Raw genomic sequence first — 113,804 nt, 5'->3', positions numbered from 1 at the left:
TGGTACTTCATGTAGCGCTCGGTGCCGATGGTCAGGACCGGGATGCCGCCGAACGTCGTCTCCGCGTAGATGGTGGAGCGCTCGGCGAAGTTGTAGAAGCTGCGGAAGAGGGATTCCTCGGTGGTGCCGTTGGGCCAGGTGTCCTGGGCGAGGGTGTCCGGGTCGGCCCACTTGGGGACGTAGAACTCGTGGTTGCCGATGGCCCAGGCGATCTCGCGCGGCTTCGGCCCCTGGTCCAGCACCTTCTTCACTTCGGCGTACTCGAAGTCGTATCCGCGCGGGGTGATGTCCCCCGCGACGGCCATGCCCGAGGAGTGCGGGTTGGTGGCCTTGATGTCCTTGAGCGCCGAGGCGAAGTCGCCGAGGTCGCCCTGGATGTCGCTGATGACGTTGAACGTGGTGACAAGCCCGCCGGCGCCGGCGGCCGGTGCGGCCTCGGCGGGCACCTGGGCGAGGCCACCGAGCACGAGGGCTCCGGCGGTCGCGCCGAGCAGGGATCTGCGTTCCACGGTCGTTCCTTTCGGGTGTCGCGCGGGACACGGGACTCAACCCGCGCGATGGACTAGACCCGTTATCAATAAGCGATCAAGCGGGCGTGCGGATGAACGTGATGCGACGTTTTGACCGAAGAGCGCGGTTCAGGGGCGCGCGGAAACCCGGGCAGAGCCCGGCGGATCGCCCCGGCGTTCCGTTCCGTTCCCCCGCCGGATTCAGGGTGCGTCGAGCTGGACGACGATGCCGGTGAGGTCGTTGAGGACGGCCGCGGTGCCCGCCCGTACGGCTTCGGCGCAGCGTCGGGGCGTGAAGGAACGGGCGTCGTAGGCGGTGGAGGTGACCAGGTCCTCGCCCCGGAAGGTCGCGCCGGGCCAGTTGGCCGCCGTGACGTTGTGGGTGGGTTCGGCCAGTTCGGCGCCGAGGACGAGGAACTGCTGCGACAGATGGCTCGCGGAGACGGTGGCGAGGGAATCGATGAGCTCGTCGCCCGCGCTGATGATCAGGTCGGGATGCATGTCCAGGGCACGGACGATGGCGGGGATCGGGTCGGAGGGGGTGTCCGGGGTGACCGTCCTGAGACTCACGTGTTCGGTGCGGGCCCAGTCCTCGACGGCCGTGACCAGCGTCCGGGTAGGCCGGTCGTCGCCGCTGGAGAGCAGGACCACGCGGTAGTCCTTCGGGGGGTGCACGCCGTCCCAGGAGCCGGGCCTCGGTGTGATGGTGGCCTCGGGGGTCGGTGGGGCGGAGGGGTCGGTGAAGCCGTCGCCGAGGGTCCCGACGGGGGAGGGGGCGGGATGCGGCTGCGACCAGGTGTCACTGGAACTGCATCCGGTGGCGAACGCGGCGACCGCGGCGAGTGCGAAGGTCGCGGTGGCTCGGAGCGGGGAGCGCAAGGTGGCCGTCCTCGGGGCGATGGCGGGTGGTGCCCGTTCATCTTGCAATCCCGGTGGCCGTGGTGTTGAGGGGGAGGGGGCGGTGGCGGGGCTTGTTATTCCATGGTTCGCCGGTGGGCCGGAACGTGTTCATCCATGGCCTGCACGGTGCAGTGGCGACTGAAGGAGCCACATGTCACCACGCGTTCGCCGCGCCGTTGTCCTCGTCACAGCGGCGCTGATTGTTTTTCTGGGGGTCGGGCAGCCCGCGTCCGCCCACGGGTTCACCTCGACCGCCTATGTTCATGTCACCGGCGGCGAACGGGGCCAGATCCGGACCAGGCTGGAGCTGGAGTACGACTTGCTCGTGGTGTCCGCCGCGGACGCCGAGGGCGACGATCCCCTGTTCCAGGCGGGGACCGCCGCCTTCGAGGACGGCGACGCGGACGAACAGGCGGCGGCACTCGACGCGCACCGGAAGGCGGCTGTCGGCTATGTCACCAAGCGCTTCTCGGTGATGTCGAAGGGCGCCCCGTGCAAGCCGGCGCAGGCCGGGGACTTCACGATGGGCTGGCAGGAGGGCGTGCCCTACACGGTGCTGACGCTGGACTGGGACTGCTCTCGGGGCGACAGCCATGAGGTGCGCAGTGAGCTGTTCCCCGGCACCGAGGGCTATGTGAGGGACACCAAGACGATCGTCACCTATGAGCTGGAGGGCGTCTCGGGCAGCGCGGCGCTGGACGCCGCCCATCCGTCCTTCTCGATCAGCCAGTCCTGGTTTGAGCGGTTCTGGGAGTTCTTCCGTCTGGGAGCCGAGCATCTGCTGACCGGGATCGACCACATCCTCTTCCTGCTGGCGCTCATCGTGGGGTCGCGGCGGCTCAGGGAGATCGTGCTGGCGGCCACCAGCTTCACGCTGGCGCACTCGGTGACCTTCATGCTGGCTGCTCTCGGTGTGGTCGATGTGCCCGGCAGAGTGGTGGAGCCAGTGATCGCCCTGTCCATCGCGGTGGTCGCGGGCTGGTATCTGTGGCGGATCTGGCGGCGCGGCGACCATGCCACCGACCTCGTCGCGGCGGGGCGCGGTCACTTCAGCCTGGACCGGGCGGGCTGGGTCCGGCTGGGGGTCGTGTTCTGTTTCGGTCTGGTGCACGGACTGGGCTTCGCGGGTGCGCTGGGCATCGACGCGGCGTGGTCATGGACCCTGCTGTGGTCCCTGTTGGTGTTCAACGTCGGCATCGAGGCGGTGCAACTGGGCATCATCGCCGTGGTCTTCCCCCTGCTGGTCCTGGTGCGCCGGCGTGCGCCGAGGGCCGGACTGTGGGTCTCGGGAGTGATCTGTGCCGGTGTGTCCGTGATGGGGCTGTTGTGGTGTGTGCAGCGGCTGCTGGAGTCCTGAGAAGGTCTCAACTCTCCTGGGAAGTTCAGCTGGTCCCAACAACGCATTGGTGATCGGTTAACCGAGTGAGGAGAACTTGTGGCTCTCCATTCCATGCACTTCGGTGCGTCAAAGGGAAACGAGACCTGATGAACGACAGACCCTCCTCACAGGCCCGCGGGCCTGTGCGGCGTCGCGTGGCCACCGGGGCCGGCGCGGCATTCCTGGGCCTCACCGTGGCTCTGGGCGGCGGCCTCGCGTCGCCCGCCGGTGCCGCCGAGACTTCGACGCTCACCGGCATCATCCTCGGTGTGGGCGCCAACGAGTCCCAGCGCACGGTGACCTGGTACTCCTCGGCCGACACCGCCCAGAAGGTCCAGCTCGCCCCCACGGCGCAGCTGGTCAACGGGGAGTTCCCGGCCGGCGCGGCCACCTTCGACGCGATCGGCGGCGAGAACATCGCCACCAGCGGCGGCTACAACCGCCACGCGACGCTGACCGGCCTGAAGGAGCACACGCAGTACTCGTACCGCGTCGGCTCCGAGGGCAACTGGTCCTCGGCGTACTCCTTCAAGACGCAGGACTTCGAAGGCGACTACGACTTCCTGTTCTTCGGTGACCCGCAGATCGGCTCCTCCGGCAATGTCGCGCAGGACCAGGCCGGTTGGCAGGACACCCTGGACGTCGCCCTGAAGGCCAACCCCAACACCGAACTGCTGGTGTCGGGTGGCGACCAGGTCGAGACCGCCAACACCGAGTCGCAGTGGGACGCCTTCCTGGCGCCCGACAAGCTGCGTCAGTACCCGTGGGCCGCCACCATCGGCAACCACGACGTCGGTGGCAAGGCGTACGAGCAGCACATGTTCACCCCGAACACGGACCGCTCCGCGTCGCTGTACCAGAACGGCAACCCGGCCTCCAACACGTCGGGCGGCGACTACTGGTACATCTACAAGGATGTGCTGTTCATCGACATCAACAGCAACAGCTACGCCAACCCCGCCGACGGCAACGGTGGTGACGCGGCCCACATCAAGTACATCACCGACGTCATCAACAAGCACGGCTCCGAGGCGAAGTGGAAGGTGCTCAACATGCACCACGCCATGTACTCGCCGGCGAGCCACGCCAAGGACTCCGACCTCAAGTCGCGTCGTGGCGACCTGCCGGAGACCTTCTCCAAGCTCGGCATCGACCTGGTTCTGGCGGGCCACGACCACGCCTACTCGCGCAGCTACGTGCTGAAGAACGGCGAGAAGCAGAACAAGGACGAGCAGCCCGGTGCCGCCAACGTCTACCCGGGCCCCGGCGGCGTCGTCTACGTGACCGGCAACTCGGCCTCCGGGTCGAAGTACTACGCCATCACGAGCCCGGACAACTCCGGTACCACCGGTACCGGCATGGGCGCGGACCCGTTGAACCCGAAGAACTACTGGTTCAACTCGGCCGAGAACCAGGAGAACAAGCGCTCCTACGTCAAGGTCGAGGTCCGCAACGACCAGCTGGTCGTCAAGAACGTCCGCAGCGAGGCCAGCCCCTCCGGTGCGGTCGGCTCGGTCATCGACGACGTGACGGTGCACCCGTACCACGGTGACGGTCAGCAGCTGCAGGTCAACGTTCCGGACGCGCCCGCGGGCGAGTTCGGCTGGACCATCGACGGCTACAACGGCCTGGTGGACCTGGGTACCGCCAAGGACCACGACGGCGACTACTTCCAGGCGGACGGCCGGATCAACCCGATCCTGGTCTCCGACAACCGCCGGTCGCTGGCTCCCTGGTCGATCTCGGCCAGCGTCGGTGACTTCAAGGACGCCGACAAGACGTTCTCCGGTGCCTACCTGGGCTGGACGCCGAACGTCCTGGAGGACGGCGCCGGTGCCAAGGCCAGCGGGGTGGTGGCCTCCGGCTACGACGACCACGGCGCGGGTCTGTCCGTCTCGCGCGGACTGGGCTGGGCCGACCAGGGTCACCCCAAGGGCAAGGCCAAGCTGGGCGCCGACCTGGATCTGAAGATCCCGGGCAGCGTCAACAAGGGCGCCTACCGCGCCACCCTGACGATCACTGCGCTGAGCAGCTGACCGGCAGAACCGTTTCACCGGCGGGGGTGGGCACCTTCCGGCGCCCGCCCCCGCCGTTCGTTCCGCCCCGCTCCTTCGGCTCCGTATCCGCCGCCCGTTCCGCACCCGCCCCAGACCGCCCGAGGACCCCGATGAACGCGCCCCCGACACGCCGCAGCACCACCGCGGCCGCTCTCGTCCGTACCGTCGCCCTGGCCCTGCTCGCGGCCCTGGCGCTCACCGGGCTGTGCGCCGGCCCCGTCGCGGCCGCCGACGGTGACGTCACCTGGACGGTCCGGACCGCCCCCAACGCCTATGGCACGGCGCGGTCGAGCTTCAGCCACGGCATCAACCCCGGCGGACAGATCAAGGACGCCATGATCGTCGCCAACCGTGGCACCTCCCCGCTGACCCTCGCCGTCTACGCCGCCGACGGCTACACGACCGACGCGGGCCAGCTCGACCTGCTCACCAAGGACAAGAAGTCCCGCGCCGTGGGCGCCTGGGTCCACGCGGACCGCGACAGCATCGTGGTCCGGCCCGGCAAGGCCGTCACGGTCCCCTTCACGATCAGCGTCCCGGACAACGCCACCCCCGGTGACCATGTGGGCGGCATTCTCACCTCCCTGAAGCAGTCCGACGACGCCGAGGGCATCAATGTGGACCGGCGCCTCGGCATCCGGATCAAGCTCCGGGTCAGCGGTGAACTCAAGCCGAAACTCGCGGTCGAGGACCTGCACGTCGACTACGACGGCTCGTTCAACCCCTTCGCCAAGGGCGACGCGACCGTCACCTACACCGTCCACAACACCGGCAACACCGTCCTGTCGGCCCAGCAGAAGGCCTCGCTCTCCGGCCCGTTCGGATGGCTGCGCACCGAGGCGGGCGCCATCGCCGCGCCGCCGGAACTGCTGCCGGGTGAGCGCTGGAAGGTGACGGTCCCCGTGCACGGGGTGGCGCCCGCCGTCGTCCTGTCCGCGACCACGACCCTCACCCCGCTGCTCACCGACGCCTCGGGCTCCACCACCTCGCTCAAACCCGTCGAGGCCACGGCACACGGCTGGGCCGTTCCCTGGACGCTGCTGCTGTTCCTCGTCCTCCTGATCGCCGCCGCCGTCGGGGCGTTCCTGCTCTCCCGCCGCAACCGCGCGCGGCGGGCGCTGCGCGAGGACGCCCGGGTGCGGGACGCGGTCGAGGAGGCGCTGCGCGAGCACACGCCGCAGCGGGACTGACCGGGCGCGTCCCGGGGCCCCGACAGGCACCGTTCACCCCGTCGCGACGCCCGGCACGACAACACCCGGTGCGAGGCCGGCATCCGCACGGGGCCCGCGCCCGCGCCGGGGCGTCAGGCCGGCCTGTCCGGGTCGGTGTTCCTGAGGGCGAGCACGGCGACATCGTCGTGGTAGCCGGTCTGCAGCCGGACCAGCAGGCTGTCGCAGAAGGAGTCCAGGGGTGAGGAGGCCAGGGCGCCCGCATGCTGGCGCAGCCGGGTCAGACCACGGCCGATGTCCTCGCCGGGGCGCTCGATCAGCCCGTCGGTGTACAGCAGCACGGTGGCGCCGGGCTCCACGACGATCCTCGCGTCCGTCCTGGCGGGACACGGGTCCAGACCGAGGATCGGGGCGTGTCCGTCCTCCAGCAGCCGGGTGGTGCCGTCCGGCAGCATGAGCAGGGGCGGCGGGTGTCCGGCGTTGGTCCAGGACAGTGGGCGCCCGGCGTCCGTCGGGGCGTGGAGCTGGGCGATGACGGCCGTCACCAGCTCGACGGAGGTCATGCCCTGCATGACGCGGTCCAGCCGGCACATCACCCCGGCAGGGGGATCCCCGCTGTCGTAGGCCAGGGCCCGCAGCATGTTGCGCAGCTGCCCCATGCGGACCGCCGCCGTGAGGTCGTGGCCCATGACATCGCCGATCACCAGCATGGTCGACCCGTCGGGCAGCGCGAAGGCGTCGTACCAGTCCCCGCCGACCTCGGCCCCCGCCCGGGCCGGGGCGTACCGGGCGGCCAACTGGAGGCCCGGGAGGCCGCGCAGGTTCGGCAGCAGGGAGCGCTGGAGCTGTTCGGCGGTGTTGCGCTGGAAGGCGTACAGCCGGGCGTTCTCCACCGCCAGCCCGGCACGGCGGCCGAGGTCGGCGGCAAGTTGCCGGTCCTCCTCCTCGAAGGGCGCCCCGGGGGAGCGGATCAGGGTGAGCGCCCCCAGGGTCTCGCTGCGGGCCCGCAACGGGACCACGAGAACGCATCCGGCGTCCAGCACACGGTACAGACGCCGCTGGACGGCACCCAGTGATCCCGGCTCCCGCGAGCGCGCCGGGTCCTCGAGAGTCATGGGACCCGCACCGCGCAGGACCCGGGACAGCGGGTCGGCCGAGTCCCCGAGCCCGGGCATCGGCCCCTCGGCCAGCGCGCGGACGGCGCGGTCCGGGTCGCGGTGCGTGACCGCGATGCGCCGCACCCGGTCCCCGTCCAGGAGGTCCACCACACAGGCGTCGGCGAACTGCGGCACCAGGCGCTGGGACATCCGGCGCAGGGCGTCCTCGGCGTCGAGATCCAGGCTGCCGGCCAGGGCGACGCTGATGTCGGCCAGCAGGCGCAGCCTCGAGGGTCCCCCGGAGAGATCGGGACCGGCCCCGGAGCGTGCGTGGTTCATCGCCCCGGCCCCGATCCCGGAGCACATGGGCACCGGGCCGTCGCACCGCGCCGGGGCGTCCTGGACGCGGTCCGCCGGCCGATGCGGCCCTGTACAGCCTCGGTCATCACATCACTCTCCGCATACACCGCTCGCTGCCCCGGCCCGGCCGGAGACCCATCGGCACCTCCAGTGTGATCCGACGATCCCTCCCGGGGCGCGGCGTACACGAGCGGCGTGCACGACGGACCTGCCCGCGCGTTCTCCGGCGCCCCGGCAACCGGCACCGCCGCCATGTGCACGGATGGCGGAACTCGCACGGATGGCGGAACCAGGGGGGCGCGGAGCACCATGGAGGTGGGCGATGAGGCTCGCCCTCGACCGCACATCCCGTGCTGATGGCCTCTGCTGCCGGACGGTCGCCGATAGGCCCGTCCACAGGCCGTTTCCCCGAGCCGGGAGGTGCGGTCCTTGTACCGCGACGTCGTCGAAGAAGTCGTCGAAGAACCCGCCCGCGCACCGCGCCCGGTGGACTGACCCGGACGGTGCCGGTCCGGTGGGCGGCAAGGAGCACGGCGAAGGGCCCGCGGCAGGGCGGTGGCCCGCTGCCCCGGCCGGCGGCACGGCAGCGCGGTTCGTCCTGCTCATCGGCGTCGTCAGCCTGTTCTCCGACATGGCCCACGAAGGCGCCCGCGGCATCACAGGCCCCTTCCTCGGCTCCCTCGGCGCCGGCGGGCTGATCGTCGCGACGGTCGCCGGCGGCGGTGAACTCCTCGGCTACGCCCTGCGGTTCGTCTTCGGCCGGCTCGCGGACCGCACCGGCCGCTACTGGCTGATCACGGCCGTCGGCTACACCGTGCAGATGGTCGTGGTGCCGCTGCTGGCACTGGCCGGGAACTGGCCGGTCGCGGCCCTGCTGATGATCGCCGAACGCAGCGGCCGTGCGCTGCGCAACCCGGCGCGGGACGCGATGCTCGCCCACGCCACCGCCGAGCTGGGGCGCGGCCGCGTGTACGGCGTACGGGAGGCGCTGGACGCGGCCGGGGCGACGGCCGGGCCGCTGGTCGTGGCCGGAGTGCTGTCCCTGCACGGCGGCTACCGAGGGGGTTTCGCCGTGCTCGCCGTCCCGGCCGTCCTCACGCTGCTGGTGCTGGCGAGAGCCCGGCACACCTGTCCCCGGCCCGCGGATCTGGACGTCGAGCAGAGCGTCCCCGGCCCCCGGGGCACATCGCGGGCCTTCTGGATCTATCTGGCGGCCATGGGGCTGATCGCGGCTGCCTACGCGGACTACCCGCTGATCGCCTACCACTTCGGCAGGGACCGGGTGATGCCCGAGGCCTGGATCCCGGTGCTGTACGCGGTGGCCATGGCCGGCGAGGCGGTCGCGGCGCTGCTGCTCGGCCGTCTCTTCGACCGGTGGGGCCTGAGGACGGTGGCGGGCGCGACCCTGCTCACCGCGTGCTTCCCGCCGCTGGTCTTCCTCGGCGGCGTCCGCCTCGCGGTCGTCGGTGTGCTGCTGTGGGGTCTGGGCGCGGCCGCCCAGGAGTCCATCGTGAAGGCCGCGGTCACCGGCATGGTCGCCGCCGACCGCCGGGCCTCGGCCTTCGGCTTGTTCGACACCGGTTTCGGGGTGTGCTGGTTCGCCGGCAGCCTTGCGCTGGGGGCGCTCTACGACCGCTCCGCGATCGGCCTGGTGATCTTCTCGGTCGTGCTGCAGCTGGTCGCCGTACCTCTGTTGCTGGCCGTGCGGGGCGCACCAAAGCGGCGCCGGAACCGCTGGCGGGACCGGCTCCTGAGGAGCACCCTGGAGGGGAGTGGGCGATGAGGCTCGCCCTCGACCGCACATCCCGTGCTGATGGCCTCTGGGAGCGACAGCCGCTGTCCGGCGGCCCGGCTGTGGAGGCACCGCGGATGTACGTGTACACGATGCGCAAGGCCCGTATGGCCCACGGCGACAAGACCGTCCTCGACGATGTCACCCTCGCCCTCCTGCCCGGCGCCAAGATCGGCGTGGTGGGTCCCAACGGCATGGGCAAGTCCACCGTCCTGCGGATCATGGCGGGGCTGGAGCGGCCGACCGAAGGGGACGCCTTCCCAGCGCCCGGCATCGGCATCGGGATCCTGGAGCAGGAGCCCCGGCTCGACGACTCGACCAGTGTCCAGGGCAATGTCGAACAGGGCGCCGCGGAGATCCGGAGCATGCTGCGCCGCTACGCGGAGGTCACCGCGCGTCTCGGTGACGGCGACGGCGAGCAGACGCAGGAACTGCTGGACGAACTCGGCTCGCTGCAGGAGACCCTGGACCACGCCGAAGCCTGGGACCTGGACTCCCGCCTGGAACAGGCCATGGACGCCCTGCGCTGCCCGCCGCCCGACACCCCCGTGACGGAACTCTCGGGCGGCGAACGACGACGGGTCGCCCTGTGCCGGCTGCTGCTGTCCCAGCCGGACCTCCTGCTGCTGGACGAGCCCACCAACCACCTGGACGCCGAGTCCGTGGCCTGGCTGGAACAGCATCTGGCCGACTACCCCGGCACGGTGGTCGCGGTCACCCACGACCGGTACTTCCTGGACCATGTCGCCCGGCGGATCCTGGAGATCGACCGCGGGCACGCCTATGCCTACGAGGGCAACTACTCCACCTATCTGGCGACCAAGGCGGCCCGGCTGCGGGTGGAGGGCCGCAAGGACGCCAAACGGCAGAAGCGGCTGGCGGAGGAGCTGGCCTGGGTGCGCTCCGGCGCCAAGGGCCGTCAGGCCAGGTCCAAGGCACGGGTGCAGCGCTACGAGGACCTGGCGGCCGAGGCCGCCGAGCGGCGGAAGCTGGACTTCGAGGAGATCCAGATCCCTCCGGGCCCGCGCCTGGGCAGCCTGGTCCTGGAGGCCGGCCGGCTCACCAAGGGCCACGGCGACCGGCTCCTGATGGAGGATCTGTCGTTCTCCCTGCCCCGGGGCGGCATCGTCGGCGTCCTCGGCCCCAACGGCGTCGGCAAGACCACCCTGTTCCGGATGATCGTCGGCGAGGAACAGCCCGACGCGGGCACCCTGCGGCTCGGCGACACCGTCCGGATCTCCTACGCCGACCAGAACCGCGCCGGGCTGGATCCCGCCCGGTCCGTGTGGGAGGCGGTCTCCGGCGGCCGGAACGTCCTGCGCATCGGGGACGTCGAGATGCCCTCGCGGGCCTATGTCGCCGGCTTCGGCTTCAAGGGCGCCGACCAGCAGAAGCCCGTCGGTGTGATGTCCGGCGGCGAACGCAACCGTCTCAATCTGGCCCTGACCCTGAAGCAGGGCGGCAACCTTCTGCTGCTGGACGAGCCGACCAACGACCTGGACGTGGAGACGCTGGCCTCACTGGAGAGCGCGCTGCTCGACTTCCCCGGCTGCGCCGTGATCACCGCGCACGACCGGTGGTTCCTGGACCGGGTCGCCACCCACATCCTGGCCTGGGAGGGCGACGCCCACTGGTTCTGGTTCGAGGGCAACTTCGCCGACTACGAGGCCAACAAGATCGAGCGGCTGGGCGTCGAGGCGGCCCGGCCGCACCGGGTCACCCACCGTCGGCTGGTCCGTGGCTGACCGCCAGGACAGGAGGCCGCGCCATGACACACCTCGACCACGATGCGGTGGCGGCGGTCCGTGTCGCCCAGCTCACCGTCATCAACGCCAAGTGGCACATCCTGGAGGAACAGGCCCTCCGACGGCTCGCCCCGCTGCGCGGCCTGGCCTGCACCCCGCTGTTCCCCGGCCACCCGGTCATCCAAGTCGTCGCCTGCGGCGGGCGGTTGCTCGGCCGGGCCCGACGGCATCACAGCGGCCGTACCACGAGTTGGATCGCCGTCCCCGCCGGCACCGCCCGCGAGATCGGCGCGTACCGCACCCTGCACGGCGCCGTCCGTGCGCTGGCCCGGCACGCCGGCACATCCCGCCACCGGGTCACCGAGACCCCCGCCCCACGGGCGCGGCCGGAACCGGCCGGACCGCGCGCGGGACCCGGCCGGGTGGGCCGCCAGGGACACGGCTGAGGTCTCGGCGCCAGGACAGACCGGAACGCCGCGGAGCACCGCCGTCACACCGAGGAGAATCATGTCTTTGCGGATCAGCCACCTGCACGCCGTGGAGATCCTCGACTCCCGGGCCCGCCCGACCCTCGCCGTCACCCTCACCACCGACGACGGAACCCGGGTACACGCCGGTGTGCCCTCCGGGGCGTCCACCGGTACCCGGGAAGCCGTCGAACTGCGGGACGGGGACCGGGGCCGCTACCACGGCCAGGGCGTTCTGGCGGCGGTCGGCCATGTCAACGGCGAGATCGCCCGGGCCCTCACCGGCCGCGCGTTCGCCTCGGCCGCCGACGTCGACCGGGCCCTGATCGAGCTGGACGGCACCGGGACCAAGGCCCGGCTCGGCGCCAATGCCGTCGTCGGCGTCTCGCTCGCCGTCGCACGCGCCGAGGCCGCCCTCGCCGGACGGCCGCTGTGGGCGCACCTCGCCCGGATCGCGGGCACCGAACCCCGCCTGCCCGTACCGCACTTCAATGTCGTCAACGGCGGCGTCCACGCCCCGGGCGACCTCGACTTCCAGGAGTTCATGCTCGCCCCGCTGGGCGCCCCCGGCCTGCCCGAGGCGGTCCGTGCCGGAGCCGAGATCTACACCGGGCTCAAGGCCCTTCTGTCCGCGGGCGGTCACACCACCGGCCTCGGCGACGAGGGCGGCTTCGCCCCGGCGGTCGACCGCCCCGAGAAGGTCCTGGAGCTCCTGGTGGAGGCGATCGACGCCGCCGGGTACCGGCCCGGCCGCGACGGTGTCGCCCTCGCCCTGGACCCCGCGGCCGGTGAGTTCCGTGCCGGTGACCGCTATCGGGTGGCGGGGGAGGAGCTGACCAGCGATCAGCTGATCGACCGCTATGAGGAGATCGTCGAGCGTTTCCCGGTGTGGTCGATCGAGGACGGCCTGGCCGAGGACGACTGGGACGGCTGGGTCCGCCTGACCGACCGCCTCGGCGACCGCGTGCAGGTGATGGGCGACGACATCTTCGTCACCGACCCGGCCGTCATCACGGAGGCGATCGACAGAAGGGTCGGCAACTCCGCCCTGATCAAGGTGAATCAGATCGGAACCGTCACCGAGACCCTGGAGGCGTTGCGCGTCTGCCGCGAGGCCGGCTACGCCCGGATGGTCTCCCACCGCTCCGGCGAGACCGAGGACGCCTTCATCGCCGATCTGGCCGTCGGCACGGGCTGCGGCCAGATCAAGTCCGGTGCGCCCGCCCGCGGGGAACGCGTCGCCAAGTACAACCGGCTCATCGAGATCGGTGAGGAGGACCGGGCGCTGCCCTTCGGCCTCACCACCGGCTGAGCCCCGTTCCGGCCGGGTGTTCATGGGGTGTGTTCGGTGCCGGGCCGGGTGGGGGTGGTGGGGTCGGTCTCGACGGGGATGAGAGGGCCGTTGGTCGTGATGATGGAGGTGAGGGGGTAGACGGGGCCGCCGGTGTTGCCGAGGGCGAGCAGCGGGGTGTCGTCCTGCTGGCGCTGACCGAGATAGAGCCATGTCTGGCCGTGGCGGTCGAGGTGGGCGCGGGCGAGGTCGTAGACACGGCCTGCCAGGTGGAACGGTTCGCGGGCGGCCTCTGCGGCTTCGTCGAGGAGGCGGGGGACCTCGTGACCGGTGAGGTGGACGTCGACGCCGTCGATGTGTCCGGTGGCGGTCTGGGCGTCTCCGGTGCGCACGGTGGGTGTGGCGAGCGGGGCACCGATCAGGGCCAGCCAGTATTCCCAGTCGCTGAGCGAGAAGGCGCGGATATGGACGGCGATGTGGTCGTGGTCCGGGACGATCTGCAGCACTTCGAGCCGGCCGGCACTGCCGGCCTGCAGCATGGCCGCCGCGGCCACCGCCCTGACCTGTCTGTCGCCGGCGGTGCGCGGGTCGTCCGCAGCGGCGGTCCGGGCGGCCGGGTCGATCATGCCGGACTGCCGGGCCGGGGGCACCGTGACCGGTACGTCCGCCACTCCGCGCGGGGCGGCGTCGGACGGGGCGTTCGTGTCGTGGAATGCCGGGCCCGCGAAGGTGTCGGCGGCCCCGTGGGCGTCCCGGATGTCCTGAACCGCCTCGGGGAGGCTGTGCGGTGTCTGATGCTGTTCCTGCAGCCGTCTGAGGGCCTGGGCGCCGCCGGTCTCCACCAGCCGCCCGTGGGCGTGCAGGCCGGCGATGAACTGGCGGGCCAACTGGGTGAGCCGTTCGGTCAGTTCACGCTCGATGTCGGCCTCGGCGCGGTCTTCGGGGGTGGCCGTCATGCCGCCGCCCCCGTGTAGACCTTGCGGAGGGAGTCGAGCGCGCGCCACTGGAGGGTCTTGACGGCGGCGTCGGTGGTGCCCATGGTGCGGGCGGTCTCGCTGATGGACAGCTCACCCAGGAACCGCAGCCGGATGACCGCCTGCTGACGGGGCGTGATCTCGGACAGGGCATCGAGCAGGTCGGCCAGGGTGAGGGCGGACAGGGCGGTGTCCTCGGCGGTGTTCGCCGGGACCGCCCAGGCGTCCTGCACACAGGTGATCTGGTCGACGAAGGTCAGACGCCGTGTCGCGGCGACTTTGAAATGGTCGGCGACCACATTGCGGGCGATCGTGCACAGCCAGGCACGGATCGGCGTACCCGTCCACCTGAAGGTGCCGATCTTGGCCCACGCCTTGACGAAGACATCGGCGGTGAGATCCTCGGCCAGTGCCGGATTCGACCTGACGCGGTGACCGACGAATGCGGCGATCATGTCGTAGTGCATCCGGTACAGCTCGCCGAATGCCTCCCGATCGCCTTGCTGGGCGCGGGTGATGAGGGCCGGTTCCCTCGTGGTGGGGCCGCTGGACACGGCCTGAGCCTCAGAGATCAAGGCCTGCTCCCGATCGTGAGTGGATGAAAGATGGTGGGCTGGTGTGTGGTGGGATCGCCGTGGTCCGCGGCCCGGTCCGGGGGTCTTCCGGGCTGTCAGCGCCGTGCACGCCCCCGCCCGGCTCCGGCCGCCGCCGGCCGTGGGCGCGGGACGACGGTCGGCCGCACGGTCAGCGGGTCGTCGTAGACGAGCATGTCGAGCTGGAGCTGGTAGGCGTCGCGCAGCGTCCACAGCGTGGCCAGGCTCGGCTGTTTCGTCCCGGCGGCGAGCCGGTGGAGCGTCGACCTGCTGATACCGGTGCGCTGCGCCACGTCGGCGACACTCTCGTCACCGAACTCCCTGGCCTTTACCAGGAGCTTGGCCATGTGGAGGCGGAGCATGGTCAGGGGACCCCCTCAGCGACTTGCATCCGTACGGCTGACCCGCACGCACGCAACGTATGGAAGTTGCCAGACTGAAGTGACGCAAGGGTATTTTGATTCGCACACAGGTACGAGATCGACCACTTGGCCTGCGGGTATGTCGATCTAGGCCCTTGACCTGCAAAGGTGCACGCATGCAACTAGTTTGTTGGTGCATGCATGCGCGCTACCCTCCGGGCATGCGGAGCTTGGAAGATTCACACCACGGGACCCGGGGCAGTCGGCAGGCGCAGGCGCGGCGGGTCGGCGCGTATCTCACCGCGGTCGCGATCGCGGCGGGGTACGACGTCCGCCGGCGGCAGGGCGGCCGGGCGCAACTGGCGGCCGTCACCGGGCTGAGCCTGGCCACCGTCTGCCGGACGCTGGACGGAAAGACCCTGCCGCTGCCCTCACAGCTGACGAAGTGGGCGGCGGGCCTCAACCTCGACCATCGAGTGATGTTGTTGGAGAGCGGCTTCATCCCGGAACAGCAGCAACTCCACCTCGCTGGGCGGGAGGTCGCCGCGGCGGCGCTCTCCCCGGACGAGGCCATGAACGCGTGGGGGATCACCGATCCCATCATCCGCCGGACACTGAACGGGACCATCGTCCATGCGATCAGGCTCCAGGAGGAACTCGACGCGGACGGCGGGCGGGAGGCCGCCTTGCGGGGCTGAGGTGAACCGGCGCGTTCACGTTCACCGGGACGTGTTACGGATATCCTCCCACCGTGCCAGGATCAGCGAGGTGCAAATAGTGCGCTGACGAGAGGGGGGAGCAGGTGCTCGTCGTACGAGGGACTTCGGTGATCGCTGTCGTCCGTGGCAGTACCGGTGAGCCGGTGATTTTACTTCCCGGTGACCCGCACCAGGAAGTACCCGAGGCAACGCTGACCGATATCATCAGGGCTGCCGCCGCCGTTCTCAGTGCGGCCGAACTCCGGACCGTCAGCAGGGCCATCACTGCTTTGGCGACGGACCAGGTGGATTTCTGTGTCGCGATCGGGGAAACCGTCTTGACGGTCTATCGGCTGACGGCCGGTTGAGTTCCGGTGAAAAGGGTGCGGGAGTCTGTCGGCGATGGGGGTCCCGGCAGCGGTGTCTTTCCAGCGCGCCGCCCGCCGTCGGAAAACCGACGGCGGGCGGCACTGTTTTTCTGAAGTGGACTAGCGACGCTCAGCGGCGCCCGTAGGGGTAGCAGTCCCACCGGTACGAGTGGTGGTTGTGGTGCCGGTGCCGGTCCCACCCGTGGTGCCGGTCGCAGTAGCGCAGCCGGTAGCCGCCCGGGTGCCGGTGGTCGCGGTATCGCCCCACCTCACCGTGGCGGTGGTGGGAGGGGCCGTGGTCGCGATCGAACGAGGGCGCGGCCGGCGCCATGGCGGCCGGGCTGTGCATCGGGGCGGCGATCGCCTCTGCTGAGACGGGCACCACGACGGTCCCGGCTGTCAGAAGCGCAACCGCCACTGCCTTGGCAATGGTCTTCAACTTGATCTCCTTTCGAACAGCAGGAATTCGATCTTTCCTGCCGTTGGATCCGACATTACCCCGAACTTCGTGCGCTCCAGCGAGAAGTGATGTGCACTCAGGCCTTCCGGCCGGCCGGGGTGACCTTTGAAAGCAACAGCTCAGCGGCCTTTCCGGGCAAGCCTGAAGCGGCGCATCTCTCGTGTCCGAAACACTCGTTAAGGCGAATTGCGGGATGTGTCGGCTCGGGTTGTGGGGCCGGTTCGCGGCATGGTGAAAATGTCCTCTCCCCGGCGAATCCCTGTCCTGGAAAGCCCCGTATTTTCTGGAGTCTGAAATTGCGTCAGATGTCCCGCCGCCTGCTGCTTCACGGCCGGGCGACAGGTGATATCCGCCAGTGGTTTGCCCTGGCTTTTAAGGAGAAATTTCCCTGACCGGCCGGTCGTGCCGGCCCCGCTCTCATGCCTGAGGGGGCGTCAGCCTGGCAGAAGTGAACGGCAGTACGCTTCTGGACACATGTCGGATATAGACGGTTTGCGTTTGCCCTTCCGGTTCGACTACCGTCCGGAGCCTCCGGACGAACTGTTCGGAGACTCCGGACGGTGGGGTCGGCGTAGGGCCGCTGGTTTCCCGGTGGTTCCGCCGTGTCCCGCTCCTCGGCCTGGTCTCCGCATGACCCGGCTGCACGGAGCGGACCCCCCTCGTCCGGACCCTGCGGCGCGCTCGTGCGGACGACTCGCTGTGCACCGTCGCCGGCATACGCCGACAGGCGCGAAGCAAGGCCGAACGGCGGCCGAACGGCATGTTCCCGCCGTGCCCGACAGGCTCTTGTTTCGCTCACACAACACTGCAACGAATGAAAGGTGTTCCCATGAACATGGACCAGCTCGAGGCCGAGACCGCGGAACTGCTGCCCGGGCGCGAGGCGCTGGGGAAGTTCTCGTTCAACTTCACCAAGATGAGCAACATCACCAAGAAGACCGCCCACGTGGACGCCCACAATGAGTCGGCCGCGCTCAACCAGTGCTCGCCGTACGCTGTCGCCCAGTCCGAGGCCTCCCAGGCCATCAGCGTTCAGCAGTAACACGCAGGCGCCGCAGGGTCAGGTCGGCGGACCTGGCCCTGCTCCCTGTCTCCGCCGGGCCCCCGCGGCACGTCCGCTCCCGCTTCGTGGTGATGCGGCGTACGGCCGTCCGTCCTGACGGGAGGCCTGGCAGCCCCCGTCGTGCGCCCTGTCCCGTGACCGCGCCGGGCGGCCCCCGGGATCGAACGGCAACACTCAACGGCCGCCGGGAACGCGCACCTTCACAACAACGCGAGACGCGCCTTGGAGAAGAGAATGACAGCGTCCGAAGAACGAAACAGCTTCAGAACGCTGAACGCTCGGCTCCCGCCCCCCTGGGAGGGGCCTCCTCCGCAGACGTCCGCCGGCGGTGCCCCGGACCCGTCCGCGTACCCGGCTCACACCATGGCCCCCGACAGCTTCCTCACCAAGCCCGGTGCCGGGCCCGTTCCCCGGCTGAGCAGCGGCCTGCAGACCCTCGGCGAATACCAGGGGTCGGGTTTCACCGAGCGCAAGTACCTCGTCCGGCGAGGCGACGGGCAGGTCATCCAACTGTCCCGGCTGCTCTACCTCGTGGTGAGTTCCGTCGACGGCGTACGTGACGCCGAGACGATCTCCCATCGGGTGAGCGGGCGCTACGGGGCCGAGGTCAGCACGGAGAACGTCGTGCACCTGGTGGAGCACAGACTCACGCCCCTCGGTATCACCCTCCCCTTCGGTGACCACCCCGGAGAACTCTCCACCCCCCGCACGGATCTGCTCCTCGCCCTGCGGGGCCACAAAGTGATCTTCAACGAGGCGCAGGTGGCCCGGATCGCCGCCGCGCTCGCCTGGCTGCACCGGCCGCCCGTCGTGGCGCTGGTCCTCGCCGGCACCGCCGTCATGGACGTCTGGCTCTTCGGCGTCCACGGAGCCATGACATCCGTGCTGCAGGTCCTCCAACAGCCGCTGTGGATGCTCATCGTCTTCGTACTCACCGTCGCCTCCCTCGTCTTCCATGAATTCGGGCACGCGTCGGCCTGCCGCTACAGCGGCGCCGTACCCGGAAAGATCGGATGCGGCATCTTCCTGATCTGGCCCTCCATGTACACGGACGTCACCGATGTGTACCGGATCGGGCGGACCGGCCGCCTGCGCACCGGACTGGGAGGCGTGTACTTCAACGTCATCTTCATGCTGGCCCTCACCGGGGGCTACCTCCTCACCGGCCAGTCCTTCTTTCTCGCCGCGGTCTACCTCGCACACTTCGAGGTCCTCGAACAGCTGATGCCGGCGGTGCGCCTGGACGGCTACTACATCCTGGGCGACCTGGCGGGTGTCCCCGACCTGTACAGCAAGGTCAGGCCCATCCTGCTGAGCATGCTGCCCGGACGGAAGCGCACCGCCGGCGGTGCGGACGGCCTCAAGCGCTCGGCCCGGATCACCGTCACGGTGTGGATCCTGACCATGATCCCCCTGCTGCTGGCGGAGGGGGCCTACGCCCTGTGGAACCTGCCACGTCTGCTCACCACCGCGCTGCGCAGCCTCTCGGTCCAGTACTCCGGAACGTACTCGGCGTTCGCCGAGGGGCATGTGGCTGCCGGGCTGGTCGGTGTCATCGGCATGCTCATGCTGCTGTGCCCGATGGCAGGAGGCATCTATCTCGCGGGCCGGCTGGGGAGCCGCCTGCTGCGCGCCACGATGAAGGCGACAGCGGGGAAGCCCGCGATGCGTCTCGCCCTGGCCGCCGCGACCGCCGCGGGCTGCGCCGTCCTCGGGTTCGCCTGGGTACAGGGACTCACCCCCAAGCCCCTTCCCGAGGCGTCACCCGTCACTCCCGTCCTCCAGCCCGGCGTGCCCACCACCCGGGCCCCGCACCCCGCCCCCACCGGGTCCCGGACCCGACACCCGGTCAGCACTCCGCCGCAGAGCAGACGATCCGCCCCGGGCAACAGCACCCCGTCCCCCGGGACCGGCCGCTCCACCTCCCGGGTGATCCCGCCCGCAGCCCCGGCAACCTCCCCCGCGGCTTCCGCCGGCTCGCCCACCGTCGCCACGGCACCGACCGGCCCTCCCTCCGCAAGCGCTCCCACCGCCCCGCCCACCCGCCTTCCCGAGAGCCCGACCGCCTCGGTGTCCTTCTCTCCCCCACCCCAGGAGACGGCCACGGCCTCCGACTCGCCCTCGGCCGCGGCGCCCTCAGACCGTGATCCTTCCGACGCCGCACACCGGCCCACCCACAGGAGACAACCATGAACCACCGCAAGCCGCGAACTCCCAGGACCACCAGGAAGGCGGCCGGTCTCGGCATCGTCGCGACCGCCGGACTCGCCCTGGCCGCCGGCACCACAACGGCAGACGCCAGCCCCGGCTCGTCCCGTATCTCCCACGCCATCGCCATCGCAGTGGACATGGCACACAGCCACGCCGACAGGATCCATGTGACACAGTTCGACCAGTCCTTCAGCGTCCACGAGTACGGCCCGGCCGTCGCCGTGACGGCGAACAACCGGGCCACGGCGGAGTCGGTGGGCTGCTCCGCCGAGGACCCCTGCCGCTCGATCGCCCTCTCCTACCAGATCGTCACCACAGCAGGAAAAGACGCCCGCCTCGTCAACGCCACCAACATCAGCCGGGCGGCCAACGAGCACTGCCCGTCATGCCAGACACTGTCCGCGGCCTATCAGTTCGTGGTGGCCATGCCACGGGGAATCCGCCTCAGCCGCCAGGCGCACAGCGAACTCAACTCGATCAGTCACCAGGTGAATGCCCTCAGGGTCTCTCACCTGCCGGTCCCCGAGATCACCCAACGGGCCGACCAGCTCGCCCGTGAAGTGAAGACCATCCTCGACCGAGAGGCGGCACGCACACCCCGGGCCGGCGACCGGGAGGCCGGCTTCCGGCCGACCGTGACGATGCACCGACACGTCAGGTGACATCCCGTCCAGGACGCTCAGGGCTGTGGACTCCCACCGCAGCCCTGAGCACTGCGGCGGAACACTCCGCCGGACCGGAACACCAGCACCTCTCCCGTCAACCCCAGCCAGGAAGTGAGCCCCGGTGAGCAGCCCCCATCCCGCAGCGGTACGCCATCACGCACTGAAGCTCATGGCCCAGGGGCGCTCCGTCAAAGACGTCGCCCAGGACCTCGGGCTCCCTGAGCAGACCGTGTACCGCTGGCACCGCACCAGCATCTCTCAGTCCAGGCTGAGGCAGGCACACGCCCGTATCGAAAAGCTGGAGGGCGAGATCGCCGTGTGCCGGCAGGTGATCAACCTGATGAGAGAAGTGGTGCCCCCAAAAGGCGATACGAAGTGATCTCCGCGATGGCCGAAGGAGGCTCCCCGGCGCGAAGAATCATCAAGCTTCTCGGCGTCTCGGAGTCCGGCTACTACGCGTGGCGTGACCGTACCCCGTCGGCCCGGTCGTTGCGCCACGCCTGGCTGACCCGGATCATCCTGGACATCTATCTCTCCTCCGGTTCGACCTTCGGCTACCGCCGCATCCGGCAGGAACTCGGCCGCCGCTACGGCGTCAAGGTCAGCCATGGCACGGTGGAGCTCCTCATGAGCAGGACCGGTATCCGCGGCAGGTCAGGACCGCTCCGCGACGGCGCGCCCGCCGCCGTCGCCGGGGTCCCCAGCCGGCGATGGATCATCGACGTCTTCTCCTGCGCGGCACCGGAGAGCACCCTGTGTGCCGCCGTCGTGCTCGATGTGACATCGCAGCGCCTGGTGAGCTGGAGCACGGGCCCCACCGTGAGCGCCCTGCTCGTCGACCGCGCACTCGACGACGCCATCACCCGGGAGGCCGCCGCGGAACCGGTCCCGGACACCGCGCGGGGGAACCTCGTCGGATGCTCCTTCACCGAGCGGGCGTACACCCTGAGACGTATGCCCGATGTCGGCGCCGTCGGCGACCGCTACGAGCACACCATAGTCGACGCGTTCTGGGAGAACGTGCGCCGTGAACTCGGGGACCGTGACGACGGCCGGCACCCGGAAGAACTCGAGGAGACCCTGCGGAACATTCTCGAGGACTCCGTCCGCAGGGAATGAGACACGAAGGCCGGGACGTCCGCGCCCAGGCCGGAGGCCGCACGGCCCCCTCGCCGCCGTTCAGTTACCCGACGCAATGACGGAGACATGGACATCACACCACCCCTGCCGATCGCCGAGGAATTCAGGGCCGAGATGGACACGGAACGGACTCTGACGGCGTCGCAGGCGCATCAGGTGCTGCTGTACTGCGCCCTGGACGCGGCATGCGTACCGATGGACCCCCGCGACATGCAAGCGATCGTCAGGGTGGCGGAACTCGACTGGGCGACGGTTCAGCGACTGATCAACTGGATCAGAGCCGCCGGAACCGGGAGGTTCTGAGCGCCCGTCCGCTCCGTGCCCCGCACGACCCGCGAAGCCGGATCCGCCCTACGACTCCCCGGCCCGCAGCAGGGACTCGACGAGCACCGCCACATGCCGACGGTCCGCCGGACTGAGCTTGTGCACACTGGCGACCAGGATCTCCACCTCGGGATCCGTGCTCTCGGACGCGTTCTCGAAGTAGATGTTGACACCCGCGGCCTCCGCCGCAGCCCGCTGCACAGGTGCCACCGGTATGCCCAGACCCCTTGCCAGGCCTTCCAGTGTGGTCTGCTGAGGCATCTGCGCCAGCCGCGCCGATGTCGCCAGATGGTGAACGGTGGAGCGAGAGATACCGCCGCGGCGCGCTACATCGCTGTAGGACCATCCCTTCTCCTCCAGCTTGCTCTTGATTATGTCCTGCAGTGTGTTGGGCACCGCTGGTTCTTCCTGTGTGTGGGAGGCTGACGGCCGCTTGTCAATGAGTCTAACGGCGCTGCCGCCGGGTCGTTCTGCACGATTTTCCCGGCGAAGGCCGATCGGACGCCCACCCCGACGGCACGTCAGGGATTCCCCCACGCTCCCGGTACGTCGGTCAGTGCGGACACATGGGCGGGCAGCCGGGCCGCGGCCACATCGGCGAGCGACACGCCCTCCAGGATCTCGCGGACATTGGAGCGCAGGGCGATCCACAGGGGCAGCAGCGACTCGGCGGGGCCGCTGTAGGACAGCTGCGGGGGACGCACCCCGCGCACCGAGACCAGCGGTCCGTCCACGACGCGGATGACATCGGCGATGCTGATGGCCTCGGCGGGCCTGGCCAGACGGTAGCCGCCGTTGCCGCCGCGCCGGCTGAGCACCAGACCGCCGCGCCGCATGTCGTTGAGGATGCCTTCGAGGTACTTGTGCGGGATGTCCTGGGCCTCGGCGATGGCCTCGGCCTTCAGCGGCTCGTCGTCCCCGGACGCGGCGAGCTGCAGCGCGGCACGTACCGCATAGTCCGCCCTGGCCGAGATCCGCATGCGCCCATTATTCCTCAGGCGGGCAGGACGAACGGAGGGTGTGCTCCGTTGAGGAAGTAGTCCCCGACGTCACGCAGCCGATGGGCGAGGGGCTCGTACAGGGTGTGGGTGCGGGTGTCGCGCCAGAAGCGGTCGAGGCCCCGCCCGGCGGAGGCGGAGCGGACGCCGATGATGCCCAGGGCGCGGGCGCTGGACTCCTGAGCGGCCCTGGCGGCGGCCGCCTCGGCCATGGCCACCAGCACGGAGATGTCCGCGCACTCGTCGTAGCCGAGGTCCTCGCCGCGCGCCAGCCCGCCGCTCACGGCATCCACCGCCTGAGCGGCGAGCGCGGATGCGGAGCGGGTGAGTACGGCGAGTTCTCCGTAGCAGGCCAGCAGCTGGGGATCCTGGGCGGAGCCGGCCGGGCGGGCGGGGTGCCAGGGGGCGCGGTCCGCCCGGCGGTACTCACGCGCTTCGGAGAGCACCCCCTCCGCCAGGCCCAGGAGGAGCTGGACGGAGACCAGGTGACCGACCGGAGACGCCAGGGCGGTCCGGGGCGAGAGAAGGTCCTCGTCCGCGGAGAGGGAACCGAGGATGTCGTCGGCGCCGACCCGTACGGCGTCGAACTCCACGCTCCCGCCGGCCGCGAGCCGCTGACCGAAGGTGTCGGCGTCGTCGTGGACGCTCACCCCGCGCCGTGCGGGGTCGACGACGACGGCGAGGGGTTCGCCGGTGTCGGCCCGCACCGCCCGCACGGCGAGACGGTCGGCGACCAGGACTCCGGTGGCATAGCTCTGCCGGCCGTCGAGTACCGCGCCACGGGCGGTCCTGGCCAGCGTCGGAGACGGTTCCTGGTGGGCCAGACCCCCGCCCCAGCACCACTGCTGAGCCGCGGAGCGCTGCTCGAGCCGCGCGGCGGGGGCCGGACCGGAGAAGAACCGGGCGCTCCAGGACACGAAGTAATGACAGCCGAGGAGTCGAGCGATCGAGCCGTCGGCCGCGGCGATCTCCCGGACCACCGCGCAGGCGGTGGCCCAGTCCGCGCCGCCGCCCCCGGACCCGGCCGCGGTCAGCAGGGTCAGCAGCCCCGCCTCCCGCAGCCGGGACACCTCGTCGAACGGGGCCTTGCCGGACTGTTCCCTGGCCACCGCGTCCGTGGCCAGATCGTCCGCCGCCTCGCGGGCCACCCGCAGCCAGTGCGCTCGGCCGGGCCCGGACGGATCGGAGGGCGGGGCGGGACAGGACGGCGCGGAGGCAACGCCCATGGAAGTGGTCTCCTCGAGGTCGGCCGCGGAGCCGCGGCGCCGGGGCGGTGTGCCTTAGAGGTCGGCGGGCGGCGCCGACGAGGTGCCCGAAGCCGCCCTGCCGGCGGCCGATGAGCCGTGGTGTGGGGGACATGGGCATCATCCTCCGCATCCCCGCCGGGCGCCGTCAAGGATTTTCCTAGTAATTCGGTAGGGAAAGTAGGGAAGAAGGGGTGCCTGGTCAGGGTCGGTCTGTTCAACGGGGTTCATGGGTTCACACCTTGAGGGCCCTGACGGCCACCGGTGGTGTCCCCGATCCGGCCCCGGGAGCGCCGAGGGCGCGCAGCAGGGCGCGGGCCACCGCGTCGTTCTCGCGGAAGGCCGGGGCGTCGGTGCGGGGGCGGGCGAAGGCGCCGACGGCCCGGGTGTTGGTGGGGGCGCCGAGGGCGATACGGCGGGGGTGGGGGCCGCCGAGGGTGGGGTCGACGAGGTGGGCGTCGGTGGGGGAGACGGTCAGCAGGCCGGGGCGATGGGTGTGGGTGGCGTCCGCGACGACCTCCTCGGCGACCGCGCCCTCCCGGAGCAGCCCACGCAGCAGCGGGTCCTCGGTGCGGGCCAGAGAGGGGCCGGGCAGATATGCCTCGATCAGGGCCGTGCCGTGGAAGGAACGGCCGGGCAGGGTACGGCTCCTGGCGACGAAGGTGCCGGTGGTCTCGTCGGTGTCGATCCGGATGCCCGCCCCCAGGAAGCGCACGGTCCCGGCCCGGGACAGGGCCTGCAGCTGACGCAGCCGGAAGCCGGGCGGGCCGGACGCGAGGAAGCTGAAGTAGCCGTTCCACCAGCCGTCGAGATCGTCGGCGACCGAGCGTGCGGTGAGCCGGCCGGAGGCGACCAGAGGGGACAGCCGGCCGTAGACGGAGAGCAGGGCGAGGAACGCCCCGAGATCGGCGCTGAACTGCGGGTCCTCGCGGCGGGCGACGTCCCGGGCGACATAGCTCCGCAGATGTTCCTGAAACACCTCGGGCGAGGTGAACGACAGGCCCTCCAGGGGGCGGTCCAGAGCCTCGAGGTCGAGCCGGTCCGCCGGGTCGGGCACGGCGGCGCCGACCAGGGCGCGCATATCGTCGGAGTACCACTCGAGGCGGTCGTACGCGGCCAGGAACCCGGCCCAGGGCATGGTCGTACGCCCGGGGTGGGCGTGGAAAAGCTCGTGGTAGTGGCCGAAGCCGATCTCCTTGGCCATCGACGGCCACACATCGCGCCGCAGATCCAGTGGCCGGCCCTCGGCCAGCAGGGCGTCCACCGCGGCGGGGCCGAAGTGGCGCGGCAGCGGCGGCCGGGGGCCCCGGAGCCGGTAGCGGGTCTTGGCGTGGTACGGAACCCCGCGCCGCGATCCGATGTGGAGCACCGGCTCGCGACCGGACGGAAGGTAGTCGAGGGTGCCGTCGGGCCCGGTGCGGTAGGTGCCCCCGCGTCCCTCGGTCAGCAGCGCCATCAGATCGATGAAGGCCAGCCCGAAGCCCCGCACCAGGACATGTTCGCCGGGCCGCAGCGCCGACAGATCGGCGTCGGCGGAGAACTCCGGAGGGAGATGGAAGCGGCCGTGCCGGCGGGCGAAGTCCGCGTGGCCACGGTGCGACGGGTCCGGTGCGGAGCCCAGGTGCCCCTGGGCGAGCACCACCAGGTCGGCGTCCAGCGGGCCGGAGCCGTCGGCCAGCCGCACGCGCTGCGGGCCGTCCGGGGGGCCGGTGACGGCGGTGGCCGTGGTGCGGTGCCACTCCACGGTGACGGACGGCGGCAGTTCGGCCAGCACCCGGCGGAACGCCCAGTCCAGATAGGCGCTCTGGGCCCGCCGGGTGGGGAACTCGGTTCCGCCGAGGACGCGCAGTTCGGCGAGCACCTCGGGATCCGCGGGCTCGGCGTACGGTGCGAAGCGCTCACCCCGCCCGGCGAACTGGGCCGCCCACTCGGCCAGCGAGGGGCCCGGGCGGACCGGGCCGTCGATCGTGGAGGACTCGTCGGTGAACAGGGTGACATCCTCGGCCATGGAGTTCATCCGCAGCAGCGGGGACTGCTCGCGCCGCCAGATCCGCCCCGGGCCCGGCGGGTGCGGATCGACCAGATGGATGACCAACTCACGGTCCCCCTCCCACAGTTCCGGGGCGTTGGCGGCGATGCGCTCCAGCAGACCGGTGGCGCGGGGGCCCGCGCCGACGACGACCAGGACGGCGGTGGAGCGGGCGGCGCTCACCGGTCACCACCGATCGAGGGCCGGGCCCCGGCGGCGGACGCGGTGCGCAGCCGGGCGCGAAGCACGACCAGATCGCCGCGCAGCCGTTGCAGGGGAGTGGGCGGCAGGGCATGGGCCGAGCCGCGGGCGTAGTGGCGCTCCACATAGGACTGCCCGGCGCCGAGGACCGTGGTGATGGCGATGTACCAGAGGGTGGCCACCATCAGCAGCGGGATGACCTGATAGGTCTGGTTGTAGACCAACTGCACCGAGTACAGCAGGTCGTGCACCGCCAGCACGCTGACGATGCTGGTCCCCTTCAGGGTGCCGATCAGCATGTTCCCCGCGGTCGGCACGATGGAGCGCATCGACTGCGGTATCACGATCCGGCGCAGCGTACGGCGTCTGCTCAGACCGAGTGCCTGGGCCGCCTCGGTCTGCCCGGGGTCCACGGAGAGGATGCCGCCGCGCACCACCTCGGCGGCATAGGCGGCCTCGTGCAGGGTCAGACCGACGACGGCGGTCACGGTGGGGCCGAGCAGATCGACCGTCTTGACGGAGACGAACTGGGGGCCGAACGGGATGCCGAGGCCCAGCGTCGGATAGAGGGCGCCGATGTTGAACCAGAACAGCAGCTGCACCAGCAGCGGGGTGGAGCGGAAGATCCATACATAGCCCCAGCTCAGCGCGCGCAGCACGGGGTTGGCGGACAGCCGCATCACCGCGAGCAGGGTGCCGAGCAGAAAGCCGAGCACCATCACCGCGCAGGTCAGCCAGAGGGTCAGCAGCAGCCCTTCGAGCACGGCGGACGTGGTGAAGTACCGGCTCACCACGTCCCATTGGAAGGCCTGGTTACGGGCAACGGAGTCGACCACCATGGCCAGGCACAACAGGGCGACCGCGGCGGCCAGCCGGCGGCCCGGGCGGCGGCGCGGCACGATACGCGGCAGATCACGGGAGCCGGGCGAGTGCTTGACGGCGCCCGGGGCGCCGGCATCGGGAAGGGTGACTTCGGAGGGCGTGACCATCGGGAGGTTCTCCGGAGGGGGAGGCGCGGATGTCATGACGATCCGGCGGCACTCGTACGCGGGCGTCGCACCGGCGGTGCAGGGGTGCTCGCTCGCTCATGGGCACGGTGCCACCAGGGGGTGGCGTCATCACGCTCGCCGCGTCCCTCAACGCGACCGGAGCGGTTCCGTGACAGGGAGACCGATCCGCCGTCGATCGTAAGTGCCCGGTGCACGGATCTGTCAACCACGCCCGCTTGCCCATGCGTTCGACGCCGACGATCCATCATGCGGGCACAGGTTGACGAAAACCATGACGTCCTGCTCAATTGTTCGCATGAATGCCCAGCAGCGATTGGTTTCGCGCGACTACATCGACTTCGGTCGTGTGTGGTCCGCCGCGTGTTGCGTCTGACTCGGCAGCGGGCCCTCTGACCGGCCCTTCCCTCCCTCGGTGACCCCGTCGCGGGCCGAGAACCCCCTTCGTGTCACCGCCGTGCGCGTGGCGTCGCCCCGCCCATGGACGCGGTGCTGCGAGTCCATGCGCGCGCTGCCGCCCTCCCGCATCTCCGACGCCACGGCGTCGTCACGCCTGCCACGGTCCGTCCGTGGCGACAACACCCCTGCTTTTCGCACCTTCTGATCCACCGTCATACAGCCCCGCCGAGGGGCTACCAGCCCTGCCCGGGAAAGGTCCCGACCCGTGAAACTCCCCGAGCTCAGAACCCGCCTGCGCGGCGCCGCCGTTCTTGCCCTGCTGCCGCTGCTGGCGACGCTCACCGCCTGCGGCTCGGGTGACGCCGACGCCACGGTGAGGGCGGGCGGTCAGGTCTCTCCCGCGCCGACCGACGACCCGGTCGCCGCCGTGCACAAGGTGGACACCGTCGCCGCTCTGCTGCCGTCCGAGGTGCGCAGGGCGGGCACCCTGAGGCTGGGCAGTTCGATCGGGTTCCCGCCGTCGGCGTACTACCCGAACGGCCCCGACAAGGCCCCGGCCGGCCAGGACCTCGACATCGCCGAGGCGGTGGCCAAGGTCCTCGGTGTCGCCCTGGAGCGCCAGGACGCCTCCTTCGAGACGATCCTGCCCGCGCTCGGCAGCGGCAAGTACGACATCGGCACCGGCAACTTCGGCGTCACCAGCGAGCGCCTGAAGACCATCGACTTCGTGACCTACATCAATGACGGCCAGGGTTTCGCGGTGAAGAAGGGCAACACCACGCTCGGCACCGCGGTCACCGACCTCACCCAGCTGTGCGGGCTGACCATCGGCACCGGCGCCGGCACCACCTTCGAGGCGACCCTGACCGCACAGAAGACGGTCTGTACCCGGGCGGGCAGGAAGCCGTACGACGTGAAGGTCTACTCGGAGAACGCGGCGACGCTCACCGCGCTCCAGCAGGGCCGGATCGACGTGATCATGTCGACCATCAACGGCCTGCGCTACCAGGCGGCCCAGCCCGCCTCGGGAACCACCTTCCTGGGCGAGTTCCACCGCCTCGACGTCGGCTTCGCCTTCACGAAGGGCTCCCCGCTCACCAAGGCCTTCCAGGCCGCCGTCGACGAGCTGATCGAGGACGGCACCTACGCCCGGATCCTCAAGAAGTGGGGCACCTCCGCCTCCGCGATCGAGCGATCCGAGATCAACCCGCCCGAGCACAACTGATGCCCCGACATTCGGCGTTCGCCCGTCGAGGAGCGCCTGGAACCCCGGGAGACAGCCGATGAGCGAGGTGATGGTGGACGTCCACGGCGTCCACAAGAGCTTCGGCCCGCAACAGGTGCTGCGCGGCGTCGACCTGAGGGTCCGGGCCGGAGAGGTCACCGTGGTCCTCGGCCCGTCCGGGTCCGGGAAGTCCACACTGCTGCGCGCCATCAACCATCTGGAGAAGGTCGACAGCGGCTGGATCGGCGTCGACGGCGAACTCATCGGCTACCGGCGCTCCGGCGACAGGCTGTACGAGCTCAAGGAGAAGGAGGTGCTGAGGCAGCGCACCGGGATCGGGTTCGTCTTCCAGAACTTCCGGCTCTTCCCGCATCTGACCGTGCTGGAGAACCTCGTCGAGGCACCCGTCTCCGCGCTGCGCCGCCCTCGCGGGCAGGCCGAGGAGTCGGCCCGCCGGCTCCTGGACCGGGTCGGCCTCGCCGACAGGGCCGATGCCTTTCCGAGGCAGCTCTCCGGCGGCCAGCAGCAGCGCGTGGCCATCGCCCGTGCCCTCGCCCTCGAACCGAAGGTGCTGCTCTTCGACGAGCCCACCTCGGCGCTCGACCCGGAACTGGTCGGTGAAGTCCTCGACGTCATCAAGGACCTGGCCGGCACCGGAACCACCATGATCGTGGTGACCCATGAGATCGGCTTCGCCCGCGAGGTCGCCGACACCGTGGTGTTCCTGGACGGGGGAGTGGTGGTGGAGCAGGGCCCGCCCGAGGCCGTGCTGGACGCCCCCCGGCACGCACGCACCCGCGCCTTCCTCTCCAAGGTCCTCTGACCGGAAAGGCACACCTGTGTCCCCGACACCCTCCGCTCCGCTTCATCTCGCCGTCGCTCTCGACGGCACCGGCTGGCACCCCGCCTCCTGGCGTGAGCCAGTGTCCCGCCCCGGGGACCTGTTCACCGCCGGATACTGGGCCGATCTGGTCGCCGAGGCCGAACGCGGACTGCTCGACCTCGTCACCGTCGAGGACGGTCTCGGCCCGCAGTCCTCGCACCTCCTGGACCCGGACGAGCGCACCGACCAGGTGCGCGGCCGCCTCGACGCGGTCCTGATCGCCGCCCGGGTCGCCCCGCTGACCCGGCACATAGGACTGGTGCCCACGGTGGTGGCCACCCATACGGAGCCGTTCCACATCTCCAAGGCGATCGCCACCCTCGACCATGTCAGCTCCGGCCGGGCCGGACTGCGGGTGCAGATCAGCGCGCGTCCGAACGAGGCCGCGCACTTCGGCCGTCGCGTCGTCCCGCGGATCGACGCCTACGACAGCCCGGCCGCACAGGAGGTGCTCACCGACCTCTTCGACGAGGCCGCCGACCATGTGGAGGTGGTGCGCCGGCTCTGGGACAGCTGGGAGGACGACGCGGAGATCCGGGACGTCGCCACCGGCCGGTTCATCGACCGCGACAAACTGCACTACATCGACTTCCAGGGCAGGTTCTTCAGCGTCAGGGGCCCGTCCATCACCCCCCGCCCGCCGCAGGGGCAGCCGATCGTCAGCGCCCTCGCCCACCGGACCGTTCCGTACCGGCTGGTGGCCCGGCAGGCGGACCTCGGCTATGTCATCCCGCACGACGCCGGCCAGGCACGCGCCATCGTCGCGGAGGTCCGCGCCGAGCAACAGGCGGCCGGCCGCGCCGAGGAGTTCCTGCACCTCTTCGGCGACCTGGTGGTGTTCCTGGACGACGACCCCGCCGAGGCCGCCGCCCGCCGGGACCGTCTGGACACCCTCGCGGGGCAGCCGTACATCTCCGACGCCCGGATCTTCACCGGAACCCCGGCCCAACTCGCCGATCTGCTGGAGGACCTGCGGGCTGGCGGCCTGACCGGCTTCCGGCTGCGTCCCGCCGTGCTCGGCCACGACCTGCCCGCGATCACCCGGGGGCTGGTCCCCGAACTCCAGCGCCGTGGCGTCTTCCGGCACGCCTATGAGGCCGACACCCTGCGCGGACTGCTGGGGCTCCCGCGCCCCGCCCACCGCTACACCACCGCCACGGCCTGAGCCGGAAGGACCTCTCCACCATGAGCAAGCCCCTGAAGCAGATCCATCTGGCCGCCCACTTCCCGGGAGTCAACAACACCACCGTATGGAGCGACCCCCGCGCCGGCAGCCATATCGAGTTCAGCTCCTTCGTCCGCTTCGCGCAGACCGCCGAACGCGCCAAGTTCGACTTCCTGTTCCTCGCCGAGGGACTCCGGCTGCGCGAACAGGGCGGCAGCATCTACGACTTGGACGTCGTCGGCCGCCCCGACACCTTCACCGTGCTGGCCGCGCTCGCCGCCGTCACCGACCGTCTCGGGCTGACCGGCACCATCAACTCCACCTTCAACGAGCCCTATGAGGTCGCCCGGCAGTTCGCCTCCCTCGACCATCTCTCCGGGGGCCGCGCCGCCTGGAACGTGGTCACCTCCTGGGACGCCTTCACCGGTGAGAACTTCCGCCGGGGCGGTTTCCTCCCGCAGGGGGAGCGCTACTCCCGCGCCCGGGAGTTCCTGGCCACGGCGAACGAACTCTTCGACTCCTGGCACGGTGACGAGATCATCGCCGACCGGGCCGCCGGCGCCTTTCTGCGGGACGCCGAGGCGGGCGCCTTTGTGCACCAGGGGCAGCACTTCGACATCCACGGGCGGTTCAACGTCCCGCGCAGCCCCCAAGGACGTCCGGTCGTCTTCCAGGCCGGTGACTCCGACGAGGGACGCGAGTTCGCCGCCGCCGACGCCGATGCGATCTTCAGCCGCTACTCCGGGCTCGAGGAGGGCCGGGCCTTCTACACCGACGTCAAGTCCCGCCTGGCCCGGTACGGCCGCCGCCACGACCAGCTGCTGATCCTGCCCGCCGCGACCTTCGTCCTCGGTGACACCGACACCGAGGCCCGGGAACTGGCCCATGAGGTGCGCCGGCAACAGGTCAGCGGGGCGACCGCCCTCAAGCATCTGGAGTTCGTCTGGAACCGTGATCTGTCGGCGTACGACCCGGACGGGCCGCTGCCCGAGATCGACCCGGATGTGAGCGAGGAGCACATCGCGCGCGGACGCGCCCAGGTGCGCATGTACCGCGATCCGCTGGCGACGGCCCGCGCATGGCGGGAGCTCGCGGCCGCCCACCACTGGTCGATCCGGGACCTGGTCATCGAGACCGGCAACCGCCAGGCCTTCGTCGGCACCCCGGACACCGTGGCGCGGACCATCGACGACTTCGTGCAGTCGGACGCCTCCGACGGCTTCATCCTGGTCCCGCACATCACCCCGGGCGGTCTCGACGAGTTCGCCGACAAGGTGGTCCCGCTCCTCCAGGAACGCGGCGTCTTCCGCACGGAGTACGAGGGCACCACCCTCCGCGACCACCTGGGCCTCGCCCACCCCGACGATGCCCGGGACGAGCGGGCGGCGTCATGAACGCCCCGCCGCCCCGCCCCGTCCATGTCCTCCCCGGCGAACCGCTCCGTACCGCCCGCCCTTTCTGAGAGGTCACGCATGGCCACCGTCCTGTCCGTCTCCGGAAGCCCCTCCGCCACCTCCCGCACCGCACGGCTGCTGCGCCACCTGGACGACCGTCTCGTCGCCCAGGGCCACGAGGTGATCCCCCTGGACGTCCGTACGCTCCCGCCCGAGGCCCTGCTGCACGCCGATCTCGGCCACCCGGCGATCGCCCGGGCCGTCGCCCTGTTCGAGCGGGCCGACGGTGTGGTGATCGGCACCCCCGTCTACAAGGCCGCCTACTCCGGGCTGCTGAAGTCGCTGCTGGATCTGCTGCCGCAGTACGCCCTGACCGGCAAGACCGTCCTTCCGCTCGCCACCGGCGGCACCACCGCCCATGTGCTGGCGATCGACTACGCCCTGCGTCCCGTGCTGAGTTCGATGGGCCCCGCCACCATCACCCCGGGCTGGTTCACCCTCGACAAGGACATCACGGTGGGCGACGACGGGGCGCTGACCGTCGCCCCGGGCTCGGCCGAGGCCCTGGCCCAGGTCACGGACCATTTCTCGGCCGCGCTCGGCGGCCGTCCGACACTGCTGACGACCACCGGGTGAGCCCCCGGACGCCCGCACGGCCTTGACGGGGGGCGTACCACGGGCCGTCAGAGGGGCCTGCCGCGCGGCGGGTTCCCCCGGGGGCCGCGAAGGCTACCCGTCCCGCTCCGGGCCGTCCGCCCAGGTCCGGCCGCGCTCTGCCCGCCGACGGCATCGGCAGGGCCGTCCCCGACTGCGGGCGTGTGCACGGCGCTTGAGCCGAGCGCTCTGACCTCATCGATTGCGTGAATGTGACACATACATGACAGCGCTTCAAGGCTCTTGATTATCAAGCCCAGTTGCCACACCCTTAACTCGTCCTTGAGCGGAACGCAACGCTCAGGGACGTGTGCGCTCTGGCGCGCGCACCCCCACAACGCGCGCCACACCCCGGCGCGCTCGCCTGAGGAGGACTCCCTCGTATGGCACAACCGCGTAGCAGGAAGATTCGTTTCGCCGCCCTCACCGGCGTGACGACCGCCGCCCTTCTGGGTGGACTCACCGCACTTCCCGCCCAGGCCGCCCCGGCCGAGGGCAAGGTGCTCGCCGCCGGTTCCCCCACGGCGATCAAGGACAGCTATATCGTCACGCTCAAGCAGAACGCGGGCTTCGCGTCCACGTCGAGCCAGGGCAAGGGCCTGATCACCAAGTACGGCGGCAATGTGAAGAAGACGTTCGGCAGCGCGCTGAACGGCTACACGGCGAACCTCTCCGCGACCGAGGCCAGGAGACTCGCGGCCGACCCGTCGGTCGCCTCGGTGGAGCAGAACCAGACGGTCCATCTGACCGACACCACCCAGAGCAGCGCCCCCTGGGGCCTGGACCGCATCGACCAGGCATCGCTTCCGCTCTCCGGCACCTACACCTACCCCGACTCGGCGGGCAGCGGCGTGACCGCGTACGTCATCGACACCGGCGTCCGCATCACCCACTCCCAGATCAGCGGGCGGGCCTCCTACGGCTACGACGCCGTCAGCGGCGGCACCCCGTCGGACGGCAACGGCCACGGCACCCATGTCGCCACCACCATCGCGGGCTCGACCTACGGCGTCGCCAAGAAGGCGAAGATCGTGGCTGTCCGGGTGCTCGACGCCAGCGGTTCGGGCACCACCGCCGGCGTCATCGCGGGCGTCGACTGGGTCACCAAGAACCACAGCGGCCCCTCGGTCGCCAACATGTCGCTGGGCGGCGGCGCCTCCTCAACCCTGGACACCGCCGTGCGCAACTCGATAGCCAGCGGCGTGACCTACGCGATCGCCGCGGGCAACGACAACGCCAACGCCTCCTCGTCCTCCCCCGCCCGGGTGACGGAGGCGATCACCGTCGGTGCCACCACCAGCACGGACGCCCGGGCCAGCTACTCCAACTACGGCTCGGTCCTCGACCTCTTCGCCCCCGGCTCCTCGATCACCGCGGGCTGGAACACCAGCGACACCGCGACCAACACCATCTCCGGTACGTCCATGGCGACTCCGCATGTAGCGGGCGCGGCCGCGGTCTACCTCGCCAACCACACCTCGGCCACCCCGGCCCAGGTCTCCACGGCCCTGGTGAACGGCGCCACCTCGGGCGCGGTCACCAGCCCGGGCAGCGGCTCGCCCAACAAGCTGCTGCGCATCGTCCCGTGACGTTACGTCAGCTCTGAACACCGTTTCCCGGAGGCAGCCCTGTCTCCGGGAAACGCCGTTTCGGGGCCCGCCCCGGATGCACGTCGTCGGGGACGCGGCGCACCCGAGCGACCGGGTCGTCTGCGAGTAGCCCCGGTGCCGCCGCCCAAACCTCGACGGAACGCGTACGGCGGCGCCGGGGGAAGGTCCGTCGGACAGGAAGGAGCCTTTTCGGCCAACCGGCCTGTGTCGCACGCCAGTCGACGCACAGACCTCTGTCGGGCCACCGAAATGATCAATAGCGTGGTCCGCGACGGATGGCACTGATGACCCAGGAGCTCCATGACCACGGCACAGCAGGTCCCCGACATACTCTCCGCCGAGTTCGCCGCAGACCCCTATCCCGCCTACCGGTTGATGCGGGAGAGCGCGCCCCTGATCTGGCACGAGGCCACACAGAGTTACATCATCTCGCGCTATGACGACGTGGAGCGCGTCTTCAAGGACAAGGGCGGCGAGTTCACGACCGACAACTACGACTGGCAGATCGAACCCGTCCACGGCAAAACGATCCTGCAGATGAGCGGTCGTGAGCACGCCGTCCGGCGGGCCCTGGTCGCTCCCGCCTTCCGCGGCAGCGAGCTGCAGGAGAAGTTCCTGCCCGTCATCGAGCGCAACTCCCGTGATCTCATCGACGGGTTCCGGCACACCGGCTCCGCCGATCTGGTCGCCGACTACGCGACCCGGCTGCCCGTCAATGTCATCGCGGACATGCTGGGCCTGGACAAGGCCGACCACCAGCGGTTCCACGGCTGGTACACGACCGTCATCGCCTTCCTGGGCAACCTCGCGGGCGACCCCGAGGTGACGGCGGCCGGTGAGCGGACCAGGGTGGAGTTCGCCGAGTACATGTTCCCGATCATCCGGGAGCGCCGGGAGAATCCCGGTGACGACCTGCTGTCCACCCTGTGCGCCGCGGAGGTCGACGGCGTCCGGATGAGCGACGAGGACATCAAGGCCTTCTGCAGCCTGCTGCTGGCGGCCGGCGGCGAGACCACCGACAAGGCGATCGCCGGCATCTTCGCCAATCTGCTGAGGCACCCGGAGCAGTTGGCGGCCGTCCGTGAGGACCGTAGTCTGATCGCGCGTGCCTTCGCCGAGACGCTCCGCTACACGCCCCCGGTCCACATGATCATGCGGCAGTCGGCCGGTGAGGTCACGCTCAGCGGCGGCACCGTCCCGCCGGGCGCCACCGTCACCTGTCTGATCGGCGCGGCCAACCGGGACGAGACCCGCTACCGGGATCCCGACCGGTTCGACATCTTCCGTGACGATCTGAACACGACGACGGCCTTCTCGGCGGCGGCCGATCATCTCGCCTTCGCGCTCGGCCGGCACTTCTGCGTGGGGGCGTTGCTGGCGAAGGCCGAGGTCGAGATCGGTGTCGGCCAGCTTCTGGACGCGATGCCCGATGTACGCGTGGCCGACGGGTTCGAGCCGGTGGAACGCGGCGTGTTCACCCGCGGACCGCAGTCCCTGCCGGTGCGGTTCACCCCGCGCGCCGACTGAAGCACAGGACCGGCCTGCCCGCACCCGGCCACGACCCCAGCCGCCCGGGTCGGGTCCGGCCGGTCCTCCGTCTCCTCCCGCCCACCCGGGCGTCCGCCATCGCCCGGCGTACCGTCGTACCGAACCTGCCCCTAGTGAACCGCGGGTGTGAACTCCGCCGGCAGGGCCGTCAGCCCGCGCATCCAGATCGACGGCCGCCAGGTCAGCTCCTCCGGTTCCACCGCCAGCACCAGATCCGGCAGCCGGTCCAGCAGTGTCTCGACCGCAGTACGGGCGATGACATCGGCCAGGAGCGGGGCCGGGTAGGGGCAGCGGTGCTCACCGTTGCCGAACGACAGATGCGCGGAGTTCTCGGCGCCGACATGCGACTCGGGCCAGATCTGCGGATCGGTGTTGGCCGCGGCCAGGCCCAGCACCAGACAGTCGCCCGCCCGGATCTGCCGTCCGCCGAGCTGGGTGTCGCGCACCGCCCAGCGCCCGATGAAGTTCTGCGTCGGGGTGTCCAGCCACAGCACCTCGTTCAGGGCCTCGCCCACGCTGAGGCGGCCACCCGAGACGTTCAGGGCGAAACGCTCGTCGGTGAGCAGCAGCCTGAGCGTGTTGCCGATCCAGTTGCCGGTCGGCTGCTGAGCCGCGGCGATGACGGAGATCAGGTCCTGGACGACCTCCTCGTCGGTCAGACCGGCCGGATGCGACAGCATTCGCGAGGTGACGTCCGGGCCGGGCTTCTCGCGCTTCTCCCCGACCAACCGCCGCAGCCGCTCACCCACCCGCGCGTACGCCGCGACCGGGTCGTCGCCCTCCGCCGCGTCCAGGGAGATCCGCAGGTCGTCCACGAACTGCTCGGTGTCCGTGCCGCTGTGCGGCATCCCGCACATCTGCACCGCGGCGCGCATCGGAACGGCGTGCGCATAGGCCCTCATCAGCTCGGCCTGACCACTGCCGGCGAAGGCGCCGATGAGCTGATCGGCGATGTACTGGCAGTCCCGGGCCAGCTGGAACTGGTCGATCCCCTCCAGCGCGTGCGTGATGACCCCGGCCCGCCGCCGGTGCTCCTCCCCCTCGGTGAACAGCACCGACGGCTGGTAGCCCACATACGGCAGCAGCGGCCAGTCCGCGGGAATGCTGTCCCACTGGTTCCAGCGGCGTGAGTCCCGGGCGAACAGCTCGTCGTGCCTGACCACATAGCTGACCTCGGTGTAGCCCAGTACCAGCCAGGCGGGGACGTCCCCGTCCAGGAGCACGGGCGCGACGGCACCGTGTTCGCGGCGCAGCGTCCGGTACAGCTGGGACGGCGTCTGCTGGTACTCCAGACCGGCCATCCGCACGGCGCCCCCGTGGGCGGGGCAGCCCGGGGCGGCCGGACGGTCGGAAGCGGTGTCGGTCATGATGCGCCCTCCCGAGCCATGGCCAGTCGGTACAGATGGTCCACGAGGGTGATCAGTACGTCCTTGCCGGACTCCCGCACTCGCGCGTCGCACTCGACCAGCGGCACATGGTCGGGCAGCGCGAGCGCCTGCCGGATCTCCTCCAGGGAGTGCCGGGTGGGATCGTCCTCGAAACGGTTGACGGCCACCACGAACGGCGTCCTGTGGTGTTCCAGCCGGTCGATGGCGTACCAGGAGTCGTCCATCCGCCGGGTGTCGACCAGGACCACCGCGCCCAGCGTGCCCGAGAACAGCCGGTCCCACAGGAACCAGAACCGCTTCTGACCGGGGGCCCCGAACAGATAGAGCACCATCTGCTCGTTGAGGCTGATCCGCCCGAAGTCGAAGGCCACCGTGGTGGTGGTCTTCGACTGCACCGCGCCGGTCTCGTCGACGCCGACCCCGGCCTGCGTCATCACCTCTTCGGTGCTCAGCGGCCGGATCTCGCTGACGGACCGGACCAGGGTCGTCTTGCCGACCCCGAACCCGCCCACCACGACGATCTTCAGACCGGTCTCGGCGGCATCGGTCAGGGGCACGCGGGTGGAAGGCAGCTCAGAGGTTGCGGAGCCCATGGAGCACCTCCTTGAGAAGGGCGGTTTCGGGAAGTTCGGCGATGGCACGCGCCGCGCGCGGATGGCGGGCGGTGATCTTGCCCATGTCGAGAAGATCACCGAGCAGGATGCGCACCACCGTGATCGGCAGGTCCAGCTCGGCAGCGACCTCGACCAGGGCCGTGGGGTGTCTGCACAGCTCGAGGATCCGGACGTGCTCCGACTGCATGCCCGCCGTGGGCTCGCATTCGGTGACCACCAGGGTGACCAGGTCGAACTGATCGTCGGCGCGGCTGCGTCCACCCGTGACCGTGTAGAGCCGATCGGGATCACCGGTGTCCACGGGCCTGCGTTTCACGAGGACGCACTCCCCGCGGCGGGCTGACGGGGTTCGGCCCGCAGATGCTCGCCGATCTTCTCGACCAACGCGGTCATCTGATTGCCCACCACACCCGGGTCGGCGTCCTCGTCCGCCACCACGGCCAGATGGGCGCCGTCGCCGGCCTCCACGATGAACAGATGTCCGCCGTGGAAGGCGGTCATGGAGTGCTGCACCCCGCCGGTGCCGTCGCCGAACTCCACGGACGCGCCGTGGGCGAGGGACTGCATGCCCGAGCAGATCGCGGACAGCTGATCGGCCCGGTCGGGGGTGAGGTCCGCGGTCCAGCACAGCTTCAGGCCGTCCCGGGACAGGACCAGCGCATGACGCGTGCCCGGGGTGTTGGTGAGGAGGTCTTCAAGGAGCCAGGTGAGGCTGTTGTCTGTGGTCTGCATGGTGGGTGAGGGGACGGCGGGCCCGGTCGTCGGGTCACCGGCCCCGTTCCTCCAATCCGGCGAATTCGAAGGGGCGACCGGCGCCTCGGTCGAGGCGCCGCACGGAAACGGGTGGGCGGGGACTGCGGGTGGGCGTGCGGTCTACTGCGCGGTGGGCGGTTCGGACGTCGCCGTCCCGTCGGGCGTGCCGTCGCCCGACGGGGCCCGGCGCCCGCGGTGGAAGGCACCGAACTGGGATCCGGCGTCGCGGGCCGTCGTCCGGCCCCGGGGCCCCGGCTCGTCCCGTGCGGAGCGGTCGGTGGCCTTCTTGCGCCGCCGGCGTTCGCTCTCGGCCTCCGCCTCGGCCTCGGCCATGGCGCGACCGGGGGCGCGCACGGGCAGACCGTTCGGTGTGGCGGTCTCCGCCGGGGACGGCGACGGCTCGGGACGGTCCGGCCGAACGGCCGGCTGTGCCTTCGCCCTGGGTGCGGGCCGGGTGCGCGCCGGGGGCTCCACCGCGGGAGCCGGAGCGGGCGTGGCGGTCGCGGCCGGCGCGGGGCGATCCGGCAGGGCCGGGGCGGGGCCGCGCTGCTGAGCGAGCAGCTGATGCGGCAGCAGGACGACGACACCGGTGCCGCCGTGGGACGAGGGGCGGAAGTTGACGCTGATGTCGTACTTGGCGGCCAGACGCCCGACCACGGCGAGGCCCAGCCGGGTGCCCTGCAGCGAGGCCAGGTCGGTCACCTGCCCGGACACGGCCTCCTCGGCGTGACGCATCGCCGCGTCGGCCATCTTCAGCCCGCTGTCCTCGATGGTCACGACGAGGCCGGCGCTGCGCTCCTCGACATAGACATGGACCTCGTCGATCGGGGGCGAGAAGTTGGCCGCGTTGTCCATCAGTTCGGCGAGCAGATGCATCACGCCCTCCGCCGCGTAACCGGAGATCGCGACCCTGGTCGAGCAGTGCATCCGCACCCGCTGGTACGCGGCGATCCGGCCGACCGCGCCCCGCAGGATGCTCTCCATCACGATCGGCTTGTTCCACGCACGGCTGGAGCGGCCGCCCATGAGCAGCGCCAGCCGGTCGGTCATCAGGCCCAGCTGCGAGGTGCTGTGGTCCAGGCGCAGCAGATCACCGAAGACCTCCTCGCCGTGGCGGCCCTGCATCTCCCTCAGGTCGGCGAGCATGCTGACGGACTTCGCCTGGACGCGGCTGAGAGCCTTGGCGGACGCGGCCTGCGCGGCGGCGGCCCGCCGTTCGCTGTGGGCGAGTTCGCGGACGAGGAACTCCGCCGGCATCCGCAGGAACGACGTCTGCGGCCACTGCAACTCGGCGAGGACGACCTCCGCCGGAGTGCCCTCCCTCAGTCTCTCGACCGCGGTGGGCAGCGTCGTGCCGGTCAGCACCTCCAGCTCGTCCGCCGCACGGGTCAACTCCCGCTGGAGACGGTCGCATTCGGAGCGAGCGGCCCGCTCGTGCCCGAGGGCCTCCGCCATCAGGGTCGCGAAGGCCTCCTCGATGTGATGGAGGTACGGGTCCGAGACCGGCACGGTGCCCGGCAGGTCCTGGTCCGCCGCGGAGCCCTCCCGCAACTGCTTGGCCGCGGCCGGCAGGGCGGTGTTCGCCAGATGGAGCGCAGCGGCCTTCTGCTGCGCCAACTGCGCGCGCAGCGAGCTGATTTCGGCGCTCTGCTCGCCGGCGTTCCGGCGGGCGGCGCGGAGCTGTCGGAAGGCGAAGACGACCATGGCGGCCACACACAGCCAGGCCCCCAGAGCCAGGCCCGCCGTCCAGATGCGGGCGGCCCGGGGTGCCGCCACAGAGACGCCGGCGAAGGCGGCGGCGGTCACCAGCAGCACGACCAGGGGGACGGCCCCGGTGGAGCGGGGCGCGTTGTCTGGCCCGGACGGGGTGGGGGGAGCAGGCACTGACATTCCGCGATCCCTCTGGTCCTTGAGAACAGGAACGGGCCGACCGGCACGCGTATCGACCGCAGCCCGCGGAGCGGCCCACCAGCAGGGTGGGAGGCATCCGAACGAGCGTTCCGCACATGCTAGCCATCCCGCCGAGAGCGCATGCCCGCACAAACGGTGCGCTCCACCCCATGGCAAAGATCGTCGGGAATTGGCTACGCCTACTCCCTTGTGTGATAGCAGCGTTGAGCGAGGAAGGAGTTGCTCCCGGCCGCTTCAGGGGCACCTGGGACGTGTTCCCGGACCCCCGAGGCGGCATCGGCCCCGTCCCCCCGTTTCACCGCCCGCCGGGCACCGTTCACTTTCAGCCGATTACCGTCGCTCCGGGCCGCACGACCACTCGACCGAACCTTCGGTCGCAGTCAACGGGCTGATGGCAAAGGGGCGTTGAGGACGGGTGTGACGGACTGCCCGGACGTGGTGCGGCGTCTCACCTCACCGGATCGCCGTGGTGCCGTCCGCGGCGGCTTCCCGCAGGCGGTGCGGGTGGCTCGGGTAGACACCGAGGAGCCGCACCTCGGAGGAGAAGAAGCGCAGTTCCTGAAGGGCGAGCGCGACGCCCGGCGCATCGGGGTGGCCCTCGACCTCGACATAGAAGCAGCTCGGGTTGAGACCGGCGCCCAGCTGATAGCTCTCGATCTTGGTGAGGTTCACCGCGTTGCTGGCGAAGCCGCCGAGTGCCTTGTACAGGGCGCTGGGGATGTTCCGCACGGCGAAGAACACACTGGTCATCGTCGGTTCGTCCGTCAGTGGCGGTGCCGCGGCCTCCCGGGACAGGACGACGAACCGTGTGGTGTTGTCCGGGTCGTCCTCGACGCCCGCCCGCAGCACCTCCAGACCGTAGCGCTGCGCCGCGGCGGGCGGGGCGAGCGCCGCGTGCCGGGGATCGCCCAGCTCCGCCACCTCGCGGGCCGCCCCTGCCGTGTCGTCACTGACGAGCGTGCGCCAGTCGCCCTCCCGCAGCGCCTTCCGGCACTGCCCGAGCGCGTGCAGATGGCTGCGTACGCACTCCACCTCCGCCGGTGAGGCACCCGGGACGCCCATGAGGTCGAAGCGGATGGCGAGAAAGTACTCCCCGATGACGAACAGCCCCGACTCCGGCAGGAGGCGATGGACGTCGGCGACCCGCCCCGCGGTCGAATTGTCCACCGGGATCACCGCCAGATCGGCGGTGCCGAGGGCCACGGCGTCCAGAGCCTGCTCGAAGCTGGTGCAGGGAAGCTCGGTGCTTCCGGGGTACAGGCTCTGGGTGGCAGTCGCCGAATTGGAGCCGGGTTCGCCCTGGTATGCGACGGTCGTCACCGAATATCACCTTCCGCTCGGAATGCCGCATCCTCGAGCGGCGGGGAGTCCACCGTAGCCACCGGAGGAGGCAACACCGAAATACCGTCCACCACGAGAGACTCCCGAGAGTGACCGACCCCGGGCCCGGCCCCGTGTGTGTGGCGCGGGAGCGCGAAAGACACTCCACCGCGGGGAGTCATGGCATGAGGGAACGACTCGGCGGCCACGGCGGCGGCGCTCCTGGGCGCCTGCCGGTGGCCGTCGCATCCGGGTATCACCCCGAGATGTCGTCGTCACCCGCCACGGTCGGTCTCCTCGACACACGATGAAAAGGGCTGCCCAGCCTTGCAGCGCGGGCGCCATCTCTCCTGGGAATTTGTGCCCCTGGGCCCGGACCGCCCGCCGCCGAGGCCGGACGTCCGGCCGGGAACGGACGAACCGGCCGCCCGGGCAGAGGCCTCGGGACGGCCGGTTCGGGTGCTCCCACGATGCCGGGGCGAGGGCACGGCGGCCCTGCGCACGGACGGACGCGGACGGCTACCGGTCCACGGGGCGACACCGGCGCTCCCGGGTCCGTGGAGAGGCGACGGGGCCCCGCCGGTGTCCGGTCAGCGGCCGGCGAGGAGCTGGAGCGTGTCGATCACACGGTTCGAGAAGCCCCACTCGTTGTCGTACCAGGCGACCACCTTGATGTGGCGGCCGTCCACCCGGGTGAGGGCCGAGTCGAAGATCGACGAGGCCGGGTTGCCCGTGATGTCGGACGAGACCAGCGCGTCCTCCGAGTACTCCAGGACGCCCGCCAGCGGCCCCTCCGCCGCGGCACGGTACGCCGCCAGCACCTCGTCGCGGGTCACCTCGCGGGCGACGGTGGTGTTGAGCTCGACGATCGAACCCACCGGAACCGGCACCCGGATCGAGTCGCCCGACAGCTTGCCCTCGAGGTTCGGCAGCACCAGGCCGATCGCCTTGGCCGCGCCCGTCGTGGTGGGCACGATGTTGACGCCGGCGGCGCGGGCGCGGCGGGCGTCACGGTGCGGACCGTCCTGAAGGTTCTGCTCCTGCGTGTAGGCGTGCACGGTCGTCATGAAGCCGTGCTCGATGCCCGCGAGTTCGTCGAGCACCGCCGCCAGCGGCGCAAGCGCGTTGGTCGTGCAGGAGGCGTTGGAGACGATGGTGTGCACATCCGGGTCGTACGCGTCGGTGTTGACCCCGAACGCGAGCGTGACATCGGCGCCGTCCGACGGCGCGCTGACGAGCACCTTCTTCGCACCCGCGTCGAGGTGGGCACGGGCGGCCTTGGCCGAGGTGAAGCGGCCGGTCGCCTCCAGCACGATCTCGACGCCCAGCTCGGCCCACGGCAGTTGCGCAGGCTCACGCTCGGCGAGCACCGTGATGCGCCGGCCGTCGACGACCAGGGTGTTCCCGTCGACGGTCACCGGGCGCCCGAGACGGCCGGACGTCGAGTCGAAGGCGAGCAGCCGCGCGAGAGCGGCGGGCTCGGTGAGGTCGTTGACGGCGACGATCTCGAGGTCGCTGTCGCGCTCGAGCAGCGCGCGCAGCACATTACGTCCGATGCGGCCGAATCCGTTGATGGCGACGCGGGTCATGGGTGGTGCTCCCTTCGGTTCACCACCAGGTTCCCGGGCCGCGCCCGCCCGCGGCAGCGGCGCGAGCGCCATGGTTCGCAAGGATCCCGCCAGGGGCCCGGCGGGGTTACTCCCCCTGGGCGAAGGTGCGTCGGTAGTCGCTCGGCGTGGTGCCCAGAATGCGCTGGAAGTGCAGCCTCAGATTGGCACCGGTGCCGAGCCCGACATCGGCGGCGATCTGCTCGACGCTCCGCTCCGAACGCTCGAGCAGTTCACGGGCCATGTCGATGCGGGCACGCATCACCCACTGCATCGGCGTGTACCCGGTGTCCTCGACGAAGCGCCGCGAGAAGGTGCGTGGAGAGACCGCCGCGTGCCGAGCGAGCAACTCCAGGGTGAGGTGCTCGCCGAGCCGGTGCAGCGCCCACTCGCGGGTGGCGGCGAACCGCTCGCCCAGCGGCTCGGGCACACTGCGCGGAACGTACTGCGCCTGACCGCCGCTGCGGTAGGGGGCCGCGACGAGCCGCCGGGCCGTGTGGTTCGACGCGGCCACTCCGAGGTCCCCGCGCAGGATGTGCAGACACAGATCGATGCCCGAGGCGGCTCCGGCCGAGGTCAGCACGGTGCCCTCGTCGACGAACAGCACATTCTCGTCGACCTGGACCAGCGGATGCTTCGCCGCGAGCGCCCGGGTGTAGTGCCAGTGCGTCGTGGCGCGTCTGCCGTCGAGCAGGCCCGTGGCGGCGAGCGCGAAGGCGCCCGTCGAGATGGCGGCGAGCCGAGCCCCCCGACCGTGCGCGGCGAGCAGCGCGTCCACCACGGCCCGCGGCGGGTCCTCCCGGTCCGGGAACCGGTAGCCCGGGATGAAGACGGTGTCGGCCCACACCAGTGCGTCCAGACCGTCCGCGACGTGGTACGACAGTCCGTCACCGCCGGTCACCAGTCCCGGTGCCGCACCGCACACCCGCACCTCGTACGGCATGCTCGCCCGGGTCGTGAACACCTGCGCGGGAATGCCGACATCGAGTGGCTTGGCGCCCTCGAGGACGAGGACGGCGACACGATGCAGGCGGGGGACGGGCATGGGGACAGAGTACGAGGGGGACGGTGCCGGAGCGGGCCGCTGCACAGGGGGTCAGGAGCGCAGCTCCGCGCGTCGCTCATGGCGCAGGCGTGCCCCTTGGTGGGCGATGCCCAGCAGTTCACGGGTTGCCGCCTCCGTGCGCGGGCCCGGGTTCACCACCGCCAGCCAGCCGGCGCTGCCGTAGAGGGGGTGCGCGAGCACGGTGTCGACGGCAGTGAAGTCGACCTCGGCGGTGGCGGGTTCACGGGGCGCGTGGCCGGTCCAGTGGAGGAACGCCGCCGTTCCGGCGGCGATGTTGACCCGGAAGGTGTCCGGACGGGTGAGAGCCGATGCCGTGTCACCGGGGTAGTCCTTGGTCACGATCGTCGCGAAGGGCTGGGCCGTCGCCGGGGCGACGCCGTCGGGGGCGTAGGAGAAGAAGGTGTCGCCCCAGCTGATCTCCGGTGAGCCGTCACCCGGCGCCGGCCTGACGGTCAGGACGCCGTCGAGGCCGTCCATGAAGCTGATGATCTCGTCCATAGTCATGTGCTCCAGCGTTGCATTGAGGTGCTTGTGGAGACTTGGATGCGGTGAAGGAGGGTTTTCAGGGTGTCAGGTCTCAAATCAGGGGTCATGCGGACGATCGATGTCGCCCGGCGCGCCGGGTACTCCGTGCAGCAGATCCGCAATCTCGAACGGGACGGTGTGCTTCCGCCGACGACACGCACGGCCTCGGGCTATCGCGTCTACGGAGAAAGGCATCTGCGGTCCGCGCTGGCCTATCGCGCCCTCGCGGCGGGGGTGGGTCCGGTCGAGGCCAAGGAGATCGTCCGGGCCGCCCACCGGTTCCCCGTCTCGGGGGCGGTCCTCGCCCTTCTCGACGCGGCGCACGCCCGGCTCGACACGGAGCGAAGGGGGCTGAGGCGGGCCGAGGAGGCGGCGCGGGCGATCTCCGCCGAGCCGATCGACGACGTACGCGCATCGGACTCGATGCACGTCTCCGAACTCGCCGCCGCTCTCGGCGTACGTCCCTCGACCCTGCGGCACTGGGACGCGGAGGGCCTGGTCGTCCCCGACCGGGACCCGGCGCGGGGAACGCGGTGCTACACACCGGCCCAGGTACGGGACGCCCGGATCGTGCACCAACTCCGCAGGGCCGGTTACCGCATCGCACCCCTTCGGGCCCTCGTGCCGGAACTGCGGCGCGCCCGCCGGACGGAGGAGCTGGCCGCCGCACTGGCCGCCAGGGACGCCGATCTCGCGGCGCGCTCCAGGGCACTGCTCGACGCCGCCGCCGCACTCGGCGCCCTGCTCTCGCCGACAGCCCGGGGACGACCGCCCGCCGACACCCCGTAGGACACGGCGCCCGGGTCGCACCACCCGCTCTGCTGTCAGGAGATCCGTCTGGGCGCCGGGCGCGCGCGGTGCTTGAGTGTCGGTATGGAGATCTTGGTTCTGGGTGGAACGGCATGGCTGGGCCGGGAAGTGTCGCGGCAGGCGGTGGAGCGCGGCCATCGGGTGACCTGCCTGGCACGGGGCGAGAGCGGGGACGTCTCGGAGGGGGCGAGGCTGGTGGCCGCCGACCGCCGCGATCCGGCAGCGTACGACCCACTGCTCGACCGTGAATGGGACGCGGTCGTCGAGGTGTCGTGGCAGCCGGGCTTCGTACGGGAGGCGCTCGACGCACTGAGCGGCAGGGCCGGGCACTGGAGCTATGTCTCCACCGGCAACGTCTACGCCTCCCATGCGACGCCGGGCGCCGACGAGTCCGCGCCCCTGCTTGCCCCGACCGACCTGAGCGTGGTCGACGGCGCGTCGTACGGGGAGGCGAAGGTCGCCTGCGAGCGGGCGTCCGGCGCCGCCGTGGGCGACCGCCTCCTCATCGCGCGCGCCGGTCTCATCGGGGGCCCGGGAGATGCGAGCGGACGGTCCGGCTACTGGGTCGCCCGGGCCGCACGCGATCCGCACGGGCCGATGCTGGTTCCCGACACGCCTGACATGCCGACGCAGACCGTCGACGTCCGGGATCTCGCCGCCTGGTTGCTGGACTCGGCGGAGAAGGGGAACACCGGCACCTACGACGCCGTCGGTCCGGTCGTCCCGTTCAAGGAGTGGATCGAGCTGTCCCGGACGATCGGCGGCCACACCGGGCCGGTGGTCACCGCCGACTCGGGATGGCTGCTGGCGAACGGGGTGAGCGAGTACATGGGGGAGGAGTCACTGCCGATGTGGCTGGCCGAACCGGGCTGGGAGGGCTGGTCGGCGCGGAGCGGAGCCGCGGCCCGCGCCGCGGGGCTGCGCCATCGGCCTCCGGCGGAGCTGCTGGCCGACACCCTGGCCTGGGAGCGCGAACAGGGCCTCGACCGCCCACGCCGCGCCGGCCTCAGCGCCCGGCGCGAGCGTGAACTGCTCGCCACCCTCGGCTGACGGCCCAGGCCGGCCGAGCGGGCCCGGCGGCCCCGCCCCTGCCGTGGCCCCTGCCGTGGCCCGGTCGTGCTGCGGAGCAGGCCGCCCCGGTGGTCCCGGGCCGGCCCGCTCCGAAGGCATGACCCGTTACTTGACGTCGACGTAGTCCGCGGTCGCGGTCGCGCCGCCGGTGGTGGTGGTCGCCCCGAAGGTCCAGCGCCAGTAGCCGTCGGCGGAGGCGGTGACCGTGGTCTTGAGGGCACCGGCCGAGTTCGCCTTCACGGTCTTGAGCGTGCGGTAGGTGCTGGTACCGGCCTTGCGGAACTGCAGCTTGGCCGACTTGCCGCCGAAGCCGGTGTACTTGTGCTTCGCCCAGTCCGCGCGGGTGATCTTGCCGGTGACGGTGAGTTTGCCGCCCTTGGCGACGGGCTCGGGCGAGGCGTCGACGGTGACCTTCGCCGCGCGCTTGACCTGCACGGTGACGGAGAGCGGCAGATACTCCTGGCTCTTGAGCTTGCCCTTCGCGTCCCAGATGCGCACCCAGAGGGCGCTCTTCCAGGTCGTGGCGTCGTTGTTGGCGTCCAGGGTGTAGCGGGGGTCGATGTACAGCTCGCCCTCGCAGTCGGCGGCCGCGGGGCCGGTCTCGTTGCAACTGCTGAAGTTCATGAAGATGGGCCTGCCGTTGTCGACGCCCTTGGCCGCGGTGGTGCCGTGGTACAGGTACAGAGTGGCGTTCACATCGGTCTGCTTGAGGCCGGACGGCCACGACAGGTGGTACTTGAAGGTGGGGAAGACCTCGGCGGACGTACCCACGACGATGGGCTTGCCCTTGTTCAGGACCAGGTTCGAGACCTTGACGCCGGTGCTCGCCGCCTGCGCGGTCGGTGCGGTGAACGCTCCCAGGGCGAGCGTTCCCGCGAGCACGACCGCGAAGCCGGATCTGCCTGCGCGCATGCGCAACCTCTTCGTTGGTGAAGGACTGGTAAGGGTCCGGTAAAGGGAATGGATCGTCGCAGGGTAACAGCCCCTTGGCTGACGCCGGTTGGAGGTACTGCCCCCGACGCCCTCGACGCAGGGGACGGGCATCCGCCGTGCCTGGTTTCGGATCGGGCCTGCGGGCCATGCTCCGGGCATGAGTACAGGGCGACGAAGCCAGGCGGAGCGCGACGAGATCACGGTGGAGATCAGCTATGCGCTGTTCAGCGCGGGTTTTCTCGCCGTCGTGGTGTTCGCGGCCATCGCCGGCCCCGCCCTCGTCTGGGACCTTTCGCCCGCCGTCGACACAGCCCTGCTGATCACGGCAGCTTCGGTCGCCGGACTCCTCGGAGCCCTCCGGGTCGTCCATGTCCTCCGGACCTTCGCGAGACGGCGCCGCTGACGCCCCCGTTCTGCCGTCACCGACGTACCGTCAGCCCATCACACGCGCCCAGACCGGAGGCCGCGTGGGCAGGCGGTCGGGTCCGCCGGGGCGGTGAGGGCTTGCTCGGCGGTGCCTCACACCCCCGTGGTGCCGTCGATGCGTTCCCGGATCAGGTCGGCGTGACCGTTGTGGCGTGCGTACTCCTCGATCATATGAACGAGGATCCAGCGCAGGGAGGCCTCCTTGTCCCCGACGAAGCCGGCTTCCCGGTCCGAGAGCTTGCCGGTGTCCTCCAGCGACGCGCCGGCCGTCAGCTCGCGGCTCCGTGCCACTGCCCTGCGCCACTCGTCCAGTGTCTCGTCGCCCCCGCGGTCCGGGGCGAGTTCGAAGTCACCGCTGCTCTCCGGGGCCATCGGCGGCACGTCGAGGCCGGCGAACACCCGATGGAACCAGTTGCGTTCCACCATCGTCAGATGCTGGACCAGGCCCAGCAGTGTCATCGACGACGGTTCCACCGAGGCCAGGCACAGCTGACGATCGTCGAGCCCCGCGCACTTCGACGCGAGGGTCGCACGGTGGAAGTCCAGCCAGCTTTCGAGCATGGCGCGTTCATCGGCATGTGGGGGCGGGACGGCGCGTCCGTCCGGGGTCGTGACCATGTGTTCCACCCTTGCACAGACCACTGACACGCCCCGGAGAACGGCACCGGGCGTTCGACCCCGGATCAGGAACCGGGCGCGCGAGGTCCGAGGGCGGTGCGTGTGCGGCCCGCGCCGGATCTGCGCATGCTGGGGGTGTGGCGGCCCCTCGGTAGGGAGTGGACGATGCCTGTCCGGCGACTGGTACTGGATGTCGATAAGACGGTCGGCGAGCCCGATCTGATCGATCTCGCTCTGGTGATCGAGGCCGTCTCCGGGGTGCAGGCCGTGAACATCGCGGTCACCGAGATTGACATCGAGACCGTCGGCACCAATGTCACCGTGGAGGGCGACGCCATCGACGTCGAGGCGCTGAACCGGGCCATCGAGCGCACCGGCGCCGTGGTGCACAGTGTCGACGAGGTCGTGGCCGGCGCCTACACCTTGGAGAACACACCGCGGTCGCGATGACGCGGCGTCTGCGGGAGGCGGCCGCACAGTCCACCCGGCCGCTCGTGCTGGGCCTGGTGGACGGCCTCCTCAATGCGCTCACCCTCGCCGCGGGCTCGCTGGTGGGCTCGGGACCGCCGGTCAGCTACACCCTGGCGGGCCGGGTGGGACTGGTGGCGCTGACGACCGCCGCGTTCGCGGTCTTCGTGGCCGACTACGCCGAGCGCCGTGCCCATCTGGTGCGTGCCTCACGGCAGCTGAACCTGACCAGGCGGGGGCACCTGGCCACCACACGGCTCGGCCGGCTGGCGACGGCGCGCTCGGCGACGGCCACCGTGCTCGCCTGCACCGCGAGTTTCGTCGGAGCGGCGCTGCCCCTGCTGGCGGGTGCCGCGCTGCCCGGCCTGTCATGGGTCGTGGTGGCCCTGGCCGTGGTCACGCTCGCGGTGCTCGGAGCCGCGCTCGGGCACCTGTTCGCCGGTAACCCGGTCCGATGGGCGGCGGTCCTGGGGGCCGGCGGCATCGCGGTGACCTGGATCGGTGTCTGGCTGCACATCACCTGACCGGCCCTGCCGCACCCCGGTCGACCGCAGGGCCCGCGCAGCAGCCCCGGCAGCATCCACCCTCGCGTACGAGGCGGAGCCGGTCAGGAGCGCTGGGCGGCCACCGTGATCATCGCCATGGCCGCGGCGCCCGCCACTCCGGCGATCGACCAGGCCACGCAGCGGGCGCGCAGCCGGAGATAGCGGTCCTCGTACTCCGCACGGAGTTCCCGGCAGCGGTCGGCGACGCGTTGCAGGTCCTCCCGCGCATGGACCAGGCAGACGCGGACATAGTGCTCCTCGACGTGCTCCCGCTGCGCGGTGGTCAGCCACTCCAGCGGCTCGGTGAAGGCCCGGGCCCGCTGCTTCGCCTCGGCGATGCGGGCCCGGCACAGCAGATAGCCCTCCACCTCGTTGACCATGCCGGCCGGCGACCTCGGCTCCTCGCCCGCGCGGCCCGCCGCGTCCGTCATACCGGCAGACCCCGTCTGGGTGTCTCCGAGATCTCGGGGTGGTGCAGGTCGAAGGCCGGGCATTCGCTGCGGATCATCGGCAGCGTGACGAAGTTGTGCCGCGGCGGCGGGCAGGAGGTCGCCCACTCCAGCGAACGGCCGTACCCCCAGGGGTCGTCACGGCGGACGGGCTTGCCGTGGGTCGCCGTCCGCCACACGTTGTAGAGGAACGGAAGCATCGACAGCCCCAGCAGGAACGAGCCGATGGTGGAGACCGTGTTCAACGCGGTGAAACCGTCGGCCGCCAGATAGTCGGCGTACCGGCGGGGCATCCCCTCGGCGCCCAGCCAGTGCTGCACCAGGAACGTCGTGTGGAAGCCCACGAACAGCGTCCAGAAGGTGATCTTGCCCAGCCGCTCGTCGAGCATCTTGCCGGTGAACTTGGGCCACCAGAAGTGGAATCCGGCGAACATGGCGAAGACCACGGTGCCGAAGACGACGTAATGGAAGTGGGCCACCACGAAGTAGCTGTCGGAGACATGGAAGTCCAGGGGTGGCGACGCCAGGATGACACCGGTCAGACCGCCGAAGAGGAAGGTCACCAGAAAGCCGGTCACCCAGAGCATCGGGGTCTCGAAGGACAGCGAGCCCTTCCACATGGTGCCGATCCAGTTGAAGAACTTCACCCCGGTGGGCACCGCGATCAGGAACGACATGAAGGAGAAGAACGGCAGCAGCACCCCACCGGTGACGAACATATGGTGCGCCCACACCGTGACCGACAGGCCCGTGATGGAGATCGTCGCGCCGACCAGCCCCATGTAGCCGAACACCGGCTTGCGGGAGAAGACCGGGATGATCTCCGTGACGATGCCGAAGAAGGGCAGCGCGATGATGTAGACCTCGGGGTGGCCGAAGAACCAGAACAGGTGCTGCCACAGCAGTGCACCACCGTTGGCCGCGTCGAACACATGGGCGCCGAACTTGCGGTCCACCTCAAGCGCCAGCAGCGCCGCGGCCAGCACCGGGAAGGCGAACAGCACCAGAACGCTGGTGAGCAGCACGTTCCAGGTGAAGATCGGCATGCGGAACATGGTCATTCCGGGGCAGCGCATACAGATGACCGTGGTGATGAAGTTGACCGCACCGAGGATGGTGCCGAAGCCGGACAGCACCAGGCCCATGATCCACAGGTCACCGCCGATACCCGTCGAGTGCACCGGGTTGGTGAGCGGGGAGTAGGCGAACCAGCCGAAGTCGGCCGCGCCCTGCGGGGTGAGGAAGCTGCCGAGGACGATCAGCCCGCCGAACAGATAGAGCCAGTAGGCGAGCATGTTGAGCCGGGGGAAGGCCACATCGGGGGAGCCGATCTGCAGCGGCATGATCCAGTTGGTGAAGCCGGCGAACAGCGGCGTCGCGAACAGCAGCAGCATGATGGTGCCGTGCATCGTGAACGCCTGGTTGAACTGCTCCTCCGACATGATCTGCAGGCCCGGGCGGGCCAGTTCGGCCCGCATCAGCAGCGCCAGCACGCCGCCGATCAGGAAGAACACGAACGACGTGATCAGATACAGGGAGCCGATGGTCTTGTGGTCCGTGGTCGTCGCCCACTTGACCGCCAGCGCCCCGGGCCGCAGGGGGCGGCGCGGAGCGACGGTTTCGGAGGTGCTCTGCTCAGTGTCTGTCATGCGGCCCGTTCACACTTCCCGGAGAGACATCGGTCCATGAGTTCCGCCGAGTGCGCCGCGGAACTCGGCACCTCATCCTTCCGCCCGGGGCGCGCACGGACGCGGTCCCCGTCCCCTGGACGGCCCAAGACCCGGCCCTGTTGCACCTGATCGGCCCAGCCGTCGCCGGCCGGAGAGCCCGGTCGGCGACGAGCCCGGTCGGCGACGGGCGCCCGCCGACCCCGGTGCGCGACGGCGGGCGTCCGACGACGCGAGGTCAGCGGTCCTCGCCGCCGAAGGCCACGTCGTCCGCGCGGACGGTGGCGACCACCCCGGCCGAGGTGACGTCCAGGGAGCTCACACCGAGCGGGGAGGGGTCCTGCCGCCGGGAGTTCTGCTTGCTCAGCGTCTCCTCGATCGTGCGGGTGAGCCGTTCGGGAGCGGGACGGCCCAGGATCCGGGCGTCCTCCAGCGAGTCGGCGACCCGGCCGTCGCGCAGCGAAGGGCGCAATGCGCCGGAATCTGCTGCTGCCGCTCGGTGCGGGGCTCGCCGGTGCGGCGGTCGCGGGGGTGACCCTGGCCAGGCGGATCGCCCGAGGGGAGTGCCTCGACGGCGGCGGGCCGGCCCCCCCGTCAGGAACAGAGCGCCGCGGCCCCGATGAGGCCCGCGTCCGGGCCGAGGGTGGCGCGGCGCAGGGGCGGGGGCTCGGGGCGGGTGCGGGTGGTGTGGGCGTAGGCCTCGCGCAGGGCGGCGTGCAGTGGTCCGTCACCGGTGCCGAGGCCGCCGCCCAGGACGATCGCCGAGGGGTCGAGGACCCGGACGAGTTGGCCGAGCACGGTGCCCAGGGCCTGTCCGGCGGTGGTCAGTATGCGGCTCGCGGCCCGGTCGCCGGAGCGGGCGAGGGCGGTGACCTCCCGGGCCCCCGGCACGGGGGAGCCGCCGCAGGCGGTGCGGCGTTCGCCGATGCCGCGGCCCGAGCAGTACCGCTCCAGGTTCCCGTGCCAGTCGGGGTCCACGGAGGCGGGGACCTCCAGCTCGCCGAGGGCGATGGCCTCCCCGCGCCGCCCGGCGACCGGCCGCCCGTCGAGGACGAGGGTGGAGGACAGACCGGTGCCCAGGGAGACATAGAAGAAGTCGGCCAGGTCGCGGCCGACGCCGTGGCGTGCCTCGCCGAGGGCCCCGCAGCGCACATCGGAGCCGACGGCCACCGGAAGGCCCGGCGCGGCCTCGGCGCCGAGCACCGCGGCGGGCTGGACGTCCCAGGCGAGCACCTCACGGCTGGTCAGCATGCCGTCGGCGTCGACGTACTCGGGGAATCCGGCGCCCAGCGCGGTCACCGTGACACCCAGCCGGGCCGCGTCGTCGAGGAGGGCGCGGGCGGCCCGGGCGGTGCCCGCCAGACCGGGATCGCGCAGCCCTCCGTCGGCGGCGTCGGTGGGCAGTTCGCGGCGGTGCAGCAGGGTGCCGTCGGCGGCGACGAGGCCGGCGGCGATCTTGGTGCCGCCGACGTCCAGGGCCGCGACGGCCGAGGGACCGGACGGCGCCCCGGCGGACGCCGGGGTCGGGCTGGTGTTCACGGGGGTTCGCCTTCGCCTGTGATGCGGTGGGATGCGGTGGGGTCAGTCGGAGCTGCGGTGCAGGGTGGCCTCGAGCCGGTATGCGTCGCCGCGGTACACGGCCCGGCCCAGCAGCACCGGGGTGTCGGTCTGGTCGTAGGTGATCTCCTCGCCGACCAGCACAGGGGTGCCCGGCGGCACCCGCAGCAACTCCGCCTCCGCGGACTGGGCGCCGTCGGCGCGCGCGGTGTACGTGCTGTGCATGACACGCACCCCGGCCCTGGCCTCCAGCTCGGCGAAGAGCGAACGGTCCGTCAGATCGACGTCCTCCAGGGCCTGGGCGCGTGCGCGCACCAGGACCGTGGTGTCCAGGCACACCGGTACGTCGTCCAGCCCGCGTACCCGGACGATCTCCAGCACCTCGGCGGCGGGCGCGATACGCAGCCGCGCGGCCTCCTCGTAGCCGGCCGGGCGGACCTCGCGGCGCAGCAGCCGTGCGGTGGCGGTCAGGCCCCGGGCCCGGGCGATGTCGGTGAAGCTCTTCAGCACGCTGGGCGGTTCGCTGACCACATCGGTGGCGACGAACCAGCCGCGCTGCGGGGAGGAGTGCAGTCTGCCCTCCTCCTCCAGCAGGGCGAGGGCCTGGCGCAGGCTGCTGCGGCTGACCCCGACCCGCTGGGCCAGGGCGCGCTCCCCGGGCAGTTGGCTGCCGGCTGCCCAGGCCCGGCGGTCCAGCAGCTGCCCGAGTGCGCGGTGGGCGAGCTGGACGGCGGGACCTGCGGTCGCGGTCGCGGCGGGGGCGGGGGAGGGGACGGAGGGTGAGGCCGGTGCGTCATGCGTGGTCACGGTCATGGACCGTACCAGAGCAACCAGTTCATGGACCAGATGAAAATCTGGTCCAAACACTGGACTGACTGGACTGAAGTGAGACATGATCCGACCACGCCGAAATCGGAAGCGCTCCTTCCCTTCTCCGGCGTGCGTCCGTCTGCCGGTGCCATGGGCCCACCGTCGGCCCCTGCCCAGGGGCTCAGGACCCTGTCCGAGGGCACACACCCCTGACACCGCCGGCCGCGACCGCCGCAGCACACCGCTCCGCACCCGAGCCGAGGGAGCCTCGATGCCGTCACATCCACCGGTCCGTCTCGCCGTCATCGGCGCAGGAACGATTTCTCAGTCGGTCCACCTGCCCGCCGTCCAGCGCCTGGGCACGCTGTTCGACATCGCCGTCGTGTGCGATCTGTCCCCCTCCCGCGCGGCGGCCGTGGCCGCCCGCGCCGGCGTGGGGGTACGGGCCGCACACCGCTACGACAGTGTGCTGGCCGACGACACCGTCGACGCCGTACTGCTGGCCACCCCCGGCACCCATGCGCAGGCCGCGCGCGCCGCGCTGGAGGCCGGGAAGCATGTCCTCGCCGAGAAGCCGCTGTGCCTGACCGTGGCCGAGGCCGAGGAACTGGGCGCGCTCGCCGAGGCCAAGGGCCTGGTGCTCCAGGTCGGCTACATGAAGATGTACGACCCGCTCACCGAGGTCGCCGCGGCCGAGCTGGCCGCGCTGGACACCCCCCGTACCGTCCGGGTCACCGTGCTGCACCCCGCCGACGAACCCCAGGTGGAGCATCTGCGGCTGGACCCGCCGGCCGACGACGCGGACACCTCCGTGATCGCCGAGGCCATCGCCTACGAGAACGCGCGCACCCTGGACGCGTTCGGCGAGATACCCGCCGAACTGGGCCGCTACTACCGGGACGTGCTCAACGGCTCGGTGATCCACGAGCTGTCCCTGCTGCGCGCCCTCGGCTTCACCCTGCCCACCTCCTTCGACACCGCCCAGCTGTGGCCGTGGCCGGTCGAGGGCGAACCGCCGTGCCTGCTGGCCACCGCGCCGCTCGGGGACGATGCCCGGCTGGTGCTCAACTGGAACTGGCTCCCGGACCACCCCGAGTACGGCGAGGAGATCGCCGTACTCGCCCGCGACGGCCGGCTCCGCCTGGACATGGCCGCGCCCTACCTGGTGGACGTGCGCTCCACGCTGCGGGTGGAACGCGCCGAGGGCGCGGTGCGCCGCGACACCACCGCACGCCACGGCTACGACACCGGGTTTGTCCGCCAGCTGGAGGAGTTCGCCGCGGCGGTCCACGGCGAGACGAAGGTCCGCTCCGGTGCCGCCGGGGCGGCCGAGGACGTGCGCTGCCTCCAGGCCCTGGTCGCCACGCTCGCCGCGCAGGCCGGCGTCGAGATCGGCGGCGAGGCCGCGCACGGGGGTGCCGCATGACCGGCCGCACCACGAACCCCGGCGCCGCCCTGCCCGACGGCATCCTGATCGGCAACGCGCCGGTGAGCTACGGCGTGTACGGCGAGGGCGCGGGCGGCCCCGGTTCCTCCCCCGGCGCCCTGCTGGCCTCCATGGCCGAGGCCGGCTACCAGGGGAGCGAACTCGGCCCGCCCGGGTTCTTCGGCACGCCCGAGCAGACCGCCGCGCTCTTCACCGAGCACCGGCTGGCCGCCGTCGGCGCCTACATCCCCGTGCACTACGCGCTCGACGACGACGTGGTGGAGCACGATCTGGCCCGGATGGAGCAGACCTGCCGTGAACTGGCCGCGTGCGCCGAGGCGGCGGGCACCCCCGCCGACCTGGCGCCGCTGGCCATCCTCGCCGACGAGGGCAGCGAGACCCTGCTGCACCACCCCGCCCGCCCCTGGGACGACCGCTCGCTGGCCCTCACCGAGGCCGGCTGGGAACGCCTGGCCCGGCTGTCCGAGCGCGCGGTGGCGATGGCCCGCTCCTATGGACTGCGCCCCTCCTTCCACCCGCACATCAGCACCTTCGTGGAGTCGCCCTGGGAGGTCGAGCGGCTGCTGGAGCTGACCGAGGTCGGCCTCACCCTCGACATCGCGCACCTCCAGCTGGCAGGCGGCGACCCCGTGGCGTGCCTGCGGGCCTGGCGCGAGCGGATCAACCACGTGCACGTCAAGGACGTACGCATGGCGGTGCTCGCCGAGGCCAAGGCCTCCGGCCGCACCGACTTCGACGAGTGGTGGGCCGACGTCTGTGTGCCCTTCGGCGCGGGCGACGTCGACATCGACGCCTTCCTGTCCGAGCTGCTGCGCGGCGGTTACCGCGGCTGGCTGCTCGTGGAGCAGGACCGGGCGCCGACCCCGGCCGAGGAATATCCCGAGGTCGCCGCCGAGCAGGCGGCCAACCATGCCTGGCTGGCCGCGAAGGTGGCCGCCCACTCCTGATCACCCCGGTGTCCGGGGCGCACGGCCCGCCCGCCGTGCCTGCCCGGCGCCGTTCCCGGTCCGCCCGTGTGCGGACCCGAAGTGGAGCAAGGATGAACAAGCTGCGATGGACCGGGGCCGCGGGGGTCGCCCTGGCCGGGCTGCTGGTCTCCGGGTGCGGTGTCCCCGGAGCCGGTGGCACCACCGCCTCGTCCGGCGTCACCGGACCCCGGATCACCCAGCCGGTGACCGACCAGGAGGTGGCCAAGTCCGGCCCCACCACCCTGCGGGTGCTCGCCGACTCCGGCGAGGACGCCACGCTCAAGGCGCTCGTGCCGATGTACGAGAAGAAATACCCCAACGTCAAGGTCGACGTCGTCACCAAGGGCTTCGACGACCTGATGAAGACCGTCGTCAACTCGATGTCCGGCACCGACGCGCCCGACCTCGTCCAGGGCAACCAGGGCTACGGCACCGACGGCCCGCTGGTCAAGGCCGGACTGATCCGCCCGCTGGACGATGTGATGCGCGCCTACGGCTGGGAGAACACCTTCACCGACGGCGCCCTCAAGCAGTACCGCTGGACCCCGGACGGCGCCGTCTTCGGCTCCGGAAGCCTCTACGGCATCTCACCGGCCACCGAGTACGTCGGGGTGTTCTACAACACCGACAAGCTGGCGAAGCTGGGCATCGAGCCGCCCACGACCTACGCCGAGTTCACGGCCGCGCTGGCCCGCGCCAAGGCCGCCGGACAGCAGCCCATCATGCTGGGCAACGCCGAGAAGTACCCCGCCAGCCAGGTCATCGGCCTGGTCCAGGCGCAGAACGTGGCCAGCCGCGACATCCGCTCCTGGATCAGCGGAGTCCCGGGCGCCACCATCGCCGACAAGGGCACCGAGGCCGCGGCCGGCACCGTGCAGGACTGGGCGAAGCGCGGCTGGTTCGGCAAGGGCTACGACGGCATCAGCTCCGACGACGCGGTCGCCAAGTTCAGCCACGGCCAGGGCGTCTTCCTGGTCGCCGGCTCCTGGAACGCGCCCGCCCTCCAGCAGAGCATGAACGGCCATGTCGGCTTCACCCTGCCCACCCGGCCCGACGGCACCCGCGCCACGGTCGGCTCGCTCGGCCTGGGCTGGCACATCAGCTCCAAGACCCAGCACCTGCCCGCCGCGGTCGCCTTCCTCGACATGCTGATGAGCGACCGGTTCGCGCAGACCCTCGCGGACGTCGGCCGCACCCCGGTCACCGGCCAGGGCACCGTCAAGGCCGACAGCGAGGTCGTCGACCAGGTCAACGGCATCGGGCTCAAACTGCTCGCCGACGACGGGCAGAACTTCTACCTCGACTGGGCCTCCACCACGATGCTCGACACCATCGGCTCCAAGACCCAGGACCTGCTGGCCGGCCGTATCTCACCCCACGGCTTCACCGAGGGCCTGCAGAACAACTGGCAGGCGTTCCAGGACCAGCAGCGCCAGGACGCGGCAGCCGCCGGAGGCACCCCGTGACCGCGGCCCCGCTCTCCGGACGGGCCACCGCCACCGAGCCCGCACCCCCCGCCCAGGACCGCCCCGGCCAGGAGCCCCGGGACCACCGGCGACGGCACGGCCTGCGCGCCTGGGCCGGACGCCAGTACTGGCCCGCCGTCTGGTACCTGCTGCCCGCCGCCGTCTTCTACACGCTGTTCGTGCTGCGGCCGCTCGGCCAGACCGCCTGGATATCGCTGTTCCGCTGGGACGGCCTCACCGAGGGCCGCTGGGTGGGCCTCGGCAACTACCGCGCCCTGCTGTCCGACACCCGCATCCCCGCGGCGATCGGCCACTCGCTGGAGTTCGTGGTCTTCTACGCGCTGCTCCCGGTCGCCCTCGGCCTGTTCCTCGCCGCCCTGATGTCCCGCATCCGGATCCACGGACTGAGCTTCTTCCGCGCGGTGCTGTTCCTGCCGCAGATCCTGGCCACCGTGGTGGTCGCCGTCTCCTGGCGGTGGATCTACGACATCGACGGGCCGCTCAACGCCGCCCTGCGCGCCGTCGGCCTCGGCTCCCTGGCCCGCGCCTGGCTGGGCGACTACCACACCGCCCTGCCCTCCGTCGGCCTGGTCGGCACCTGGGTGATGTACGGGCTGTGCATGGTGCTCTTCCTGGCCGGCACCCAGAAGATCCCCACCGAGCTCTACGAGTCGGCCCGGATCGACGGCTGCGGGCCGGTCCGTGAGTTCTTCACCGTCACCCTGCCCGCGCTGCGCGGCGAGATGTCCATCGCCCTGGTCCTCACCATCACCTACGCCCTGCGCAACTTCGACCTGGTGTGGAACACCACCACCGGTGGACCCGGCACCTCCACCACCGTGCCCAGCGTCTTCATCTACCAGGGCGCCTTCCTCACCCACGAGGTCGGCGGCGCCGCCGCGATCAGCGTCTGTCTGACCGCCGTGGTGCTGGTGGTGACCGGGGTCGTCATGCGCCTGGTGCGCGGAAAGGAGGGCTGACGGATGCTCACCAGCCGCCGCCAGACCGTCATCGGACACGCCGTCCTGGTGGTCGCCGCCATCGCCGCCCTGTACCCCTTCCTGTCCGTGGTGCTCCTTGCGCTCAGCAAGCCCGGCACCCGGCAGAGCGGCTTCACCCTGCCCACCTCGATCAGCTTCGCCAACTTCTCGCACGCCTGGAGCCGGGGACTGTTCTCCGAGGCCCTGGTCTCCAGCCTGATCGTGGCCGCCGCCGTGGTGGTGGGCACCATCGTGCTCGCCGTGCTGGCCGGCTACGCCTTCGCGGCCTTCCCCTTCCCGCTCAAGGGAGTGCTCCTGGGACTGCTGCTCGTCGGTCTGGTGATGCCCTACGAGGCCACCGTGATCCCGCTCTACTACCAACTGCGCGCCTGGCACCTCACCAACACCTACTGGGCGCTGATCCTGCCGCAGATCGGCCTGTCCCTGCCGTTCGCGGTCTTCTGGATGCGCACCTTCTTCGTCTCCACCCCGCCCGCGCTGCGCGAGGCGGCCTCGGTCGACGGCGCCTCCAGATTCCGCACCCTGCGGTCCATCCTGCTGCCGATGGCCGTACCCGCCATCGGCACCCTCGCCACCCTGCTCTTCCTCTTCGCGTGGAACGAGTTCCTGCTGGCGCTGGTCCTCGTCCCGGACGACCGCAGCGTGCAGACCGCACCGCTGGCCCTGTCGTTCTTCGCGGGCAACCGGCGCAACAGCGACCCGGGTGTCACGGCGGCCGCCGCCGTCATCGTCGCCCTGCCCGTACTCATCAGCTATATCGCCCTCCAGCGCCGCATGATCAGCGGCATGCTGGCGGGCGCCGTAAAGGAGTGACCCCCATGTCGGCCCCCCTTCCCCCGCGCGTCTTCGACAGCCCCGCCCTGCTCGGCGCGGAGCTGGCCCGCGAGATCGCGGACGGGATCGCGGAAGCAGCAGGCGCCGGCTGGCGCTATGTGCTGGGCTGCCCCGGCGGCCGCAGCCCCAAGCCGGTCTACGAGGCGCTCGCCGAACTGACCGCCGAGCGCCGGCTCGACCTGCGGCATGTCGTCATCGCCATGATGGACGAGTACGTCCTGCCCGACCCCGACGCGCCGGGCGGCTTCCACGACGTCGACCACGGCGCGCACAACAGCTGCCACCGCTTCGCCGCCGAGGAGATCGTCGCCCCCCTCGACGCCGCCGCAGGACCCGGCCGGGGCATCCCCGCCGACGCGGTGTGGTTCCCCGACCCCGCCGACCCGGAGGCCCACGAGCGGCGCCTCGTCGACTGCGGCGGCGTCGACCTGTTCATCCTGGCCTGCGGCGCCTCCGACGGGCACATCGCCTTCAACCCGCCCGGCACCGACCGCCACAGCACCAGCCGGATCGTCGAACTCGCGGACACCACCCGCGTCGACAACATGGGCACCTTCCCCGGCTTCGCCTCCCTCGACGAGGTGCCCCGGCACGGCGTCACCGTCGGTGTGGAGACCATCGTGGCCCACTCCCGGCGCGCGGTGATGATCGTGCACGGCGCCCACAAGCGCGAGGCGGTGCGCCGACTGACCGCCGCCCACGGCTACGACCCGGCCTGGCCCGCCACCCTGGTCACCGAGTGCGCCGACGCCGCGCTGTATGTCGACCGGGCCTCGGTGGGCGAGGACGCCGCATGACGTACGACCTGATCACCCTCGGGCGGGTCGGCGTCGACCTCTACCCGCAGCAGACCGGGGTCGGCCTGGCCGAGGTGAGCACCTTCGCCAAGTACCTCGGCGGCAGCGCCACCAATGTGGCCGTCGCCGCCGCCCGGCACGGACTGCGCAGCGCGGTCGTCACCGGCGTCGGCGACGACCCGCTGGGCGGCTTCGTCCGTGCGGCGCTGCGGGGCTTCGGCGTGGACGAGCGGCATGTGGTCACCGTGCCCGGGGCCCAGACCCCCGTGGTGCTGTGCGAGATCTTCCCACCGGACGACTTCCCGCTCTACTTCTACCGGCCCGACGCCCCCGACCTGCGGCTGCTGCCCGCACACCTGGACCTGCCCGCGCTGCGCGCCGCCCGGGTCGTGTGGGCCACCGGCAGCGGCCTCTGCGCCGAACCCTCGTACGGCACCACCCTGCGGGCGCTCGCCGAACGCGACCCCGGCACCGACACCGTGCTGGACCTGGACTGGCGCCCGATGTTCTGGGACCGCCCCGAGGACGCGCCCGCCCGCTACGCCCGGGCCCTGGAGCACGCCACCGTCGCGGTCGGCAACCGCGACGAGGTCGAGGTCGCGGTGGGCACCCGTGACCCCGACCGGGCCGCGGACCTGCTGCTCGCCCGAGGAGTACGGCTGGCCGTGGTCAAACAGGGCCCGGACGGGGTCCTGGCCCGCACCGCGACCGAGGACGTACGGGTGCCGCCGATCCCCGTCGAGGTGGTCAACGGCCTCGGCGCGGGCGACGCCTTCGGCGGCGCCCTGGTCGCGGGCCTGCTGGCCGGACGTCCGCTGACCGACACCCTGGCCGCCGCCAACGCCGCCGGGGCGCTGGTCGCCTCCCGGCACTCCTGCGCCGACGCGATGCCCACCCCCGAAGAGATCGCCGAGCTGACCGGCCGCACCACCCCGCGCGCCGCCACCACCCTCACCACCGGAGAACCCCGTTGAGCACCACCCTCGCCACCAGCCCCGCCGCCCGTGATCTCGCCGACGTCACCCGGATCCGGCTCACCGACCCCGACGCGATCCGCCGGGCCGCCCTCGCCCGCCCGAAGTTCGACGCCGCGGGCCTCGCCCGGCCGCTGTTCATTCTGGCCGCCGACCACCCGGCGCGCGGCGCGGTGGCCGCCGGGGGCGACGCCACCGCCATGGGCGACCGCCACGAGCTGCTGGCCCGCTGTGTCGAGGCGCTCTCCCGCCCCGGCGTGGACGGCTTCCTCGGCACCCCCGACCTGGTCGAGGACCTGACCCTGCTCGGCGCGCTCGACGGCAAGCTGGTGCTGGGCTCGATGAACCGGGGCGGCATCCCCGGCGCCTCCTTCGAACTCGACGACCGCTTCACCTGCTACGACGCCCGCGGCATCGAGGAGGGCGGACTGGACGGCGGCAAGGTGCTGCTGCGCGTCGACCCCGCCGACCCGGGCACCGCCGAGACCCTCAGCGGAACCGCCGCCGCCGTCAACGAACTGGCGGAGCGCCGGCTGCTCGCCCTCATAGAACCCTTCAAGTCGGTGCGTGAGGGCGGCAGGGTGCGCAACATCCTGGAGCCCGACGCGCAGATCTGGGTGAACAACATCGCCTCCGCGCTCGGCCGCACCTCCGCCTACACCTGGCTGAAGGTCCCGGTCGTCCCCGAGATGGAGCGCATGATGGCCTCCACCACCATGCCCACCCTGCTGCTCGGCGGCGAGGGCGGCGGCGACCCCGACGCCATGTACGCCTCCTGGCAGCAGGCGCTGCGCATCGAGCACGTCCGTGGGCTGATCATCGGCCGCACCATGCTCTTCCCCGCCGACGGCGATGTGGCCGGCGCCGTGGACACCGCCGTCTCGCTGCTCGGCCGGGAGTCCTGATGACCCGTCGGCTGCATCTGCCCGACGGCACCGCCGGGGCGGACGGCTTCCGGCTGGCGGTCACCCCGCAGGACGCCGGGTGGACCTACAGCTCCCTGCGCGTGCTCGACCTCGCACCGGGCGCCTCCCGGACCCTGGACACCGGGGCCAGCGAGCTGATCGTGCTGCCGCTGTCCGGAAGCTGCCGGGTGGAGATCGACGGCACCTCCTTCGGCCTCGACGGCCGCGCCGACGTCTTCAGCCGGGTCACCGACTTCGCCTACGCCCCGCGCGACGCCCGGGTCACCGTCCACTCCACGGACGGCGGCCGGTTCGCGCTGCCCGCGGCCCGCTGCGAGCGCCGGCTGGCGCCCGCCTACGGGCCCGCCGAGGCGGTGCCGGTCGAGATCCGCGGCGCCGGCCCCGCCACCCGGCAGGTGAACAACTTCGCCTCCCCGGAGGGCTTCCCCTGCGACCGCCTGGTCGCCGTGGAGGTGCTCACCCCCGGCGGCAACTGGTCCTCCTATCCGCCGCACAAGCACGACGAGCGGCGCCCGGGGGAGGCCGTGCTGGAGGAGATCTACTACTTCGAGATCGGCGGCCCCGGCCCGCACGGCCTCGGCTACCAGCGGGTGTACGAGCCCGCGGCGGCCGGAGGCGACGGGGTGGACGTGCTGGCGGAGGTCCGGCAGGGCGATGTGGTGCTCGTCCCCCGGGGCTACCACGGCCCCTCGATGGCCGCGCCGGGACATCCCCTGTACTACCTCAATGTGCTCGCCGGGCCGGACCCGCAGCGCACCATGGCGTGCTGCGACGACCCGGCCCATCACTGGGTACGCGCCTCATGGGACGGCCGGGCCGCCGACCCCCGGGTGCCGATCTGCGACGCCGGAGGGCCACGATGACCACGACCGGATCCCGCCCCACCCGCCGACTGACCACCGCCCAGGCGCTGGTGGCGTTTCTCGCGCAGCAGTACACCGAGCGGGACGGCGTCGAACAGCGGCTGATCGAGGGCTGCTTCGGCATTTTCGGCCACGGCAACATCGCGGGGCTCGGCCAGGCCCTGCTGGAACGCCCCGACGATCTGACCTACCACCAGGCCCGCAACGAGCAGGCCATGGTGCACGCCGCGGTGGCCTACGCCCGCACCCGGCGCAGGCTCTCCACTCTGGCCTGCACCGCCTCGGTGGGGCCCGGCTCCACCAATATGGTCACCGGGGCGGCCCTGGCCACCGTCAACCGGCTGCCGGTGCTGCTGCTGCCCGGCGACACCTTCGCCTCCCGCGCCGCCTCACCGCTGCTCCAGGAACTCGAACAGCCGTACGCCGCCGACCTCACCGTCAATGATGTCTTCCGGCCCGTCTCCCGGTTCTTCGACCGGATCTGGCGGCCCGAGCAGCTGCTCTCCTCGGCCGTGCAGGCGATGCGGGTGCTCACCGACCAGGCCGAGACCGGCGCCGTCACCCTGTGCCTGCCGCAGGACGTCCAGGCGGAGGCCTGGGACTTCCCCGAGGAGTTCTTCGCCCACCGGGTGTGGCACATCCGCCGCCCGGCCCCCGACGAGGCGTCACTGGCCGCCGCCGTACGGCTGCTGCGGGGCGCCCGGCGCCCGCTGATCGTGGCCGGCGGCGGGGTGATCCACTCCGACGCCACCGCCGCGCTCGCGGAGTTCGCCGCCGCCACCGGGGTGCCGGTCGCGGTCACCCAGGCCGGCAAGGCCGCGCTGCCGCACGGCCACCCGGCGGCCGTCGGCGCCGTCGGACACACCGGCAGCGCCGCGGCCAACGCCCTGGCCCGCGAGGCCGATGTGGTGATCGGCATCGGCACCCGCTGGCAGGACTTCACCACCGCCTCACGCACCCTGTTCGCCGACCCCGAGGTGGCCTTCGTCAACCTCAACATCGCCGCGTTCGACGCCGCCAAGCAGGCCGGGGTGTCCCTGGTCGCGGACGCCCGCGCGGGCCTCCAGGCGCTCGGCACCGCACTGTCCGGCTGGTCGGCCGCCCCGGACTGGCGCGAGCGCGCGGCCCGGCTGGTGCGCGGCTGGGACGCGGTGGCGGACGCCGCCTTCACCGCCGGACACCGGCCGCTGCCCGCCCAGAGCGAGATCATCGGCGCGCTGCGGGACGCCATGGGAGAGCGGGACGTGGTGGTGTGCGCCGCCGGTTCCATACCGGGCGATCTGCACAAGCTGTGGCGTCCCGCCGACCCGCTGGGCTACCACGTCGAGTACGGCTTCTCCTGCATGGGCTACGAGATCGCCGGAGGGCTCGGCGTGAAGATGGCCGCACCCGACCGCGAGGTCGTGGTGCTGGTCGGCGACGGCTCCTATCTGATGATGGCCCAGGAGATCGCCACGGCCGTCGCCGAGCGCCTCAAGCTGGTCGTGGTGCTGGTGCAGAACCATGGCTTCGCCTCGATCGGCGCGCTGTCGGAGCAGGTCGGCGCCGACCGGTTCGGCACCCGCTACCGCTACCGCGACCCGGCCACCGGTCATCTGGACGGTGACATCCTGCCGGTCGATCTGGCCGCGAACGCCGCGAGCCTGGGCGCGGACGTGCTCCGTGCCCAGGGCCTGGACGGCTTCCGCGAGGCGCTCGCCACCGCCCTCGCGGCCGAGCGCACCACCGTCGTCCATGTGGAGACCGACCCCCTGGTGCCGGCCCCCGGCTCCGACGCCTGGTGGGACGTCCCGGTCGCCGAGGTCTCCGCACTGCCCTCGGCCACCGCGGCCCGCGCCGCCTACGAGCAGCACAAGAAGGCCCAGCGCCCGCTGCTCACCCCACCCCCGGCCTGACCCGGCCTCCGGCCCCGGCAGCGAAACAGGCCCGCGTCCGCCGCACCCGACCACGGCGGACGCGGGCCTGCCGACGATCGCCTGCCCCGCTGTCGGCACGGCGGTGAAGGGACCCTGCGCCACCGGCCCCCTCGCCGTGGAGGAGGCCCCGGTTCGCCATCCGCGCGGGCGGTTGTGCTCACCGGAGCTCCCGCTGCCCTCACATGCGGGTCGCCAGCACGGCCACGCCTGCGCCGTGCAGCCGGGGCAGGGCATGGGGGCGGCCCGCGAGGGCGGAGACGAGGGCCTCGGCGGGGCCCCTGACGGCCAGGGACCGGTCACCGGGGCGTGACCACTCGGTGTCGGTGGTCAGCAGACACAGCCCACGGGCGCGTCGGGCTGCCGGGACGAACGGGTTGGGGATCCGGATCTCCACATCGAGGACGGCGTCCGCCACCTCGGCGTCGAGAACCTCGGTACGGCCGAGGGCGAGGGCGATGTCGAGGTGGTGGACCGTATGGTCGCCGAGGAGAAGTGGCAGGGGCAGGAGGCGCCCGATGCCCCGGGGGCGCTTCCGGCAGCGGTCGAACTCGTCCAGCAGATCGGGCGCACCGCGACCGACGGCGTGCTCCCGGCTGAGGCGGTCGTTGGCGGTGTCGAACGAGGACCGTCGTAGGACCGTGGCGGCCAGCAGTGCGGAGGCGGGCAGCCGCAGGCCGAGCACCAGGTGCGCCAGGACGTCCTGGTTCGTCCATCCCGCGCACAGGCTCGGCGCGCGCCACTCGTCCTCCGTCAGTTCCCTTGCGAACGCGACAAAGGCGTCGTCCTGACGTCGTAGCAGGTCACGCATGGCGCTCTCCGTACGCCTCGGACAGCGAGAGATGACGGACCAGGAAGTCCGTCTGGTCGCGGATGATGCGCTCGACGAGCGGCGGATGATAGACGGCGAAGTGGTCGGCGGGATAGCGGAGGAAGGTGCCGGCCGGCGCCCGCATCGCGGCTCGCACCGCGATGCGCGGATCGGTGAGGGTCTCATGGTCGCTGACGCAGACCAGCAGCGGCGACCGTATGTCGACGGCCCGGCGGGCGGCGTTGCGGGTGAGGAGATCGAGGCCGACGGCCGCAGTCACCCTGTTGTCGAAGTCCACGCCCGGCGGGAGCATCCCGTACCAGCCCTCCTTCGCGCCGGGGACGGTGACGACGGCGGTTCGGCCCGGTTCGTCGACGATGGGGACATAGCGGCGCTTCAGCCGTAGCCCGCGGCGGACCAGATCGCTCACGACCGGCGCCGCGAGCCGCGCGGCCGCGCGCCACCCCGCGCACCTCGCGGCGTCACGTGTGTCGAGGACGGGGCACTGCACCACCACGGCCGCCAGTTCGGGGTGCCGGGCCGCGTTCAGGAGTGTGTGAGTGGCGCCGAGGGAGGTGCCCCACAGTGCGATGCGTCCGGGGTCGATGCCGGGGGTTCGCCCGAGGAAGGCCAGCGCTGCCTCGACGTCCGCCAACTGGCGTCGGATCGAGATGAGCTGCCGTGGAACACCCTGGGAGGCGCCCAGGTGGGCGAAGTCGAAGGACAGCACGGCGAGGCCGGCGGCGGCGAAGGCCTGCTCGTACCGCCCGAGACGCATCTCATGGGTGGCGCCGAACCCGTGGACGAGCAGCACCGCCGGGTGCGGGCCCGCTCCCCGGGGGCGGGTGAGCCAGGCCGCGCAGCGCAGCCCTCGCGAGGGGAACCAGGTGGTGACGGTGGATGGCGCGGCGGACGGCATGACGGAGCCCTCTCCTCGATACGTACAGCGTACGTGTAGTACCGTGAGATACGTACGCTGTACGTGTCAAGTGGAGTGTCGACGTCATGAGAGCCCGGTTCACCCTGGCGGAGATCCAGCAGCAGGCCCTGGCGATCGTCGACCGGGAGGGCCTGAGCGGGCTCACCATGCGCTCGCTGGCGGCGGCTCTGGGCACGGGGCCCATGACGCTCTACAACTACGTCGCCGGGCGGGAGGCGTTGGAGGAACTCGTCGTCGACGCGGTGTCCGCGCGCGTCGCCGTACCGCGCCCCACCGGGGACTGGCTCGCGGACACCCGGGGCATCGCCAGGGTCCTCTGGAGCACCGTGCGGGAGCACCCCGCGGTCGTGCCGCTCATGCTCACCCGCCGCACCTCCTCGGTGGACTCCCTCGCCCCGGCCGAGGCGCTCGCCGCGGCGCTCGCTCGCGGTGGACTCGACGGGCCGGACCTGCTCGCCGCCTTCCGCACCGTCATGGCGTTCGTCATGGGTGTCGCCCAGGCCGAGCTGGCCGGGCCCCTCGCCCCGGAGGAGAGCCCGTCCGACGCGGCGGGCCGTATCGCGGCACTCGCCGACGGCTCACTGCCCACCCTCGCCCGACTCGCCTCCGTGGGCGCGGATTTCGCCGGGGACGAGTTCGAGCGGGGGCTGGCCTTCGTCCTCGCCGGGATCGCGGGAGCGGCCGACGGGAAGACCGTGGAGCGCGGGCAGCCCTGACGGACCTCGACGGGGCCCGTCGTGCGTCCCGGGCGGGTGCGGGCGGCTGCGGGTGGGGTGCCGCTCGGGACGTTCGGGGTGGCGTGCCGCTGGTGGAGTAATGAGCGGGACCGGTCATCCGGCCGTGTCACGCTGTTGTTTTGTTTGATCGCGGTCGTGTCAGGGGGCCGGTGGGCCGCTCGGGTGAGTGATCGAGCGGAACCGGCCTGCCCGCCGGGCGGACCCCCGGGCCCAGCACGGGTTCCGGCCCGGCGCCACCGGGTGAGCCGGAATACGGTGGGGAACGAGTACCGGTTCACCGGGAGGTCGTGATGGCGGGCGGAGGCAGGAAGGAGGAACCGGAACAGCGGCACGATCGTGACCTGCTGGGGCGGCTGGACGCCGCGCTGGGCCGGATCGACGAGCAGCTGTCCGCCCTGACCGCGGCCAAGGCCCGGATCCAGGGCCTGCTGGACGCGGTGGTGACCATCACCCGGGAGACGGAGCTGCCCGCGATGCTGCACCGCATCGTGACCACCGCCATGGACCTGGTCGGCGCCCGTTACGGGGCCCTGGGGGTCCTCGACGAGGCCGACGGCCGTCTGGCGCAGTTCGTCGCCGCCGGTCTGACCGAGGAGGAACGCCAGGCCCTGGCAGGGGTGGGGCTCCCGCACGGGCTCGGCCTCCTCGGACACCTGATCCGCCACCCCGAGCCGCTGCGGGTCGAGGACATCTCCTCCCACCCGGCCTTCGCCGGTTTCCCGCCCGGGCACCCGCCCCTGCGCACCCTGCTCGGCGTCGCCATCGGCGTCCGCTGCGGGGTCTACGGAGACCTCTATCTGTCCGAGCGGCGTGACGGCCGTCCCTTCGACGTCCATGACGAGCGCATGCTCGTGGCCCTGGCCAGCGCCGCCGGCATCGCGATCGACAACGTCCGCCTGTTCGAGCAGGTCCGGGCCGGCTCCGAGCAGTTCCAGCGGCTCCTGCTGCCGACCCTGCCCGATCTGCGGCCCTTCGGTGCTGCCGCCATCTACCGGCCGGCCGCCGAGCCCAGCCCGCTGGGCGGGGACTGGTACGACGCCATCCTGCTGCCCGACGGGGCCGTGGCGGTCGTCATCGGCGACGTGGTCGGCCACGATCTGCATGCCGCGGCCGCCATGGCCGCCACCCGCAATATGCTGCGCGCTCTGCTGCTCGAACGGTCCGCCTCCCCCAGCGCGTGCCTCGCCCAGCTCGACCGCACCCTGCAGACCATCACCGACCTTCCCGTCACCACCACCAGTCTGGCCCGCATCGAGCCCGCCGGGTCCGCGTGGCGGCTGCTGTGGAGCACGGCGGGCCATGTCCCTCCCCTGGTGATCACCCCGGACCGGCGAGCGGAGTACCTGTTCGCCGAGCCCGGGCTCCCGCTCAATGTCGACAGCGGGCAGCACCGCCCCGACCACTCCCGCCCTCTGCCCCCGAACACCACCGTGGTCTTCTTCACCGACGGACTCATCGAACACCCCGACCATCCCATCGACCGGGGTCTGGCCGCGCTCGCCGAACTCGCCACCGCCCACGCGGAGCTGCCCCTGCACGACTTCGTACGGGCGCTGGCCGACCACCACCCCAGCGACGGGCACGACGACATGGCCATCCTCGCCCTGCGCACCCCGCGCTGAAGCCGCAGGCCGCCGCAGCGGTCCGGCGCGGGCGGCGCGCGGTGCCGACCACGACGGCCACAGGAGCGAACCCCCGACAGAGCACTGGTGAAGGGTCATGGAGATGAACGGCAGGGCGGTGAACCCGGCGTGATCGGCAGACGCTCGAGTGAGAGGCGAGGACGAGGGAACGGCCTCCCGGCCACGGTCACCTGCCGTGACCGGCTCCGGCGCGGTGGTACGACGGCGCTGACGATCTGCGCCATCGCCGTGCTCTACTACATCTCCGCCAGGCTGGGGCTGCTCCAGCACCTCGTGCGCGGCCAGGTCACACCGCTGTGGCCCGCGACCGGCATCTCCCTGGCCGCCCTCCTTCTCCTCGGCCCCCGGATCTGGCCAGGGATCGCACTCGGCGCGTTGCTGACCGACATCACGCTCGGGCCGTCGGTACCGGGCGTACTCGCCATCACGGCGGGCGACACGCTCGCCCCCCTGTGCTCCTACGCACTGCTTCGCGCTGCCGGGTTCCGCACCGAGCTCAACCGCTTCCGGGACGCGCTCGTCCTGGTCTTCCTCGGCGCGTTCGCGGGCATGCTCACCAGCGCGACGGTGGGTACCGGCACCCTGTACCTCGCCCGGGCACTGCCCGCCGGGGGGTTCTGGCCGGCCTGGTGGGTCTGGTGGGCCGGTGACGCGATGGGCGTCCTGCTGGTCGCACCCGTGCTGCTCGCGCTCCGCTCGGCGCGCTGGCCGAAGAACGTACCCCCGTCCCGTTGGGTGGAGGGAGCGTTCCTCGCGACGGCGACCCTGGGCATCGGTCTGCTCCAGATCTTCCAGGCGTCGTTCCTCTTCCTCACCTTCCCGGTGGTGGTCTGGGCGGCCTTCCGCTTCCAGCGGGCCGGGGCCGCACCCTGCGCGCTGGCGGTGTCCACCTTCGCGGTCCTCGCCGCCACCCGCCGATCAGGTCCTTTCGCCGGTCACAGTCTGCTCACCAACATGGTCGTCCTCCAGGCGTTCAACGGCGCCGCCTCGCTGACCGCCCTGCTGATCGGTGCGGCCGTCACCGAGCGCAACCAGACGCTGGACAAGGTCGAACAGGCCTGCAAGCGCCTCTCCGAGATGGCGGCCAGAATCACCCCGGACACCAACGGCCCCCCGGCGCTCGGCGACGACGGCCGGCCGCGCCAGGAGGAGAACGACGGCCGTACCCACCCGTCATGACCCGATGACGGCGCCGGCTCCTTCCCGGAGTGCGCCGGAAACTCCGGTGCCGTCGGGGCGGGGGTCGTTGTAGCGTGCCGCCATGGTGTGACGACTGCCGATCTGCCGGGCTCCTCCCGTGGCTCCGAGTGCCGTGCACCCGAATGCCGCGTCAGCCGATCGTGAAGGAGCCCTCTGCATGAGTATGTTGACCGTCGCCCTGCTTCAGCTCGCGCCGCCCGGACACGATCTCGGGCGGAACCTCGCCCTGGGCGAGGCCGCCTGTCGCAGGGCGACGGCCCTCGGTGCCGATGTGGCCCTGTTCCCGGAGATGTGGAGCAACGGTTACAGCGCGTCCGTGCCCGCCGGGGTGGGGGACCTCTACCGGCATCCGCAGCGGTGGACCGGCACCGTCGTTCCGCCGGTCCCGGAGCCCGAGGCGGCCTGGGAGGGGGAGCCGATCGGCAGGGACTCTCCCTTCGTCGGTCACTTCCGTGCGCTGGCCGTGGAGTTGGAGATGGCGATCGCCCTCACCTACCTCGAACGGTGGGACGGAGCGCCTCGCAACACCGTGTCCCTGATCGACCGGCACGGCCGTGTCGTGCTGCACCAGGCGAAGGTGCACACCTGCGCCTTCGATCTGCCGGAAGCCGGCCTCACCCCGGGAGAGTCGTTCGCGGTGGGGACACTGGACACCGCCGCCGGAGACGTCATGGTGGGCGCGATGATCTGCTACGACCGGGAGTTCCCGGAGAGCGCCCGCGCCTCGATGCTGGCGGGCGCGGAGGTCATCCTCACCCCGAACGCCTGTGAGCTGGAGACCAACCGGCTCGCCCAGTTCCGGACCCGCGCCTACGAGAACATGACCGCCGTGGCCATGGCCAACTACGCCGGTCCCGGCTGGGGGCACTCCCTCGCCTTCGACGGCATCGCCTTCGCCGACGGACGCTCCCGGGACATGCTCGCCGTGGAGGCGGGCGAGCACCCGGGGGTGTATCCGGCCGTCTTCGATCTGGACGCACTGCGCGACTACCGCCGCAGGGAGGCCTGGGGCAACGCCTTCCGCCGCCCGGGCGCCTACGGGGCCCTGACGGACCCGCAGGTGAACGAGCCCTTCCTGCGGGTCGGCCCCACCGGGCAGTCCCTTCCGCGTTGACGGTCGACCCCGGACGGACGTCCTTCCCCCTTCCCCGCCCTGCGGGTGCTCCGCCGGCGGGGCGGAGTGCGAAGAGGCCGGGGTGACCCGATCCGCCGGGTGTCCGCTCCCCGCACGACAACAGCGGTCCCCAAGACCACCACCGGGTCTTGGGGACCGCCGTCACAGATGTGCCGTCGGACCGGCGACGTGGTCAGGCAGCGGCAGGCACGGCCCCCGGCTGCTCCACGTCCACGGGGTCCACGGGGTCCACGGGCGACGAGGTCACACCGCTGTACTTGCCCGTGTCGAGGATCTTCTCCCTCGACGCCACGATCAACGGGCAGACGACTTGCCCGGCGACATTGGTCGCGGTGCGCATCATGTCCAGGATCGGGTCGATCGCGAGGAGCAGACCGACGCCCTCCATCGGCAGGCCGAGGGTGGACAGGGTGAGGGTCAGCATCACGGTCGCTCCCGTCAGACCGGCGGTGGCCGCCGAGCCGATCACCGAGACGAAGGCGATGAGCAGATACTCCTTGATGCCGATCTCCACATGGAAGATCTGGGCCACGAAGATCGCGGAGATGGCCGGGTAGATCGCCGCGCAGCCGTCCATCTTGGTCGTCGCGCCGAACGGCACCGCGAAGGAGGCGTAGTCCTTGGGGACGCCGAGACGGATCGCCGACTGCTGGGTGACCGGCATGGTGCCGACCGAGGAGCGGGAGACGAACGCGAGCTGGATGGCGGGCCAGGCGCCCTTGAAGAAGTGCAGCGGGTTGAGCTTGCCGGCGAAGGCGAGCAGCAGCGGATAGACGCCGAACAGGACCAGGGCGCAGCCGATGTAGATGTCGGCGGTGAAGGTCGCGTAGTCGCCGAGGAGGTCCCAGCCGTACTGCACGATCGCGCGGCCGATGAGACCGGCGGAGCCGATCGGGGCGAGCAGGATCACCCACCACAGGGCCTTCTGCAGCAGCTCGAGGACGGACTCGGAGAGCGTCAGGACCGGCTGGGCCTTGGGGCCGATCTTGAGGATCGCGACGCCGGCGACGACCGCCATGAAGACGATCTGCAGAACGTTGAGCTCCGAGAACGGCGTGATGATGTCCGTCGGGACGATGCCGGTGAGGAAGTCGAGCCAGCTGCCGGCGTGGTCCGGCCTGGCGCCGTCGGCCGGGGTGAGGGCGGAGCCGGAGCCCGGGTTGGAGACCAGCCCGATGACCAGGCCGATCACCACCGCGATCAGCGAAGTGATCATGAACCAGAGCAGGGTGCGGCCGGCCAGGCGTGCCGCGTTGTTGACCTTCCGCAGATTGGTGATGGAGACCATGATCGCGAAGAAGACCAGCGGGGCCACGGCCAGCTTCAGGAGCTGGACGAAGATGCCGCCCACCTTGTCGAGGGTGGTGGCGAGCCAGGACACGTCGAAGGTGCGGGCGACAAAGCCGAGGACCAGGCCGACCACGAGGCCGAGCAGGACCTGGGCCCAGAACGGGACGGGTATACGGAAGCCCGGCTTCGGGGGCTTGGTATCGGCGGTGTTCGCGGACACGGACACACTCCAGTGGGGACGCGCGGGGAAAGAGCGGGACATACGGGAGCGGCGACCGTGAAAGCGTCAACGGCGCCGCTGTATCAGGGGGTTCGCGATCAGGCGCGACACGCCGCGGACATGCGGCGACAGAGGTCGACATGCAGGCGCGCCACGAGCCGGACGCCCATGACGGTGCGGCCGGCGCCCTGGTGGGCGTCGGCGCGGTGCGCGGCTGCTGTCATCATGACGGAAAAGCTAACACTTACCCTTTGAGAACATCAAAGCCAATCTTTGGGCGAAGCGGGTCCAGATCCGCCCCGATGCATCAAGTGACGCACGTGGAGGGGCTGTTGGGGCGTAGTTTGATGTTGAAAGATTCATGCCTCGGCTGAAGACGGATGGTGCTCATGACGGACCCCGCGACGACGCATCCGAAGATCGACACATCGGTGCCGCACTCGGCCCGGATCTGGAACTACTGGCTGGGCGGGAAGGACAACTACCCCGTCGACGAGGAGGCCGGTGACGCCTACACGGCCGTCTTCCCCGGCATCGTCACCATCGCCCGCAGCAGCCGCGCCTTTCTGCGCCGCAACATCACCTATCTGGTCGCCGAGGCCGGTGTCCGGCAGTTCCTGGACGTCGGGACCGGTCTGCCGACCGCCGACAACACCCATGAGGTCGCCCAGCGGCTCGCCCCCGAGGCCCGGATCGTCTATGTCGACAACGACCCGATGGTCCTGGCGCACGCCCGTGCCCTGCTCACCTCCACCCCGGAGGGGGCGACCGCCTATGCCGACGCCGATGTGCTGGACCCGGACCGCATCCTGGCGGCCGCCGCCGGGACACTGGACCTCACCCGCCCCACCGCCCTGGTCCTCAGCAACATCCTCGGCCATATCTCCGGCCACGAGCAGGCACGCTCCATCGTCACCCGCCTGATGGACGCGCTGCCGTCCGGCAGCTACCTCTCCATCAACGACGGTTCACGGGGCGTCGACCCGGACTTCGAACGCGCCCAGGACGCGTACAACGAGAGCGGTGCCGTTCCCTACAACCTGCGCACCGTCGACCAGATCACGGCGTTCTTCGACGGGCTGGACCTTGTCGACCCCGGGGTGGTCCCGGTCACCCACTGGCGGCCGGACGCGGCCTCGCCCGCCCCGGTACTCGTCGGTGAGCACGGCGGTCTCGCCCGCAAGCCCTGACCCGGCCGACGGGGCACGCGTCCGGGGCGAGGTCACCTCCTGGACGGTGTAGGGGCGGGTACGTTCGACTCCCACCGACTCCCTCTCCATGCTGCGCTGCCTGCGCCGCCGCGGCTCGCAACCGAGGCGGCCCAGGCCCCGGCGGCCGTGCCGGCATCCGGTGCGCCGCGCCTACGCCTTCCGGCCGAAGCCCCGGACTCCGTCGGCGCGCGAACCCGTGGGCCCCACGGTGTACTGGAAGCCAGGACCGGGACGGCTGTCTGCCGGTGATGGCTCGAGCAGGGGAGAGAGCGGTGCGGGCGACGTTCGTGCTGGGCCGGATCGCGGGGGTCCGGGTCGGCGTGCACTGGAGCGTCCTGTTCATCTTCGCGATCATCGCGTTCGGACTGGCCCAGGGCCGCCTTCCGCAGACGTACCCGGGGCGCGGCTGGGCGGTGTACTGGGCGGCGGGACTCTGCACCGCGGTGGTCTTCTTCGCCTCCCTGCTCGCCCATGAGCTGGCGCACGCCGTCGTGGCCCGGCGCAACGGGGTCGGGGTGGACGACATCGTGCTCTGGCTGCTGGGTGGGGCGGCCCGGCTCAGGTCCGAGGCGTCCAGCCCCGGCGCGGAGCTGCGGATCGCCGGAGTCGGCCCGCTGGTCAGCCTTCTTCTGGGCGGGCTCTTCACCCTCCTCACCTGGCTGCTCGGCCTGACGTCCGTGTCCGGCGTCGTGGTGGAGATGGTGGGGTGGCTGGCGGGCATCAATGTGCTGCTCGCAGTGTTCAACGCGTTGCCCGCCGCCCCGCTCGACGGCGGCAGGCTGCTGCGCGCGTTCCTGTGGTGGCGCACGGGGGACCGGCTGCGGGCGACCGCCGGCGCGACCGGCGCGGGGCGGGTCTTCGGCTGGCTGCTCGTGGTCCTCGGGCTGATCGTGTTCATGCGGAGCAGATCGTTCGGCGGTCTCTGGCTGGCGCTGATCGGCTGGTTCCTCATCGCGGCCGCCACCGCCGAGGGACGGCAGGCCCATATGCGCGGCGTGCTCGCGGGTGTCCCGGTGCGGGACGCCATGACCCCCGAACCGCTCACGGTGTCCGCGGACACCACGGTCGCGGACTTTCTCACCGATGCGCGCTGGCGCTATCGGCATTCGGCGTTCCCCGTGACGGACGACGACGGGGCCCCGGTCGGGCTGGTCACCCTCGAAGGCGCCCGGAAGATGCCGGGGACCGAGGCCTCGGCCGCGACGGTGCGCGAGGCGATGGTGCCGCTGTCGGGGACCGTCGTGGTGGAGCCGGACAGCCCGCTGGCGGATCTGCTGCCGCGCATGGAGCCGGGCGCCGAACACCGGGTCCTGGTGGTGGAGCGGGGCAGGCTGGTCGGCATCGTCTCGCTGTCCGACGTCAGCCGCACCGTGGGGTGGCTGATGGGCACCGCCTCGGGGCGGCGCCGCGGTCCCTGAGCGCGGTCCGCCGCCGTGCCCCGGCGGCGCGGACGGGGCCGCCCGTCATTCTTCCGCGGTACCCGGCCGGGAGGGCTCGGGCCGGCCGTCGTACCCGGGGCGGAGGTCCTGGGTGCCGAGCACGGCCAGCAGTTCGAGCTTCTCGACGGAGTCCGTGCCGGGCGCTGGGGTGAACCACAGCAGCCGCTGACGGCCGTCCTCGCTGAAGAGATTGAGGCAGTTCAGCTCCAGGACACCCAGCGTGGGGTGGACGATGCGTTTGCGGTCGGCGCGTCGGACCGCCACCTCACGGTGCGCCCAGAGGCGGGCGAACTCGTCGCTGCGCCGTTCCAGCTCCGCGACCAGACGTGACGCCTCCTGATCACCGCGGCTGCGACGGGCCACCGCCGCCCGCAGATCGGCGACGAAGGACCGGGAGTGATGATCGTGGTCGCTCTCCGGATACAGCGTCCGGGCCTGCGGATCGGTGAACCACCGGTGGACGAAGCTCGCCTCCGGCCCGGTCGTCGTCACGGCCGGGCCGAGCAGGGCCACGGCGAGGCGGTTCTGCACGAGGGTGACATGCATATCCGTGATCACCGCTGCGGGCGTGGTGGTCAGCCGGCCGAGCAGGTCGAGCATGCCCGGATGGACATGCGCGGCGGGCCCTCCCTCGGCGGGCAGCGGCCGATCGGCGAGGTGGTAGATGTGGTCGCGTTCGTCGCGGGTGAGCCGGAGGGCGCGGGCCAGCGCCGCGAGCATCTGCTCCGACGGCTGGGCGCCGCCCCGCTCCAGCTCGGTGTAGTAGTCGGTCGAGGCGCCGGCCAGCATGGCGACCTCGTCGCGGCGCAGCCCGGGGACCCGGCGCCTGGGCCCGGAGGGCAGGCCCACGTCGGAGGGACGGATACGGTCACGCCGCGACTTGAGGAACGCCCCCAGCTCACTGAGATTCACCCGTCCAGTCTCCCCGCGCCGGCCGGCGTCAGCCAGGGGGTGCCGACCCCTGGGTGAACGCCCACTGGTTGCCGTCCGGGGCGCGATCCATCGTGGAGATGTCCTTCACCACCACAGCCGAACGAGCAACGCGAGGAGCGACAACGCCATGTCCGCATCTCCCCAGAAGATCGCCCTTGTCACGGGCGGCAACCGCGGCCTCGGCCGCGCCGTCGTCGAGGCGCTCGCCGCCGCCGGTATCGACGTCGTCTTCACCTACCGCTCCCACGAGGACGAGGCGAAGCAGGTCGTCGAGGCGGTGGCCGGGCTCGGCCGGACCGCCGAGGCGATCCGGCTCGACACCACCCGAACCGCGACCTTCGACGCCTTCGCCGGCACCCTGCGCGAGACCCTGCGCAGCGGCTGGAGCCGGGAGAGCTTCGACATCCTGGTCAACAACGCCGGGTTCTCCGGCAGCACCGTCCTCGGCTCGACCGACGAGGAAACCATCGACCAGCTCTACGCGGTCCACTTCAAGGGCGTCTATCTGCTCGTCCAGGCCCTCGCCACCGCCCCCGAGGGCACCGCGCCGCTGCTGGCCGACGGGGGCCGGGTCGTCAACTTCTCCTCCGGCCTCGCCCGGTTCGTCACCGCGCCGTACGCCGTGTACGGCGCCATGAAGGGTGCGGTCGAGGTGCTCACCCGCTACTGGGCGGCCGAGCTCGGCAAGCGCGGCATCAGCGTCAACACCGTCGCCCCCGGTCCGGTCGCCACCGACTTCGCCGGCGGTTACCTCCGGGCCAGCGAGGACGTCCAGAAGGCCATGAGCGGCATGACCGCACTCGGCAGGGTCGCCCACGCCGACGACATCGGTCCGGCCGTGGCCGCACTGGTGAGCGAGGGCACCGGCTGGATCACCGGCCAGCGCATCGAGGCCAGCGGCGGCTTCCGCCTCTGACGCACCGCCTTCCCCCGGGGCCCATTCGGGGGGACGGCGCCCCGGGGCGGGCGTGGCCGCATGGGGCGGGGTGTCCGCGCGCCTACGCTCCCACAGGCGGGTCACCGGCAGCGCGCCATGGATCCGCGGCTCCAGCACGCTCCATCGTCGCGTCGTTCACGCCGTGGGTCACGGGCCGGTCGCACCCGGCCCGTCCCGCACCGCTTTCCTGGGAGAGATGTGACCCGGCCCGGTACCCGTCGATTCTCGTCGCCCCGTATGGTCATCGGCCTGCTCGTCACCGTCCTGCTGGTCGGCTGCGCGGGGAGCAACGCGGTGAGCGGGCCGCCCCACAACCTGCCCGCGACCGCGGCGCAGGACGGCTCCACCCCGGAGCCGGGGCCGCGCCTCCAGGATCCCCCGGAGGTGGTGAGCCGGGACGGCGTGCTCAGGACGACCATCGTCGTGGAACGGCGCAAGGTCCGGGTCGGCAACCGCCAGTTGTACGCCATGACCTACAACGGGGCCTATATGCCGCCCACCTTGCGCGTGCGGCCCGGCGACCGCATCGACCTGACGATGACCAACCGCATCGACCAGGACACCAATCTGCACACGCACGGCCTCTTCGTCTCGCCGCGCGCCCCCGCCGACGACATCTTCATCTCCATCAAGTACCGGCAGTCGTACCACTATGTGTACCGGCTGCCGCGCCGGCACCCCACCGGCACCTACTGGTACCACTCACACGCGGACAAGATGTCCGCCCCCCAGGTGGCGGGCGGCGAGTCGGGCATCATCGTGGTCGAGGGCCTGCGGCAGCACCTGCCGCCGTCGTTGCGCGGCATCACCGAGCACACCGTCGCCCTCAAGGACTTCCAGGTCCAGGGCGACTCGATCAAGACGCAACCGCTGAGCATCGGCGCGGCCACCAACCGCACCGTCAACGGGCAACAGAATCCGGTGATCCACATCCGGCCGGGCGAGACCCAGCTGTGGCGGCTGGCCAACATCGGCGCCAACATCTACTACCGGCTGCATCTCCCGGGCATCCGCTTCCATGTGATCGCCCAGGACGGCGTCCCGGTGCGCAGGACCTACTCCGAGGACACGCTGCTCCTCCCCGCCGCCGCTCGCTTCGACGTCCTGGTCCAGGGCGGTGCTCCCGGCACCACCCGGCTGGAGACGCTGCCGTTCGACTCCGGCCCGGCCGGCAACCGGTTCCCCCGGGCCGACCTCGCGACCGTCGTCACCGACGGCACGCCCATGACACGGGCCGCGATCCCCACCGACCTCGCCCCGTACGAGGACCTGAGCCGGGCGAAGGTCGCGGACCGCAAGACGGTCGCCTTCACGGAGAACAAGGCGGGCACGGTCTTCTACATCAACGGCCGTACCTACGATCCGGGGCGGACCGACTTCGTCTCCACCCTCGGCACCGTCGAGGAGTGGACCGTCCGCAACGACTCGGACGAGGACCACAGTTTCCATCTGCACACCAACCACTTCCAGTTGATGAGCGTCGACGGAAAGACCCAGGATCCCACCCACAGCGTCTACGACACGGTGAACGTGCCGAGGCGCGGTGCGATCGTGATCCGCGTCCACTTCCAGGAGTTCACCGGAAGGACCGTGTTCCACTGCCACATCCTCAACCACGAGGACAAGGGCATGATGGCCGTCCTGGACATCGTCCCACCCGGCTCCCGGTCCCAGGGCTCTCCCGGGCGATGACGTTCGGTGTCCGCGTGCCGTGGTCCGGCTCCGGAGGGAAGGCCCGGCGAAACGGTGTGTCGGCTGTGGGCAGCCGAAGGTAGGAACATGGTAAGACTGATCGAGTCGGGTGGTTGCAATCGTGACCTACCACACCATGGGAGGGGCGGGGCGGAATGGCGTGGGAAGAGTGGGAACAACTGAAGTCCGAGGCCGTCGAGAGGCAGTCCGTGCGCTTGCGGCTCAATCAGCTTCCTGCTGACGCGGGCGGTGGCTGCACGCAGGTGGATCTCGTGGTCCATGACGACCAACTGGGCAAGCTCGGCAACCTGGCGTTTGAACTGCGCGAGCGGCTGCACGTGGATGGCGACTTCGCGAGGCCCAGTACGTTCACAGCGTCCGTCGACCTCTTCAACGACGGCCTGGACACGGGCTCTGCCCTCCTCGAGGTGCACGACGCGTGGAACTCCCAGCTCCAGACTCTGAATGAGGCGTGCGCCCACATATCCAACCACCTGGACTTCACCCGTGCCCAGCACTCCAAGGACGACGCTCATGTGGAGACGGGTATGCACAATGCCGCGGGCGACCTCATGACGGTGTCTCGTATCAACGACTACTTCCAGTAACGGCCGCTCACGACAACGGCGTTCTGGCAACGGGGGCTGAATCAGATCATGGCGGACACATTGACGGTCCAGGAACTCAACGACCTGCGCCTGGGCACCTTGAAGACCGCGGTGGACGACTGGGAAACCATGCAGGGCCGTCTGGAGAGGCTCGCCGTCGGCGGTGACGGGCAGGTCAACGCGGCGGACCTGGAGAAAAAGGCCAACGCGGCGGACTGGGAGGGAGTCAATGCCACCGTGTCCCGCCAGTTCGTGACCAAGACGGCGAAGCAGTTCGGGGACGCGGCAGCCGAGGCCAAGAGCATCCTTGATCTGCTGCGTGACACTCACACGGAGGCTTTTCCATCATTGGTCTGAGCTGGCCAGATGCAGGGTGAGGACGGCCTGGACGAGGCAGGTGATCCGGGTGGTCGAGCACCGGATCTTGCGGAGGAGCCGCCAGGACTTGAGGGTGGCCATGGCCTGCTCGACGAGTGCTCGGATCTTCGCGTGGGACCGGTTCACCGCCTTCTGGCCTGTGGAAAGGGTCTCCCATCGCCCCCAGCACGGGGTACGGACCGTGCCGCCGGCACCCCGGTAGCCTTTGTCGGCCCAGCACTTGATGCCGGCCTCGGCAAGGGCGTCGACGATGCCGTGTTCGCGGGCCGCACGGACGTCGTGGACGGCGCCGGGCAGGGCCGGCGAGGCCCACAACAGCCGGCCGAGGGGATCGGCGAGGACCTGCACGTTCATCCCGTGCCTCTTGTGTTTGCCGGAGTAGAAGGGCCGGTCCGCGGCGATGCGGTCGATCGGCAGGAGTGTGCCGTCCAGGAGCAGGTACGCCTTCGCCGACGCGGTGCGGACGGCGTCGGCCAGGCTGGGTGCGAGGGCGGCCAGTAGGTTGACGGCCTCGGTGACGTAGCGGTATGCGGTCGTGGTTCCGACGCCGAATCCGGCCGCGAGCTGAGTATACGTGTGTCCCACCCGCAGATGGGCGAGTGTGAGGAGGGCCTGACGGCCGGCGTTCAGCCGCCGCCAACGGGATCCGATCGTACGGCGGTGCCGCCGCAACTCCTGAGCGAGGAAGCGAAGGGCAGAGCTGGACACGTCGATGCCGGACGGGTAAACAAGCACGTGAAGCCTCTGGTGGAGACGGTTCTCTTGGTCGAAAACCCATCTACCAGGGGCTTCACCACGTTGTCAGCCCAACTGCCAAGCTCGGCCATCAGGTTGGAAAGGGCTCACGGACTTCACGAAGCACAAGAGCGACCTGCGGTCCGCCATCGACGACTTGGCGAAACGAAATATCTATGTCAACGGCAACGGCAAGGTCAGTGCCTCTGTCCCTTCCGGTGCGGCGGCCGGTGACGGCAACGACATCCATCAGCCGACCGACGAGGAGCTCGACGTCGCGCAGCGCCGGATCACCCGGATTCTGTGGGAGGCGACCGAGACCGACCGTATCGTCGCCCGCGCCCTGCGCAGTCTGGCGAAGAACAAGTACGACTTCACCGAACAGGGGCCGAACTCGGTGAAGGAGGCCGACCGTGAGCAGGGCGAGGCGGACGCCGAGTACTGGAGGAAGGAGATCGCCAAGGGCCATGTCGACGGATGGAGTCAGGACAAGCTGGACCGCTTCAACGGGATGCTGAAAGAACAGCGGGGCAATCCCGGCTTCACCGAGTCGTTTGCCACCGGGCTGGGCGCGGACGGCACACTCCAGTTCTGGCGCGACCTGGCGGACCCTGGCCAGGGACATACGCCCGAGGGCGAGCGTGCCAAGCTCCTGGGAGAAGTGCAGACGAACCTCAGTGTGTCCCTGGCCAACGCTTCGCACAGTCACTCTCCGGCAATGGAGGCGTGGAAGAGGGACATCATCGCTGACGGTGCCAAGCAGTTCGGTCACGAGGGGATCATGACGAAGCCGTACGGATTCCAGATCATGAGTAATCTCATGGTGAAGGGCAAGTTCGACGGCGACTTCCTGCGTGATTACGGTGACGCCGTTCGCACGTTCGAAACGAAGGCGAAGAAGAACTTCGACCCCGTGGCGATCTGGGGCAACCCGGGCCTCGCCGCCCAGCTCGACTACACGGGCACGGGGGGCGACGGCGAGCTTGGGAGCGATCCGATGGGCGGATACCTCAAGGCCGTCTCTCATAACCCGGACTTCGCGACGGAGCTGTTCCGCCAGGACGATTGGGCCGACTACCTCCTCAAGGACCGGCAGTTCTACGACGAGGACGACCCCTTCGGCAAGGGCGACGGGATTGTGCAGTCGCGCGACGCCCTGGGCAAGGCACTCCTGGCGGCGGGCAGCGGCCTGGACCCCGACCAGCCGCATGTCGTCACCTCGTACCAGCACACCGACGGTCAGCGGCAGGTCCTCGAAAGTGCTTTGGGCCATCTGTCCGACAAGGGCGACGACTTCCCATCCGAGTTGAGGGACGATATGGCGTCCCTCCTGGGGAACTGGGGGGACGAGGTGCACCGGTCGGCGAGTTCCCTGGACACCGGGTCGAGTCCGCTGGACTACAAGGAACTGCTGGAGGTTTCGAAGCAGATATCGCGAGACCAGGATGCCTACGGCACTCTCATGGAGGGCGTCAATCACGCGATCATCGCCGATATTCACACTGAGCACCCAGGCGATCCTGAGGAAGAACTCAAGCGCGCCGGGCAGACGGTCGGCTTCATGGAATCTGCTCGTTACCAGGCGATTGAGACCGATAAAGAGGATCCCTCCTGGCCCGCGAAATGGGGATATCACGTGCTCGGCGGAGCAGCGAACTTCATCCCGGGGGCCGGTGACGCCGTCCAGCGTGGAATCGATGCCGCGGCCTATGCCTGGCAGGTTGAGGAGCAGAATCGCATCGACGACGATGCGGCCATCGATAATTCTCACAATTTTCAGTCACGGCAAGGATACCTGCAGGCTCTGGGTGAAGAGTGGTCCAGCGTTCATCCGGACCATCGGCTCACTCAGGCGGGCAACGAATATCTGCGCCAGGACTCCATCGGCAACTCGGCGTTCAACGGAAACAGTACTGCCAACAGGATTGCAGGTATAGCGCCCCAATGAAAAGCAGGGTAGTTCGCACGCCTTTCCTCGTGGCCGGAGCAGTGGTGGTCCTGCTTGTGGGGGTTTCGGGATGCGGGGGCTCCAAGCAGTACACGATCCCGGCGCAGGTCTGTGGCGGCACGGTCAGTCCGAAGCTCCTGGCGCCGCTGCTGCCGGAGGGGAAGGAGCTCAAGGCGGAGCAGAAGACACTGGACTCCCGGCGCCGGCAATGCGTTGTGTCGGTGGACGGGAAGAGTGCGCTGTTCATCGATGAATATCGGGATCAAAATTATTTTGACGTGCTCGAGCATGCACGGAAAACACACCCCGAAGGGAATCCTGAGATTTCCGGCCGAGTGGACAATGCCGTGATATCCGACGGCGAGTTCACGGCTGTGACTTCTTGTGGTGGGGGTGGAGGCGAGAATCATCATGTTCTGGACATGGTGCTGGCGGGGTCGCGCGAGACGATCAAGGAAAAGCGTGGCGAGCTGGAACGCTTCGCGGCTTCTTATCTCCCGGCCAGCCTGAAAAAGGTGGAATGCCGGAGATAGACGTAGTTGTGAGTCTTCCGTTCCGGTCGGTGGAGGTGTACGTTCCGGTTACCCCGCGATGGTGCCTTTCGAGGTGCCGGCCCGCCCGTCCCGGGGCGGCGGGCCCGCGGGGGCCAAGGGGGCGTGTCGGTCAGGGGGCGCACAGGACGCGTAGATGGGCCGCGGCGTTGTTGGCGTACCCCCTGGGGTTCCAGACGGTCGCCGGGGACTCGGGCTGCACGGTCGCCGTGGAGTCCCAGGCGCGGGCGACGAGTTCGGTCTCGCCCGGGGGCAGGGTGAGCGTGGTGCGCCAGTGCTGCCACGTCCAGGGGTTGTCCGGGGGGTCCAGATCGGCGTGGGTCCAGGTGCGGCCGTGGTCGGTGGAGACCTCCACGCGTGCCACGGTCCGGTCGTCCCCGGCGAGGGCGAAGCCGGTGATCTCGGTCGGCCCGGACGGCAGCCGGGCGTTCTTGGCGGGCCGCAGAATGGCGCAGTGCAGGGCGATCGGGCCGAGGGTGATGCCGTCCCCGGGCCCGGCCCGGAGAGGGTCGGCCTCGGCGGGCAGGATGCTGTATTCGGTCTGGAAGTAGTTGTCGGACGGTTCGGCCCGCGCGGTGATGCGCCGGAGCCACTTGACACTGCGGGCGCCGATCCAGCCGGGGACGATCACGCGCAGCGGGGCGCCGTGCGCTACGGGCAGTTCCTGGTCGTTCATGGCCCAGGCCAGCAGCACCTCCCCGGAGGTCGCCTTCGCCACCGGTATCGAGCCCCCGAAGGGCTGCGGCGGCTGGGCCTGCGGTGACACATCGGCACCGGTGAAGGCGATATGGGCCGCGTCGGGTCGCACCCCGGCCTCGGCCAGCACATCCGCCAGGCTCGCCCCGGTCCAGCGCGCGGTGGAGACGGCACCGGGGCCCCAGGAGACCTGGCCGGGGATGTCGCGCACCTCGATGAGGTCGGCCCGGCGGTTGCCCGCGCACTGCAGGGTCGCCACCACGCTCCGCTCGGGGAAGCGGCGCCGTAGTTCGTCCGACGACAGCTCCAGCGGGTGATCGACCAGGCCGTCCACCCGCAGCCGCCAGCTCTCGGGGTCGACGCGGGGGATCGGCGCGTGATTGCGGCCGTAGAAGCTGTCCAGGGGGGTGATCCGGCGGGTGAGGGCGCCGGGAGGGGATTCGGCGTTGTACGGCTCGGCCTGGTGGACCAGCACATCGTCCCGCTTGTTCCATATGCCCATAACGTCACTGTTCATCATGTCCGGCGCTCACGCCAGGCAGCCCGGGCGACGGGTGTCCTTCCGCCGCCCGGGCTCGATGACCGTACGGGTCGCCCTACTCGGCCCGGACGACGTCGGCGACCACACAGCTGATGTTGTCCGGGCCGCCGGAGCCGTTGGCGAGGGTGATGAGCTCGCGGACCGCCTGCTCGGGCTCCGTGCCCCCGGAGAGCACCCGGTGGATCTCGTCGGCCGGGACGACGGTGGACAGTCCGTCGGAGCAGAGCAGATACCGGTCTCCCCGCCGGGCGTCGTGGAGGCGCAGGTCGGGGGTGGCGTCGGCGCCTCGGCCCAGGGCCCGTACCAGCAGCGAACGCTGGGGATGGGTGGCGGCCTCTTCCGGGGTGAGGCGTCCTTCGTCGATCATCGACTGCACCACGGTGTGGTCGTGGGTGATCTGGAACAGGTGCCCGTCGCGCAGGAGGTGGACGCGGCAGTCGCCGATGTGGACGAGGGCGAGCTGGGATCCGGTCCAGTACATCGCGGTGAGCGTGGTGCCGGCCTCCTCGGGTGAGGGGCCGGTTCCGGCGATGCCGTGCACGGCCCGCTCTGCGCGGCCGAGGGCGTCCTCGAGGACGTTCAGAAGACTGCCTGCCGGTATGGCGTCGGTCTCGAGGTGCTTGAGCGCGTCGACGGCGGCCGCGCTGGCGGGGGCTCCCCGGCTTCCGAAGCCGTCGGCGACGGCGAGCAGACGGGAACTCGCATGCGCGGTGTCCTGGTTGCTCTCGCGGACCAGGCCCGTGTCGGACAGGGCGGCATAGCGGATGGCCAGCGGTTCGGTGGTCGGAGACATGGTGGGGTCCTCCCGGGAGAGATGGTCGACGAGGAAGGCGGCCAGGTCCCGCCGTGCGGCGGTGTCGGCCTCGACCTGGGCCCAGAACGCGCGGATCTCCTGGGCCGCCGGGCCCGCCTCCAGGGTGCTGATGTGCCGGATGCGGGCCAGGGGCATCCCCAGGCGCCGGAGCCAGGCGACCAGTCGGGCCTGCTCCAGTTGTTCCGGTGCGTAGAGGCGGTAGCCGGTCACCGGGTCCACGCGGGCGGGGGGCAGCAGACCGAGTTCGTCGTAGAGACGCAGTGCCTTCGGCGACAGCCGGGAAGCCCTCGAGAACGCCCCGATGGTCAGCAGACCCATGCTCGCTCCTCCTCGTGCCGGGCACCTCGCCCGGCCCCACCGATGCTGTGCCTTCCCCCACGGTGAAGGTCAACCATCGCCTTCCTTGCCTGCTGGGCAATCTTTTTGCCCACGAGGAAAGGTGCCGGATCTAATGCAGCCATGGACGCCGACGCCGGGCATCCGGCTCCTGGAGCGGAGCCCCGGGCGCGGAGTTCGGGGGCGGCCGTCGTCCGGTGACCGGGGCCGTCGGCTCGGCGTCGCTCGGTCCGGCCCGTGAATGTGGAGTGAGCATGTCGAACAGGGACCGCCTTCCGGAGCCGGCCGCCCCCGGGCGGCCGCCGGAGGCCGGCAAGAAGGCCAGGGAACTCAACAACGTCGTGCGGTACGCCCTGTGGTCGGTGTTCCGGCAGCGCGATGTGCTCCCGCCCGAGCGCGGCGGACTCGCGGACGAGGTCGTGGCCCTGTTCGAGCGACTCGACGCCGAGGACATCACGGTGCGGGGCGTCTACCGGCTGTCCGGGCTCCGGGCCGACGCGGACGTCATGATCTGGTGGCACGCGGAGACCGCGGACGCCCTCCAGGAGGCGTACCAGCGCTTCCGCCGCACCGCACTGGGGCGGAGCCTGGAGCCGGTGTGGTCGAACATGGCGCTGCACCGCCCGGCCGAGTTCAACCGGTCCCACATCCCGGCCTATGTCGCCGGTGAACGCCCGCGCGACCACATCTGTGTGTACCCCTTTGTGCGCTCCTACGACTGGTATCTGCTCCCGGAGGCCGAGCGGCGCGGCATGCTCGCGGAGCATGGCCGGATGGCCCGAGACTTCCCCGATGTGCGCGCCAACACCGTCCCCTCCTTCGCCCTGGGCGACTTCGAGTGGATCCTCGCCTTCGAGGCGGACGAACTGCACCGCATCGTCGACCTGATGCGCCGTCTGCGGGCCTCCGGAGCACGGCTGCACGTCCGCGAGGAGGTCCCCTTCTTCACCGGCCGCCGCAGTACGGTCCCCCGACTCGTCGCCGGACTCGCCTGACGCGCGCGGTGCTGACGCCGCTGGCGCTCGCCCTCGGACAGTGAGCCCTGGACCACCGTCCTCTGCCACGACGACCCCGACCGTTTCCCGCCCGCCGGCACCTCGGCGGCGGGGCGGCATCGGGGTCTGTCCGATTTTCGGTCGGCGGAGTCCCCACGCGCCCTAGTGTGCTCGTCCGTGACTGAACCTTCCTCGTATCACCGGGCGACCGCCGCCGCCTACGACGCCGTCGCCGTCCTCTACGCCGAGTTCGTCCGGGACGAACCCGGTCATCCGCTGGACCGTGCGGTGCTCGCCGCGTTCGCCGAGAGCGTGCGGTCCACCGGGCCCGGACCCGTGGCCGAGCTGGGCTGCGGGCCCGGGCGCATGACGGCCCATCTGCGGGACCTGGGGCTGGACGTCTTCGGTGTCGACCTGTCGCCGGTGATGATCGACCTGGCCCGCGAGACCTACCCGGATCTGCGGTTCGAGGTCGGTTCGATGGACGCCCTGGACCTGGCGGACGGCGGGCTGCGGGGTGTTGTCTCCTGGTACTCGGTCATTCACACCCCACCGGCTCATGTGCCCGCGTACTTCGCCGAGTTCCGGCGGGTGCTCGCGCCCGGCGGACTGCTTCTGCTCGCCTTCTTCGAGTCGGAGGGCGCGCCGGTCACGGCGTTCGACCACAAGGTGGTCACCGCCTACCGATGGCCGGTCGACGAACTCGCGGGTTCGGCCGGCGAGGCCGGCTTCACCGAGATCGGCCGGATGCTGCGCGAGCCGCGCGAGGGGGAACGGTTCCGCCACGGTCGTCTGCTGATGCGCAAGGGGGAGTAGGGCGGGGGACCCGCCTCGTCGCGGCCGGTCACCCGGCCGAGACTGTGCTGTCGTACCGTGCCCCACCGGCCCGCGACGGCATCGCCGATCGGCTTCCGGTCCGCGAAGCGTCCGGGACGGGTGCCGGGACGGCGTCGGTTCTCGTGCGGAACAGGGCTCGATTTCCGAAAAGCGGGTGAATGGTGCCTCTTTCGGCCAGGTTCTTCCCGGCCGGGACGAGGGCGCCGCTCGACGAGTCTCGATTTCGGCGTCGGGGAAGGACTTACGCCTTGAAGGTGGAGGGAATGTGAACCGAATTGGCGGATTGAGAGGTGTCTTGCCAGGGAATTGCGGAAGGGAAGATGCCCGAATCTTGCCCGGCTCGGGCGATATGGACGCACGGGGGACGCCGAAGCGGGCGGCGCGGCGGGGTGAACCGGCCGCTGCATGGTTCTCGTCGAACTCCCGCTCCTCCCGGTCGGGGTGCGTCCGTGCGGCTCCCAGTGGTCTCATGAGCGGAACCGGAAATTCCCTAGTGATGCGTTCGGACGTGACGGCGGTGGGTGCCGGGCCCCCGGGTGCCGGTGGTCCAGGAAGACGGGGGCGGTGGGCCGCCCCGCGGTCCGGTGCGGCCCGGAAGTGGGACGGCTGCACCGCCCACCTGCCCACGGGGGCGGCCCAGTTGCCGTCCGACGGGCCCCCGGCGGGGATCCCCGCGGCGTCGGCCACCGGGGGCGGGGGCGCCGGGGCGCGCCCCTCGCGCCGCACCCGGGCCGGACACGGCACCGCGCGTGCGCGGAAGCGGAAGGCCCCCGGCCCGCTCTCTCGACCCATACGGGCCCACGGGAGGCGGCGTTCGGGCCGTCGACGGACCGGGGTCCCGGTGGATCGCGGATCCGGCGCCCGGTCGGCAGAGGTAAAATCCGAAGCCCGGACGAACAGCGCCACGCCACACCACCGGCCATGTGAGCGCTCGTTAATTAATGCAAAGGCAGCCCGTCGACCACGGACGCCGACTCGTGCGGGACCATGCCTCGGCGTGCAACGGCATTCAGCCTCGAGTCGCATGCCGAATCGCATACCTCTGACTCGGCAATAGCTGACTGGACAACTGTTCTGGTTAGAATCCCCCGCGTGCCTTCCTCGGACCCGATCAGCCATCCCCTCATCACCACCTTCGGCCGCCTGTCGGAGGCCCACAGTCATCTGGAGCGGCGTCTGGGCACGGCCATGCTGAAGGAAGTCGGGCTGCCGCACGTCTGGTTCGAGGTACTGCTACGGCTCGCCCGTGCGGAGGAAGGGCAGTTGACCATGAGCACCCTGGCCGAGCAGATCGCCCTGACCACCGGCGGGGTCACCAGACTGATCGACCGGATACAGGCGGCCGGCTATGTCGAACGCTGCTACTGCGCCAAGGACCGCCGGATCGCCTACGCCGCCATCACCGACGCCGGTCACGACATCCTCACCCGTGCCGCGGCCGGACATCTGCGCCAGCTGCGCGACACCTTCGCCCCCTTCAGCGAGGACGACCTGACCACCCTGGACCATCTGCTCGACCGCCTCCGGAGCACCACGTGATACACGGCCGCGACAACGAGCTGACCGCACTCGGCGCCCAGGCGGCCGCCGCATCCCACGGCGAGACGCGGTGTGCGGTCCTGACCGCACCGTCCGGCTACGGCAAGAGCGCTCTCCTCGACGCCCTGCTGCGCAGTCCCGCCTGCCAGGACATGACCGTGCTGCGCGGCCGCTGCGGCGGGGCTTCGGCGGGCGCCGGGGCCTATGCGGGACTGCGGACGCTGTTCGCACCGGCCGACGCCCCCGCACCCGACCACCACCCGGAAGCGGCGGGCGCGGACGACCCGGCCGTGTTCCTGCCCGGGCCGGGGGACGGCCGGCCGTTCACCCTCACCTCCGCCTATCCGGTGTTCCGCCGGCTCAGCTCGCATGTGCTGCGGCTCACCGCGGACCGGCCGCTGGTGCTGGTGCTCGACGACGCCCACCACTGCGACGAACACTCCCTGCGCTGGCTGGACTTCCTGCTGAGGCGGGCGGCCGGACGCCCCCTGCTGGTGCTCCTCGCCCGGAGCTCCGGCGCCCAGCTGCGCGCCCCCCGTGCCTGGGCGGACCTCCTCGCCCACCCCGCCGTGTCCGTGACCTCCCTCGGCCCGCTCGGCGCCGATGCCGTCGGCGGCCTCGCCCGACAGGTATTCGGCGTCCCGGCGCACCCCCTGCTCGCCCAGCAGGTCGCCGCGGTCACCGCCGGTAACCCCCGCACCGTCGAACGACTGCTCGGCGAGCTGCGAAGCCAGGGTGCCGCTCCGGACGAGGCCGGCGCGCAGCGGGCGAGCGAACTCGGCGGCGCCATGGCGGCCGGGTCGGTGCGGCAGTTGCTGGACCGGGAGCCCCCCGAGGTCCGCAGCGTCGCCACGGCGATCGCGCTGCTCGACGGCACCCGGCCCCCCGAGTGCGTCACGGTCCTGGCGGACGTGGACCAGGCACAGGCCGACGAGGCGATCGCGGTACTGCGCCACGCGGGAGCCCTCACCCCCGACGGCGCGGGCCTGGTGCACGAAGCCGTACGCTCGGAGCTGCTGGAACCGCTCGGCTCCCGCCGGACGGCCGAACTGCACGCCCGCGCCGCGCTGTTGCTCAGCGACGCCGGCCGGCCCGTCGAACAGGTCGCCCAGCATCTGATGCGGATGCCCTGTGCCCAGGAACCCTGGATGAGCGCGGTGCTGCGCGACGCCGCCGCCCGGGCCGAGCAGCGCGGTGCCTTCGCCGAGGCGGCCGGCTATCTGCGCCGCGTCCTGGAGGCGGAGCCCGACGACGCCGAGGCGCGACTACGCCTGGCGCTCGCCGTGGCACCCGAGGACCCGCTGAGCGCCGTTCCGCTGTTCCGCACGGCGCTGGCCGGCACACCCGACACGTTCGCCCGAGCCGGTATCGCGGTCCAGTACGCCATGGCCTGCCTGTCCCTGCCGCTCCCGGCCACCTGCCGGGCGGAGATCCTGGGGGCCCTGGAGGCCGCCCGGGACGCCCTCGGCTCCGGCCCCGAGCGTGACCGGCTGCGCGACCAGGTGGCGGCCGTGCTGCTGCTCATGGGCCGGCGCGGCACCGGCGTGGCGGCACGGCAGCACCCCGTCACGGCGGCGCTGCCGTACCAGCCGCGCACCGATCTCCTCCAGGCGGAGGCGCTCGCGGGACTGCGCACCGCGCTGGCCGGCCACTCCCGGGAGACGGCCCTGAAAGAGGCCCGGCATGCGGTGGCCGCCGCCTCCCCCCAGCAGCCGCCGTGGCTGCTGTTCACCGCCGCCATCACCCTGGGCCTCGCGGACGAGACCACGGAAGCGCACCGGGCGCTGGACGCCATGCTGCGGCGCGGGGGCGACGAACCGACGGCCTGGGTGCGGGTGCTCGCCGGATCCCTGCGGTCCTTTCTGCTGCACCGGGACGGTGCCGTTCTCGACGCCGCGGCGGAAGCCCGCTCGGCGATCGACACGGTGGACCGGACGGGCTGCGACGTCCGGCTGGTGGCGGCACGAGCGGTGCTGGCGTCGGTGCTCGTGGACCGCGGCGAGCCGCGCCAGGCCGAACGGCTGCTGTCCCGGATGGGCCGCACCGAGCCGCACCGCTCCGCCCTCGCCTCCCTGCTGTATCTGCATGCCCGCGCCCGCACCCGCTGGGCGACCGGCCACCCCGCGCAGGCGCTGCGGCTGCTGCGCGAGTGCGGCTGGGCGCAGGAGACCGCCGGTGTGCAGAACCCGGTGCTCGCCCCCTGGTGGGCGGACACCTGCCTGATCCTCGCGGCCGTCCGCCGGCCCGCGGACGGCAGGGAACTGGCCGAACAGGGCGCCGAACGCGCCCGGCGCTGGGGAACACCCCGGGCCCTCGGGCTCGCCGCGCTCGCGGAGGGCGTCCTCACCCCGGGCAGGGCCGGCCTCGACCTGCTCACCGAAGCGGCCCACCAGCTCTCCACGTCACCCGCGGTGGCCGAGTACGCCCGCGCCGAACACGCGCTGGGCCAGGCCCTGCTGCAGTACGGCGACGAGGCCGGGGCCCGGGAGCGGCTGCGCAGGGCGGCCGGCATCGCGGGCGGCTGCGGGGCGCTCGCGCTGGCGGAGTCCGCCCGCCGCCTGCTGGTCTCCGCCGGAGGACGCATGGGCCACACCCCCGGCACACCGGCCGGGGGCCTGCTCACCACCACGGAGCTCAAGGTGGCCGGACTGGCGGTGTCCGGGGCCAGCAACCGCCAGATCGCGCAACGGCTGTTCGTCACGGTGCGCACCGTGGAGTCACATCTGACCAATGTCTACCGGAAGCTCGGCGTACGCCGACGGGACCAGCTCGTGGTCGCGCTGCGCGCCGTGCACGGCCGCTCATGGCCCCTCCCGGGCTGGCCGGTGCCGGAAGGGGCCTGAGCATCCGTCCCCTCGAGGACGTACACAAGACAAGGCAACGGGGGCAGGGAAACGGGGTGAGTGACGGATGACGGGGTCGACCCCCTCTCCTCAACCGCTGTACCAGGCACGACCGGCCACGGCCACCGCGGAGCCGCCCGCCGGTGTCCGCGCGCGGGAACGGGCGACGGTGGCGGCCGTCGTCGACGGGCTCGGCACCTCGGGCCCGGTGCTCGTCACACTGTCGGGCAGAAGCGGGTTCGGCCAGTCCGCCCTGGTCCGGCTGGCCGCCGACCGGGCCCGTGCGGCGGGCCTGCGGGTGCTGCGCGCCCGGGTGACGCCGGCGGAGTCCGAGCTGCCGTACACGGCGGTCACCCAGCTGCTCGAACCGCTCGACGCCCGCCCGGCCGAACGCCCGGCGACATCGCAGGGGCCGAACCGGCGTGAGCCCTTTCCCGGGCTGGCCGGGCTGCTGCGCGCGGCACGCGAGCGTCCGACCGTGCTCGCCGTCGAGGAGGCGCACTGGCTCGACCGGGAGTCGCTGCACTGGCTCCAGGCACTGCTGCGCCGCAGCGCCGGGACGCCGCTCGCGGTGGTGTGCGGCGGCAACGACACCGCGGCGGCCGATCCCGGATGGCAGAGCGCCCTCGGCTCCGTCCCCGGCCCGCTCGCCCACCACCTCACCCTGGCACCACTGCCCCCGGAGGAGGTGGCCGCCGAGGTCGCCCGGGTCTGCGGGCCCGCGGACGACGCGTTCACGGCCGAGGCCCGCCGGATCAGCGCGGGGCATCCCACGGTGCTCCACGACCTGGTGCAGCGGTTCGCCGCGCTCGGGCACCGCCCGGCCGCCGACCGGGTGCCGGCCCTCCGGGCGATCGGCACCGAGGTGCTCGGCGACCAACTGCTGTACGCCGTACGGGGACTCGGCCCCGAGGCGGGCGAGGTGGTACGGGCCCTGGCGGTCTGCGGGGACCTCCTCGACCTCCAGGTGGTGCGCACCCTCACCCGCGTCCGCTCCTTCAACGAGAACCGGCTGCGAGCGGCCCTCGCCCGGACCGTCGGCATCCGCACCCTGCCCAACGGCCGCCTGAGCGTCGAACCGGAGCTGCGGGTGCGGGTCCTGGAGGAGATGACCGCCGACGACCGGACCGAACTGCACATCAGGGCCGCCGAACTCGCCCATCGCGCCGGAGCCGACGACCGTGCCGTGGCCGAGCTGTTGCTCGCCGCGCGCCCCACCGGGTCCGCCTGGGCGACCCGCACCCTGCGCCGCGACGCGGAGCACGCCGTGCGGGAGGGGGAGCACGCCCGCGCCGCCGTGCTGCTCGCCCGCGCCTCGGAGGAGGAACAGGACCCCGCCGAGCACGCCCGCCTCGGCCTCGAACTGGCCGCCGTGCAGCTGATCATCGAACCCGAGGCCGGCGACCTGCGGATCGAGCGGCTGATCCGGACCCCGGGCACCCCCGCCGCGGTACGCCTGTACGCCGCCGACCTCGGCCTCACCGCCGGCGGCAGCGAGACGGTGAGCCGATCGCTCGCGGACGCGCTGACGGTCACCTCCGGGACCGAACGGGACGATCTGCTCGCGCTCTTCTGGGCCGCCGACCCGACCGGTCAGCACCACGGCGACCGCGCCCTCTCCCTGCCCACGGTGCCGCCCCTGCCGCAGTCTCCGGCGACGCCCGCCCAGGCCGCCGTGCGCGCCTGGCAACTCGCGCTGTACGGCGAGAGCCTCCACGAGGTCAGGAGCCTGGCACAGGTCGCCCTGGCGCACGACCGGGGGCCGGACGGCCCGCTCGTCCAGCCCGTCCTCGCGGCCTGCAAGGCCCTGTGCCTCACCGACCGGCTGGACGACGCCGAGTTCGCACTGAACCGGCTGCTCGGGGCGCTCGGCGGCAGCCGGCGCCGACTGGCCGCCCCCCAGATCCTGGCGCTGCGCGGCGAACTCAACGTACGCCGGGGCCGGTTCGCCCAGGCGGAGCGGGACCTGGAGGCCGCCGAACGTGGGGCGCGCGAGCTCGGCAGATCCGCCGCCCTGCTGCCCCATCTGTACGGCATCCGCACCGTCGTGGACGTGGAGAGCGGCCGCGAGGAGTCGGCACGCGAACGCGCCGCGACACCCCTGCCCGCCGCCGCCGAGGACAGCGAGCACTGGCCCCGCCTGCTGTTCGCACGCGGAGTGGTCGCCCTGCGCCGCGGGGACCCCCGAGCGGCGCGCGACCAGCTCCAGGAGTGCGGCCGACGGCTGCTGAGCCGCCATCATCTCAACCCCGCCCTGGTTCCCTGGCGTTCACTGACGGCCCTGGCCTGCCACACCATGGGCGAGCCGGCCGAGGCCCGCCGCCTGACCGAACAGGAGCTGGCACTCGCCCGGCGCTGGGGCGCGGGCAGCACCGTCGCCTGGGCCAAGCTGAGCGCGGTGCTGACGGCCGGGCGGGAGGACCGGCTCACGGGCATCCGCTCGGCCATGGGCACGGTGCGCTCCGCGCCGACCGGCCCCGAGTACGCCCGAGTCCTGGCGGAATACGCGGCCCTGGAGATGACGGAGAGCGGCGGCGACCGGCGCACGGCCGCCGTGTCGCTCGCCGAACTGAGCGCCCTGACCGTCGCCCACCCGGACGCCCCCATGGCGGTCCGGGCCCGCGCGCTGGCCCGAGCGGCCACCGGCACCGTGTCGGTCCCGGGCTGGGACGCCCTCTCGGCCGCCGAGCAGCAGTCCGCGCTCCTCGCCGGCCGTGGCCGCAGCAACCGGGACATCGCCGCACTGCTGCAGATATCGAGCCGTGCGGTCGAACTCCGGCTCGCCCGCGTCTACCGCAAGCTGCGCCTCGACGGGCGCCGGGAACTGCGGGAACTGGTCCGCGCGATGGAAGGACACTGAACCCGATGCTGCTCGAACGAGGTGCCGAACTCGCGGCGGTGAGACAGGCCCTGTCCGCCGCCGCCGAGGGACGCTCCTCCCATCTGGTGCTGGCCGGCCCCTTCGGCATGGGCCGTTCGACGCTGCTGCACGAACTGCCGCGCTGCGCCGACGAGGGCACGGTGCATGTGATGCGGGCCAACGCCGCTCCGGCGGAACAGGACCTCGCCTACGGTGTGGTGCGCCAGCTGTTCGACAGCCTGCTCACCGCGGCGTCCGGGCCGGACCGGGAACAACTGCTCGCCGACGCGGGAGCGGCCCGGCGGGTGCTCGACGACGATGTGGTGCCCGACCTCGAAGCCCCCGACTGCGCGGTTCTGCGTGATCTGCGGCTGCTGCTGGCCGGGTTGAGCGCCACGGCGCCCCTGCTGATCCTCATCGACGATCTGCAGTGGGCGGACGCCTGCTCGCTGCGCTGGCTCGCCGGTCTCGCGCCGCGCCTGGACGGGCTGCGGATGCTGGTGGTGTGCACCCTGCGGGACGGCGATCCGGGCGCCCGCGACCCCCTGGTGCACGAGGTGGTGAGCACCGCGGTCCGGGTCCTGCGCCCCGTGCCCCTGTCCCCGGCCGCCACCGGGGAACTCGTCGAGGCGTACCTGGGGGACTCCCCCGACGAGGCATTCGTGCGCGCCTGCCACGACCTGTCCCGGGGCCGCCCGCTGTTCCTGCGGTCCATGCTGTCCGAACTCGCCCTCACGGGCTGCCGTCCCCTGGCCGAGAACGCCGGCCTGGTGCGCACGGCCCGCCCCACGCACCTCCGGGACCGGTTACTGAACTGTCTGCTTCTCCAGCCGCGACCGGTCCGGGACGCGGCGGCCGCGATCGCCACCCTGGCCGGGCAGGAGGAGCCCGCGCTTCTCACCCGACTCGCCGGTCTCGACGACGTCGGCTTCACCACGGCGCTGCGTGTGCTGCACCAGCTCGGGCTGACGGCGGAGGAGGACCGGGCGCGCTTCGCCCATCCGGCCGTACGGGAGGCGGTCGAATGCTCGATGAGCGCCGCCGAACGGCAGTGCTGGCACGAGGCCGCCGCCGAGGTCCTGTACGAGAGCGGACTCCCGGCCGAGCAGGTCGCCGCCCAGCTGATGGCGATCCCCACGGCCCGCTACCCCTGGGCCGTGCCGGTGCTGCGCAGCGCGGCGGACGCCGCACGGCGCAGGGGAACACCGGAACCGGCCGCACGGTATCTGCGGCGTGCGCTGCTCGAGGTGGCGGAACAGGACCGCAAGAGGGCCCATCTGCTGGTCGAACTGGCCACCGTCGAGCGGTCCTTCGATCCGCCGGCCGCCGAGTCCCATATCGCCCAGGCCCTTCCCCTGCTGCCCGCAGCCCGTGACCGTGCCGCCGCGGTGCTGCGGCTCTCGCCGTGGGTGACCAGCCCCATGACCCGGTCGGGGAGGGCCCTGTTCAGACGCGCCGCCGACGATCTCAGGGACCCGTACACACGGGACGACCCCGGCGCCGAGGAGGTGCTGCGCCTGGAGGCGAGGCTGCGGTACACGGGTATCGACGACTACGCCCAGCTCGCCGACGCCGTCGAGAGGCTGCGCGCCCTGGAGCCCACGGTCCGGCTGCGCGGGGGCCGGGAGCTGCTGGCGGTGCTGCTGTACGCGGCGACGCTCACCGCGGACGGTCCGTCGGCCGAGGTGGCGCGGCAGGCCCGCACCATCCTCGACTGGGAACCGGCGACCGCCCCCGGCGGCGGTTCGGTGATGCAGCTGGTGATGTTCGCCCTGGTGGGTGCCGACGCCTTGCAGGACGCCGAGTCCTGGCTGAACGCCGCGGCGGGGAGCGGGCCGGGGGACGACGGTGCGATCGATGCCATGGGGCATGCGCGCCAGGCGTTGTTCCATGTCGCGCGCGGTCGGCTGCCCCTGGCCCGGGAGCAGGCGGCGCTGGTCCTCGAAGGGGCCGGCACCATCGGTGAGGAGAGCCGCTGTTTCGTCTACGGGGTGCTGGGCGCACTGGCCCTGTCGGCGCGTGATGTGCAGCTCGGTTCGCGCATCAGGGCCGCGGTGGCCGACCGCACCCTCGCACCGGTCCCGGCCGCACTGCTGGGCCTGCTGCGGATGGCGGAACAGGCCCGGTCGGGCGATGCCGCCGCGGCCCTGGACACCGCCATGGACTGCGGCCGGCAGCTGGAGTGCGCGGGATGGCGCAATCCCGTGCTGTTCCCCTGGCGCCCCTGGGCGATCTCCTTCTCCGATCAGCTCGGCGACCACCATCTGGCCCGGACCCTGGCCGCGGAGGAGTACGCGAGGGCGAGGGAGTGGGGAGCACCGGCGGCCATCGGCCGGGCCCTGCGGTTGCGCGCCCGCACCGACGCGGCGGACGAGCGGGTGGAACTGCTGCGGGAAGCGGTCGCGACACTCCGCGGCTCCGCCAATGAACTGGAACTCTTCATGGCCGTACGGGACTTGGGGCGGATGCTGGGGGACGGCCCGGAGGGCAGGGAGGTACTGCGTGAGGCCGGTGAGCTGGCGGAATCCTGTGGTGTTCCCTGGCTGCCCGGGCCCGTCGCGGCGGAAGGCCGGCCCTCCGCTCCGGCCGTACGCACGGCACTCACCCGTACCGAGAGCCGTGTGGCATCACTGGTTGTCGACGGCCTCACCAATCAGGAAATTGCAAAGGAACTCCAAGTGAGCGCCCGTGCTGTGGAAAAGCACCTCACTAACTCCTATCGTAAACTCGGCATTACAGGCAGACGGGAGCTGGCCGCAGTTCTGCGGGAAATCGAGGAGCACGTTCCCGGCTGAGCGGGCGGGCGTCCCGAACCAACCAGCGATGTGCCCCCTGACCTGCAATTTCTCAACCGTACCGAACCATGGGTGCGGTGACCGGGCGACCGACCGAACCTTTCCCCGCACCCCCACAGAATCGGCGGGAGCGGGCCGGACCGCGTTGACCCGGTCACCGTGGACTCTCTAGAGTTCATACGTGGTTCCAAGGGAAAATAGGGAATTGGACGGCCAGGTGATCCGCGTCCTTCTCGGCTTTCTTTTCCAGGGAGAGGAGAAGGGTGAAGACCTGAAGTACGGGCGAGTTCCCTGACCGTGAAGAACAAGCGAACCTGATTCCGGTTCACCCCTTCCATGAGGACCCACCGCTGCGGAGGCCGACGGTCCGGTGACGGCGACACGAGGTCGCGGTCCGCCAACGTTGTCAGCGGCGAGGCACCGCCCATCGCCGTGCACCGGCATACGCGCTCAGGGCGGGAACGCCCGGGCGCCGTCGTGGCCGAAGCCGTCCGGGCAGCGCCCGGTGCGATCGGGCCCACCGCATGCGGAGTACACCCCCACAGCCCCCCACTGCACGAAGGGCGATCATGCCGCAGGTCATCAACTCAGGACGTGAGAAGGGCTCCGTCGCGTCCACCCCCACCGATCGGGAAAAGAGCCGAGCACGCGACCTTGTCCTCGAGGACGGCAAGGCGCCGGGGACCGAGCTGCTCGGCCGGAGCAGCAGCATCAGCCTGGCCCGTCTCGACCAGGCCCTGACCATCCAGCAGGCAAGCGAGGGATTCTTCTGGCAGTTCGGCGGCTCGTCCGCGGAGCTGTGCGGCCGGACCTTCAGCGACCTGGTCCACCCCAGTGTCCAGCAGCCGCTGATGCGGCAGTTCTCCGGCCTCATCGAGGGCCGGCGCGACCGCTTCGCCACCGATGTCATCGCGGTGGGACGGGACGACGCGACCTTCACCGTCCCCCTGACGGCCCTCATGGTGCGCGGCGGGCTCCCGGACGAGTCCTCGATCCTGGTCATGATGCCCGGCGCGGAAGCCGAGTCGGCCGACTCGGAGGTCGTCAGCGGACGCAGCAAGAAGCTCCTGAGCCCGATCGACGCCCGGATACTCGAAGGCATAGCCTCCGGCCTCTCCACGATCCCGCTCGCCTCACGACTGCATCTGAGCCGGCAGGGCATCGAGTACCACGTGACCTGTCTGCTGCGGAAGCTCCGGGTGCCGAACCGGGCCGCGCTGGTCTCCCGCGCGTACTCCATGGGGGTGTTGAAGGTCGGCGTCTGGCCGCCGAAGGTGGTCCAGGACTTCATCAAGGACTGACGGCACCGGCCGGCCCGACGCCGGGACGGGCGTCACCGGGCGCGGAACACCGTCACCCCTGAGGGCGGACGTGGCCGGCAAGGGCGGCCATGACGACGAAGGGGCGGCGGGACATGACGCGGGTCCCGGGGCGGGGCTCGGACCGGGACCATGCCCGCGGCTTGTGCGGGTCGAGGGGTGCCTCGGCCCGCACAAGCCGCGACGGGCCCGCAACGCGGCGCACGACAGGCCGACTTGCGTGTGCATGGCCGACGCGCTCCTGTCGACCGCGCGGAACGAGGCGGCGCGGAACGAGGCGGCGCCGGGTCGTGCCGGACCGTGAACCGAACCCGGTCGGAGGTGTGCCGGTCGGCCGCCCGGGAGGCGAGCGGTTCGGCGGGCGACCGCCCCGGTACCGGCCGCTCGTGGAGTTCCGCGGGGAGCGTCCGGTGCGAGTGCCGTTGCCGGTCCCGCCGGACCGCCCGGGTCAGCCGGTGCGCTCGACGTGCGCCGCCAAGTGGGCCAGCGAGGACGCGATCCCGGCCTCATGGGCCGCTCGGTCGATGCCGGGCGGCACGTCCTCGGCGGTGACGGTCACCCGGGTCCCGTCGACGACCTCCTCCAGATGCCAGGTCATCGTCATGGTGCCCGCATAGGACGGATCGTCGGCCTCGAACACCGCGCGCTGCACCACGCGTTCCGCCGGCACCAGGTCGGCGAACGCGACGTCCACCACATCCGTCGCGTCCGACGTCTTGCCGGGGCTGCCGGAGGGGGCGAGATAAGTGAGGACCATGCGGAAGCCACCGCCGGGCCTGGGGTCCCACCGTTCGATCGTCCCTCGCATCCCGTCCGGCGGCAGCCACACCTCGAGGGACTCACGCTCGAGGAGGGCGCGGTACACGGCCGCCGGAGGTGCGCCGATCACCCGGTCGGCACGGTCGGTCCTGCTCATCGCTCGATGGTAAGGGGTGCGCCGCCGTCCGTGGGGCGAGGCGGCCCCCGTCGTCGGGCGGATTCGGCCGCGCGCCGGTCCCTCCCTCCTCGCCCGTACCTGACCCAGGCACGCTGGAGACCCGCCGCAGAAGTCCCCGGCCCCGCGTTTTCGGACGTCGAAGCCGTGAAACCCGTCCCTACGTGACCGAGCGGCCCCGGGCGTCCGCCGACGGTGCGAGGCACCGTTCGTCATGCGTCCCACGACAGGCTGCCGAGCGCCGGACCAGGGCGGACGCCACTGTGACCGCTCGGCCGCCCGGGCGAGGACGGCACGGCGGGGCCGGTCTTCCCCGCAGACAGTCTTCGCCGCAGACAAGGGGCTGAGGCCATGAACGCCAAGCATGCATACCGGGGCCGCCGTCCGGACGTCGGCCGCCGGGATCTGCCGTCGTCCGGGGTGACACCGCAGGAGCCGCGCCGACCGGGCACAGGGAACGACGAGGCGGCCGAGGAACCCGCCCGCCCGGTGGAGGGCCTGGCCCTGCCGGAGGACGCCGCCATGGCCCCCGGTGCCACCCCGCCCGCCGAGTCCGGGGTGTCGGCGCTCGGCGCCCCGGAGCGCGAGGCGCTGCGCAGGGGGTGGGCGGTCGCGCCCCTCACCCTGATCTGCATCGTCGTCGCCCTCATCGCCGTCGGTCTGGCGGCGATGGCGGTCGCGTTGGCGACCACCTGACGGGCCCGCCCGGCCGCCGTGCCCACAGCGTGCCGGGGTGGCAGCCCCGGCACAGCTCCGTGGACACGCTCCGGGGGGACGACCGGGGGCCGCCGCTCCTCAGTGGCGCACACAGCTCTCGATGACGTCCGCGACCCGCTCCGTCGCCGGCGCGTTGTGGCCGGTGCGGCGTGCGAGGCCGAGGTCGACGGTCTCCGTCTCGGTGACCGGCAGATAGGTCACGCCGTCGACGCGGAGGCTCTGGACCGACTCTGGGACCAGCGCGACCCCGTGGCCCGCGGCGACGAAGACGACCAGGGTCGAGGTCTCGCCGACCTCGACCAGCGTGGCCGGTTCGAAACCGGCGCGGGCGCAGGCCGCCAGTACCCGTTCGTGCATGGAGGAGCGCTCCCTGGACGGGTGCACCACGAACGGCTCGTCGGCGAGCGCGGCCAGCGGGACCCTGCGGCGGCCCGCGAGCGGATGGTGCGAGGGCAGGACGGCCACCAGCCGCTCGGTGCGCAGCGGGACGACCCGGACCCCGCTGTGTCCGGCGGGGCCCGGCCGGAACAGGGCGAGGTCGTACGCCCCGTCGAGCAGCCCCTCCACCAGCTGTGGCGCCAGCAGCTCGCCGTGCAGCTCCAGGGAGACCGCCGGGAGCTCGGCCCGCACGGTGCGGGCGACCTGCGGCAGCACGTCATAGGTGGCGGTCCCCACGAAGCCGATGGACACCCGCCCGGCGTGGCCGGAGGCCAGCATGGCCATATGGGCCTCCGCCCGTTCCACCTCGGCGAGGATCGACCGTGCGTACGCCGTCAGATCGGCTCCGGCCTCGGTGAGTTCGACGCGCCGGGTGGACCGGGTGAACAGCACGGTGCCCAGGTCGCGCTCCAGCTGCTTGATCTGCTGGGAGAGAGCGGGCTGCGCGATATGCAGACGCGCCGCCGCGCGCCCGAAGTGGCGTTCCTCGACGAGCGCCAGAAAAGAACGGACATGCCGTAGCTCCATGCCCGCCATTTTATAAGTGGCTCTTATCAATCGAGCAATACTCAGTCTTGGACATGATCAAGCCGGTGTACCTACGCTGCGGTCATGGTCGACAGTTATGTGTACGCAGCGGCGAGAACGCCCTTCGGCCGGTTCCGGGGGGCGCTCTCCGACGTCCGGCCCGACGATCTCGCGGCGCTGGCCGTCTCCGGGGTCCTGGCCGGCACCCCGTCCCTGGACCCGGCGGCGATCGGCGATGTGGTCTGGGGAAACGCCAACGGCGCGGGTGAGGACAACCGGAACGTCGGCCGGATGGCCGTCCTGCTGGCCGGGCTGCCGACCTCGGTGCCCGCCACCACCGTCAACCGGCTCTGCGGCTCCTCCCTGGACGCGGCGATCATCGGCTCGCGCGCGATCGAGACGGGCGATACGGACATCGTCCTCACCGGTGGTGTGGAGTCGATGACCCGCGCCCCCTGGGTGCTGCCCAAGCCGTCGCGCGGCTTCCCCGCGGGGGACATGACCGCCGTCTCCACCACCCTGGGCTGGCGGCTGGTCAACGAACGGATGCCCGCGGAGTGGACGGTCTCGCTGGGCGAGGCCAACGAGATGCTGGCCGAGGAGTTCGGCATCTCCCGGGAGCGGCAGGACGAGTTCGCGGCCCGCTCGCACCACCTGGCGGACGAGGCATGGGCGTCGGGCTTCTACGACGACCTGGTGGTGCCCGTCGAGGTGGGCGGCGACGGCGGGCCGTTCTCCCGCGACGAGGGGATCAGGCCGGGATCCACGGCGCGGAAGCTGGCCGGGCTCAAACCGGCCTTCCGACCCGACGGAGTGATCACCGCCGGCAATGCCTCGCCGCTCAACGACGGGGCGTCCGCCGTGCTGCTGGGTTCCCGGGAGGCCTCGTCGCGCATCGGTCTGGCGCCCCAGGCGCGGATCGCCGGCCGCGGGGTGTCCGCCCTGGAACCCCGGATGTTCGGGTTCGCCCCCGTCGAGGCGGCCGGGCGGGCGCTGCGCCGGGCGGGCATCTCCTGGTCCGATGTGTCCGCCGTGGAGCTCAACGAGGCCTTCGCCGTGCAGTCGCTGGCCTGTGTGGACGCCTGGGGGATCGACCCGGGGATCGTGAACGCCAAGGGCGGCGCGATCGCGATCGGCCACCCCCTGGGCGCGTCCGGCGGCCGGCTGCTCGGCACCCTCACGGCCCGGCTGCGCGAGTCGGGCGGCCGGTGGGGCGTCGCCGCGATCTGTATCGGAGTGGGACAGGCGCTGGCCGTCGTCCTGGAGAACGTGACGGAGGACCGAGCGTGAGGGCCCGTATCTGTGCGGACGCCGACGAGGCCGTGGCCGGGATCGAGGACGGCTCGACCGTGCTCGTCGGAGGGTTCGGCATGGCCGGTATGCCGGTCGAACTGATCGACGCCGTCATCCGGCAGGGCGCGAAGGACCTGACCGTGGTGTCCAACAACGCCGGCAACGGCGACACCGGCCTCGCGGCGCTGCTGGCGACCGGCCGGGTACGCAAGATCATCTGCTCCTTCCCCCGGCAGTCCGACTCCTGGGTGTTCGACGGGCTCTACCGCGAGGGACGGATCGAGCTGGACGTGGTGCCGCAGGGCAACCTCGCCGAGCGGATGCGGGCGAGCGGGGCGGGCATCGGCGCCTTCTACTCGCCCACCGGCGTGGGCACCCTCCTCACCGAGGGCAGGGAGACCCGCGAGATCGACGGCCGCACCTATGTCCTGGAGTACCCGATCAAGGGCGATGTGGCGCTGATCGGGGCCCACCGGGCCGACCGGACGGGCAACCTGGTGTACCGCAAGACCGCCCGCAACTTCGGGCCGGTGATGGCGACCGCGGCCGACCTGGTCGTGGCACAGGTTCATGAGATCGTCGAGACCGGTGAGATCGACCCGGAGGCCGTCGTGACCCCGAGCATCTATGTCGACCGCGTCGTGCGGGCGGTGTCGGCCGCATGACCACGACCACATCCCTGGTGGAGGACCTCGACCGGGGGCAGCTGAACAAGGACGAACTGGCCGCCGTGGTGGCGCGGGACATCCCGCACGGCTCCTTCGTCAATCTGGGCATCGGCCAGCCGACGCTGGTCGCGGACCATCTCGCCGAGGACGCGGAGGTGGTGCTGCACACCGAGAACGGAATGCTCAACATGGGTCCCGCGGCCCGGCCGGGGGAGGAGGACCCCGATCTGACCAACGCGGGGAAGACACCGGTCACCGAACTCCCGGGAGCGGCCTACTTCCACCACGCCGACTCCTTCGCCATGATGCGCGGCGGCCACCTCGACATCTGTGTGCTCGGCGCGTTCCAGGTGTCGGCCGCCGGGGACCTGGCCAACTGGCACACCGGCGCGCCCGGCGCCATCCCGGCCGTCGGGGGCGCGATGGACCTCGCCACCGGCGCCAAGAAGGTGTTCGTGATGATGAACCTCTTCGCGAAGAACGGCTCGCCCAAGCTGGTCCCGCGGTGCACCTATCCGCTGACCGGGCTGGGCTGCGTCGACCGTGTCTACACCGAGTTCGCCACCTTCCGCGTGGGCCGCGAGGGCGTCACCGTCCTGGAGACCTTCGGCATCACCTTCGACGACCTCGCGGCACGCCTCGACCTTCCTCTCGAGCGGGCGAACGGCACAGTGGCGTAGTCCCGTTGACGGGGTCGCGACCTCATGGCGGCCGCCGGCGGACGACGGCTCTCCGGCGGCTCTCCGGCGGACGGGCAGGTCGCCCGCCGCCGGTCAGCCGACCGTCACATCGGCGGCGGGCGCGTCGGCGCGGGCGGCGTGCAGCCGGGCGTAGGCTCCCTGGGCGTCGATGAGCTGGTCATGGGTGCCCTGCTCGACGATCCGGCCGGACTCCATCACGACGATGACATCGGCGTCCCTGATGGTGGACAGACGGTGCGCGATCACAAAGCTCGTCCGGCCCGCCCGCAGGGTATTCATGGCCCGCTGGATCAGCAGCTCGGTACGGGTGTCCACGGAGCTGGTCGCCTCGTCCAGGACGAGCACGGCCGGCCGGGCGAGGAACGCCCTCGCGACCGTGATCAGCTGCTTCTCCCCGGCGCTGACACCGCCCGACTCGTCGTCCAGGACCGTGTCGTACCCCTGCGACAGGGTGCGGATGAACCGGTCGGCGTAGGTCGCGCGGGCCGCCTCCACGATGTCGGCGCGGGTCGCGCCCGGGGACCCGTAGGCGATGTTCTCGGCGATCGTGCCCTTGAACAGCCAGGTGTCCTGGAGGACGAGGCCGAAGCGGGACCGCAGGTCGTCGCGGTTCATCGCGGCGGTGTCGGTGCCGTCCAGCAGGATGCGGCCCGAGTCGATCTCGTAGAAGCGCATCAGCAGATTGGCGACCGTGGTCTTGCCGGCGCCGCTCGGTCCGACGACCGCCACCGTGCTGCCGGGTTCCACGGACAGCGAAAGACCCTCGATGAGCGGGGTGTCGGGGGAGTAGCGGAACGACACGTCCTGGAACTCCACCCGGCCCTCGACGCGTTCCACCGCGAGCGGGCGGTCCGGCTCGGGCTCCTGCTCCGGCGCGTCCAGCAGCGTGAACACCCGCTGCGCGGAGGCCACCCCGGACTGGAGGCGGCCCGCGACCGAGGCGATCTCCACGATCGGCTGGCTGAACTGCCGTGCGTACAGGATGAACGCCTGCACATCGCCCAGCGTCAGTGAGCCGTTGACGACCTTCCAGGCGCCGACGACGGCGACCGCGACATAGCCGAGGTTGGCGACGAACATCATCACGGGCTCGATCGCGCCGGACGCGAACTGCGCCCCCGAACCGGCCCGGTACACCGCCTCGTTGCGCTCGTCGAAGCGCTGCTCGGCCTCCGCCCGCCGGTCGAAGGCCTTGACCAGCGCGTGCCCGGCGCACATCTCCTCGACATGCGCGGTCAGCTTGCCGCTCGCGGACCACTGGGCCGCGTACTGCGGCTGGGCCCGCTTGCTGATCCAGGCGGCGAGCAGCCCCGACACCGGGACGCTCAGCAGCATCACCCCGGCCAGCGAGGGCGAGATGATCAGCATCAGGGACAACATGATGACCAGCGAGAACACCGAGCTGATCAGATCGGTCAGGGTCTGCTGGAGGGTCTGCTGGAGGTTGTCGACGTCGTCCGTGCCGCGGCTGAGCGTCTCGCCCGCCGGCTTCCGGTCGAAGTAGCGCAGCGGCAGCCGCGCCAGCTTCTCCTGCGCCCGGTGCCGCAGGTCGTGGATGAGCAGGCGGACCACCGAGGCCACCAGCCAGTTCTGGACCAGCATGAACACCGATGCCACCACATACAGCACCAGCAGGATCATCAGCAGTCTGCCGAGCGCCCCGAAGTCGACGCCCGGGGCCGGTCCGCCGTGCCCGAGGACGCCGTCGGCGATCAGGTCGGTGACCCGGCCCAGCAGCAGCGGGCCGAAGGCGTTGAGGAGGATGCCGACGACACCCGCCGTGAGGGCGAGGCCCACCGACCGGCGGTGCGGGCGCAGCAGAGCGGCGAGCCGGCGGACCGGCTGCTCCGACTCCCGCTCCTCTTCGTGCTCCTCAGGAACGTCCGGCGCCATGAGCGGTTTCCTCTCGGGTGCGCTGGGAGAGCGCGATCTCGCGGTAGGTGGGACTGTCGCGCAGCAGCGCGTCATGGGTGCCGGTGGCGGCGATGCCGCCCTGGTCCAGGAGGACGATCCGGTCGGCGTCGCGCACGGAGGCGACGCGCTGCGCCACGGTGATCACGGTGGCGCCCTCGGTGTAGGGCACCAGGGCCTTCCGTAGCGCCGCCTCCGTGCTCTGGTCGAGCGCCGAGAAGGAGTCGTCGAAGAGATAGATGGCGGGGCGGCGCAGCAGCGCCCGTGCGATCGCCAGCCGCTGGCGCTGACCGCCGGAGACGGTGGTGCCGCCCTGAGCGATCTCCGTGTCGAGGCCGCCGAGCCGGGTCACGAAGCCGTCCGCCTGGGCGATCCGCAGCACCTCCCACAGCTCCTCGTCCGTGGCGTCCGGCCGGCCGAAGCGCAGATTGCTCGCGACGGTCCCGGCGAACAGATACGGACGCTGCGGCACATAGCCCACGGCGGCGGCCAGCACCGACGGGTCCAGTTCGCGCACATCGGTGCCGCCGATCCGCACCTCGCCCGCGGTGACGTCGACCAGCCGCAGGATCAGATGCAGCAGCGTGGTCTTGCCGGAGCCGGTGCTGCCGAGGACCGCGACCCGCTCACCGGGCCGCAGCGTCAGCGACAGATCCCGCAGCACGGCGTTCTCGGCACCTGGGTAGCGGAACTCGGCGCCCACCAGCTCGACCTGCCCGGCGGGACCCGCCATGGGCCGCGGCGAGGCGGGCGGGACGACATCGGTCTCCGCCTGGAGGACCTCCGTGATCCGCTCCGCGCACACCCGGGCCCGCGGCACGTTCAGGAACACGAAGGCGAGCATCACCACGGACATCAGGATGAGCGACAGATAGCTGAGGAAGGCGCTGAGCGCACCGATCTGCATGCTGCCCGAGTCGATCCGGCGGGCCCCCACCCACAGCAGCCCCAGGGTGAAGAGGTTCATCAGCAGCAGCACCGACGGCAGCATCACCGCGATGAGCCGGCCCACCCCCAGGGACAGGCCGAGGAGTTCCTCGTTGGTGCGGGTGAAGCGCTCGCCCTCATGGGCGTCGCGGGCGAAGGAACGCACCACACGCACCCCGGTGATGCGCTCCCGCAGCAGTCGCCCGATACGGTCCAGCGTCTGCTGGAGCCGGGCGTACAGCGCGGCCATCCGGGACAGCAGCAGACCGAAGCAGACGGCCACCACCAGCACCATCGGGACCAGGATCAGGGCCAGCGTCACATCCTGGCGCAGCGCGAGCAGCACACTGCCCAGGCACATCAGGGGAGCCGCCACGAAGATGCCGAGGCCGGACTGGGCGAGGTTCTGCACCTGCTGGACGTCGTTCACCGAACGGGTCAGCAGGGACGGAGTGCCGAACCGGCCGATCTCACGGGCGGAGAAGTCCAGCACCCGGCGGAAGACCGCGGACCGCAGATCCCGGCCGAGAGCGGTGGAGGTGCGTGCGCCCAGCGCCGCGGCACCCAGCGCCGCGGCGATCTGCACCAGCGCCACCACGGCCATCGTGGCGCCGATGGTGCCGATGCGGTCGCTGTCGTGGCGGACGACTCCCTCGTCGATGAGTGCGGCGCCCAGCGTCGGCAGCAGCAGCGTGCCGAGGATCTGCACCAGATGCAAAACGACCAGAGCGACAACGGACCCGGCATAGGGGCGCAGTTGTGTGCGCATGAGTCTCAACAGCACGGAATGACACCCCGGTTGACGGCGGCCCGCAGCCGCCCGTTGGAACGGAGTCGGCCAGCGCACCGACGGGGCCATTGGACCCCGCACCGCACCCGGATTTCCCTAGTGTTCGCCGCCGTCGCGTCGGCCGCCCGGGAATTCCCTAGTAAGTTCGAGAAACGTTGACATTGACTTCCGTCGCTTGGGAGCGTGCCGGTGTCTATCGTCCGGACAGCTTTCTCGAAGCCAGGTCGTCGACCGAGCGCAGCGTTTGGACGGTCTCTTCGTGGTCTGAGATGGGGATGGAATGCCCAAGCGCGCACTGATCACCGGAATTACCGGCCAGGACGGGTCCTATCTGGCGGAGCACCTGCTGTCGCAGGGGTACCAGGTGTGGGGTCTCATCCGTGGCCAGGCCAACCCACGCAAGTTCCGGGTGAGCCGGCTCGCCTCCGAACTCTCCTTCGTCGACGGTGACCTCATGGACCAGGGCAGCCTGGTCTCGGCGGTCGACAAGGTACAGCCGGACGAGGTGTACAACCTCGGCGCGATCTCGTTCGTGCCGATGTCCTGGCAGCAGGCCGAGCTGGTCACCGAGGTGAACGGCATGGGCGTGCTGCGGGTCCTGGAGGCCATCCGCATGGTGAGCGGACTGAGCATGTCCCGCACCGCGGGCACCGAGGGCCAGATCCGTTTCTACCAGGCGTCCTCCTCGGAGATGTTCGGCAAGGTCGCCGAGACGCCGCAGCGGGAGACCACGCTCTTCCACCCGCGCAGCCCCTACGGCGCGGCCAAGGCGTACGGTCACTTCATCACCCGCAACTACCGTGAGTCCTTCGGCATGTACGCGGTCTCCGGGATGCTGTTCAACCATGAATCGCCCCGCCGTGGCCAGGAGTTCGTGACCCGCAAGATCTCCCTCGCGGTCGCCCGCATCAAGCTGGGGCTCCAGGACAAGCTGGCCCTCGGCAACATGGACGCGGTCCGCGACTGGGGTTACGCGGGCGACTACGTCCGCGCCATGCATCTGATGCTCCAGCAGGACGCCCCCGACGACTATGTGATCGGCACCGGGGAGATGCACACCGTGCGCGACGCGGTCCGCTTCGCCTTCGAGCACGTGGGCCTCGACTGGAAGGACTACGTCGTCGTCGACCCCGACCTCGTGCGGCCCGCCGAGGTCGAGGTGCTGTGCGCCGACAGCTCCAAGGCACAGGCCCAGCTGGGCTGGAAGCCGAGCGTCGATTTCCAGGAACTCATGCGGATGATGGTCGACGCCGACCTCGCGTCCGTTTCCCGGCAGAACGAACTCGACGACCTTCTGCTGGCACACAGCTGGTAACGGGCGAAAGCCCCTCCAAGTACTAGGGATTTCCTGCCGGACCTCCGGCCACACTCGCCTCATGGCTTCTCCTGCCTGGGAGAGCCATGTGGCGAGTCGGTGTTCTGCGGCATGGTGCAGAGATTTCGGCGATGCGGTACGGCCGTCGGCCGTCGGGATGGGTTGAGATGGACAACGAACAGAAGCTCCGGGATTACCTCAAGCTTGCGACGGCCGATCTGCGACGCGCCCGGCGGCGTGTGGGCGAGCTGGAGTCGGCGTCCCAGGAACCGATCGCCATCGTCGGTATGACCTGCCGCTACCCAGGCGGCGTCAGCAGCCCCGAGGACCTGTGGCGGATGGTGGAGGCCGGCGAGAACGGCGTCACCCCGTTCCCCACCGACCGCGGCTGGGACCTGGAGGCGCTCGCCTCCTCGCCGACCTCCCGGGGCGGATTCCTCCATGACGCGCCCGAGTTCGACGCGGACTTCTTCGGCATCTCGCCGCGCGAGGCGGTCGCCATGGACCCGCAGCAGCGGGTCGTCCTGGAGTCCGCCTGGGAGGCGTTCGAGCGCGCCGGCATCAACCCCACCTCCGTCAAGGGCAGCCGTACCGGCGTCTTCATCGGCGCCATGGCCCAGGACTACCGGGTCGGTCCCGCCGACGGCGCCGAGGGCTTCCAGCTCACCGGCAACACCGGCAGCGTGCTGTCCGGCCGTATCTCGTACACCTTCGGCACGGTCGGTCCCGCGGTCACCGTCGACACCGCCTGCTCCTCCTCCCTGGTCGCCGTCCACCTCGCCACCCAGGCGCTGCGCGCGGGTGAGTGCACCCTCGCCCTCGCGGGCGGCGTCACCGTCATGTCGGGCCCCGGCACCTTCATCGAGATGGGCCGCCAGGGCGGACTGTCCGTCGACGGCCGCTGCCGCTCCTTCGGCGACACCGCCGACGGCACCGGCTGGGCCGAGGGCGTCGGCATCCTCGTCCTGGAGCGGCTGTCCGACGCGATCCGCAACGGCCGCGAGATCCTCGCCGTGGTCCGCGGCACCGCCGTCAACCAGGACGGCGCCTCCAACGGGCTCACCGCCCCCAACGGCCCGTCGCAGCAGGCCGTCATCGAGCAGGCCCTCGTCAACGCCCGGCTCTCCGCGGGCGATATCGACGTCGTCGAGGCGCACGGCACCGGCACCACCCTCGGCGACCCCGTCGAGGCGCAGGCGCTGCTCGCCACCTACGGTCAGCAGCGCGACGAGGACAAGCCGCTGCTGCTCGGCTCGGTGAAGTCCAACATCAGCCACACCCAGGCCGCCGCCGGTGTCGCCGGTGTCATCAAGATGGTCATGGCGATGCGGCATGGGGTGCTGCCCCGCACCCTCCTCGCCGACGAGCCCACCCGCCACGTCGACTGGTCCCAGGGCGCCGTCCGCGTCCTCACCGAGAACACCGAATGGCCCGCCACCGGCGCCCCCCGCCGCGCGGCCGTCTCCTCCTTCGGCATCAGCGGCACCAACGCCCACACCATCGTCGAGCAGGCCCCCGAGCCGGAGCCCGCCGACCCCGAGGACGACGCCCCGAGCACCCCGGCCGCCGTCACCGGCGTGCTGCCCGTGCTGCTCTCCGGCCGGAGCCCCGAGGTGCTGCGCGCCCAGGCCGCCGCCCTGCTCACCACCCTCGGCACCGGCACCCCGCCCGCGCCGGCGGACCTCGCCTACTCGCTCGCCACCACCCGCACCGCTTTCGAGCACCGGGCCGTGCTGCTCGCCTCGGACCTGCCCGAGCTGACCGGGCGGCTCACCGCGATCGCCGAGGGCACCGATCCGGCCGTCCTGGCCGACACCGTCACCGGCACCGCGAGAACCGAGACCCGCCTCGCCGTCCTGTTCACCGGGCAGGGCGCCCAGCGTCTCGGCGCCGGCCGTGAACTCGCCGCCCGCTTCCCGGTGTTCGCCGCCGCCCTGGACGCCGCCCTCGACGCCTTCACCCCCCACCTGGACGTGCCGCTGCGCGAGGTGCTGTGGGGCGAGGACGCCGACCGCCTGGACCGCACCGAGTACGCACAGCCCGCGCTGTTCGCCGTCGAGGTCGCCCTCTACCGTCTGCTGGAGTCCTTCGAGGTCAAGCCGGACCACCTGGCCGGCCACTCGGTGGGCGAGATCGCCGCCGCGCATGTCGCCGGAGTGTTCTCCCTCGACGACGCGGCCACCCTGGTCGCCGCCCGCGGCCGTCTCATGCAGGCGCTGCCCGAGGGCGGCGCCATGGTCGCCGTGCAGGCGAGCGAGGACGAGGTCGCCCCGCTGCTCGCCGGCCACGAGGACCTGGTGTCCCTCGCCGCCGTCAACGGCCCCTCCGCCGTCGTCCTCTCCGGGGACGAGACCACCGTCACCGAGCTGGCGGCCCGCCTGGCCGCCGACGGACGCAAGACGAGCAGGCTGCGTGTCTCGCACGCCTTCCACTCGCCGCTGATGGCCCCGATGCTCGACGAGTTCCGGAACGTCGTCGAGGGCCTCACCCTGCACAGCCCGCTGCTGCCCGTCGTCTCCGACGTCACCGGAGAGCCGGCCACCGTCGCCCAGCTCACCTCCCCCGACTACTGGGTCGACCATGTCCGTCAGGCCGTCCGCTTCGCCGACGGCATCGACTGGCTCGCCCGGCACGATGTCACCGCCTTCCTCGAACTCGGCCCCGACAGCGTGCTGTCCGCCATGGCGCAGAACTGCCTGGACGCCGCAGGATCCGACGCCCTCACCGTGCCCGCACTGCGCGAGGGCCGCCCCGAGGACCACACCTTCACCGCCGCGCTCGCCGCGCTGCACACCCAGGGCACCGCGCTGCACTGGGACGCCTGCTTCACCGGCACCGGAGCCCGCCGCACCGACCTGCCGACGTACACCTTCCAGCGCCGCCGCTACTGGCCGCGCGCCGTCCAGGGCGGCGCCGCCGACCTGCGCTCCGTCGGACTCGGCGCCGCCCACCACCCGCTGCTGTCCGCCGCGGTCTCCCTCGCCGACTCCGAGGGCGCCCTGCTGACCGGCCGGATCTCCCTGCTCAGCCACCCGTGGCTCGCCGACCACACCGTCCGCGGCGCCACCCTGCTGCCCGGCACCGCCTTCCTGGAGCTGGCCGTCCGCGCCGGCGACGAGGTCGGCTGCGACCGCGTCGACGAACTGACCCTGGCCGCACCGCTCGTCCTGCCCGAGCAGGGCGGCGTCCAGGTGCAGCTGTGGATCGGCAACCCGGACGCGTCCGGCCGCCGCAGCGTCACCGTCTACGGCCGCCCCGACGCCGACGAGGACGCCCCCTGGACGTCCCACGCCACCGGTGTGCTCTCCGCCTCCCGCACCACCAGCGACTTCGACGCCACCGTCTGGCCCCCGGCCGACGCCGAGACCCTCCCCGTGGACGGCCTCTACGAGCGGCTCGCCGAGGGCGGCTTCGGCTACGGCCCGCTCTTCCAGGGCCTGCGGGCCGCCTGGCGCCGCGGCGACGAGGTGTTCGCCGAGGTCGTGCTGCCCGAGTCCGGCCACACCGACGCCGAGTCCTTCGGACTGCACCCCGCGCTCCTCGACTCCGCCCTGCACGCGGCGTCGTTCGTCGACCTCGACGAGCGCGCCGCCGGCGGACTGCCCTTCTCCTGGGAGGGCGTCAGCCTGCACGCGAGCGGTGCCACCACCCTGCGGGTGCGGCTGGCCCCGGCCGCCGGTGACGCCGTCGCGATCGCCGTCGCCGACGACTCCGGACAGCTCGTCCTGTCCGCCGACTCGCTGATCCTGCGCGCCGTCGCGGCCCGCGAGATCGACGCCGCCGCCGCGCTGGTCCGCGACGCGCTGTTCCGCCTCGACTGGGTGCCCGTCACGGCCGTCGCCGCCTCCGGCACCGCCGCGGCACTGGTCGGCGAGGACCCCTTCGGCCTGCG

102 protein-coding genes and 2 riboswitches (2 of these 104 running past the window's edge) are annotated in these 113,804 nt (G+C 71.4%); of the genes, 62 read left to right on the top strand and 40 right to left on the bottom strand.

The window, feature by feature from the left end; translation table 11 throughout:
- Positions 1-509, bottom strand: the 5' portion of a protein-coding gene (locus CP978_RS03580; RefSeq protein WP_043437453.1) for a metallophosphoesterase family protein. The gene continues 505 nt to the left of window position 1, outside the view; the window shows 509 of its 1,014 coding nt (coding positions 1-509); its start codon is at positions 507-509; its stop codon lies off the left edge, out of view.
- Positions 510-710: 201 nt separating this feature from the next.
- Positions 711-1,388: a type 1 periplasmic-binding domain-containing protein gene (locus CP978_RS03575; protein ID WP_043437451.1), complete on the bottom strand. Its 678-nt coding sequence runs from the start codon at positions 1,386-1,388 to the stop codon at positions 711-713.
- Positions 1,389-1,560: 172 nt separating this feature from the next.
- On the opposite strand from CP978_RS03575, the gene CP978_RS03570 reads away from it, so the two are divergent.
- The 3 genes from CP978_RS03570 (at position 1,561) to CP978_RS03560 (ending at position 6,034) form a co-directional block, all read left to right on the top strand.
- Complete coding sequence (locus CP978_RS03570) at positions 1,561-2,766, top strand: HupE/UreJ family protein (RefSeq protein ID WP_043437449.1); 1,206 nt, start codon at positions 1,561-1,563, stop codon at positions 2,764-2,766.
- A 128-nt stretch (positions 2,767-2,894) separates the two neighbouring features.
- Entirely contained in the window at positions 2,895-4,823 is a 1,929-nt protein-coding gene (locus CP978_RS03565) for a purple acid phosphatase family protein (RefSeq protein WP_043437447.1), read from the top strand.
- Between the two features lie 131 nt (positions 4,824-4,954).
- Positions 4,955-6,034: a WxL protein peptidoglycan domain-containing protein gene (locus CP978_RS03560; protein ID WP_043437445.1), complete on the top strand. Its 1,080-nt coding sequence runs from the start codon at positions 4,955-4,957 to the stop codon at positions 6,032-6,034.
- Positions 6,035-6,147: 113 nt separating this feature from the next.
- Here the strand turns inward: CP978_RS03560 and CP978_RS03555 are convergent, their stop codons facing one another.
- The gene (locus CP978_RS03555; RefSeq protein WP_043448069.1) at positions 6,148-7,449 is read right to left on the bottom strand and encodes a PP2C family protein-serine/threonine phosphatase; all 1,302 of its coding nucleotides are present in this window, start codon (positions 7,447-7,449) and stop codon (positions 6,148-6,150) included.
- Between the two features lie 330 nt (positions 7,450-7,779).
- A riboswitch (Fluoride riboswitch) is annotated at positions 7,780-7,843 on the top strand.
- Positions 7,844-7,984: 141 nt separating this feature from the next.
- Between CP978_RS03555 and CP978_RS03550 the strand changes: the two genes are divergently transcribed.
- The 4 genes from CP978_RS03550 (at position 7,985) to eno (ending at position 12,786) form a co-directional block, all read left to right on the top strand.
- Complete coding sequence (locus CP978_RS03550) at positions 7,985-9,253, top strand: MFS transporter (RefSeq protein WP_107070340.1); 1,269 nt, start codon at positions 7,985-7,987, stop codon at positions 9,251-9,253.
- Positions 9,237-9,300, top strand: a riboswitch (Fluoride riboswitch). (Overlaps the previous gene by 17 nt.)
- 39 nt (positions 9,301-9,339) lie before the next feature.
- Positions 9,340-11,007, top strand: a complete 1,668-nt coding sequence (ettA, locus tag CP978_RS03545; protein WP_043437443.1) for an energy-dependent translational throttle protein EttA — start codon at positions 9,340-9,342, stop codon at positions 11,005-11,007.
- A gap of 23 nt (positions 11,008-11,030) precedes the next feature.
- The gene (locus tag CP978_RS03540) at positions 11,031-11,453 is read left to right on the top strand and encodes a hypothetical protein (protein ID WP_052453995.1); all 423 of its coding nucleotides are present in this window, start codon (positions 11,031-11,033) and stop codon (positions 11,451-11,453) included.
- Between the two features lie 61 nt (positions 11,454-11,514).
- Positions 11,515-12,786: a phosphopyruvate hydratase gene (eno, locus tag CP978_RS03535; RefSeq protein WP_043437441.1), complete on the top strand. Its 1,272-nt coding sequence runs from the start codon at positions 11,515-11,517 to the stop codon at positions 12,784-12,786.
- A gap of 20 nt (positions 12,787-12,806) precedes the next feature.
- Here the strand turns inward: eno and CP978_RS03530 are convergent, their stop codons facing one another.
- From CP978_RS03530 to CP978_RS03520, 3 genes are all read right to left on the bottom strand, one after another.
- A complete protein-coding gene (locus CP978_RS03530; RefSeq protein ID WP_043437438.1) occupies positions 12,807-13,721 on the bottom strand; it encodes a BN159_2729 family protein in 915 nt (304 codons plus the stop codon).
- The gene (locus tag CP978_RS03525; protein WP_052453994.1) at positions 13,718-14,314 is read right to left on the bottom strand and encodes a sigma-70 family RNA polymerase sigma factor; all 597 of its coding nucleotides are present in this window, start codon (positions 14,312-14,314) and stop codon (positions 13,718-13,720) included. The genes CP978_RS03530 and CP978_RS03525 overlap by 4 nt, the downstream gene beginning before the upstream one ends.
- A 95-nt stretch (positions 14,315-14,409) precedes the next feature.
- Positions 14,410-14,679 (bottom strand): helix-turn-helix domain-containing protein, encoded by a 270-nt coding sequence (locus CP978_RS03520; protein WP_158508317.1) that lies wholly within the window; start codon positions 14,677-14,679, stop codon positions 14,410-14,412.
- A gap of 236 nt (positions 14,680-14,915) precedes the next feature.
- Between CP978_RS03520 and CP978_RS03515 the strand changes: the two genes are divergently transcribed.
- Entirely contained in the window at positions 14,916-15,392 is a 477-nt protein-coding gene (locus CP978_RS03515) for a hypothetical protein (RefSeq protein ID WP_043448065.1), read from the top strand.
- A gap of 128 nt (positions 15,393-15,520) precedes the next feature.
- Positions 15,521-15,760 (top strand): hypothetical protein, encoded by a 240-nt coding sequence (locus tag CP978_RS03510; RefSeq protein ID WP_043437434.1) that lies wholly within the window; start codon positions 15,521-15,523, stop codon positions 15,758-15,760.
- A gap of 130 nt (positions 15,761-15,890) precedes the next feature.
- On the opposite strand, the gene CP978_RS34755 is transcribed toward CP978_RS03510, so the two are convergent.
- Complete coding sequence (locus CP978_RS34755) at positions 15,891-16,199, bottom strand: hypothetical protein (protein ID WP_158508316.1); 309 nt, start codon at positions 16,197-16,199, stop codon at positions 15,891-15,893.
- Positions 16,200-17,049: 850 nt separating this feature from the next.
- Between CP978_RS34755 and CP978_RS03505 the strand changes: the two genes are divergently transcribed.
- The 6 genes from CP978_RS03505 to CP978_RS03480 all read left to right on the top strand — a co-directional run bounded on the left by CP978_RS03505 (position 17,050) and on the right by CP978_RS03480 (position 21,602).
- Complete coding sequence (locus tag CP978_RS03505) at positions 17,050-17,262, top strand: hypothetical protein (protein ID WP_043437428.1); 213 nt, start codon at positions 17,050-17,052, stop codon at positions 17,260-17,262.
- Between the two features lie 384 nt (positions 17,263-17,646).
- On the top strand, positions 17,647-19,476 hold the full coding sequence (locus tag CP978_RS03500; RefSeq protein WP_063839037.1) for a zinc metalloprotease: 1,830 nt from the start codon (positions 17,647-17,649) through the stop codon (positions 19,474-19,476).
- On the top strand, positions 19,473-20,156 hold the full coding sequence (locus CP978_RS03495) for a hypothetical protein (RefSeq protein WP_043437425.1): 684 nt from the start codon (positions 19,473-19,475) through the stop codon (positions 20,154-20,156). Before CP978_RS03500 ends, CP978_RS03495 begins: the two co-directional genes overlap by 4 nt.
- A gap of 124 nt (positions 20,157-20,280) precedes the next feature.
- Positions 20,281-20,538, top strand: a complete 258-nt coding sequence (locus tag CP978_RS03490) for a helix-turn-helix domain-containing protein (RefSeq protein ID WP_043437421.1) — start codon at positions 20,281-20,283, stop codon at positions 20,536-20,538.
- Complete coding sequence (locus CP978_RS03485; RefSeq protein WP_052453991.1) at positions 20,535-21,278, top strand: IS3 family transposase; 744 nt, start codon at positions 20,535-20,537, stop codon at positions 21,276-21,278. The genes CP978_RS03490 and CP978_RS03485 overlap by 4 nt, the downstream gene beginning before the upstream one ends.
- A gap of 87 nt (positions 21,279-21,365) precedes the next feature.
- The gene (locus tag CP978_RS03480) at positions 21,366-21,602 is read left to right on the top strand and encodes a hypothetical protein (RefSeq protein ID WP_043437419.1); all 237 of its coding nucleotides are present in this window, start codon (positions 21,366-21,368) and stop codon (positions 21,600-21,602) included.
- A gap of 48 nt (positions 21,603-21,650) precedes the next feature.
- On the opposite strand, the gene CP978_RS03475 is transcribed toward CP978_RS03480, so the two are convergent.
- The 5 genes from CP978_RS03475 to CP978_RS03455 all read right to left on the bottom strand — a co-directional run bounded on the left by CP978_RS03475 (position 21,651) and on the right by CP978_RS03455 (position 27,084).
- On the bottom strand, positions 21,651-22,019 hold the full coding sequence (locus CP978_RS03475) for a helix-turn-helix domain-containing protein (RefSeq protein ID WP_043437415.1): 369 nt from the start codon (positions 22,017-22,019) through the stop codon (positions 21,651-21,653).
- Positions 22,020-22,144: 125 nt separating this feature from the next.
- Positions 22,145-22,603, bottom strand: a complete 459-nt coding sequence (locus CP978_RS03470) for an RrF2 family transcriptional regulator (protein WP_043437412.1) — start codon at positions 22,601-22,603, stop codon at positions 22,145-22,147.
- Between the two features lie 14 nt (positions 22,604-22,617).
- A complete protein-coding gene (locus CP978_RS03465) occupies positions 22,618-23,847 on the bottom strand; it encodes an acyl-CoA dehydrogenase family protein (RefSeq protein ID WP_043437409.1) in 1,230 nt (409 codons plus the stop codon).
- Between the two features lie 253 nt (positions 23,848-24,100).
- Positions 24,101-26,077 (bottom strand): FAD/NAD(P)-binding protein, encoded by a 1,977-nt coding sequence (locus CP978_RS03460; protein WP_052453990.1) that lies wholly within the window; start codon positions 26,075-26,077, stop codon positions 24,101-24,103.
- Complete coding sequence (locus tag CP978_RS03455; RefSeq protein WP_043437408.1) at positions 26,074-27,084, bottom strand: amino acid ABC transporter permease; 1,011 nt, start codon at positions 27,082-27,084, stop codon at positions 26,074-26,076. Before CP978_RS03455 ends, CP978_RS03460 begins: the two co-directional genes overlap by 4 nt.
- Positions 27,085-27,766: 682 nt before the next feature.
- Here CP978_RS03455 and CP978_RS03450 point away from each other — a divergent pair.
- The 7 genes from CP978_RS03450 to CP978_RS03420 all read left to right on the top strand — a co-directional run bounded on the left by CP978_RS03450 (position 27,767) and on the right by CP978_RS03420 (position 35,959).
- Positions 27,767-28,726, top strand: coding sequence for an ABC transporter substrate-binding protein (locus CP978_RS03450; protein WP_043437394.1), 960 nt, complete (start codon positions 27,767-27,769; stop codon positions 28,724-28,726).
- 58 nt (positions 28,727-28,784) lie between these two features.
- Positions 28,785-29,549, top strand: a complete 765-nt coding sequence (locus CP978_RS03445) for an amino acid ABC transporter ATP-binding protein (protein ID WP_043437392.1) — start codon at positions 28,785-28,787, stop codon at positions 29,547-29,549.
- A 16-nt stretch (positions 29,550-29,565) separates the two neighbouring features.
- Positions 29,566-30,774, top strand: a complete 1,209-nt coding sequence (locus tag CP978_RS03440; RefSeq protein ID WP_043437388.1) for an LLM class flavin-dependent oxidoreductase — start codon at positions 29,566-29,568, stop codon at positions 30,772-30,774.
- Positions 30,775-30,794: 20 nt separating this feature from the next.
- Positions 30,795-32,168: an NtaA/DmoA family FMN-dependent monooxygenase gene (locus CP978_RS03435; protein WP_043437386.1), complete on the top strand. Its 1,374-nt coding sequence runs from the start codon at positions 30,795-30,797 to the stop codon at positions 32,166-32,168.
- A 78-nt stretch (positions 32,169-32,246) separates the two neighbouring features.
- On the top strand, positions 32,247-32,804 hold the full coding sequence (gene ssuE, locus CP978_RS03430; protein WP_043437384.1) for an NADPH-dependent FMN reductase: 558 nt from the start codon (positions 32,247-32,249) through the stop codon (positions 32,802-32,804).
- Between the two features lie 401 nt (positions 32,805-33,205).
- Positions 33,206-34,411 (top strand): S8 family peptidase, encoded by a 1,206-nt coding sequence (locus tag CP978_RS03425; protein WP_043437382.1) that lies wholly within the window; start codon positions 33,206-33,208, stop codon positions 34,409-34,411.
- A gap of 321 nt (positions 34,412-34,732) precedes the next feature.
- On the top strand, positions 34,733-35,959 hold the full coding sequence (locus CP978_RS03420) for a cytochrome P450 (protein WP_043437381.1): 1,227 nt from the start codon (positions 34,733-34,735) through the stop codon (positions 35,957-35,959).
- 131 nt (positions 35,960-36,090) lie between these two features.
- Here the strand turns inward: CP978_RS03420 and CP978_RS03415 are convergent, their stop codons facing one another.
- The 9 genes from CP978_RS03415 to CP978_RS03375 form a co-directional block, all read right to left on the bottom strand.
- Entirely contained in the window at positions 36,091-37,347 is a 1,257-nt protein-coding gene (locus CP978_RS03415; RefSeq protein WP_043437379.1) for a cytochrome P450, read from the bottom strand.
- Positions 37,344-37,961, bottom strand: coding sequence for a GTP-binding protein (locus CP978_RS03410; RefSeq protein ID WP_043437376.1), 618 nt, complete (start codon positions 37,959-37,961; stop codon positions 37,344-37,346). Before CP978_RS03410 ends, CP978_RS03415 begins: the two co-directional genes overlap by 4 nt.
- Complete coding sequence (locus CP978_RS03405) at positions 37,942-38,298, bottom strand: DUF742 domain-containing protein (protein WP_043437374.1); 357 nt, start codon at positions 38,296-38,298, stop codon at positions 37,942-37,944. Before CP978_RS03405 ends, CP978_RS03410 begins: the two co-directional genes overlap by 20 nt.
- On the bottom strand, positions 38,295-38,714 hold the full coding sequence (locus CP978_RS03400) for a roadblock/LC7 domain-containing protein (protein WP_043437371.1): 420 nt from the start codon (positions 38,712-38,714) through the stop codon (positions 38,295-38,297). The genes CP978_RS03405 and CP978_RS03400 overlap by 4 nt, the downstream gene beginning before the upstream one ends.
- Before the next feature lie 141 nt (positions 38,715-38,855).
- Positions 38,856-40,625: a sensor histidine kinase gene (locus tag CP978_RS03395; protein WP_150478137.1), complete on the bottom strand. Its 1,770-nt coding sequence runs from the start codon at positions 40,623-40,625 to the stop codon at positions 38,856-38,858.
- Positions 40,626-41,099: 474 nt separating this feature from the next.
- Positions 41,100-41,966, bottom strand: a complete 867-nt coding sequence (locus CP978_RS03390; RefSeq protein ID WP_043437369.1) for a prephenate dehydratase — start codon at positions 41,964-41,966, stop codon at positions 41,100-41,102.
- A gap of 590 nt (positions 41,967-42,556) precedes the next feature.
- On the bottom strand, positions 42,557-43,555 hold the full coding sequence (gap, locus tag CP978_RS03385) for a type I glyceraldehyde-3-phosphate dehydrogenase (protein WP_043437368.1): 999 nt from the start codon (positions 43,553-43,555) through the stop codon (positions 42,557-42,559).
- A 106-nt stretch (positions 43,556-43,661) separates the two neighbouring features.
- Positions 43,662-44,618 carry a GlxA family transcriptional regulator gene (locus CP978_RS03380; RefSeq protein WP_043437365.1) on the bottom strand — a complete coding sequence of 319 codons (957 nt, stop codon included), beginning with the start codon at positions 44,616-44,618 and terminating at the stop codon, positions 43,662-43,664.
- Positions 44,619-44,669: 51 nt separating this feature from the next.
- Entirely contained in the window at positions 44,670-45,143 is a 474-nt protein-coding gene (locus CP978_RS03375; protein WP_043437363.1) for a DUF6194 family protein, read from the bottom strand.
- Between the two features lie 87 nt (positions 45,144-45,230).
- Here CP978_RS03375 and CP978_RS03370 point away from each other — a divergent pair, with 87 nt between their 5' ends.
- Positions 45,231-45,953, top strand: a complete 723-nt coding sequence (locus CP978_RS03370) for a MerR family transcriptional regulator (RefSeq protein ID WP_052453989.1) — start codon at positions 45,231-45,233, stop codon at positions 45,951-45,953.
- 84 nt (positions 45,954-46,037) lie between these two features.
- The gene (locus CP978_RS03365) at positions 46,038-47,024 is read left to right on the top strand and encodes an NAD-dependent epimerase/dehydratase family protein (protein ID WP_043437360.1); all 987 of its coding nucleotides are present in this window, start codon (positions 46,038-46,040) and stop codon (positions 47,022-47,024) included.
- A 126-nt stretch (positions 47,025-47,150) separates the two neighbouring features.
- Here the strand turns inward: CP978_RS03365 and CP978_RS03360 are convergent, their stop codons facing one another.
- Positions 47,151-47,957 carry a hypothetical protein gene (locus CP978_RS03360; RefSeq protein ID WP_043437358.1) on the bottom strand — a complete coding sequence of 269 codons (807 nt, stop codon included), beginning with the start codon at positions 47,955-47,957 and terminating at the stop codon, positions 47,151-47,153.
- 178 nt (positions 47,958-48,135) lie between these two features.
- Between CP978_RS03360 and CP978_RS03355 the strand changes: the two genes are divergently transcribed.
- Complete coding sequence (locus tag CP978_RS03355) at positions 48,136-48,381, top strand: DUF6332 family protein (protein ID WP_043437357.1); 246 nt, start codon at positions 48,136-48,138, stop codon at positions 48,379-48,381.
- Positions 48,382-48,497: 116 nt separating this feature from the next.
- Here CP978_RS03355 and CP978_RS03350 read toward each other — a convergent pair whose 3' ends face one another.
- Positions 48,498-49,022, bottom strand: coding sequence for a DinB family protein (locus tag CP978_RS03350; protein WP_043437356.1), 525 nt, complete (start codon positions 49,020-49,022; stop codon positions 48,498-48,500).
- Positions 49,023-49,187: 165 nt separating this feature from the next.
- Here CP978_RS03350 and CP978_RS03345 point away from each other — a divergent pair, with 165 nt between their 5' ends.
- A complete protein-coding gene (locus CP978_RS03345; RefSeq protein ID WP_043437353.1) occupies positions 49,188-49,472 on the top strand; it encodes a DUF211 domain-containing protein in 285 nt (94 codons plus the stop codon).
- Positions 49,469-50,014, top strand: coding sequence for a hypothetical protein (locus tag CP978_RS03340; protein WP_043437352.1), 546 nt, complete (start codon positions 49,469-49,471; stop codon positions 50,012-50,014). The genes CP978_RS03345 and CP978_RS03340 overlap by 4 nt, the downstream gene beginning before the upstream one ends.
- Before the next feature lie 83 nt (positions 50,015-50,097).
- Here CP978_RS03340 and CP978_RS03335 read toward each other — a convergent pair whose 3' ends face one another.
- The 5 genes from CP978_RS03335 to CP978_RS03315 form a co-directional block, all read right to left on the bottom strand.
- Positions 50,098-50,466 (bottom strand): hypothetical protein, encoded by a 369-nt coding sequence (locus tag CP978_RS03335; RefSeq protein ID WP_052453988.1) that lies wholly within the window; start codon positions 50,464-50,466, stop codon positions 50,098-50,100.
- Positions 50,463-52,133, bottom strand: coding sequence for an aa3-type cytochrome oxidase subunit I (gene ctaD, locus CP978_RS03330; protein ID WP_052453987.1), 1,671 nt, complete (start codon positions 52,131-52,133; stop codon positions 50,463-50,465). Before ctaD ends, CP978_RS03335 begins: the two co-directional genes overlap by 4 nt.
- Positions 52,134-52,389: 256 nt before the next feature.
- Positions 52,390-52,623, bottom strand: a complete 234-nt coding sequence (locus CP978_RS03325; RefSeq protein WP_043437348.1) for a hypothetical protein — start codon at positions 52,621-52,623, stop codon at positions 52,390-52,392.
- 122 nt (positions 52,624-52,745) lie between these two features.
- Positions 52,746-53,690: an ROK family protein gene (locus CP978_RS03320; protein ID WP_052453986.1), complete on the bottom strand. Its 945-nt coding sequence runs from the start codon at positions 53,688-53,690 to the stop codon at positions 52,746-52,748.
- Between the two features lie 42 nt (positions 53,691-53,732).
- Positions 53,733-54,515, bottom strand: a complete 783-nt coding sequence (locus tag CP978_RS03315; protein WP_052454514.1) for a GntR family transcriptional regulator — start codon at positions 54,513-54,515, stop codon at positions 53,733-53,735.
- 274 nt (positions 54,516-54,789) lie between these two features.
- Between CP978_RS03315 and CP978_RS03310 the strand changes: the two genes are divergently transcribed.
- The 10 genes from CP978_RS03310 to iolD all read left to right on the top strand — a co-directional run bounded on the left by CP978_RS03310 (position 54,790) and on the right by iolD (position 65,689).
- A complete protein-coding gene (locus CP978_RS03310) occupies positions 54,790-55,944 on the top strand; it encodes a Gfo/Idh/MocA family protein (protein WP_043437346.1) in 1,155 nt (384 codons plus the stop codon).
- Positions 55,941-56,912, top strand: coding sequence for a sugar phosphate isomerase/epimerase family protein (locus CP978_RS03305; RefSeq protein ID WP_043437344.1), 972 nt, complete (start codon positions 55,941-55,943; stop codon positions 56,910-56,912). The genes CP978_RS03310 and CP978_RS03305 overlap by 4 nt, the downstream gene beginning before the upstream one ends.
- Positions 56,913-57,004: 92 nt before the next feature.
- Positions 57,005-58,399: an ABC transporter substrate-binding protein gene (locus CP978_RS03300; RefSeq protein WP_043437342.1), complete on the top strand. Its 1,395-nt coding sequence runs from the start codon at positions 57,005-57,007 to the stop codon at positions 58,397-58,399.
- Positions 58,396-59,379, top strand: a complete 984-nt coding sequence (locus CP978_RS03295; RefSeq protein ID WP_079161984.1) for a carbohydrate ABC transporter permease — start codon at positions 58,396-58,398, stop codon at positions 59,377-59,379. Before CP978_RS03300 ends, CP978_RS03295 begins: the two co-directional genes overlap by 4 nt.
- Before the next feature lie 3 nt (positions 59,380-59,382).
- Positions 59,383-60,213, top strand: a complete 831-nt coding sequence (locus tag CP978_RS03290) for a carbohydrate ABC transporter permease (RefSeq protein WP_043437339.1) — start codon at positions 59,383-59,385, stop codon at positions 60,211-60,213.
- Between the two features lie 5 nt (positions 60,214-60,218).
- On the top strand, positions 60,219-61,031 hold the full coding sequence (locus tag CP978_RS03285) for a 6-phosphogluconolactonase (RefSeq protein ID WP_043437337.1): 813 nt from the start codon (positions 60,219-60,221) through the stop codon (positions 61,029-61,031).
- Positions 61,028-62,005, top strand: a complete 978-nt coding sequence (gene iolC, locus CP978_RS03280; protein ID WP_052453985.1) for a 5-dehydro-2-deoxygluconokinase — start codon at positions 61,028-61,030, stop codon at positions 62,003-62,005. Before CP978_RS03285 ends, iolC begins: the two co-directional genes overlap by 4 nt.
- Positions 62,002-62,910, top strand: coding sequence for a Cgl0159 family (beta/alpha)8-fold protein (locus tag CP978_RS03275; protein ID WP_052453984.1), 909 nt, complete (start codon positions 62,002-62,004; stop codon positions 62,908-62,910). The genes iolC and CP978_RS03275 overlap by 4 nt, the downstream gene beginning before the upstream one ends.
- Positions 62,910-63,794: a 5-deoxy-glucuronate isomerase gene (gene iolB, locus CP978_RS03270; RefSeq protein ID WP_043437336.1), complete on the top strand. Its 885-nt coding sequence runs from the start codon at positions 62,910-62,912 to the stop codon at positions 63,792-63,794. Before CP978_RS03275 ends, iolB begins: the two co-directional genes overlap by 1 nt.
- Positions 63,791-65,689 (top strand): 3D-(3,5/4)-trihydroxycyclohexane-1,2-dione acylhydrolase (decyclizing), encoded by a 1,899-nt coding sequence (iolD, locus tag CP978_RS03265; protein WP_043437334.1) that lies wholly within the window; start codon positions 63,791-63,793, stop codon positions 65,687-65,689. The genes iolB and iolD overlap by 4 nt, the downstream gene beginning before the upstream one ends.
- A gap of 199 nt (positions 65,690-65,888) precedes the next feature.
- On the opposite strand, the gene CP978_RS03260 is transcribed toward iolD, so the two are convergent.
- On the bottom strand, positions 65,889-66,518 hold the full coding sequence (locus CP978_RS03260; protein WP_043437332.1) for a maleylpyruvate isomerase family mycothiol-dependent enzyme: 630 nt from the start codon (positions 66,516-66,518) through the stop codon (positions 65,889-65,891).
- Positions 66,511-67,437: an alpha/beta hydrolase gene (locus tag CP978_RS03255; protein WP_043437329.1), complete on the bottom strand. Its 927-nt coding sequence runs from the start codon at positions 67,435-67,437 to the stop codon at positions 66,511-66,513. Before CP978_RS03255 ends, CP978_RS03260 begins: the two co-directional genes overlap by 8 nt.
- A gap of 86 nt (positions 67,438-67,523) precedes the next feature.
- On the opposite strand from CP978_RS03255, the gene CP978_RS03250 reads away from it, so the two are divergent.
- From CP978_RS03250 to CP978_RS03235, 4 genes are all read left to right on the top strand, one after another.
- The gene (locus tag CP978_RS03250; protein WP_043437327.1) at positions 67,524-68,174 is read left to right on the top strand and encodes a TetR/AcrR family transcriptional regulator; all 651 of its coding nucleotides are present in this window, start codon (positions 67,524-67,526) and stop codon (positions 68,172-68,174) included.
- Between the two features lie 311 nt (positions 68,175-68,485).
- Complete coding sequence (locus CP978_RS03245; RefSeq protein ID WP_150478136.1) at positions 68,486-69,817, top strand: PP2C family protein-serine/threonine phosphatase; 1,332 nt, start codon at positions 68,486-68,488, stop codon at positions 69,815-69,817.
- 129 nt (positions 69,818-69,946) lie between these two features.
- On the top strand, positions 69,947-71,017 hold the full coding sequence (locus tag CP978_RS03240) for an MASE1 domain-containing protein (protein ID WP_376697906.1): 1,071 nt from the start codon (positions 69,947-69,949) through the stop codon (positions 71,015-71,017).
- A 178-nt stretch (positions 71,018-71,195) separates the two neighbouring features.
- On the top strand, positions 71,196-72,152 hold the full coding sequence (locus CP978_RS03235; protein ID WP_043437324.1) for a carbon-nitrogen hydrolase family protein: 957 nt from the start codon (positions 71,196-71,198) through the stop codon (positions 72,150-72,152).
- A 193-nt stretch (positions 72,153-72,345) separates the two neighbouring features.
- Here CP978_RS03235 and CP978_RS03230 read toward each other — a convergent pair whose 3' ends face one another.
- Positions 72,346-73,683: a dicarboxylate/amino acid:cation symporter gene (locus tag CP978_RS03230; protein WP_043437322.1), complete on the bottom strand. Its 1,338-nt coding sequence runs from the start codon at positions 73,681-73,683 to the stop codon at positions 72,346-72,348.
- A 98-nt stretch (positions 73,684-73,781) separates the two neighbouring features.
- Complete coding sequence (locus CP978_RS36060; RefSeq protein ID WP_260421113.1) at positions 73,782-73,910, bottom strand: hypothetical protein; 129 nt, start codon at positions 73,908-73,910, stop codon at positions 73,782-73,784.
- Between the two features lie 162 nt (positions 73,911-74,072).
- On the opposite strand from CP978_RS36060, the gene CP978_RS03225 reads away from it, so the two are divergent.
- Both CP978_RS03225 and CP978_RS03220 read left to right on the top strand, forming a co-directional pair.
- The gene (locus CP978_RS03225; RefSeq protein WP_043448049.1) at positions 74,073-74,873 is read left to right on the top strand and encodes an SAM-dependent methyltransferase; all 801 of its coding nucleotides are present in this window, start codon (positions 74,073-74,075) and stop codon (positions 74,871-74,873) included.
- A 293-nt stretch (positions 74,874-75,166) separates the two neighbouring features.
- Positions 75,167-76,312: a site-2 protease family protein gene (locus tag CP978_RS03220; RefSeq protein WP_043437320.1), complete on the top strand. Its 1,146-nt coding sequence runs from the start codon at positions 75,167-75,169 to the stop codon at positions 76,310-76,312.
- 45 nt (positions 76,313-76,357) lie between these two features.
- On the opposite strand, the gene CP978_RS03215 is transcribed toward CP978_RS03220, so the two are convergent.
- Positions 76,358-77,245 carry an MmyB family transcriptional regulator gene (locus CP978_RS03215; RefSeq protein WP_052453983.1) on the bottom strand — a complete coding sequence of 296 codons (888 nt, stop codon included), beginning with the start codon at positions 77,243-77,245 and terminating at the stop codon, positions 76,358-76,360.
- Positions 77,246-77,393: 148 nt separating this feature from the next.
- On the opposite strand from CP978_RS03215, the gene CP978_RS03210 reads away from it, so the two are divergent.
- The 4 genes from CP978_RS03210 to CP978_RS03195 all read left to right on the top strand — a co-directional run bounded on the left by CP978_RS03210 (position 77,394) and on the right by CP978_RS03195 (position 80,860).
- Positions 77,394-78,182, top strand: a complete 789-nt coding sequence (locus tag CP978_RS03210; protein ID WP_043437318.1) for an SDR family NAD(P)-dependent oxidoreductase — start codon at positions 77,394-77,396, stop codon at positions 78,180-78,182.
- Positions 78,183-78,440: 258 nt separating this feature from the next.
- Positions 78,441-79,895 carry a multicopper oxidase family protein gene (locus tag CP978_RS03205; protein ID WP_052453982.1) on the top strand — a complete coding sequence of 485 codons (1,455 nt, stop codon included), beginning with the start codon at positions 78,441-78,443 and terminating at the stop codon, positions 79,893-79,895.
- Positions 79,896-80,167: 272 nt separating this feature from the next.
- Positions 80,168-80,503 carry a hypothetical protein gene (locus CP978_RS03200; protein ID WP_311775003.1) on the top strand — a complete coding sequence of 112 codons (336 nt, stop codon included), beginning with the start codon at positions 80,168-80,170 and terminating at the stop codon, positions 80,501-80,503.
- Between the two features lie 48 nt (positions 80,504-80,551).
- Positions 80,552-80,860 carry a hypothetical protein gene (locus CP978_RS03195; protein WP_043437311.1) on the top strand — a complete coding sequence of 103 codons (309 nt, stop codon included), beginning with the start codon at positions 80,552-80,554 and terminating at the stop codon, positions 80,858-80,860.
- On the opposite strand, the gene CP978_RS03190 is transcribed toward CP978_RS03195, so the two are convergent.
- Positions 80,849-81,616: an IS5 family transposase gene (locus CP978_RS03190; RefSeq protein ID WP_043437309.1), complete on the bottom strand. Its 768-nt coding sequence runs from the start codon at positions 81,614-81,616 to the stop codon at positions 80,849-80,851. The genes CP978_RS03195 and CP978_RS03190 overlap by 12 nt on opposite strands.
- Positions 81,617-81,773: 157 nt before the next feature.
- Between CP978_RS03190 and CP978_RS03185 the strand changes: the two genes are divergently transcribed.
- Together CP978_RS03185 and CP978_RS03180 are read left to right on the top strand one after the other, a co-directional pair.
- Entirely contained in the window at positions 81,774-83,564 is a 1,791-nt protein-coding gene (locus CP978_RS03185) for a hypothetical protein (RefSeq protein WP_052453981.1), read from the top strand.
- Positions 83,561-84,097 carry a hypothetical protein gene (locus tag CP978_RS03180; protein ID WP_144401429.1) on the top strand — a complete coding sequence of 179 codons (537 nt, stop codon included), beginning with the start codon at positions 83,561-83,563 and terminating at the stop codon, positions 84,095-84,097. The genes CP978_RS03185 and CP978_RS03180 overlap by 4 nt, the downstream gene beginning before the upstream one ends.
- A gap of 130 nt (positions 84,098-84,227) precedes the next feature.
- Here the strand turns inward: CP978_RS03180 and CP978_RS03175 are convergent, their stop codons facing one another.
- Complete coding sequence (locus CP978_RS03175; protein WP_174498601.1) at positions 84,228-85,313, bottom strand: sulfite oxidase; 1,086 nt, start codon at positions 85,311-85,313, stop codon at positions 84,228-84,230.
- 94 nt (positions 85,314-85,407) lie between these two features.
- Positions 85,408-86,484, bottom strand: coding sequence for a MerR family transcriptional regulator (locus CP978_RS03170; protein ID WP_043437306.1), 1,077 nt, complete (start codon positions 86,482-86,484; stop codon positions 85,408-85,410).
- A 272-nt stretch (positions 86,485-86,756) separates the two neighbouring features.
- Between CP978_RS03170 and hemQ the strand changes: the two genes are divergently transcribed.
- From hemQ to CP978_RS03135, 7 genes are all read left to right on the top strand, one after another.
- A complete protein-coding gene (hemQ, locus tag CP978_RS03165) occupies positions 86,757-87,497 on the top strand; it encodes a hydrogen peroxide-dependent heme synthase (RefSeq protein ID WP_043437302.1) in 741 nt (246 codons plus the stop codon).
- Between the two features lie 177 nt (positions 87,498-87,674).
- Complete coding sequence (locus tag CP978_RS03160; protein ID WP_043437300.1) at positions 87,675-88,313, top strand: class I SAM-dependent methyltransferase; 639 nt, start codon at positions 87,675-87,677, stop codon at positions 88,311-88,313.
- Between the two features lie 1,113 nt (positions 88,314-89,426).
- On the top strand, positions 89,427-89,873 hold the full coding sequence (locus CP978_RS03155; RefSeq protein ID WP_052453980.1) for a MarR family winged helix-turn-helix transcriptional regulator: 447 nt from the start codon (positions 89,427-89,429) through the stop codon (positions 89,871-89,873).
- Positions 89,870-92,716, top strand: coding sequence for an AAA family ATPase (locus CP978_RS03150; protein ID WP_052453979.1), 2,847 nt, complete (start codon positions 89,870-89,872; stop codon positions 92,714-92,716). Before CP978_RS03155 ends, CP978_RS03150 begins: the two co-directional genes overlap by 4 nt.
- A 67-nt stretch (positions 92,717-92,783) precedes the next feature.
- Positions 92,784-95,576, top strand: coding sequence for an AAA family ATPase (locus CP978_RS36055; protein WP_052453978.1), 2,793 nt, complete (start codon positions 92,784-92,786; stop codon positions 95,574-95,576).
- Positions 95,577-95,581: 5 nt separating this feature from the next.
- A complete protein-coding gene (locus CP978_RS03140) occupies positions 95,582-98,371 on the top strand; it encodes an ATP-binding protein (protein ID WP_043437297.1) in 2,790 nt (929 codons plus the stop codon).
- A 569-nt stretch (positions 98,372-98,940) separates the two neighbouring features.
- Entirely contained in the window at positions 98,941-99,672 is a 732-nt protein-coding gene (locus CP978_RS03135; RefSeq protein WP_079161981.1) for a LuxR C-terminal-related transcriptional regulator, read from the top strand.
- Between the two features lie 466 nt (positions 99,673-100,138).
- Here the strand turns inward: CP978_RS03135 and CP978_RS03130 are convergent, their stop codons facing one another.
- Positions 100,139-100,606, bottom strand: a complete 468-nt coding sequence (locus CP978_RS03130; RefSeq protein ID WP_043437295.1) for an SRPBCC family protein — start codon at positions 100,604-100,606, stop codon at positions 100,139-100,141.
- A gap of 369 nt (positions 100,607-100,975) precedes the next feature.
- On the opposite strand from CP978_RS03130, the gene CP978_RS03125 reads away from it, so the two are divergent.
- Positions 100,976-101,320 carry a DUF6480 family protein gene (locus tag CP978_RS03125; protein WP_052453977.1) on the top strand — a complete coding sequence of 115 codons (345 nt, stop codon included), beginning with the start codon at positions 100,976-100,978 and terminating at the stop codon, positions 101,318-101,320.
- 99 nt (positions 101,321-101,419) lie between these two features.
- On the opposite strand, the gene CP978_RS03120 is transcribed toward CP978_RS03125, so the two are convergent.
- Positions 101,420-102,307, bottom strand: coding sequence for a LysR substrate-binding domain-containing protein (locus CP978_RS03120; protein WP_043448033.1), 888 nt, complete (start codon positions 102,305-102,307; stop codon positions 101,420-101,422).
- 84 nt (positions 102,308-102,391) lie between these two features.
- On the opposite strand from CP978_RS03120, the gene CP978_RS03115 reads away from it, so the two are divergent.
- The 3 genes from CP978_RS03115 to CP978_RS03105 are packed head-to-tail and all read left to right on the top strand — an operon-like array spanning position 102,392 to position 104,948.
- Complete coding sequence (locus CP978_RS03115) at positions 102,392-103,597, top strand: thiolase family protein (RefSeq protein WP_043437293.1); 1,206 nt, start codon at positions 102,392-102,394, stop codon at positions 103,595-103,597.
- Positions 103,594-104,265, top strand: coding sequence for a 3-oxoacid CoA-transferase subunit A (locus CP978_RS03110; protein ID WP_043437291.1), 672 nt, complete (start codon positions 103,594-103,596; stop codon positions 104,263-104,265). The genes CP978_RS03115 and CP978_RS03110 overlap by 4 nt, the downstream gene beginning before the upstream one ends.
- Positions 104,262-104,948 (top strand): 3-oxoacid CoA-transferase subunit B, encoded by a 687-nt coding sequence (locus CP978_RS03105; protein ID WP_052453976.1) that lies wholly within the window; start codon positions 104,262-104,264, stop codon positions 104,946-104,948. The genes CP978_RS03110 and CP978_RS03105 overlap by 4 nt, the downstream gene beginning before the upstream one ends.
- Positions 104,949-105,041: 93 nt before the next feature.
- Here the strand turns inward: CP978_RS03105 and CP978_RS03100 are convergent, their stop codons facing one another.
- Both CP978_RS03100 and CP978_RS03095 read right to left on the bottom strand, forming a co-directional pair.
- Positions 105,042-106,862, bottom strand: a complete 1,821-nt coding sequence (locus tag CP978_RS03100) for an ABC transporter ATP-binding protein (protein ID WP_043437288.1) — start codon at positions 106,860-106,862, stop codon at positions 105,042-105,044.
- On the bottom strand, positions 106,843-108,576 hold the full coding sequence (locus CP978_RS03095) for an ABC transporter ATP-binding protein (RefSeq protein ID WP_227745305.1): 1,734 nt from the start codon (positions 108,574-108,576) through the stop codon (positions 106,843-106,845). Before CP978_RS03095 ends, CP978_RS03100 begins: the two co-directional genes overlap by 20 nt.
- A gap of 301 nt (positions 108,577-108,877) precedes the next feature.
- Between CP978_RS03095 and CP978_RS03090 the strand changes: the two genes are divergently transcribed.
- Together CP978_RS03090 and CP978_RS03085 are read left to right on the top strand one after the other, a co-directional pair.
- The gene (locus tag CP978_RS03090; protein ID WP_043437283.1) at positions 108,878-109,912 is read left to right on the top strand and encodes a GDP-mannose 4,6-dehydratase; all 1,035 of its coding nucleotides are present in this window, start codon (positions 108,878-108,880) and stop codon (positions 109,910-109,912) included.
- Between the two features lie 167 nt (positions 109,913-110,079).
- Positions 110,080-113,804, top strand: the start of a protein-coding gene (locus tag CP978_RS03085) for a type I polyketide synthase (protein WP_150478135.1). The gene runs 24,808 nt beyond the window's last position; the window shows 3,725 of its 28,533 coding nt (coding positions 1-3,725); the start codon lies at positions 110,080-110,082; its stop codon lies off the right edge, out of view.

The sequence above is a fragment of the Streptomyces nodosus genome (assembly GCF_008704995.1).
GTDB lineage: Bacteria > Actinomycetota > Actinomycetes > Streptomycetales > Streptomycetaceae > Streptomyces > Streptomyces nodosus.
This window is presented reverse-complemented; position numbering and strand designations above follow the sequence as displayed.

What these genes read in the sequence shown, in the direction of transcription:
- CP978_RS03570 (WP_043437449.1), top strand. Translation starts at nt 1,561, where the DNA reads ATGTCACCACGCGTTCGCCGCGCCGTTGTCCTCGTCACAGCGGCGCTG.
- CP978_RS03565 (WP_043437447.1), top strand. Translation starts at nt 2,895, where the DNA reads ATGAACGACAGACCCTCCTCACAGGCCCGCGGGCCTGTGCGGCGTCGC.
- CP978_RS03560 (WP_043437445.1), top strand. Translation starts at nt 4,955, where the DNA reads ATGAACGCGCCCCCGACACGCCGCAGCACCACCGCGGCCGCTCTCGTC.
- CP978_RS03555 (WP_043448069.1), bottom strand. Translation starts at nt 7,449, where the DNA reads ATGAACCACGCACGCTCCGGGGCCGGTCCCGATCTCTCCGGGGGACCC.
- ettA (WP_043437443.1), top strand. Translation starts at nt 9,340, where the DNA reads ATGTACGTGTACACGATGCGCAAGGCCCGTATGGCCCACGGCGACAAG.
- CP978_RS03540 (WP_052453995.1), top strand. Translation starts at nt 11,031, where the DNA reads ATGACACACCTCGACCACGATGCGGTGGCGGCGGTCCGTGTCGCCCAG.
- eno (WP_043437441.1), top strand. Translation starts at nt 11,515, where the DNA reads ATGTCTTTGCGGATCAGCCACCTGCACGCCGTGGAGATCCTCGACTCC.
- CP978_RS03530 (WP_043437438.1), bottom strand. Translation starts at nt 13,721, where the DNA reads ATGACGGCCACCCCCGAAGACCGCGCCGAGGCCGACATCGAGCGTGAA.
- CP978_RS03520 (WP_158508317.1), bottom strand. Translation starts at nt 14,679, where the DNA reads ATGGCCAAGCTCCTGGTAAAGGCCAGGGAGTTCGGTGACGAGAGTGTC.
- CP978_RS03515 (WP_043448065.1), top strand. Translation starts at nt 14,916, where the DNA reads ATGCGGAGCTTGGAAGATTCACACCACGGGACCCGGGGCAGTCGGCAG.
- CP978_RS03505 (WP_043437428.1), top strand. Translation starts at nt 17,050, where the DNA reads ATGAACATGGACCAGCTCGAGGCCGAGACCGCGGAACTGCTGCCCGGG.
- CP978_RS03500 (WP_063839037.1), top strand. Translation starts at nt 17,647, where the DNA reads ATGGCCCCCGACAGCTTCCTCACCAAGCCCGGTGCCGGGCCCGTTCCC.
- CP978_RS03495 (WP_043437425.1), top strand. Translation starts at nt 19,473, where the DNA reads ATGAACCACCGCAAGCCGCGAACTCCCAGGACCACCAGGAAGGCGGCC.
- CP978_RS03480 (WP_043437419.1), top strand. Translation starts at nt 21,366, where the DNA reads ATGGACATCACACCACCCCTGCCGATCGCCGAGGAATTCAGGGCCGAG.
- CP978_RS03470 (WP_043437412.1), bottom strand. Translation starts at nt 22,603, where the DNA reads ATGCGGATCTCGGCCAGGGCGGACTATGCGGTACGTGCCGCGCTGCAG.
- CP978_RS03465 (WP_043437409.1), bottom strand. Translation starts at nt 23,847, where the DNA reads ATGGGCGTTGCCTCCGCGCCGTCCTGTCCCGCCCCGCCCTCCGATCCG.
- CP978_RS03455 (WP_043437408.1), bottom strand. Translation starts at nt 27,084, where the DNA reads ATGGTCACGCCCTCCGAAGTCACCCTTCCCGATGCCGGCGCCCCGGGC.
- CP978_RS03445 (WP_043437392.1), top strand. Translation starts at nt 28,785, where the DNA reads ATGAGCGAGGTGATGGTGGACGTCCACGGCGTCCACAAGAGCTTCGGC.
- CP978_RS03435 (WP_043437386.1), top strand. Translation starts at nt 30,795, where the DNA reads ATGAGCAAGCCCCTGAAGCAGATCCATCTGGCCGCCCACTTCCCGGGA.
- ssuE (WP_043437384.1), top strand. Translation starts at nt 32,247, where the DNA reads ATGGCCACCGTCCTGTCCGTCTCCGGAAGCCCCTCCGCCACCTCCCGC.
- CP978_RS03425 (WP_043437382.1), top strand. Translation starts at nt 33,206, where the DNA reads ATGGCACAACCGCGTAGCAGGAAGATTCGTTTCGCCGCCCTCACCGGC.
- CP978_RS03420 (WP_043437381.1), top strand. Translation starts at nt 34,733, where the DNA reads ATGACCACGGCACAGCAGGTCCCCGACATACTCTCCGCCGAGTTCGCC.
- CP978_RS03415 (WP_043437379.1), bottom strand. Translation starts at nt 37,347, where the DNA reads ATGACCGACACCGCTTCCGACCGTCCGGCCGCCCCGGGCTGCCCCGCC.
- CP978_RS03410 (WP_043437376.1), bottom strand. Translation starts at nt 37,961, where the DNA reads ATGGGCTCCGCAACCTCTGAGCTGCCTTCCACCCGCGTGCCCCTGACC.
- CP978_RS03400 (WP_043437371.1), bottom strand. Translation starts at nt 38,714, where the DNA reads ATGCAGACCACAGACAACAGCCTCACCTGGCTCCTTGAAGACCTCCTC.
- CP978_RS03395 (WP_150478137.1), bottom strand. Translation starts at nt 40,625, where the DNA reads ATGTCAGTGCCTGCTCCCCCCACCCCGTCCGGGCCAGACAACGCGCCC.
- gap (WP_043437368.1), bottom strand. Translation starts at nt 43,555, where the DNA reads ATGACCCGCGTCGCCATCAACGGATTCGGCCGCATCGGACGTAATGTG.
- CP978_RS03380 (WP_043437365.1), bottom strand. Translation starts at nt 44,618, where the DNA reads ATGCCCGTCCCCCGCCTGCATCGTGTCGCCGTCCTCGTCCTCGAGGGC.
- CP978_RS03375 (WP_043437363.1), bottom strand. Translation starts at nt 45,143, where the DNA reads ATGACTATGGACGAGATCATCAGCTTCATGGACGGCCTCGACGGCGTC.
- CP978_RS03370 (WP_052453989.1), top strand. Translation starts at nt 45,231, where the DNA reads ATGCGGACGATCGATGTCGCCCGGCGCGCCGGGTACTCCGTGCAGCAG.
- CP978_RS03365 (WP_043437360.1), top strand. Translation starts at nt 46,038, where the DNA reads ATGGAGATCTTGGTTCTGGGTGGAACGGCATGGCTGGGCCGGGAAGTG.
- CP978_RS03360 (WP_043437358.1), bottom strand. Translation starts at nt 47,957, where the DNA reads ATGCGCGCAGGCAGATCCGGCTTCGCGGTCGTGCTCGCGGGAACGCTC.
- CP978_RS03355 (WP_043437357.1), top strand. Translation starts at nt 48,136, where the DNA reads ATGAGTACAGGGCGACGAAGCCAGGCGGAGCGCGACGAGATCACGGTG.
- CP978_RS03350 (WP_043437356.1), bottom strand. Translation starts at nt 49,022, where the DNA reads ATGGTCACGACCCCGGACGGACGCGCCGTCCCGCCCCCACATGCCGAT.
- CP978_RS03345 (WP_043437353.1), top strand. Translation starts at nt 49,188, where the DNA reads ATGCCTGTCCGGCGACTGGTACTGGATGTCGATAAGACGGTCGGCGAG.
- CP978_RS03340 (WP_043437352.1), top strand. Translation starts at nt 49,469, where the DNA reads ATGACGCGGCGTCTGCGGGAGGCGGCCGCACAGTCCACCCGGCCGCTC.
- CP978_RS03335 (WP_052453988.1), bottom strand. Translation starts at nt 50,466, where the DNA reads ATGACGGACGCGGCGGGCCGCGCGGGCGAGGAGCCGAGGTCGCCGGCC.
- ctaD (WP_052453987.1), bottom strand. Translation starts at nt 52,133, where the DNA reads ATGACAGACACTGAGCAGAGCACCTCCGAAACCGTCGCTCCGCGCCGC.
- CP978_RS03310 (WP_043437346.1), top strand. Translation starts at nt 54,790, where the DNA reads ATGCCGTCACATCCACCGGTCCGTCTCGCCGTCATCGGCGCAGGAACG.
- CP978_RS03305 (WP_043437344.1), top strand. Translation starts at nt 55,941, where the DNA reads ATGACCGGCCGCACCACGAACCCCGGCGCCGCCCTGCCCGACGGCATC.
- CP978_RS03300 (WP_043437342.1), top strand. Translation starts at nt 57,005, where the DNA reads ATGAACAAGCTGCGATGGACCGGGGCCGCGGGGGTCGCCCTGGCCGGG.
- CP978_RS03290 (WP_043437339.1), top strand. Translation starts at nt 59,383, where the DNA reads ATGCTCACCAGCCGCCGCCAGACCGTCATCGGACACGCCGTCCTGGTG.
- CP978_RS03285 (WP_043437337.1), top strand. Translation starts at nt 60,219, where the DNA reads ATGTCGGCCCCCCTTCCCCCGCGCGTCTTCGACAGCCCCGCCCTGCTC.
- iolC (WP_052453985.1), top strand. Translation starts at nt 61,028, where the DNA reads ATGACGTACGACCTGATCACCCTCGGGCGGGTCGGCGTCGACCTCTAC.
- iolB (WP_043437336.1), top strand. Translation starts at nt 62,910, where the DNA reads ATGACCCGTCGGCTGCATCTGCCCGACGGCACCGCCGGGGCGGACGGC.
- iolD (WP_043437334.1), top strand. Translation starts at nt 63,791, where the DNA reads ATGACCACGACCGGATCCCGCCCCACCCGCCGACTGACCACCGCCCAG.
- CP978_RS03260 (WP_043437332.1), bottom strand. Translation starts at nt 66,518, where the DNA reads ATGCGTGACCTGCTACGACGTCAGGACGACGCCTTTGTCGCGTTCGCA.
- CP978_RS03255 (WP_043437329.1), bottom strand. Translation starts at nt 67,437, where the DNA reads ATGCCGTCCGCCGCGCCATCCACCGTCACCACCTGGTTCCCCTCGCGA.
- CP978_RS03250 (WP_043437327.1), top strand. Translation starts at nt 67,524, where the DNA reads ATGAGAGCCCGGTTCACCCTGGCGGAGATCCAGCAGCAGGCCCTGGCG.
- CP978_RS03245 (WP_150478136.1), top strand. Translation starts at nt 68,486, where the DNA reads ATGGCGGGCGGAGGCAGGAAGGAGGAACCGGAACAGCGGCACGATCGT.
- CP978_RS03235 (WP_043437324.1), top strand. Translation starts at nt 71,196, where the DNA reads ATGAGTATGTTGACCGTCGCCCTGCTTCAGCTCGCGCCGCCCGGACAC.
- CP978_RS36060 (WP_260421113.1), bottom strand. Translation starts at nt 73,910, where the DNA reads ATGATGACAGCAGCCGCGCACCGCGCCGACGCCCACCAGGGCGCCGGC.
- CP978_RS03225 (WP_043448049.1), top strand. Translation starts at nt 74,073, where the DNA reads ATGACGGACCCCGCGACGACGCATCCGAAGATCGACACATCGGTGCCG.
- CP978_RS03210 (WP_043437318.1), top strand. Translation starts at nt 77,394, where the DNA reads ATGTCCGCATCTCCCCAGAAGATCGCCCTTGTCACGGGCGGCAACCGC.
- CP978_RS03205 (WP_052453982.1), top strand. Translation starts at nt 78,441, where the DNA reads ATGGTCATCGGCCTGCTCGTCACCGTCCTGCTGGTCGGCTGCGCGGGG.
- CP978_RS03195 (WP_043437311.1), top strand. Translation starts at nt 80,552, where the DNA reads ATGGCGGACACATTGACGGTCCAGGAACTCAACGACCTGCGCCTGGGC.
- CP978_RS03180 (WP_144401429.1), top strand. Translation starts at nt 83,561, where the DNA reads ATGAAAAGCAGGGTAGTTCGCACGCCTTTCCTCGTGGCCGGAGCAGTG.
- CP978_RS03175 (WP_174498601.1), bottom strand. Translation starts at nt 85,313, where the DNA reads ATGGGCATATGGAACAAGCGGGACGATGTGCTGGTCCACCAGGCCGAG.
- CP978_RS03170 (WP_043437306.1), bottom strand. Translation starts at nt 86,484, where the DNA reads ATGGGTCTGCTGACCATCGGGGCGTTCTCGAGGGCTTCCCGGCTGTCG.
- hemQ (WP_043437302.1), top strand. Translation starts at nt 86,757, where the DNA reads ATGTCGAACAGGGACCGCCTTCCGGAGCCGGCCGCCCCCGGGCGGCCG.
- CP978_RS36055 (WP_052453978.1), top strand. Translation starts at nt 92,784, where the DNA reads ATGACGGGGTCGACCCCCTCTCCTCAACCGCTGTACCAGGCACGACCG.
- CP978_RS03140 (WP_043437297.1), top strand. Translation starts at nt 95,582, where the DNA reads ATGCTGCTCGAACGAGGTGCCGAACTCGCGGCGGTGAGACAGGCCCTG.
- CP978_RS03135 (WP_079161981.1), top strand. Translation starts at nt 98,941, where the DNA reads ATGCCGCAGGTCATCAACTCAGGACGTGAGAAGGGCTCCGTCGCGTCC.
- CP978_RS03130 (WP_043437295.1), bottom strand. Translation starts at nt 100,606, where the DNA reads ATGAGCAGGACCGACCGTGCCGACCGGGTGATCGGCGCACCTCCGGCG.
- CP978_RS03125 (WP_052453977.1), top strand. Translation starts at nt 100,976, where the DNA reads ATGAACGCCAAGCATGCATACCGGGGCCGCCGTCCGGACGTCGGCCGC.
- CP978_RS03120 (WP_043448033.1), bottom strand. Translation starts at nt 102,307, where the DNA reads ATGGAGCTACGGCATGTCCGTTCTTTTCTGGCGCTCGTCGAGGAACGC.
- CP978_RS03115 (WP_043437293.1), top strand. Translation starts at nt 102,392, where the DNA reads ATGGTCGACAGTTATGTGTACGCAGCGGCGAGAACGCCCTTCGGCCGG.
- CP978_RS03105 (WP_052453976.1), top strand. Translation starts at nt 104,262, where the DNA reads ATGACCACGACCACATCCCTGGTGGAGGACCTCGACCGGGGGCAGCTG.
- CP978_RS03100 (WP_043437288.1), bottom strand. Translation starts at nt 106,862, where the DNA reads ATGGCGCCGGACGTTCCTGAGGAGCACGAAGAGGAGCGGGAGTCGGAG.
- CP978_RS03095 (WP_227745305.1), bottom strand. Translation starts at nt 108,576, where the DNA reads ATGCGCACACAACTGCGCCCCTATGCCGGGTCCGTTGTCGCTCTGGTC.
- CP978_RS03090 (WP_043437283.1), top strand. Translation starts at nt 108,878, where the DNA reads ATGCCCAAGCGCGCACTGATCACCGGAATTACCGGCCAGGACGGGTCC.